We start from the raw sequence: 115,343 nt of genomic DNA, 5'->3' as shown, positions 1-115,343 counted from the left end.
AAATGGAATCATCGAAGATCTGTTTGATCACAAAGAAATGTTCACGGCTACTGTGATGGACTGTTTTGTGGCACGTCCATCTGTCATCAATCAAATGTTTGCCGACCATTATAAACAAGATCCCAAACAGGCAACTGATTACTTTTACCAGCTCAGTCAGGACAGCAATTACATCCAGACGAAACGGATCAGTCAAAACATCAGCTACAAGGTGGATACTGAATACGGGGAACTCGATATTACGATCAATCTATCCAAGCCGGAAAAAGATCCAAAGCAAATTGCCCTGGAAAAGACCATGCCGAAAAAGGGTCAGATCTATCCACAGTGTTTACTATGTATTGAGAATGAAGGATATGAGGGGAGAATCGGTCATCCTGCCCGTGCCAATCACCGGATGATCCGCCTGAATCTCGCCGATGAAGGCTGGTTGCTACAGTATTCACCTTATGTCTATTACAACGAACACTGCATTGTATTATCGGAAACCCATCGCCCGATGGAAATCAATCGTGCCGGATTCGAGCGACTGCTTCATTTCGTTGATCAGTTCCCTCATTATTTTGCCGGATCGAATGCAGACCTTCCGATTGTCGGTGGATCTATCCTTTCCCACGATCACTATCAGGGTGGACATTATGACTTTGCCATGGCGAAAGCGGAAAAAGAATACACCTTTTCTATGAGCCGTCATCCTGAAGTGGAAGCGGCGATTGTGAAGTGGCCGATGTCGGTGATCCGCTTGAACAGTGAAAACATGGAATCTCTGTTGGATGCAGCAGAGGATATTCTGTCAGAGTGGAGAGGATACAGCGACCCTGAAGTTGAGGTACTGGCCTTTACCGGGGACACACCTCATAACACGATTACACCCACCGCCCGCATGAGAAACGGGAAGTATGAGATGGATCTGGTTCTTAGGAACAATCGAACGAATGAGGAACATCCAATGGGGATATTCCATCCTCATGAAGATGTCCATCATATCAAGAAGGAAAACATCGGCTTGATCGAAGTGATGGGACTTGCCGTTCTGCCGGCCCGCTTGAAAGATGAACTGCTGGAAGTGGAAAAGTCCATGCTGGGGGAAACTCACGAAGTGGCAGACTACCATAAGCCTTGGGTGGAACAGTTGAAGGACCGTTACCAAGGCGAAGTGACCATTGACAATGTCGGTGGCATCGTCAGAGAAGAATTAGGGAAGAAATTCTCTCGTGTACTTGAAGATGCTGGTGTATTTAAGAGGGATGATGAAGGACAGAAGGCGTTTATAAGGTTTGTGGCTGGATTTTGATAGAACCTTTGTAGTAGTTTAGCGATGTTTAGAACGCATATGGCTATTTTGTGAAGGAAATGACTTTTCTTGGGCTAAACAGAGTCGTTTTTAAGTGGAAAAGGAAAAAAAGTATACATTCTGTGATTTATGAGTTCGATTTGGAGACTTATGATCCGGTTTTCTCACTTTTTAGGGCCGGAAATCAAATCTAGGATCTGGAATTTCAGATATATCAGCGTATATTAGATTTTATCGGCGAAATTTCAAATATAACGGCGAAATATTGATTTTAACGGCGATATTTTAGATATAACGGCGCAATCAAGAATACGCTCCACTTTTGCTACTTTTTTGAGCCGTTTGACGAAAATTGCAAGATGCTCTTGGATAAGTATCATCAGATGATATGGATAATTACCATCTAAACGAAATAAATCCCCAACTGAAATAAGAAACCAATGAAGCCCAGGTTTCTTATTTTCTCTATACTAAACTAAAACAGGTGATAGATATGTATTTAGGCGTAGATTACTACCCGGAACATTGGGATATTGATTTAATAGACGAAGACCTTTCACGGATGAAAGACATGGGTGTCAATATGGTCAGGATCGGCGAGTTCGCCTGGCACTTAATGGAGAAGGAAGAAGGCAGCTTTGACTTTTCCTTTTTTGATCATGTCATCGAGCGTGTGAAGGCGTACGATATGAAAGTGATGTTCGGGACACCGACCGCGACATTTCCTGCATGGCTTGCTGACAAACATCCCGATATTTTCATTGAAGATATCAACGGGGTGAAAAAGTCGTTCGGGGGAAGAAGGCAGTATTGCTATAACTCTGAAACGTACCAAGCATACGCCCTGCGAATTGCTGAAAAGCTGATCAATCATTATCGTGATGAAGAAGCCATCGTGTCATGGCAAATCGACAATGAATTCGGACATGAAGATAGTGATATGTGTTACTGCTCGAGCTGCCAACACGGTTTTCAGGCTTTCCTCCAAGAGAAATATGAGTCGGTACATGAATTGAACGAGCGCTGGGGAACGATTTTCTGGGGACAGACGTATAACGGGTTCTCTGAAATTCCCGTACCCAAACAAACGATCACGGTTCATAACCCGACCATGATGCTCGATTGGTCCCGTTTTCGTTCCGCTTCTTTGAGCGGCTTTGCCCTTAAGCATGTGGAGCTTGCCAGACGATTGAAAGGCGCTCATCAAACCGTGACAACGAACCTTCCAGGCGGTTTCTTCGGGAAATGGTTTGATCATAATGAATTTTCGAGAGATCTCGATTTTGTTTCCTACGACAATTATCCCGTGTGGGGAGGGTTGAAGGAACCGATTTCCCCCGCCCACCTTTCCATGACACTCGATTTTGTACGGGGATTAAAGAAACAGAATTTCTGGATTGTTGAAGAATTAATGGGAGCTCAAGGACATGATGTGATTGGGTACTTACCGAGACCGAACCAGGCGAAGGTATGGGCGTGGCATGCTTTTGCTCATGGATGTTCCAATATGCTGTTCTTCCGCTGGCGTGGAATGAATCGCGGAGCTGAGCAGTATTGTCTTGGAATCCTTGATGCCAATAACCGGACGACACGGAAATTCAATGAAGTGAAGCAATTTTTCAATGAAGTCAAAGGATATCAGAATCTCTTTGATTCACCGGTGAAAGCAGATGTCGCACTTCTATACGACTTCGATAATGTGTGGTCATGGAGAATTCAACAGCAGAATCCGAGCATTGATTTTACTGAAGAAGTTCTCAGGTTGTATGAACCTTTCCATAAACAAAACACGATGATCGATGTGTTGAAATACGATCAGGATTTTTCACAATACAAGGTGGTGCTTGTACCGGTACCGCAGCTGATGGATGCCGAATTGACGGAGAGACTTGAAGAATTTACCAAGAACGGAGGGACGGTCCTCGTGTCGTACCGTGCCGGAGTGAAGGATAAAGATAACAATCTGTTATTTGGAAAAATGATTCCGGGAGGGTTGTCTCCATTGTTAGGTATTGAAGTGGAGGAATCCGAATCTCTTCATGAAGGACAAGCTGTTCCTGTCGTGTCAACGGATTCAGGTCGTACCACTATAGCTGAATACTGGCGTGATCTGGTGAACCCGATTACGGCCGATACCCTTTATCGCTACGACGACTCATTTTATAATGAATACGCCTGTGTAACGGAAAATACATTCGGCTCGGGGAAAGCGTATTACATCGGTGCGGGGATCGAAAAAGAAATCATGAACGTGATTGCAAGAAAAATCACAACTGACTCAAGAATTGAAACGGTGGAAACAAATCCTGGGGTTGAGGTGGTTACGAGAACAGTCGAAGCTAAAACGTATCAGATGATCATTAACCACAATGGCTATGAAGAAACGTTTGGTGAAGTGGTTTTACAGCCTTATGACTGCGTAATATCCGAGTTGAAAAAGGATTGTGAATGAACATGGATGTGATCAAAAAGCCATTTGGCGAAATGGACGGAAAAGCGGTTGAGTCGTACACGTTAAAAAATGATTCCGGAATGGAAATGACGTTTATTACGTATGGAGGGGCCATTACGAAAATCCTCACCCCGGACAAGGATGGGGTCCTTGAGAATGTCGTCCTTGGTTTTGACACGTTAGAGCAATACGTCCAGCACGTCCACTATTATGGTGCCCTGATAGGAAGGGTTGCCGGCAGAATCGGTCAGGCAGACTACCCCTCCCAGGGAAAAAAAGTTGAGCTGACCCCTAATGATAGCGGCAACCACTTGCATGGTGGTAAAATAGGATTTAATAGAGTGATATGGTCGGTCGAGGAAGTGTCGGTTAAAAAGGAAGAAGTAAGTGTCCGCCTATCCTATTTTAGTCGTGCCGGAGAAGAGGGTTATCCTGGGAACGTCAAGGTGGATGTGACCTATACCCTGACGAATAGCAATGAACTTCTCATTGAGTATGGAGCAGAACCGGATTGCGACACTCCCATTAACATGACGAGCCACAGCTACTTCAACTTGAGTGGTGCTTACAAAGAAGATATATTGTCTCACAGATTGCAATTGAAGGCAGATTGGATCCTTGAACTTTCCGGGGAGAAAGTGCCGACAGGAAAGTTGATTCCTTCAGAGGGGACAGCCTTTGATTTTCATGACGGACAAACCATTTATGAAGGAATGCAGTCAGGTCAGAAAGAAGGATATGACCATGCCTTTATCTTAAATAAAGGGGAGCAGGGAATTGCCCTCTCACACGCAGAAAGTGGCAGAGCGTTGACGGTGGAAACGGATCAGGAAGCGGTCGTCCTCTATACGGGGAATCATCTGACCGACGATCTCTTGTCGGGCGGTGTCAGAGGTCGTGAGCATCTCGGTCTTTGCCTTGAAACACAAGGATACCCGGATGCCGTAAATCACCCGCATTTCCCATCGGTCATGGTCAAAGAAGGGGAAGTGTACAAAGCTTCCGCCACTTATAGTTTTCATGTATTAAACGAACAGGGGTAGATTCAAAATGGCAACGATTAAAGATATTGCGTTAAAGGCGGGTGTTTCAATCTCGACGGTTTCAAGGGTACTGAATTACGACAAGAGTTTATCTGTACCGGATAAAACGAAACAAAAGATCTTTGAAATTGCCGAGGAATTGGAATATAAGAAAAAGAAAGCACCGCGAAAATCAATGGAATCCAGCATCGCGATTTTTAATTGGTACACGGAAAAAGAGGAATTGGACGATCTGTATTATATGTCGATCCGCCTTGGTGCCGAGCAGCGCTGTCAGCAATACGGGCTGAATCTGGTGAAGTACTTTCAAAATGATTTCGAGGAAATGAAGAAAGAAGAATTCGATGGTGTGGTGGCGATCGGAAAGTTTAGTCCCCATCAGGTACAGGAGCTCCACAGCATAACGGAGAACATCGTATTCGTCGACTTCAGTCCGGAAGGTGAGGATTTTGATTCTGTCCTCACTGATTTCTCCATTGCCACTAAGAAGGTGTTGAACCACTTTGTTGAAAAAGGACACACTGAAATTGGTTATATAGGTGGCCGTGAAACGTTTAAAGAAAACGGTGGAAGGCGCATACCTGATTCGAGGGAAGCTACCTTCAAGGATTACCTGGGCGAAAAAGGGATGCTGTCAGAATCAGCCATGTATATAGGCTCCTTTACGGTGGACGATGGCTTCGACTTAATGAAAAAAGCGATCGCAGAGCATGGTGACAAACTGCCAACGGCATTCTTCTGCGGCAATGATTCCCTTGCCATCGGTGCTTTGCGCGCTCTTCATGAAGAGGGAATCAGCGTGCCTGACCGGGTGAATATTATCGGCGTCAATGACATTAGTGTTGCGAAGTATGTGTATCCACCACTTAGCTCTGTCAAAGTACAAACTGAAATCATGGGGGAAACGGCTGTTGACTTCATGATGAAGCGTCTTGAACAAAAACAGAAAGTCACTCATAAAGTGTTGGTTTCATCCGAACTTGTCATTAGAAAAAGCAGTCATTGAATAGTGATTTTTAGAACCACACCTTTTGGGATAAGGTGTGGTTTTTTTCTGCTCGGCGGGTGGTGTCGGTATGAGAGTTTAAGAATAGTCGTTTTTAACCAGTGGTGACAGGGTAACACTATAATAAATACCATTATTTTCTTCAAACCAATAGGAGGGACCCGATTTGATCAGCCAAACGAGAGATATTGTTCAGAAGTCATTGGATGCTTTATTAGAGGACGAATCATTTTTACCCGAAGTGAAAGGTGAGACGAGAAAGAAAGCGTTTACGTCGCTGACGTCCATTCTGTCGACACCGAACCACGTACATAAATCGTATTTGAGGATTCCTTTGGAGGATGAGAAGGTGGTCAGGATCCCTGCATTCCGGGTTCAGCATAATAATGCCCTGGGTCCTTATAAGGGAGGGATCCGTTTTCATGAGACGGTGAATGAGGAAGAGGTCGTGAATCTGGCTTCCTTGATGACGTTGAAGAATGCCCTTCATGATGTTCCATTCGGCGGAGGAAAAGGCGGGATCATTCTGAATCCCCGTGAGTATTCGGAGAAGGAGCTTCATCTGATTGCGAGGAAGTATGTCCAATATTTCAGCGATGTCCTTGGACCTGATAAAGATATCCCGGCTCCTGATATGGGATCAGGGGAACGTGAAATGGACTGGATGATGGCGGAGTACAAGAGCATCCGGCCTGGGATGCCTTATAGAGGAAGCTTTACGGGGAAGAGTGTTGTGAACGGCGGCTCGTTGGGCAGGAGAGAGGCAACGGGAAAAGGTGTCTTCTTTACATTCCGCTATCTCGTTCATGATTTTGTGAGGGAGCAGAAGAGTCTATTAACGAAGACGGATAATGTCTTTGCGAAAACGGCTCTCGATTTCGAGGACCGTCCCTTGACGATTTCAGTGCAGGGGTTCGGGAATGTAGGGTCGGTTGCGGCACTTGAAGCCTATCAATCCACTCATTTACAGAATAAAGTGGTGGCGGTGAGTGACCGGAATGTGACGTTGTTTAACTCGGATGGTCTTGATATTCCAGCTTTGGTCGAGTTTACGATGAAGAATAAGGGAGATCTTCCCACGAAGGATGAACAGTTGAAGGAAATCGGCGTGAAGGCTGAGGTTCGTGGTCGTGAAGAGGTTCTGTATTTGGATGTGGACGTTCTGATGTTAGCGGCATTAGAGGATCAGGTGCACAAGGATAATGTAGAAAAGGTGAAAGCAAGAATCATCGTGGAAGGGGCCAATGCGCCAATCACAACAGAAGCGGATAAATATTTAAGTGATAAAGGCGTCATTATCATCCCCGATATCCTGGCCAATGCCGGCGGGGTCATCGTCTCCTATTTCGAATGGCTGCAAGGACGGGAAACACAGTTCTACACAGAGGAAGAAGTATTCAACCTCCTCTACGACAAAATGAAATCAACCATGGACACCGTCCTGCCACTATTCTTCGGCGACCCATTCCCACTTCGCCAAAACTGCTACATCCACTCCGTCATGAAACTATCCACGGTTCTATACAGGCAAGGAAAACTATATTAAGAACGAGGGACGGACCTCCATTCCTAGGAGCTGATACTAGGAGTCGAGGTCCGTCCCTCTTTTTTCAAACGGGGGTGTCCTTCACTCTCCCTATCCCCTATATAAGGGGTGAAAGGAGGTGAGGCACATGGCAACAGCGGATTTGAAATCTACGAGGATAAGATTGGCTTACAATGATGGCCTGGATGAGAAGGGGAATCCTAAGATCGTGTATAAGTCGTACAGTTACATCAATGCACTGGCAACGGCAGATGAGATGAACAGCGCGGCTTTATCCGTGGCGAGTCTTTCATCAAAGGGATTAAACAACATCGAGAAGGTCGAAACCTTCGACATTAACGAGTAAGTGATGACCGATAGTTTAATAGAAAGGAGGCAGATGCAACATGGCAAAAGTATTGGAACTGGAATTTACAACCGAAACGGGGAAGTCAGCTAAGCTATCCATCAATGACCCGATCGAGCCGATTGATACGGTGGCGGTGAAAGCAGCGATGGATAACCTGATTGCGACCAATGTGTTTGGAAGTTCGAACGGAATGTTTGTGAGTGTGGAAGGAGCACGGGTGGTCGAGCGTAATGTAACGGATTATGATGTGATGTAGGCGGATGAAAGTGTTCTCCTCAACGGGGGGACACTTTCATCATGTTATTCAACAAAAAAAGAGTGACCCATTTCAGGTCACTCTCCATTATGAAAATATCATTTCCCCAACAAATTCACAGCCTGTTCCAATACTTTCTCACCATTCATCATCCCATAAGACATCCCATCGATCACATCCACCTTAATTTGATGGGGCTCAGCTTTTTCAATGATTTTAGATGATAGATAGCGGACTTGGGGACCGATGAGAATCACATCCAGTTTTTCTAAGTGATTGCTTAAGTCAGCTTCAGATGTAGCATTAATGGTGGCTTCAAGGCCTTTTTCTTCAGCGGCTTTACGCATTTTTTGGACTAACATACTCGTTGACATGCCTGCCGAGCAGACCAGCATGATATTCATAGGGAGCACTCCTTACTTGGTTTGATGGATTTCGATGATTTCCTGGGCCAGTTCTTTGACGGTGATGGCGTTCATGAGATGATCCTGGGCGTGGATCAATAGAATCGTAGGATTCTGTGTGTCACCACTTGCTTCTTTTTGAAGTAACTGAGTTTGATAGTGATGAGCTTGATGTACTTCATTCGCTGCCTCAGCCATTTTTTCCTCTGCTATTTCGAATTGTTTTTTCTTGGCGGCTTGCAGGGCTTCCATGGCGGAGGACCGGGCGTTTCCGGCATGTAATATGATATGAAAAGATATTTCTTCTAAGGTCAAATGTTGTTCAGCATTCATGCGATTTTATCACTCGTTTCGGTCGTTTTCTTTAATTGGGCACGTTCAGATGCGAGCAGGAATGGGATGTACATAAGTGTAGCGATTGTCAGGTTCACAAGTTGCAGCACGATTCCACTCCAGGATCCACCCGTTACCAAGTAGCCACTGATGATTGGTGGTGTCGTCCAAGGAACAATCGCGACGGTTTTAGGTACGATTCCTAAGCTCAGTGCCAGGTAAGATGTAACCGTCAATACGACAGGTACCAGTAAAAACGGGATAAACATAAGCGGATTTAACACGATCGGAAGACCAAAGATGACCGGTTCGTTAATATTGAAAACTCCAGGTGCAGCAGACAGTTTTCCGACTGTGCGGTAATGCTTCGTTTTCACTACAAGGAAGATGGCGATGATCAAGGCGATCGTCGTACCGGATCCACCCATGTACACGTAAGCATCGAAGAAAGGTTTCGTCACAATGTAAGGAACGTCGAAGGCACTCATGCCGTCTGCGAACAGCTGCTGATTTTTTTCAATTAAAGGAAGATAGATCGGTTCGATGATCGGACCTAATATGTTCGTGCCATGTAAGCCAAAGAACCAAAGGAAATGATTTAAGAATGCTACAACTATGGCTGATGGCAATGAGTTGGAGACGGCTTGCAATGGTTCCTGAACCACCGTGAACACGATTTCAAAGATGCTTTTTTCTGCAAAAGAAGTTAAGAGAGCTTGAATAAGACCAACAAGAATCAAGATAATCGTTGCAGGAATCAGGGCTTTGAATGATTTTACAACACCTTCGGGTACACCGTCCGGCATACTGATCGTAAATTTCGAACGAATCAACACTTTGAATAATTCTGTGACAAGGAGGGACGTGATCACGGCGACGAATATCCCTTGTGCTCCGGTCCAGGCGTAGGAAATCCCCCAGTCTTCGGTTACCGGCGTGAGGATGATGAGTGAAGCGATCGATATCAATGCTGCAGATAACCCATCGATATGATAGGACTTGGCTAAATGATAACTGATGGATGCAGCGACGAGCAGTCCGAGGATGGCGAATGATCCATTCCACATATTCCCGCCAACGGATTTCCAGCTTTCACCGAATAATGCGACCATAAAATTTTGAAAGGCTTCAATCGGCAGGTTATTTAATAAAACAGCCAAAGATCCCACGATGATCAGCGGCATGATCGAAACGAATCCATCACGGATGGCGACGAGATGTCGTTGTGACCCGATTCTTCCTGCAATAGGCATAAACTTACTTTCCATAAACCCCATTACTTTACTCATTTCTCTTTCCCCCATTTACTAGATTAATTGAATTGCGGTAAAAACTCTTTGTGAGCTTCCAATAATTCATCGACTAGCTGTCTTGCTACCCCTTCGTTCTGTACTAGCGGATTCATCACCATGGCCTGGTAAACATGATTGTACTCACCGGACATTGCTGCCTGAATGACGAGCTCTTCGAACGCTTTCATCTGTTGGATGATCCCTTTGACTGAGGGAGGAAGCGGTCCGATGGAGATTGGCCGAGGTCCGTCCCCCGTAATGACGGCGTTTACTTCGATGACAGCGTCGTGTGGCAGGTCAGGGATGGATCCTCTGTTCAGTGTGTTGACGGTTTGGATGTCACCTGAGTTGTTGTAAATGCTCGTCATTAGGCTGCAGGCAGCATCACTGTAGTAAGCACCTCCTCGATTTTCCAGTTCTTTTGGTTTTTCGTTTAATTCTTCTTTCATATATTGTATGAAAAGTTCTTTTTCAACTTTTCGAACAACCTCTGCCCGTGTTCCGTTTTCTCTATAAGCTTGAAGGTCCTTTTCCAACACAGAGTCCCGTTGGAAATAGTATTGATGATAAGGATTGGGAAGCATCCCGAGGGCTTGTAAAAATTCCTTCGACCATCCGAGGGAGACGATGTTGGCCGGTGAGTAATCCATTTCTTGATAGATCAGTTTTTGCAGAACCTGATCGGTGACATCCTGACCATTGACCCAAACCCTTTTTCCAAACACAAAATGATTCATTCCTACAAATTCGATTTGTACTTCATCTGCAGAGCAATTCATCATCTCGGCCACACTGTTCTTCATGTTGAAAGGGATATTGCACACCCCGATGACTTTTTTATGTGTGCTGTATTTCAGCAGTGCTTCTGTAACAATTCCTGCGGGGTTGGTAAAATTAATAAGCCATGCATGTGGACAAATCTGTTGGATGTCATGACAAATTTCCATTAAGACCGGAATGGTACGCAATGCCTTGAATATACCGCCTGCTCCATTGGTTTCTTGACCGATGACGCCAAGACTCAACGGGATACGTTCATCTTTTTCCCTGGCTGAGAGGCCGCCGACCCTGATTTGTGTTGTCACAAAGTCAGCGCCAATCAAGGCATCCCGCCGGTCAAGAGACCATTCCAATTCAATAGGTACACCTGCTTTTTGGATCATTCGACGAGCAAACTGCCCGATGATTTCAAGCTTCCCTTTCCCTGATTCGATATCTACAAGCGTTATATTCGTGACAGGAAAAGATTTGTATCGGTGGATGAACCCCTCGATAATTTCTGGTGTATAGCTTGATCCGCCTCCGATTATGACCACCTTTAATGACATTCTGCCGATCTCCCTTCATTTTGAAAGCGATTTCTATTTTTTATAATGTATCATACAAATTTTCACTCGTCTATATATTGTAGTAACAAATATAAAATATATGACTGAAATTTATTTAGTTGTAATAACAAATTATTTTTATGATAAAATGAATAGGAATAGAGAATTGAACGTGGATGTGTTATAACAAATATAGGAAGAAAGTGGAAGGGAGAAACAGAATGAAAGAGACACAAGAAGCAAAGGCCCTGCATTCGCATGTAAAAGAAGAAATCATCCACATGATTAAAAATAAAGAATATGCGCCGAATACAAAACTGCCGACAGAGGCGGAGTTTTGCGAAAAGTTCAATGTCAGTCGTACGACGATCCGGACTGCGCTCCAGCAGCTGACACTTGAAGGTTACGTGTATCGCGAGCAAGGAAGAGGAACCTTCGTCGCAGAACAGAAAGTCAGTCAAATCCTGTCTTCGACGATCGACAACTATACAGAGCAACTGAGATTACAAGGTAAGAAACCTAAGATCAAGGTACTAAGCATGAATGTCATCCCGGCAGAATCAACAGTGGAAAAAGCGTTGGAATTGAAGAATGGAGATCCCGTCAATCGTTTAGAGAGAATCCGGTATTCAGACGGGCTGCCCCTGCAATATGAGGTGGCCTATCTGCCCTGGTACAAGACGCCCGGGCTTGATAAAGAAGAATGTGAAAGATCTCTTTACAAACTCCTGGAAACACAGTTTGAGATAAAAATTAAAAAAACCGTCGAAACGATCGAGTTATTTTTAGCAGATGAACGAGTGGCAGAGAAGCTTGAGGTACCAGAGGGGACACCTTGCTTTATAATAGAAACAACTGCTTTTGAAGAGGATGGATCGGTGATCGAATTTTCCAAAGCGATCTTCAGAGGAGATAAAGCGAGCTTTCTTGTAGAAAGAACCTATTAGCGAAAAGGGGATGGGGGATTATGAGGAATGTGATCGTCAATGCAGATGACTTTGGTTTATGCCGGGGAGTGAACTACGGCATTATTGATAGTCATCGATTTGGAATTGTCAACTCAACAACGATGCTGGTCAATATGCCGGGAACTCTGCATGCGGTGGAATTGGCGAAGATTTATCCGGAATTACAGGTTGGGATTCATTTAACGCTGACATGCGGGAGACCAGTTTCTGGCGGAGTACAGTCTCTTGTTAATGAGAGAGGGCTTTTCCGTTACACCAGCGGGATTTTTGAAGAAAAAGAAATCAATGTGGATGAGGTTGAAATGGAATGGGAGGCTCAGATGGATAAATTCCTATCATTCGGTCTGCCCCTTTCTCATATAGATAGTCATCACCATGTTCATAGCTTTCGGCCTTTGATCCGGGTTGTGAAGAGATTGTCGGAGCGTTTTGGGGTTCCGGTCCGGAATGTGCCCTGTGATGGGTTTGACGCAATGAATGTGTTAACCGATCGTTTCTCGATGGACTTTTATGGGGACGGAGTGACGGTTGAAGGATTGAAGAGGATATTGGACAGCAGAGATGAAGGGGAGACGCTTGAGATTATGTGTCATCCGGCTTATGTTGATACATACTTGAAAGGGAATTCATCTTATTGTGAGCAGAGGTTGAGGGAGTTGGATGTGTTGACGGGGATTAAGGAGTGGACTTTCTAGTTTTCGTTTGGCTGTTTGAGAGATTAGAATATTTGGTTGTGAGTTGTTATGACAAATGATCGGGGTGCTGCTTTGGAAGGTAGTGCCTTTTTGTATTGGTTTTGGAGATTCGAGGTGAAAAGAATTGGTTTTTATTACTATTAGTGTGGTTTTTAAGTCTTTGAGATGGTGTTAAGGAATGAATTTATCTGAAATCGGTGTGAAATACATGGATTGATAGGATAAGAGAAGTTTTATTATCGACTTTTGTCCTTTTATTATCAACTTTAGAGATATATTATCGACTTTAAGAATATATTATCAACTGTAAAAAAATGGATAACCAACACCCGGAATCAAACCCAAGTCCACCAAACAAAAAAACCTTCCCTAGTACACCAACGAAGATAACGCTTACATAAAAATAACTGAAAAATTTCCTATTGACTTCCATTCACATACCCAGTATTATCCTCTATAAGATAAAAATTTAGAAAATTACATACTTTCAATTATCCAGAGTGACCGAGGGATCAGGCCCTATGACGTCCGGCAACCTCCAGTATTGGAACGGTGCTAATTCCTGCAGAATGATTTCATTCTGAGAGATAAGTCGAGATAAACAGGCGATGCTTCTTTCAGTTGAAAGAGGCATTTTTTATTGGACAAAAAAGGGGTGTGCGCATTGATCGAGATTCGAAATCTAGTTAAAACCTACAGTACAAAAAAGCAAACGGTGGTCGGTGTCGATAACGTATCCGTAAAGATCGAAAAGGGTGAGATCTTTGGAATCGTCGGATACAGTGGAGCGGGGAAGAGTTCACTTATTCGCTGCTTGAATCTATTGGAAACCCCTACATCAGGAGAAATCATCATTGACGGACAGGATTTTACAAAGCTCACGTCCAAACAACTAAGACTCGCCCGTCAAAAAACGAGCATGATCTTTCAACATTTTCACCTGATCAAATCCAAAACGGTGTTTGACAACCTGGCTTTTGCTTTGAAAGCGGCGAGTGTGCCGAAAGCGAAAATCAAACCCAGGGTCGTCGAGCTCCTGGAGATGGTCGGTCTTTCAGATAAAGCTGAAGCGTATCCGGCCCAGCTCAGCGGAGGACAAAAGCAAAGAGTCGGTATTGCAAGGGCCCTTGCGAATAACCCATCGGTTTTACTTTGCGACGAAGCCACATCGGCACTCGATCCGAATACGACGAAATCCATTTTGAAGCTTTTGAAGAAAATCAACAAAGAATTGGGTTTGACGATCGTTCTTATCACCCACGAGATGGAAGTGGTGAAGGAAATCTGTGACAGGATGGCCGTGATGCAGGACGGGAAAATCGTGGAGGAAGGTCCGGTATACGACTTGTTTGCCGAACCGAAGCAGCCTTTAACGAAGCAATTCATTGAAACGATCCTTCAATTTGAACTCCCGCAGCACCTTGTGGAATCAAGAAAAGGAAAACTGATCAAAATCCAATTCAAAGGATCGATTGCAGAAGAAAGCGTCGTATCGGAAGTGTTCCAGAAATACAAAGTAAGAGGCAATATCCTGCATGGCAAGATTGAATATATTCAGGAAGTGCCACTGGGGATTTTCATCATGGAACTGATCGGTTCCCATGAAGAAATTGAAGCGGCGATCCGGTTCATCACGCTGAAGACGCAGAGCTTGGAGGTGCTTGAGGATGCTGCCTGATTCATTGACTGCGATTTTACCAGAATTGAATAAAGCCTTTTTTGAAACGGTATATATGGTGGGGATTTCACTGGGAGTCGCGATTTTAGTGGGATTACCGCTGGGGATCCTTCTTTTCGTAACAGACAAAGGCTTGTTTTTACAAAATAGTTTGATCAAAAAGGTCGTTGGATTTGTCGTCAATATGGTGCGGTCGGTTCCGTTCATCATTCTATTAGTCGCACTCTTACCATTAACCAAACTATTGACCGGTACCACGATTGGACCGACGGCAGCATCCGTATCACTCTCTGTTGCGGGAATTCCGTTTTTTGCGAGAATGGTAGAAACGTCATTGCGCGAAATTGATAAAGGTGTCATTGAAGCATCGGTTTCGGTAGGAGCAAGCCCTTGGATGATCATCAAGGACGTGCTGTTACCGGAAGCTCGTCCGGCGGTGATTCAAGCGATCACGATTACAACGATCAGTTTAGTCGCCTATTCAGCCATGGCCGGCATCGTCGGTGGAGGCGGAGTCGGGGACCTGGCAATTCGCTTCGGTTACTACCGATATGACAATACCGTGATGATCACGACCGTTGTCATTTTAATTTGTTTAGTTCAGCTCATCCAATATACGGGTGATGTGTTTGCACGGTTAGTCGATAAACGATAACTACTTTAGGGGGGACAATAAGTGAAAAAATTGATTTTATTCGTAGCATTAGCGGTAACAATGAGCATTCTTGCAGCTTGCGGAGGGGACGAAGCAAGCTCGGAAGACAAAAAAGAAGTGACCATTGGAGCGACATCCGGACCTTACAGTGATATGGTGACAAAAGCGATCAAGCCCGGTCTTGAAGAAAAAGGATACACGGTTGAAGTGAAGGAGTTCAGTGATTACATCCAGCCGAACAACGCACTGGCCCAGGGAGATCTGGATGCAAACCTTTTCCAGCATAAAATCTACATGGAAACCTTCGCGAAACAGCATAACATGGACTTATCCGAAGTCATTGTCGTACCAACGGCTCCAATGGGAATCTACTCGGAGAAGTTTGATTCGATTGAAAACATCAAAGAAGGCAGCGCCATTGCCATTCCAAACGATCCAACGAACGCAGCACGGGCATTTCAGATTTTAGAAGACGCGAAACTGATCACGTTAAAGCCGGATACAGATCCATTGACTGTGTCAGAAAAAGACATTGCTGAAAACGTGAAAAACCTGCAGTTCAAACCGATCGAAGCGGCTCAGCTTCCAAGAGCCGTTGACAGTGTGGATCTATCTGCGGTTCCAGGGAACTACGCACTAGCTGCCGACATGGACTTACTTGATGCACTTCAGCTGGAGGACATGCCTGATCAGTATCGAAACCGAGTGGTTGTAAATACGAAGGACGTCGACTCACAGCTGGCCAAAGACATCAAAGCAGTCGTCGAAGCAGACGAATTCGAGAAAATCATCGATGAAGAATTTAAAGGCTTCGGTAAGCCTGAGTGGATGGAGTAGAGGGACGGACCTCTAATCGGAATTTTTAATATAAGAAAGCGATAGGGACGGGCTTCCGCAAAATGCGGAGGTCCGTCCCTTACTTTATAGGCAACACTTCTTATATTTTTTTCCGCTGCCGCATGGGCAAGGGTCATTGCGTCCTATTTTTTCTTCGTTTATGATGGGTTGTGGAATTAGCGCGGCTGGCTCATTCAACATTTCAAGCTCCATTACCTCAAGCAAGTGTCTCCATTCTGGAAGTTTGGGGTGTTGGATGCCATTCATGACGCAATTGACATATAGTGATTCTTCTAAACAAAGCAGCCCATCTTCATACCCTGTTTCAATTAAACCTTCTATCTTGGGGAAGGCATCTGTTGATAAATGTCGACATAGATTATCTGCAATGATCGTTTTGGCAGTTAGGTCATCCGCTTGATCAAACAGTCTGAGTAATGCCTTTTCAGCTTCTTTGGTTTTGATCCTTCCCAGTACGTCCAGAGAATAGAAGTAGGTGTTCCCGTAGAGTGCTATTTTTTCAACTTCTTGTACGACAAGGTCCGTCCCTATTTTGACCAGGGAATTTGCAGTTTCCTCAAATAAAAAGTCGCCTTCCTCTTCATTTTTGAAGAGACTCACTAATTGTGGGACTACACTTTCTTCCTGTAATTCACCGGCCATGTAGACGTGATAAATCCCTTCAAATCCGAAAAACGCATCTTCATCCATATTGTTCTGAAGTCCATTCTGTACTTCCCAGCTTTCAATGCCGCCTTTTTTAACCAGCTCTTTAATGATTCTTTTCCCATGATCATAAAGGGCTTGATCAAACTCATTCTCATCCAAGTAGGCCATCACGTCAGCTAACGCCATGTAGAGCCCTTCTATAGTTAAAGAAGGAAGCTTCTCTACTTCTTTTAACTGTTCCTCACTAACATATTGCTTTACTCTATTTCTGTATGTAATTAATAATTCCGTGCTGGCGTTTTTAACTAATTGAATGTAGAACAGTCGGTTGTTATCCTTTTTACCCATGACATCTAATCGATTTACTACTTCTTTCAGGCCTTCTTCATTAAGGGGTAAGTATATTAAATTAGGAAGAATGGGGGAAGAATATTCTGATACCGGTCCCCGATCAACGGCTTTCAAACCAGTCAAAAATGTATTCCCATCCGCTAAATAAGTACCCTCCAGCATTTCTATCGCATATCTCTGCACAAACGGATCTTCACTCAAAAAACACGGTTCGACTCTTTCAACAAAACGATTCATCCAACCATCCTTTATCATTATAATTTCTTTAAGTGTAAAGGGTGGGGGTGGAAAAGGAAAGAGGGACGGACCTCAAACTCAAAGCTAGAACAGAAAAAGGTGATAGGGACGGACTTTCCGCAAAATGCGGAGGTCCGTCCCTATTCTTTATAAAAAACTTCCCCATCTACATAGGATTTTCCAACTTTGTATCGAATATATTTATTAACGGTATTATTAAGGAACTTTTCCTTAAATAATCATTCGACCGAAAAAGGAGATTTTTCATGAAGTTAAAGCAGCTTGTCCAATCAGTAGAGAATGAGGTCATTGAATTACGGAGACATCTTCACCAATACCCTGAAGTCAGTGGAGAGGAGTTTGAAACATCAAAAACGATTCAGGAAAAATTATCGGAAGCAGGTATCCCTTTTAAAACGGGCTATGCCAAAACAGGAGTGCTTGGCATCATACAAGGAGAAAAGCCAGGAGGCACGGTCGCACTAAGGGCTGATATCGATGCTCTGCCGATCCAGGAGGAAAATGATCTTTCCTATAAATCCATTATCCACAACAAAATGCATGCCTGTGGTCACGATGCCCATACGGCCATGCTCGTTGGTACAGGAAAAGTATTGAATCAACTGAAATCGGACATAGCAGGTACGATTCTACTTGTCTTCCAACCGGCGGAGGAGAATGCCCCTGTAGGAGGTTCTCAGCAAATGATGGACGACGGGGTATTCGACGAATATACGCCTGACGTCATTTTCGGTCAGCATGTTTGGCCGGACCTGCCTGTCGGGGAAATCGGGGTTCTCCATCATGAAATCATGGGGGCTTCGGACCGCTTTAAGATTACCGTTAAAGGATCTGGTGGACATGCGAGCATGCCTCATCAGTCCAATGACGCCATCATTATTGCCAACAACCTCATCACACAGCTTCAAACGATCGTGAGCCGAAACACAGATCCCATTGATTCTGCCGTCCTCACCATCGGAAAAATCGAAGGAGGCTACCGCTACAATGTTATTGCCGATGAAGTCACCCTTGATGGGACCATTCGAACCTTCAAGCCGGAAGTAAAAGAAATGGTGAAGGACCGTTTCCACTCCATCATTGAAGGAGTCGGAAAAAGCTTCGGTGCCCAAATGTCCATCGACTATTTAGATGGATATCCCGCGACGGTCAACACGCCTCAATGGGCGGATGAAGTGCGTAACGCTGCACAAAAAGTACTTGGGGAAGCAGCTTCGCCAGTGGTCTCACCGTCTCTTGGAGGAGAGGATTTCTCACGCTTTCTGAAGAGATATCCAGGTGCCTTCTACTGGCTGGGAACATCTGTGAAGGATACAGAACCACAATATCCACTCCATGATCCGAGATTTAAATTAAATGAAAGTGCATTGCCTAAAGGGGTTGAAGTGATGGCCCAGCTTGCTCTGGATACCTTGAAAAAGCTTGAGAAGAAGGAGTCTTGAAAGATGAGAACTGTTGAAAAATTTATTAATGAACTATCACCGTCACTCACTGCCTTCAGACGCATCTTTCATCAGAAACCCGAATTGGGGTTCACTGAATATGTCACCACCTACCTGATCGGAAAAGAATTAATCAACCTCGGCTTCACGGTTCATCTTGGAAAAGATGCACTGGAGTCCACGGAACGAATGGGGGTTCCATCACAAAACTATTTAGCCAAGCAAGAAGAACGTGCCATGAAAGAAGGCGTGGAAAAGAGCTGGCTCGATAAAATGAAAGGCGGTCATACAGGATTGGCTGCCACAATTGATACAGGAAAGCCCGGTCCTCACATGGCCTTCCGTTTTGATATCGATGCCCTGCCCATAAATGAAGCAAATGATCCTGATCACCACCTGCCAATGAGAGAAGGCTTTCGTTCACGATACGAAAACGTCATGCATGCCTGCGGTCATGATGGACACGCTGCTATCGGTCTCGGTGTGGCAAGCTTCCTGTCAGCATACAAAGATCAGCTCTCTGGAAGGTTCACTTTACTCTTCCAGCCTGCTGAAGAAGGTGGACGGGGAGCAAAAGCCATGGTGAAAAAAGGCTGGCTGGAGAATGTCGATTACTTTGCAAGCGGTCATATCGGCATACGGGATACAAAGCTTGGGCGAGTGTATGCCACGACGAATTCTTTTCTCGCTTCCTCCAAAATCAACGTCACTTATAAAGGCAAAGCGGCCCACGCAGGTCTCGAGCCTGAAAAAGGGAAGAATGCTTTATTGGCAGCTGCTGCAGCAAGTCTTCACCTTTACAATATCCCGCGCCATTCTGACGGGGCGACCAGGATCAATGTCGGGAAGCTTCAAGGGGGGGCAGGCAGAAACATCATTGCCGACGAAGCCCATCTTGAAATGGAAACAAGAGGGGAAACGACTGTCATTAATCAGTACATGCAAACAGAAGCCCTGCGAATCCTCCAAGCATCGGGAGACCTTTATGGTGTGGACACCGGAATCGATGTGGTGGGAGAGACGGTTGAAGCAGCATGTAACCCTGAATGGATTCAGTGGTTAAAGGAAGTGGGCGAGGAAAGTCCATTTATATCCGAGATTTATGATGGTTTACCTTTAAAGGCATCAGAGGATGTTACTTATATGATGAATGAGGTTCAGAATCAGGGTGGCAAAGCAACCTTCATGGTATTCGGAACCGGATTGAAAAACGGTCATCATCATCACCGGTTCGATTTTGAAGAAGGGGTCTTATCCGTGGCGGTGGATTCCTTCGCACGTCTTATTCTAAAATTATCCCACCTAAAAGAGGAGGTTACGAGTTGAAAGAATGGTTAAGTACTACTCTAGAAGCATTAAATCTGGTTGACACCATGGAACAGCCCGATGGATTTACGAGATTAGGATATTCAAAGGAAGAGACTGCTTCCATGAATGTGTTTTGTAGCGTTGCAGAAACATTGGGATTATCCGTACAGAGGGACCGGGCAGGGAACCTATTTGCCAGGTGGGAAGGAGAGACCAATCAAGTTGTCATGACCGGATCTCATCTCGATACTGTTGAAAACGGGGGAGGCTATGACGGGGCAGCTGGTGTTCTATGTGGGCTGGGAGCTGTGAAAGCATTAAAAGAGCGTGGATTCAAACCCCATCACTCCATTGAAGTGGCCTGTTTTGCCTCAGAAGAATCAGCACGTTTCGGCGTTTCTACCCTGGGAAGTAAAAGTGTGGCAGGAATTCTTGATAAATCAGTGGAAAACGTAAGGGACCGCCATGGGGTCAACATTAAAGAAGCAGTGGAATCAACGGGCTTAGACTGGTCATCCATTGAAAAAGCTGAACGATCAAAAGAGGAAATCCACTCATTTATCGAACTGCATATTGAACAAGGGACCCAAATCGAAGATCATGGCGCTCAATTCGGAATTGTTCGGGGTGTAGCCTGTCCGATCCGCTTGAAGGTAAAGGTGGAAGGAATGGCGGGTCATACGGGAACGACACCAATGGGGAAACGGACGGACGCCCTTGTGGCTCTCGCTCCCCTTATCACATTTGTTTCCCAAGAGGCGGAAAAGCTATCAAGCCGGTCATCGAAACCACTTGTAGCCACCGTCAGCACGATGAACGTAAAACCGAACGTCATGAATGTCATCCCCGGTTATGCTGAAGCGGGAATCGATATTCGATCCGTCGACGATGACCTAAAGAGATCCATGGCCGATAAAATAATTAAAAAGTGTCGAAGCTTAGAGAATGAATTTAATGTTACAATCAACGTAGATACTCTTGTAGATAATCCTTCTATTCTATTAGATGAAGAGCTGACAGCGAGAGTCAAACAAGCCGGGGAAACCCTGGGGTACAAAACGTTTGAAATGGATAGCGGGGCAGGGCATGATGTCATGAATATGGCTGCGAAATGGCCTTCCGCTTTAGTATTCATTCCCTGTGAAAAAGGGATCAGCCATCATCCGAAGGAACATAGCTCGTTAGAAGACTTGTATGCAGGAGTAAAGATTCTAGCTGAAGTATTGCAGCAAGAAGCAGGTGAATGACAGTTGATGATAAAAATTGGTGTCATCGGCCCGGATGATTCGATTCAGCGGATCAATCATGTGGCCACTCATTTTGACAATATAGAACTTATGAATTTTCCCTATTACGGGGTGAATGAGATAGAGGAAATTCTTGAGAAGAACCGCGGTCTAGTAGATCAATGGTTTTTTTCAGGACAATCCCCTTTTTACTATGCTCTTGAAAAGGGATGGATCACAGAAAAAGAAGGGAGCTTTCCGCCCTTACATGGATCCAGTTTCTTTGGAGCATTATTAGAAGCGCAAATGAAAGAACAGACTCTATTAAATAAGATTAGTATTGATACAATTTCAAAGGAGGAAATCGAAACCGCGGTTCAATTTCACTCCTTTGATCAATTAGAAATCTCAACCTATCCATATGAAGGATACCGGAGTGCTGATGAGCTCGTAGACTATCACCGTTCACTCTACGAAAAAGGGGAAATTGAAACGGCGATCACGTGTATTCAAAGTGTTCAGAAGCAACTCACTGAAGCAGGCATTCCTTGTTACCGTGTCGTACCGACGAATTTATCCATCAGGATGATACTGCAGTATTTATTAGAGAGGGCACAATCGAGGAAATATCGCAAATCCCAAATTGCCATTGTTGGAATCGAAGTCATCTATTCCACCCAGACATTGGACGAGTCCCATTTTTCTTATAAAATGAAGCATCAGGAGCTGGATCTGAAACGTAACCTCCTGGATATCGCCCAGAAGATCAATGGATCCATGGTTCAACTGGGGGACGGATTGTTCTTCGTTTATACAACGAGAGGGGAACTCGATCTTCATGAGAAGGAGTCGGTTTTCACTACGTTGACTCAGGAAGTGAAGGCCCATACAGAGCTGGATATCCGTGTGGGATTAGGGTTTGGTGTGACCGTATTGGAAGCGGAACATCATGTCCGTCTTGCTTTTCAACATGCGAGAAAGCATGAATCTTCCATCGTCATAAGCGTCAATGAAGACAAGACGGTAACGGAAATTCTTCCATCGTCGGAGTCCATTATATACGCTCTCAACAACTGGGGCAATGAATGGAAGGAAGTCTTTAAAGAGGCTTCGGTCAGTTCAGCCATCGTCTCAAAAATCCATTCTCTTTCCCGTCATTACGACAAAGAGGAAATTACGTCCCAGGATCTTTCCCGCTGGCTGAAAAGCACCGAACGGAACGGGCGCAGAATCCTTACGGAAATGGAACGGATCGGGATTGTGGAAATCAGCGGCGAAGAACAAAGCGGCGGCAGAGGAAGACCAAGGAAATTATATCGCTTCCAACTTAAATAAGTGGATCTTTAAAATCCCTTACTCTATCTATGAGTAGGGGATTTTTTATATGCATCTATTCAGTAATCCGTAAATTTAAAATTTTCTCATAAATATTAAAAAATAAAGAGGATTTATGCAATCAATATCGAAATACTTATTAACGGAAGTAAAAAGGAATTATTCCTTAAAATATTATTTGAAGGAGTGACCTCATGACAAATCCCAATTTAGAGCCAAATCCACCTCAAAAGGAGAAGGGATATCTTCGAATTTTAGGTGGAATTGAAAAGGTAGGGAATAAACTCCCTGACCCATTCATGTTGTTTGTGTACTTATCTGTCTTTATTGTTTTATTTTCCTGGTTTATTTCAAGTCTGGGTGTGACCGTTATCCACCCGAAAAATGGAGAAGAGTTAGCGATCAAGAGCCTGGTTTCCGGAGAGGGACTTCAATACATCCTGACCTCCATGCTCGATAACTTTACCGGCTTCGCACCACTCGGCCTCGTATTAGCGATGATGCTCGGGATCGGATTGGCGGAAAAGGTAGGATTACTGGAAACAGCGATCAAGAAAACGGTTTTAAACGCTCCACAAGGATTGATTACATACGCGGTTATCATGGTAGGGATCATGGGGAACCTGGCGTCAGATGCAGCCTTTGTTATCATTCCTCCACTTGCCGCAATGATTTTCTATACGGTGGGAAGGCATCCACTGGCAGGGCTTGCAGCAGGCTTCTCAGGAGTAGGAGCAGGTTTTACGGCAAACTTTATCATTACCGGAACCGATGCGTTACTCGCAGGGATATCAACCGAAGCTGCCAAAGCATTTGAAGTAACGGTCACACCGGTGGATAACTGGTACTTCATGATTGCATCTGTAGCTCTTCTTACGGTTGTAGGCGCTCTCGTTACTGAAAAAATTGTCGAGCCGCGATTAGGAACATACAAAGGGAAAGTAGATAAAACATTAGAAGAAGAGAGTCCTTTAGAAGGAAAAGGGCTTCGAAATGCAACCCTGGCAGGATTAGCATTCATCGTCCTGTTAGTCGTCGCGATTGCCTGGCCGGACTCTCCGATGCGAAATGAAGATGGGGGACTCATCCCTTCTACCTTCTTATCTGGAATCATTCCCATCACACTCTTCTTCTTTATTGTGATTGGGGTAGCTTACGGGGTGACTGTAAAAAAAATCCAGTCTTCAAGGGACGTTCCCAAGTATATGACAGAAGCCATGAAAGACATGGGCGGTTATATCGTATTAATCTTTGCAGCCGCACAGTTTATCGCTTACTTTGACTGGACGAATCTAGGGACATGGGTAGCGGTCAGCGGAGCGAATTTCCTCGAATCCATCAATATGACCGGACTTGCCGCCATCATCGGATTTGTCCTGTTGACAGCATTATTGAATCTATTGATCTTTAGTGGATCCGCCCAATGGGCATTGGAAGCACCGATCTTCATCCCGATGTTTGCGACACTTGGATATAACCCGGCGTTTGTACAAGCGGCCTATCGGATTGCGGATTCATCAACGAACATCATCACGCCGATGAACCCGTATATCATCGTGATACTCGCATTCATGCGAGAATACGATAAGAAAGCGGGACTGGGAACCTTGATCTCACTCATGCTTCCTTATACGATTGCGTTCTTATCGGTATGGATTGTGTTACTTCTGACGTTTGCTTTATTGGGTATTCCGTTTGGTCCTGGGGTAGGGGTTTATCTGTAAAAACCGGAATTACCACCATGTAACTAAAAAATAATCATAAGCCCGGTTCAAGAGCTGTTAATCCGCTCGAGAACCGGGCTTTGTCAAGTTTTATAGTTCAAATTTACTCAATATCAATGTAAGCGCTAACAAAATTTCAGTTAATTTACCCTATTTTTACACTATTATGACAAATCCTGTTGTATACTGGTAGATGGTGGCGAATCTACCACTTTATTAAACTACGAACAGGGGGAAGAAAATGAACGGGAAAACAATGAAGCGTCAATTGTTAAGTGTGACAGTTGCCTCCAGTATGGTTTTAAGCTTGTTAGCACCTCCCTTATCTCAGCATGTATCCGCTGCAGACGAGGCATTTCAGGACTTAATCATTTCTGAATATATCGAAGGATCCAGTTACAATAAAGCAATTGAACTATATAACGGTACTGGTGAAGCAATTGATTTATCGAATTACTCCTTAGAATTACATAGTAATGGCGCGGTGACTACGGATAATTCTTTTTCTTTATCTGGAACTCTAAACGCAGGTGATACTTTAGTACTTGCCCACGAGAAGGCTGTTCAGGCCATTCTTGATAAAGCAGATATCCAAGACAGCAATATCATCAATTTCAACGGGAATGACCCCATCACATTAAAGAAAAACGGCACTGTGATTGATTCGATCGGCCAGGTTGGTTCAGAAGCCTCCTTCGCAAGTGACGTCTCCATCGTCCGGAATGATTCCGTGACGACAGGAGATACAGACGTAACAGATGCATTCGATCCATCTGCAGAATGGACGAATTTAGGCAAAGATGTATTCAGTGATCTCGGAACCCATCTATCCGATGAACCGGCTCCTGAACCGACACCTATTGAACTATCCACCATCGCTGAAGCACGCACTGCGCCTAAAGGTACGGTTGTTAAAGTTCAGGGTATCGCGACAGCTGCCTTTGAAGCGGGCGGACAAACAAATCTGTTCATCCAGGATGGTACTGCAGGTGTCATCATCCGTGGGAGCGGTCTTACTGCCGAGCCGGGTGACGAAGTAGTCGCAGAAGGTAAACTTACCGACTATTATGGAATGCAGCAAATTGAAGCAACGGCTTCAAACGTTGAAATTACAGAAGAAGACAAGGGAGTTCCTTCACCAGCCTCCCTTATCTCTACAGAACTGTCAGCTGAAAATGGTGAAGATCACGAAGGAATGTTTGTTGAATTTACGGATGTGACAGTTGAATCCAAAGACAGCAACGGTAATTTCACCGCAACCGACAGTTCTGGTGAGTTCGTCATCAAACCAAATGATAGTACGATGCTTGAAGTTGGCAAAACGTACGAAATTCTTCGAGGCGTGGTGGATTATAACTTTGACGAATACAAACTGGTCCCGCGTAATACGTCAGATGTCATTGAAACAGCCTTCTCTGTAACCGCTGATCCAGCTTCAGGCTCAGTTGTAGAAGGAACGAAGGTTACACTTCAAACGGCAACTGAAGATGGAGCCATTCATTACACAATGGATGGAACGGACCCGACAGCTTCCAGTCCAGAATACACAACACCGATCGAACTTACTGCGGATGTAACGATTAAAGCAGTTGTTGTAAAAGATGGCGACACAAGCGATGTTTCCACCTTCACTTACAAAATCCTTAAATCTGCAGATGGTTTAAGCATTCATGATATTCAAGGAGACTCACATGCCTCTCCTTACGAAAATATGACCGTCTCAAACGTTCAAGGAATTGTGACCGCAAAGGCAGGTTCCAATGCATTTTATATGCAGGAAGAAACACCAGACGATAATCTGGCGACTTCTGAAGGAATCTATGTATATGCAAAGGGCAATTCTGTAAAAGTCGGAGACAAAGTAAATGTGGCGGGTCAAGTAAAAGAGTGGAGAGAAGACGGCTACGCTGATGCTAAAGATCTGCTTACAACTCAAATCACGGCATCTGCCGTTACTGTAGAATCTTCAGGTAATACAGTACCTGCAGCCATCATGATGGGGGTAGACCGCGTACCGCCGTCTGAGGTCATAGAAGATGATGAAATGACCTCTTTCGATCCCGAAACTGATGGACTGGACTTTTATGAAAGCCTTGAAGGAATGCTGATTGAAATCCCAGATGCAACCATTACAGGTCCGGTAAAATATGATGAACTACCTGTTGTAGTGAATACAAGTGAAGATCAACATCGCACAAGAGCAGGGGGAGTACTGATTTCTCCTGAAGATTATAACCCTGAGCGCATGCTGATCGACGTGGATGGCATGAATATCAATGCGAAAACAGGTGATATGCTGGATGGTTCCGTTACTGGAAACGTAAGCTATGATTATAGCAACTTTAAGATCCGTCCAACAGGAACTTTCCCTACAGTTGTTGATGGGAAAACAGCGCAGGAAGTGACGTCGATCACTCCGGTGAAAGAAGATCTAACGATTGCTTCTTATAATATTGAAAACTTCTATGCTGGAATTGAAGAAAGTAAAGTAGAGAAGATTGCTGACTCAATTGTTTCGAATATGAAAACACCGGATATCATTGGCCTGGTTGAGGTTCAGGATAATAATGGACCAACAGATGATGGTACGACAGATGCAAGTGCATCATACGAAACAATCATCAAGGCCATTGAAGAAGCGGGCGGACCGACTTATGAATTCACAGATATCGCTCCTCTGGATAAAACGGATGGCGGGCAGCCTGGTGGAAACATCCGTGTAGGTTTCATCTACAATCCTGAACGTGTCCAATTGACAGAAAAAGATGCCGGGGATGCCGTAACTTCCGTGGGTGTTGATGAAAATGGACTTACTCATAACCCAGGACGCATCGATCCAACAAACGAAGCATTTGACGATTCCCGTAAAGCCCTTGCAGCTGAATTCATGTTTAACGGTGAAAAAGTCATAGTCGTAGCAAACCACTTTAACTCCAAAGGTGGAGACGGAGCTTTATTCGGTGCAGACCACCCGGTTGTGCTTGGTAGTGAGGTACAGCGACTGAAACAAGCCGAGGTACTAAATGATTTTGTAAATGATGTGAACAAAAAGGTCGAAGATGCAAACGTTGTGGTTCTTGGTGACCTGAACGACTTCGAATTTTCTGCTCCAATTAATACTCTCGAAGGGGACGTTTTGACCAATATGATGGAAAAGCTCCCTGCAGAGGAACGCTACACGTATATTTATCAAGGAAACTCTCAAGTGCTTGATCATATTCTAGTGACGAATAATCTGGCAAAGACCACGATGGTCGATAGTATCAACATCAACTCTGATTTTAGTGAAGAAGATGGACGTGCGAGTGACCACGATCCTGTCCTGGCCAAGATTCAGTTTGAAAATAAGGTAGAACGTATTTCTGGTGACGACCGTTACCACACAGCTATTGAAATATCGAAAAAAGGCTGGGAGTCCGCAGACACAGTGGTCATTGCCAGAGGCGATAAATTCCCTGATGCTCTTGCAGGAGCTCCACTTGCATACAAACATGATGCGCCGATCTTATTGACGCAGCAGGGCAGTTTGAACGCTGAAGTACAAGAAGAAATCAAACGTTTAGGTGCGAAGAAAGCGATCATCCTTGGTGGTGAAGGTGCTGTATCCAAGTATGTTCAATATCAGCTTAAAGGATTAGGTTTGAAAACAGACCGTATTTCTGGTGACGATCGATTTGAAACAGCGGCCAATATCGCTGCTAAATTGGATGGTGATCCTGAAAAGGCGATCGTGGCAAATGCATACCAATTCGCTGATGCTCTTTCCGTTGCTTCTTATGCAGCACAGAATGGATATCCGATTGTACTATCTGCTCAAGACAAATTGTCAAAAGCATCAAACAAAGTATTAAAAGACATTGGCGAAAAAATCGTCGTTGGTGGCGAAAATGCGATCAGCACTGAGATTTTCGACAGTTTTGAAGAAGCGACTCGCTATAGTGGCTTGAACCGTTACGAAACATCAGCTGAAATTGCGAAACACTTAACTCCTCAAACTAATAAGGCAATTGTGGCAACAGGGATTAATTTTGCCGATGCACTGGCAGGTTCTGTGCTTGCAGCAAAAGAGGGTGCTGAAATCCTTCTTGTGAAGAAAGAGGAAGTGCCAGAGGATATTATGGAAGCAATTGATATGGATGATATTACTAACTTTCGTGTTATTGGTGGGGAAAATGCAGTTAGTGAAGAAGTTGTAAACCAATTAAAGAAATAGATTGTAGAAAAAGCAGGGGGGAATAACTCCCCTGCCCTGATGTGTAAAAAGAACCAGATTTGTTTTAATATTTAGTAAAATCATCACATTTTTTCATAAAACTACTATATAATGGGTTTTGTGGATGAAGTTCCGACAAAAACCTACATAAGAAAGGGAAGGGATTAACCAAATGAATATTAAAAAACCTTTATACGGTGTATTATCAACTGCAGCTTTGGCCGCTGCGATTTTTGCAGTATCCCCTGCAACTTCAGCTTCAGCAGAAGGGGAAGATTTTGATTTAACGATCATGCATACCAACGATACGCATGCTCATGTTGAAGGCTATCCCCGTTTAGTAACAGCAGTAAACGAGCTACGCACTGAAAAAGCGAATTCTTTACTGGTAGACGCTGGTGACGTATTCTCGGGAACCCTTTATTTCCGTCAATATCTTGGACAAGCTGACCTGCACTTTATGAACGAGCTTGACTTCGATGCAATGACTCTTGGTAACCATGAATTTGATAAAGACTCTAAAACCCTTGCAGACTTTATTAAAAATATGGATTTCCCAATGGTTTCATCCAATGTGACTGTTACAGGTGACAAGGATTTAGAGCCACTTTTCAAAAATGAAATCGGCCAACCTGGTGACGGCGGGAATGTCTACCCTGCAATGATCAAAGAAGTAGATGGAGAGAAAGTGGGGATCTACGGTTTAACGACTCCAGATACAGAATTCATCTCTAATCCTGGTGAAAATGTCGTCTTTGAAGATGCAGTTGAAAAATCAAAGGCTACAATCGCGATGCTTAAAGATAAAGGAGTCAACAAAATCATCGTTCTTTCTCACCTTGGGTATTCAAATGACTTAGAATTGGCTGAGGAAGTGGATGGACTTGATATCATCGTTGGTGGTCATTCCCATACAGTGCTTGAAGAGCCTGTAGTCATTGACAATGAAGAACCGACACTGATTGTTCAAGCTGGAGAATACTTGAACCTGCTTGGATTATTGGATGTAACATTTGATGATGAAGGTGTAGTAACGAGTCATGAAGGAGAAGTGCTGGACCTTGAAAGCTATGAAGAAGATGCTGATGCACTCGCGAAGGTTGAAGAGTTCAAAGCGCCTCTTGAGGATATGAAAAAAGAAGTTGTTGGGAACACGAAGGTAGCTCTTGATGGAGAACGTGCCGATGTACGTCGAAAAGAAACAAACCTAGGAAACTTAATCGCGGACGGTATGGTTGCAAAAGCGAATGAATTCGTTGAAACGCATATCGGTCTTCAAAATGGTGGAGGGATCCGTGCTTCAATCGATGCTGGTGAAATCACACTAGGGGAAGTATTAACGACCATGCCATTTGGAAACAACCTGGTTACTCTTGATTTAACGGGACAAGAAATTATGGATGCCCTTGAGCACAGTGTATCCAGAGTTGAAGGGGAAGACGCACCGGGTGAATTCCTTCAAGTTTCAGGGATTAACTTCAAGTATGATGTTAGCAAACCTGCCGGGGAGCGAGTATGGTCCGTAGAAGTGAAGACAGATAACGGATTTGAAGAGATTGACCCTGAAATGATGTACTCTGTGGCAACAAACGCCTTTACTGCAGATGGTGGAGACGGTTATACAATGTTCAAGGAAGCGAAAGAAGATGGACGCCTGACAGAATTATTCGTTGTCGATTTTGAGGTATTCACATCTTACCTTGAGAAGAACAACCCTATTTCACCTGCTGTTGAAGATCGAATCGTTCAAGAAGAAGCACCGGAAGTATCACGCCTGACTGGAGATACTCGTTACGAGACAGCCGTTGAAATTTCGAAAGAAGGTTGGGAAACTTCGGATACAGTTATCCTTGCCCGTGGAGATTCATTCCCTGACGCACTTGCAGGAGCACCTCTTGCATACAAGCATGATGCGCCGATTTTGTTAACTGAAAATGGTACGTTAAATGCAGCTGCAAAAGCAGAAATCAAGCGTCTTGGTGCAAAGAATGTCATCATTCTAGGTGGAAAAGGTGCGGTGAGTAACTATGTGAAATATCAGCTTGAAGGAATGGGACTGGATGTTGATCGTATCGGCGGAGATGATCGCTGGGAAACGGCTGTCAATATCGCTGCCAGTCTTGGGGGAGCACCGGAGAAAGCAGTAGTAGCAAACGGCAAGAACTTCCCTGACGCTCTTGCTATCGCTTCATATGCAGCGAGCAAAGGATATCCAATTCTATTGACGGATTCTGATAAGCTTCCAGCTGAAACAAAGAAAGCTTTAAAAGGAATCGACAGCACGATTGTAGTCGGTGGAGAAGCTGTAGTAAGCAAGGACGTCATGAAATCACTTCCTGAAGCGACTCGTTACTTCGGTCAAGACCGTTACGGTACGGCAGCGAAAATCGCGACAGACCTTAATCCATCTACACAAGTATACGTGGCCACTGGAAAGAATTTCGCAGATGCATTAGCCGGATCTGTACTTGCAGCAAAAGAAAATGCTTCTATGTTATTAGTACATCCTAATGACCTGCCTTCTGTCACTTCAGATGCTATTGATGAATTAAAAGCGAAGGATTTCCATATTCTTGGCGGTGAAAATGCTGTAAGTGAGACAGTAGCAGAAAAATTAATGAAATAATTTAATTCAAGAGAAGAGCCATCGATTTTTTTCGATGGCTTTTTCTTTTTCATAAATGATGTTAAAACAGCCTTAGATGGTCAACGCTAAACACATAGGGAGTGATTAGCGTTGCGTCTACTATTGGCTTTTATCTATTCTATTTTTGTAATTATCATGACTTGTACTCAGAATATCACCAAACTTGCCGTTGAGGGACCATCCTTTCAGTGGAATCCTGAACCGGATTTCTTGAGATTCTTTGATTTTCATTCATATCCATTTCATAGTCAAACTTATTTATTCCAAAAGTCAGGGCATGTCATCGCCTTTTACTTTCTTGCATTCATGATTCACTTTACTATCAGGAAGGGCTCTATTGGGTTTATTCTTTCAGTCGCTTTTGCGTTGTTTACTGAAATCGCACAACTTTATTTCTCAAGGACAGGTTGTTTGCTTGATGTAGGATATGATGTACTTGGAATTTCACTATATTTCATTTTATATACGGTTAATCAAAAAATCATGGTACTTTCCTCAAAAGCACAAAGTGGATGAAATGAAATCTAAAAAAGAACTGGCTGATTTCAGCCAGTTCTTATCCGGTATTCATTAGATTTTCGCCGTTTCCTTCTCCTGCTCAATCACTGCCAAACGCTCTGCCACTTCTTCCTCTGTCAAACCATGCTCTTTAATGTAGCGGTTTTCAGGGCTCTTGCGACATTCATCAGAGCAGCTTCTCATATACTTATGCTCGTTTTCTTCAGAGCAAAGAATTTTTCGGTTACAAGGCGGGTGCGCACAGTTTACGTAGCGTTCACAAGGTTCACCTGTGTAGTAGTCTTTTCCGACAACGACATGCTCTGTCTGATTGACAGGAACACCGATACGTTCGTCGAATACATAAAGCTGACCGTCCCATAGCTGACCTTTCACTTCAGGGTCTTGCCCGTAAGTGACGATTCCACCATGAAGCTGTGCTACATCCTCAAAGCCTTCTTTCACTAACCAGCCTGAGAATTTTTCACAGCGGATACCACCTGTACAATACGTGATGATTTTCTTGCCTTCCAGTTTATCTTTATTATCGCGGACCCAGTTCGGAAGATCACGGAAGTTTTTAATATCCGGCTTCACGGCTCCTCTGAAGTGTCCCAATTCATATTCATAGTCATTACGTGCATCAAGAAGAATCGTATCTTCCTGTTGGATTTGTTCAAAGAAATCCTTTGGCTCAAGGTATTTACCTGTGAGTTCATTCGGATTCACATCATCTTCAAGACGAAGTGTCACTAACTCTGGACGATGCTTCACTTTCAATTTCTTGAAGGCATGACCTTCAGCTTCGTCAATTTTGAACACAGTGTCCGAGAAGTGAGGATCCTTTCTCATCGCTTCCATATATGCATCTGTCTGTTCAATCGTACCGGAACATGTTCCGTTGATTCCTTCAGATGAAATCAGGATACGTCCCATAAGGCCAAGCTCCTCGCACATTTCTTTATGTTGGGCCGTAACCTCCTCGGGATTCTCAATGGCTACATAGTTGTAATACAGTAGTACTCGATAATTTTTCATGTTTATTTCCACCTATCGATATATATTTGCAAGATATAATCTTAGGATTCTGTTCCTTATTACTCTTACGATGTACTATTATAACAAATTTTTAAAGAAATGCATTATGTATGGGGGAGAAAAGCTGGGGATTGTGAGGAAAAGGTGGTGGATTTTGGTATCGGGTGGGGAGTGGTGCGCATACCGACTTTGGGGGAGGGGTATGTGCCTTGTTTGAGATTTATCTTCCGTGATTCGGATTTACGTGCCATTTTGAAAATATACCTGCCATATTTTCGTTTTATCTGCCAAAAATCCGATATATCTGCCACTATCCAAAATACGACAAATTTCGCCGAACTTTCAGGTCACCATCATAACCAAGAAATACAAGCATATAGATACATTAAATTTGAAAATATTTGTTATATTTGAAAGAATTAGAAGTGAGATGAAAAGTCTAATATAGGGGTTGTCGGTACATATGTATAGAAAAGTCATTCTGGTTTGTCTCTTTGTCACTTTCAGTCTGTTGGTCGCCGGATGTCAAGAGAAGCCAAAGCCTGATGATCGTTTGCATGAATACGTCGATCTTTGGAATAAAGAAAAGTTTGAAAGCATGTTCAACGAGTATCTAAACTCTTCTACTAAAGATTCGTTTAAGCAAGAAGATTTCGTCACAAGATACAAGGACATCTATGAAGATTTAGAAGTGAAGGATGTAAAGGTGACTTTTAAAAAGCCGGAAAAAGATGTGGACTGGGACAAGGAAACAAAAGCCGGATTCCCTTTGACTATTTCATTCAATACTTTGGCTGGTGAGGTTTCCTATGATAAAGAAATCACTTTAACAAAAGAAAAACAAGGTGATGACGAAGATTGGTATGTAGACTGGGAGCCTTCTTTTATCCTGCCGGAAATGGAAAAGGAAGATAAAGTAGGTGTGGAGAGTATATCTGCTAAGCGCGGGGATATACTTGACAGGAACCAACAGCCCCTTGCGATGAATGGAGAGGCATTTGAACTGGGGATCGTACCAAAAGAGTTTAACGAGAGCGACTTAAAGAAGCTTTCATCCCTGTTTGATATGTCAGTGGAATCGATTCAGGGTAAGCTTGATCAGAGCTGGGTGAAACCGGAATTTTTTGTACCGATTAAAAAGATTGCCCTTACTGAACGACCTTTAGCTCTGGAAGTTATTGAATTAGGAGGTCTTTACTCTAAACGGGTACCTGCAAGAGAATACCCATATGGGGAAGCGACCGCCCACCTGACCGGTTATATAGGAAAACTTACAGCAGAAAAGCTGGAGAAACTAAAAGGTAAAGGCTATACAGCTCAATCATTGATGGGCCTCAGCGGTGCTGAAGAAGTATACGAAGATCAGTTGCGAGGAAAAGACGGACAGCGCATTTATTTGAAGAAAGAAGAGTCTGAAGAAGTAGTGACCGTTGCAGAACAACCGGTTGAAGATGGCCAAAACATCACCTTGACCATCGACGCCGAAATGCAAAAGAAGCTTTATGAACAGATGAAGAGTGAAGCGGGAACAGCTGCAGCCCTCAATCCACAAACGGGTGAAGCATTGGCCTTGGTCAGTACACCAGCCTATGATCCGAATGATTTTGTATTAGGGATGTCCTCTGAAAAATACAAAAAGTTGGCGGACGATCCGAAAAAGCCATTGCGAAATCGTTTTCCGATTACGTATTCACCTGGATCAACCATGAAGGGCATCACAGCATCCGTTGGATTGAAATCCGGAAAGCTAGATCCAAATAAGATCTATGATATTACGGGGAAGAAATGGCAAAAGGATGATTCGTGGGGGAATTACAAGGTTGTCCGTGTCTTTGATAATGAGAGTAAGGTGGACTTGGAAAGTGCGTTGAAATTCTCGGATAACATCTATTTTGCCCGAGTGGGATTAGAGATGGGGGCAGATACCTTTATTGCAGGATTAAAGGACTTTGGATTTGGAGAAGAAATTCCATCTTCTTATCCAATTTATAAATCGCAAATCTCCAACGACGGAACCATCTCCAAAGAAGTCCAACTGGCTGATTCAGCCTTTGGTCAAGGGGAAGTTCTCATGAGCATCGTCCACCTGGCCAGTGCCTATGGAGGAATCATCAACGAGGGGAATATGATGAAGCCGAGGCTTCTAAAGGATGAAGAACATGAGGTTTGGAAAGAAAACTTGCTGTCGAAAGAACAAGCTGACATGCTGAAAACAGATTTTCGTAAAGTTGTCACTGAAGGAATTGCCGGTAAAGCGAGTGTAGAAGGAAAAGCAATCGCCGGAAAAACCGGAACGGCAGAGATCAAAGCAGAACAGGGAACAACCGGGACTGAAAATGGATTATTTGTATCCTATGACCAGAATGACCCCACGATGGTGCTCGCCGTGCTTCTTGAAGACGTAGAAAAAGCGGGAGGCAGTACGCATACAGTAGAAGTGACAAAAAGATTTTATGATAGCTGGTAATCCAAAAACGGTGAGCAGGCATATGCTCACCGTTTTTATATTAGAGAGGGACGGACCTCTTGATTAGGAATATAAGGTCCGTCCCTCTGTTTAATTTTGACATCATGTTCCAACTCGCTCTTTAACCACGATTCCGCTTTCAATATGTGCTATGATAGACAAAATGGCCCTAGAGGTTGAAATCCACAGGAGTGATCAATTTGAATTTGTTTTTAACGGGATCGACAGGTTTTCTTGGTGGAAGGCTCATCAAGAACCTTTTACAACATAAACGTAACGAAGTCTATATTCTAGTAAGAAATGTAGAGAAGGCTGAGAGATTGAGAGATTCCTTTCAAGAGGATGAGCAAAAGAGAATTCATATTTTCCGAGGGGATATCACGATTCCCAATGCCGGCTTGAGTAAGGATGATCTTGAATGGTTAACAGGGAAGATCGATGCGGTTTATCACCTCGCAGCCCTGGTGAAGTTTGATTTGGAGTTGCGTGATGAACTATTTGCTGCTAATTACGATGGGACCAAGCATATCCTTGAACTAGCTTCCATTCTGCAAGCAAAGAAGTTTTATTATGTAAGTACGGCTTACACGGTCGGAAAGCTGGCAGAAGGGATAGAGGAGCTTTATCCGGCAGACGGAGAATTCCACAACCCATACGAGGAAAGCAAAGTGAAATCGGAGCATCTTGTTTTTTCTTATCGAGACAAAATGGATGTGTCCATTTTCCGCCCGGCTATTATTGTAGGAGATTCTAAAACGGGGGAAGCGGACTCCCAATTCACACTGTACGGATTCATGCGTGCTCTCGGGGTGTTTAAACGTAAGACTGCAAGGCGCCGGGGGGAAGAACGGACCTACAGACTGGTTGCGGCGAAAAACGGAACTTCCAATCTTGTACCCGTGGATTATGTGGCGGACATTCTAAGCCTGGCTCCAGAAAAAGCCCAAGCGAACAAAATCTATCATATTACGAATCCGAATCCTCCTGAGAACATCGAGCTGCTGAAAATGTTAAAAGAAGCACTTGAATTTGAGAACTTATCGGTCGTTGAAAACACGGGTGAGTATGAGTTGGATGAAGAGGAAGTAAAGCTTAATAGCTTGATTGATGTGTTCAAGGTGTATCTGGCGGGGGCGTTGACATTTGATGATCGCAATACTCAAGACCTGATGGAAGGTACCGTGGTGTCCCATTTGGATATGTCGAATGAGACGATTGAGATGATCATTCGGACGGGTTGCGAGCCTAACGGTGGAAAAGTTACGGTATAAACAGAAAAAGCAAAGCCCCAATGGTACGAGCCATTGGGGCTTTGCCTTTTTATAGTGCGGTAACCAACCCGCCATCAACGACGAGGGATTGACCGGTTAAATAGGTGTTGGCGTCTGAAACTAAGAAGGTAATGGCCCGGGCAAATTCTTCAGGCTCGCCGTACCTTCCCATCGGAATAGCTTTTTCACTTTGCTTCTTAAATTCCTCAAGAGAAACATTATGTTTATCTGCGTTTAATTGATCCAACTGAGCCACTCGTTCTGTTGCGATTCTTCCAGGACCTACCGTGTTGATGAGAATGTGATCCTGGGCCAGTTCCCTTGATAAGCTCTTCGATAACCCGACAATTCCTGTTCTGAAGGTGTTGGATAGTATCAGACCATCAATTGCCTGCTTCGTGGAGGAAGAAGCGATATTGACGATCCGTCCGCCCTTATTCTTTTTCATATGGGGAATAACCTCTCTGATGGTACGGATATAGCTGAGCAGGTTAAGCTCAAAGGCATATTGCCAGTCTTCATCATCAAATTGCTGGAATCCCCCTGCAGGTGGGCCTCCAGTGTTGTTGACGAGAATGTCGACACCTCCAATTTTATTTACCGCTGTTTCCACGAGTGCTTGAATGTCTTTTGGTTTTGTCATGTCACATGTTGCAAAATAAACATTCTGATTCCCGGATAGTTCAATGATTTCTTTTGCAGTAGATTGAAGCTCTTCTTCATTTCGACTGGAAATAAGCACGTGAGCCCCTTCTTTTGCAAGCTCGAGTGCCGTTGCTTTTCCTAATCCTTTACTGGAAGCAGTGACAATCACTGCTTTATTCTTCAAACCAAAATCCATTAAAATCCACCTCGTTTAATTGGGAATATTGATCTCTTTATTCATCGGTTTACCCTTTCCTTGGTAATTCCAAAACAGTACAAAGACGAAGACGGTTAAGCCGATAATGTCTGTTATCCAACCAGGATAGATCAGGAGAAAAGCGGATACAGCACTTATCAATCTCATACTGACAGGGATTTTCTTTTTGAAATAGCCCTCGATGGAAACCGACAACAGGAACACTCCGATAACAGAAGTAACCGTCAGAACAAGAATACTCGTAACGGATGCGTCCACCATCAGCATTTCATGGGAAAACACAAACATAAATGGCACGATAAATCCTGCAATGGCAAGCCTCATTGCCTGGAATCCGGTCTTAGTCGGATCACCGCCACTGATGCCTGCACCGGCAAACGCTGCCAGGGCGACAGGCGGCGTGATATTCGCAAAGATCCCAAAGTAGAACACAAACATATGAGCAACAAACACGGCCGTTTCCGTCGACCCGGCCAATTCACGGAACAGTGGCAGCTGTAAAAGGATCGGTGCGGCCATGGTACTCGTGATGATATAGGTTGGGATACTTGGTAGACCCATTCCCAGCACGATGGAAGTAACCATTGTCAGCAGTAACGTTATGACGAGCTGAAGGAGCGGGCTGTCAATCATTTCACCAATTCCGACAATGCTGTTGGCGAGCTCCAGTGCAACTCCGGTTAGTGAGGCAACTCCGACGACGATTCCAACAGCACCGCAGGCGACTGCCACCGGAATTGTCGTTTTAGCTCCTTCTTCCAGTGCTTGTACGCAATCCTTTAAGCCAATTTCTTCAGCTTCCAAATCCATTGTTTTTCTAACGAGATTGATGACCAATGGTATCACCACGATCAACAGGAGTTCCCACCATCCGCTTTTAAGAGGAGGGATGCTTTCTCCTGAAAGGACGCCATTCACCTGTGGTTGGTAAATGAAAAATACTCCTAGAAGGGTTGATAACGTCAGAACCTGCTTCGAACCGGAAATGATAATCGTTGCCAATATCGACCAGAACGCAGCATAGAACGGTGTTTTTCCTGAGAATAATAAGTACAGGAGAATCACCATCGGAATGATTAAGTGCCCTCTTTCGGCCAGCACTGCTTTCACCGACGGCAACTCTGATTTTGGTACTCCGTGCAATCCGCGTTTGGATGCTCTAAAGTGCACCTGAAGCAGGATACCGATGTAGAATAGCAGTGCAGGAATGATACCTGCCATGATCACTTTGGTATAAGGAATATTCAGGTTCTCTGCCATAATGAAGGCGGCTGCACCCATGATGGGAGGAAGGATCTGCCCACCGACACTTGCCGCTGATTCGACCGCTCCTGCAAATTCCTTTTTATAGCCGATCTTTTTCATCAATGGAATAGTGAAGGCACCGGTTGTCACTACGTTGGCAACAGCCGATCCATTAATGGAACCTAGAAATCCACTGGCTATAACGGCAACTTTAGCAGGACCGCCTTTTGTATGTCCTGCAACTGCCAGTGCCAGGTCATTAAATAATTTCCCCATGCCAGAGCGGCTAAGGAATGCTCCAAATAAGATAAAGAGAATGATATAGCTTGCCGACACGCCGATCGCTGTACCGAGGATCCCCTCCGTGATGTAAACAAGCTGGGATATCATTTTCTTTGTCACGGTCAATGTGATTTGAGAATTCAATGCCGGATAGATGGCCAGCTTCACATAGAGACCATAGATTAAAAATCCAAGGGCAAGGAGGGTCAGTCCCCAGCCGGTGACACGCCTTGTCAGTTCGAGAAGAAGGACGATGACGAGTATTCCGACGATGAAATCGGTATCGTTGATCTGTCCTCCCATTTTAATGATTCGCTCCGCACTGAATAACATATAAATACCTACGAATAATGACAAACCGCTTAAGATATAGTCATAAAATGGAACAGGATGGCCTTTCTTTTTGCTAATAAAAGGGTACAGGATAAATCCAATGGCCATCAATCCATATAAGTGGATGCTTCGCTGCTTTACATCGACTAACGCCCCTGCATAAGAAGTGTATAAATGGAAGAGAGCAATCCCTGCTGCCAATACTAAAATAAATAGACCGATCACTTTGGGAAACCCGCTTCTCGTATTTCCCTCCCGATCCAACTCTTCCACTGATGTGTTCTTTTGTTTTTTCATTATGAGTCACCTCGCTTAATCATTTACAATCATATAAATCAGTTCATACATAGGGACGGACCTCACGGATAATTGGTAGGACCGCTGAGAATCGAGTACTAGAGTCCGTTCGTTTAATGAAATACGATGATTCGTATTCTTACCTGTCTGGAAGCGTAATGTGTCTCCAATCGGTTGATGGATATTCGTCATATACACCCAGCCATCTTTGATAAAGGTGTCTTTGCCTGCGTTATCCGGGACACCGGCACCAAATGTTTTGAAACGGGTGGAGGTCAAGTTAATGGTGTTATCGTTTATGTGGAAAAATTCTTCCCAATCTTCTTTTTCAACAGAGTGTGTCCAGCGGATGGAAAATTCCTTTTGGTTGAAAACAGGCTGCACTACTATATTTTTATTCTCATAGGATAAGACGATCGTGTTCATCGGGACAATGGCGAGAAGGGTAAGAAGGAGCAGGGCAGAGGCACCCAGTATTCTTTTTCTCATATATAGAATGAAAAGGGCACCAGGATTGATGCCCTTTCTCTATTATTCCAGTAATCCTTTTTCTTCATAAAACTTCTTCGCCCCCGGGTGCAGGGGAGCAATGAGGCCCTTCGCCATTTCGTCCCGGTTCACTTCTTTAAGCGGTGCAACCGCAACGGCGTCTGTTCCTAAGTAGTCGTAATAACGTTTTGTTAAGTCGTACACTGTGTCTTCACTTACGTCCTTCGATACAATCAGCATATTCTGGATCCCGACGGTTTCAACTTTTGAATCCAGGTTATATTTTGCCTCGTCTCCTGACTCAATCGTAAATGTTTTATAGAACGGATATTTCTCCATTAGCTTATCAGCAAGATCTCCTTTGATTTCAATAAACGATACATCATTTTGCTGCATAAGGTCAGTAATATTACTGTTCGGTACACCTGAAGTGAAGAATGCAGCATCAAGTGTGCCATTTTTCATTTCCTGAACAGAATCCGCGTATCCTGTGTGAGTGACTTTTTCAAGGTCATCATACGTCAAGCCGGCCGCTTCCAATACTTTCTTCGCGCTTTGTTCCACGCCGGAGCCTACCTGACCTACTCCCACTTTCTTACCCTTTAAATCTTCAATACTCTTAATTCCGCTATCAGACATAGCAACTACCTGTACTACGTTTTGGTACATGCCTGCAAGGGCCTGGACCTCTACTTTATTGCCTTCGAACTGACCTTTTCCTTCTGCCGCATCATAGGCAACATCGCTCATGACGATCGCCATTTGATTTAATCCGTCCGTAATGTTCTGTATATTGGCAACAGAAGCTCCTGTCGATTCTACTGTTACATTCCCGATTGAATCACTTTCCTCGAAAATTGGTTTTAATGATCCGCCAATCGCATAATAAGCACCGGACGTTCCACCTGTCCCGAATACGATTGATTGGCTGGAAGAATCATCGCCACTGCTTGAATCACCGCCGCTTGCGCCATCACTGCCACATGCCGCTAGTAGTAATGAAATGATGGCCACCATCGAGATCCATTTTAATTTTTTCATCGTTTCGTCCTCCTTTAAGTTACCTATTAAATATGGTAACGCTTACATATTGAAATGAGAATATTTAGAACTTAAAGGACGTTTTGGTCTTTTTGGTCCGGGAGTGCGTGCGGTTGAGGAGAATAAAAAAAGAATGAGGTGTGTCCTCATTCATTCTTACTGCCATTGATATCGATTGATCGGGCGTCCAATACCGCCATACTCGATCATGATTTGAACCTGTCCTGATTTCTGTAAGTAGTCTAAATATCTACGGGCTGTTACACGGGCAATTCCGATTCCTTCAGCAGTTTCTTCTGCTGATAAGGGGCTTTTCTGGTCTTTTATAAATTGTATGATCTGCTGTAACGTTTGCTGGTTCAACCCCTTTGGTAATTCTTCCTTCACCGAGGGGGATTTAATGGTAGAGGGAACACCCTGAAGCTGATCTAAATCCTGCTGTCCCACCGATCCCTCTCCAGTCATTTGATGTTTAAACAATCGGTATTTCTCAAGAGCTTGTTTCAATCGTTCAAACTTAAAAGGCTTAATGATGTAATCGAATACTCCCAGTCTCATCATCGTCTTGATGGTTTCTTTATCCTGTGCCGCTGATATGACAATCACATCCACGTCTGTATCGTGATTTCGGAAGCCTTGTAAGGTTTCAAGGCCATTTTGTTTAGGCATAAAGTTATCCAGGAGGACAAGGTCGGGTTGATAGGAAGCAACCTTTTCCGCTCCTTCCTGTCCATTTCCTGCAACGGCACACACTTTAAAGCCGGGTACACGTTCTATGAACATTCGATTGACTTCCTGAACCATGGGATCGTCTTCAATAAGTAGTACGTTAATCGGTTCCGACATGATCGTTCCCTCCATTCATTGGAAAAGTAAGTTGGAATAACGTCCCTTCACCCGGGGTTGACTCCACTTTAATATGACCGTCTGCTTTCTCTATAATGCTATGAATCAAGTAGAGGCCGATCCCTGACCCATCATTCCCTTTGGTGGTGTATCCTTTTTGAAATAAGTAGGGAAGCTGTTCTTTCGTCATCCCTGTTCCATTATCTTCTATTTCAATGTAAAAAGTGTCAGGGTCTTCTTTTAAATAGACAGTAATGACTTTGGAATCTTCTCCAGAATCTTTTAGGGCATAAAAGCTATTTTCAATCAAGTTACCTAAGATAATGACAAAATCATGTTCATCCAGAAGCGGGGGAAGGGTTGATAGGTAGCTATCGGGATCGATCTTTACTTCTATCCCCATTTCATTTCCCCTCCTGATCTTGCCCAATAGTAATCCTGTCAAACTATCAAGCTTGATTTGCTCCGTCAGGGAGGCGGTGAGATGTTCCTCTTCTTGAGAGGATTGAAAGATATAATCGAGAGCCTTCTCTCCTTCTTCTAATTGAATCAGACCGGCAACGGTATGTAATTTATTCTGGTGTTCGTGGTTTTGGACCCTCAATGCCTCAACGAATTCTTTCACTCCAGTCAGCTCTTCTGCCAGTTGAGTCATCTCTGTTCGATCCTGAAACACGGCAACGGCCCCGACAATGTCCCCGTTTACCATGATAGGGACCCTGGAGCTTAGTACAATTTTGTTCTCTAATCTCATTTCTTCATGATAAATCGGTTCCTTCTTGTGTAACACATCCGGTAATTTTGAAGAAGGAAGTACCTCTTGAATGGATTTTCCGGTGGGGTCTCCATTTAACACCAATATGTCTTTGGCTTTCTCATTAAAGACGGTGATCCTTTTTTGATTATCAATGGCAATGATGCCTTCATTCATGGCTTGAAAAGTAGCGGTCCTTTCCACCAGGAGTTTTCCAATTTGGTGTGGTTCCAGCTGAAAGGTATCTTTCTTTATTTGTCTTGCTAATAACCATGAACCTATGATGCCGAACAGGAGAGTGATAGCACCTATAATGATAAGTTCATTTTGAAGATTCCTCATTATATCGAGTGTAGAGGGGAGCAGGATACCTACAATGACCACACCGATTTGTTGGTGCTGTTCGTTCATGATCGGAACAAACCCCCTGACCGCCGTACCGATTTCACCCTTAGCAGTCGTCACATAACTATGCTCGGCAAAAGCAGGGCCTTCATCCTTTCCTGCAGAGATGGTCCCAAGCTGCTCATCGGACGGGTGTGAGTAACGGATCCGGTTCATATTAAGGACGACGATGTAGTCAGAGCTATTTACCGTCCTGATGTTTTCTACAATGGGCTGGATTTCACCCCATCCACCGGAATCCTCGAGATGGCTTTGCACGTTTTGAAGATTAGCTACCGTCCTGGCTGTTATAAGTGCCTGGTTTCCCAACTCTTCTTTCTTCATTTCAATCGCTTTTCCTACAAATATAATAAATCCAATGATGAGCGCAAACAGGACTACACCAAAGGATAATATCGTCATTTTCCAACGAATGGGCATTTGTTTTCGATTCATTCTGAATATTCCTTCCTCTTCATTCAAAGTTATTGTACCATTTTTAGTAGAACGGAGAGAGGGGAGGTCCAATTATTGAGAACATTTTTCTTTATAGGGTTGTTCATTTTAACAGGGATTGCTACAGCCTATTTTGTTGGATTTCATTCTCAGGCCGGCTTTACCTCGGAATATGATGACGATCAAGAAAAGCTGAAAGATGCTATTGTCATTAAAGTCAGTCATGTTGTTTCCGAAAACACACCGAAAGGAAAAGCAATCAGGCGTTTTAAAGCACTGGTAGAAAAGAATACCAAGGGAAAAGTGAAGGTTGAGATCTACCCGAACGGCTCGCTCTATTCGGATATCAGTGAATGGGATGCTCTTAAAAATAATAATGTTCAAATGATTATCCCCGCCACGTCTAAAGTCTCTGCTTATGTTCCAGAGTATAGTGTGTTCGATTTACCCTTTGCGTTTGATAGCTATGACGATGTTCAACGGGCATTTGAGGGGAATATAGGAGATATATTACTTAAAAAGGTAGAAAAACAAGAAAACGTGAAAGGACTTACCTTTTGGTATAACGGATTTAAACAAATCACCAATAGTCAGCGACCCTTGATCAGGCCGGGTGATTTCAATCGGCTCCACTTCCGTACGATGCCGGGTGAAGTGATAAAAGATCAATATCAAAGGATGGGGGCTGCAGTAAGTCACCTGCCTTTTAATAAAATCTACGAGAACTTAGAAGTAGGATTTATAGATGGACAGGAAAACACCATTTCGAATATTTACTCGAAGAAGCTTTATGACCATCAATCGTATCTTACAGTCAGCAATCATACATACTTAGGTTATGTTGTCTTAATGAACGAAGAATTTTGGGAGGACTTGCCTGAAGAGTACCAGGTGGAAATTGAAGAAGCGATGAAGCAAACGACGGGGTGGATTCGCAGGCATTCGATTGAAATCAATGATGATCATATGCGCGAACTAAAAAGGAATACTGATTTGGATATTCACATTCTGCTGAACTCAGAAAAAGAAGAATGGATGAAGAAGCTGGATCCTTTGTATGAAGAATATGAAGATGAAATTGGGAAGGAATTAATGAGGGAGATTAGTGAAAGAAACGGCAGACCTCAGTAAAGGTCTGCCGTTTTGTATTCAAAATCGAACTCTTTTAACATTTCATTGGTTTCTTCCAAATCGAATTCTTCGGGATCGTGATCACCAAACTGTTCTCTGAAGAACTGGGCGTCCTCGTCCATTTTTTCAGTATTTAATAGAACCTTTAAAGCATGTTGATAGCGATCAATGCCTCCGCTGTCTTCTAAGGGGCAATTTCGCTTTCCTTTTATACAAACGGGGAAGGTCAGTCCTTGGTCCCTTGTGATTTTCTCTAGGAGAATCTGATGTTGCCAATAGTCCCCGAAATCATAGGTATAAGAGATCGTATCTTTCTCACTGACTAAAAAGTTTCCAATGATGGCTATTTTGGAATCACGTGCTAAATCTGAACGAAATTCATATTCTTCGTCAGGGTATTCAAAAACTCCCTGTATTCCCTCGAATGAGTATAAATGTGAATTTGTCCAGCCCATCGATGTTTGGATTACTTCATGAAGCTGATGAAAGGATAATGTATTAGGTATGAGCACCCGTCTCCAGATGGGTGGTTTTGCACCCTTTATCGAAATTTTTAATTGAAAGGTTTTTTTCTCTAAAATCGTGAATTTTTCATCTTCATCAATTTCCTGATACGTTTCCTCATGAAGAATTTGGTTTACATCCGGGGCGAGGAATTGCTCATTTAAGGCAGATTCAAGTCTGTTCTGGTCTTGAGCGGAAAGGTGATTGAATTCATCAGTGGTCTTTACTTTATTGATGAGACGATGCAGGAGATCGTTGCGGTTTAGCATGGGTATCCTCCTTTGGTTTAGGGAAAATAAATGGATGTATAAGATTTTACGATTGGGATGCAACTTGAGGTAGTGTTCACAGAAGAGGAAAGAGTGGGAGTGAAAGGTTCTGAGGTTATTGCTCCATCCCCACCCGTCGTTTTCCTTTATGGAGATCTTTTTTGTGATCGCAATTTTCCTTTACCAGAATCGTGATGTTATCCTGGGTATCTTGCTGATTTTCTTCGAGGACGGTCATTCTGGATTCGAGCTTGTCCATGCGGGATTCAATCCTGTCAATACAGCTTTCGATATTATCCATCCGAGTTTCTAATTTCGTCATACGTGCATTCATATTTTCTTCAAAACGTGTCATTTGCCCTTGCAACTCTCTTGTGGCTTGTAATACCTGATCCATACTATTTATCACCTCCTTGTCCCCACAGTATAACACAGAATTTGGGAATACTGCCTTCATAATCATTGGAAAAAATCTTGCCCAACGGATACGGTTTTGCTTTTAAATATGGTAATATAAGAAAATGTAAAGAGAGAAATCAATGATAACCATTACATAGAGTTAGGAGAATGATGATGAGTAAAACACTTATTTTCGGACACAAAAATCCAGATACAGATACGATTACATCAGCACTTGTATATGCTGATTTGAAGACAAAAATCGGTATGGACGTCGAGCCTGTACGTTTAGGTGACGTGAACGGTGAAACACAATATGCCCTTAATTACTTTAACGTTGACGCCCCTCGTTTGGTTGAAAAGGTTGCCGGTGAAACAGATACGGTTATCCTTGTTGACCATAATGAGCGCCAGCAAAGCGCGGTAGACATCGAGGAAGTACGCGTTCTTGAAGTGATCGACCACCACCGTATCGCCAACTTCGAAACGGCAGATCCTTTATACTACCGTGCAGAGCCGGTTGGATGTACGGCAACGATCTTAAATAAGATCTACAAGGAAAAAGGAGTAGAGGTAACGAAGGAAATGGCTGGATTGATGCTTTCAGCAATTATTTCGGATTCCCTTTTATTCAAATCTCCAACTTGCACAGATGAAGACGTAGCTGCAGCAAATGAACTGGCTGAAATCGCAGGCGTTGATGCTGAAGTTTACGGCTTGGAAATGTTAAAAGCCGGTGCCAACATGAGCACGAAATCAGTTGCGGAGCTTGTAACCCTTGATGCGAAAGAATTCTCCATGGGTAACGCGAAAGTTGAAGTAGCGCAAATTAACGTTGTGGACACGAATGACGTATTCGGACGCCAGGCAGAAGTGGAAGCTGCGATGGAAACAATGATCAAAGAAAAAGGACTTGATCTTTTCCTACTAGTTGTGACTGACATTCTGGAAAATGACTCAACGGCATTGGCTCTTGGAAGCAAAGCTGCTGAAGTGGAAAAAGCATTTAATGTAACACTTCAAAACAATACAGCCCTATTAAAAGGCGTTGTATCACGTAAGAAACAAATCGTACCTGTGTTGACGGATGCGATGAAATAATAGGTAACGGAGAGGAAGCAGTTTATGTGACTGCTTCTTTTTTGTTTTAATAAAATACAGGAGGTACCTGTCACCATATGAACTTTAGAAAAATACACCACATTGCTATCATCTGCTCTGATTATAATAGATCAAAGAACTTCTATGTCAACAAACTGGGCTTTGAGGTCATACAAGAGGTTTACAGAGAAGAGAGGAATTCTTACAAGCTGGACCTCGCGTTAAATGGGGAATATGTTATCGAGCTATTCTCCTTTTCCACTGCTCCAGCACGTCCAAGTTATCCAGAAGCACGAGGGTTACGTCATTTAGCATTGGAAGTAGAGGATATTGAAGAGACTGTAAGACTTCTTAAAAAAGAAGGTATTGAAACGGAGGAAATAAGAATAGACCCTTATACTCACAAACGATTCACTTTTTTCGAAGATCCAGATGGTCTCCCATTAGAACTCTATGAAAGCAAGTAGAGGTCCGTCCCTAAAAAAAGAGCACTTCCCATAAAGAGAAGTGCTGTCCAAAGGTATTGTAATTTGTCGTTAAGATAATTAAAACATAAATAGAATAACTATGAATTATGGATGTAGAACGATTTTCCTTGAAATATGAAGGAGTTCCTTACGAATATCTTCTTTTTCTATATTAATATAAAGATATTAATATTTTTGCTTGTCGCTAAGTGTAAAAAAAAAGAGCACTTCCCACAAGGAGAAGTGCCATCAAAAGGTATTGTAATTTGTCGTTAGATATATTAAAACATATATTTAAAATGGATGTATTGGCGGTTTAGCATCTTAAGAGAGAATATATGATGATTTCCCTAAAAAATTTGCATGTTTCCTGTTAAAATATAAAAATATTAATATTTTAGGGAGGTGGGTTTGTGGACAATTCTGTCATCGGTAAAAAAATCAAAGAGTTGAGAAAAGTCGTGGGTTTGACTCAGGGTGAACTAGCAGACGGAATTTGTACTCAAGCCCTGATCAGCCGAATTGAAAAAGGGGATATTTATCCAAGTGCTACGTCTCTTTATCAAATTTCCAAGAAGCTTGGGGTTGATGTGAATTACTTTTTCGAGATTGGTACGACTCCTCGCCTGGATTACGTAAAAGAAGTTGAACGTCAACTAAAAAAATTAAGAGTGAAATTGAAATATGATGAAATCATTGAGATCGTTCGAACAGAAGAGAAGAATCCTTTATTTTTAAAAGATGAAACAAACCTTCAGCTTCTCTACTGGCATAAAGGAATATATGTGAATGAGGTAGAGCAAAACAAAGAGGAAGCATTGATCATTTTAGAGAAGGCACTCTCCCTGACCTATAATCAGAAAAAGGCCATGTCTGAGCGTGAAATGAATATATTCATCAGTATGGGGATACTGGAATTCAGTCGTCATAATTATGATCGGGCAATAGAAATTTATCAAGGTGTAAATGATGCTCTAACATATAACGACCAACTTCAAGACAAGTCCATTAAAACGAGGCTCTTATATAATATCGCCAGGGTATTCACGAGGCTAGGAAACTATCATGAGTCTATCCAGTATTGTGAAGAAGGTATCCGGTGGATTATTCAAGAAGAAACTTTATATGGATTCGCTCAATTAAATTATCATATTGGGTATAACCTGGAGTTGCAAGAGAGGTATAAGGAAGCGCTGCCTTATCTTGATAAAGCAGCGATGCTTTTTGATATACAATACAACCTGAAGTTATCCAATTTCATCAAAGGGAATATAGAAAAAATAAAAGAAAAGATCGAAAATGAATTTCAGGCTTAATCACTTTCTTACTAAATAGTACTTCTAGGGAGGCAGGGCTCGTGGATTACTCCATCATTGGTAAAAAGATAAAGGAGCTGCGTCAGGTTGTTGGTATAACTCAAGGAGAATTAGGAGAAGGGATATGCACACAGGCACTTATCAGTCGGATTGAAAAGGGAGATATCTATCCCAATGCCACGTCACTTTATCAAATTTCCAAAAAGCTTGGCGTGGATGTGAATTATTTCTTTGAGATAGGAACAACTCCCCGTCTGGACTACATAAAGGAAGTTGAGCGCCAATTGCGTCACTTAAGAAAAAAACACAGATATAAAGAAATGATCGAATTGGTGAGAGCAGAAGAAAACAATCCACTTTTTAAGGAAAGGGAAAACCTTCAACTCCTTTATTGGCACAAGGGAATCTATATATTTGAGATAGAAAATGATCAGGATGAAGCCTTTCAACTGTTAAACGAAGCCTTTTCCCTTACAGGAGACAGTAAAAAAGCGCTTTCGGAAAGGGAAATGGAGATCCTCCTAACCATCGGAGGTTTTTATGTAGGGATAGAAGATTATGACAAAGCTCTTCAATATTATGATCAAGTTAGGGATGCTATCCATGCTACTGGACAACTAAGCGATAAATCAATTAAAACCCGATTGCTTTATAATAAAGCAAGGGCGTTAACAAGATTAGGAAATTACAGTGAGTCGATTGATCATTGCAGGGAAGCAATCAAATGGTGTATAGAAGAGGAACACTTATATGGTTTAGCCCAACTACATTATCATTTAAGCTACAATTTCGAGCTGAAAGAGAACTACAAACAAGCATTTTCTTATATAGAAAAATCAATAATGATGTTTGAGATGCTTGGAAATGATGAGCATAAGACCTTTCTAACTGATAAGAAAGAGCAATTATTCGTCAAAACGCTGTCATAATATTTCGGTTTCATACATTCAACATGTCCTTCATAAGCATGATTATAGATGAGGAGTGTTGGATGTATGAGAAGAAAAAGCCCGGTTCCTCTATTTATCGGAGCGGTTGTTGCCATTCTGCTTGTTGTGGCTCTGTTTATGTTTATTGGAAAAACCCAGGAACCAGATTCACCAGAAGAAGTGATCGAGGAATTCTATAATTTTGAAAAAGACGGTGACTTCGGTAACGCATGGGAGTTATTCCATTCGGAAATGCAAAATAAGTTTCCCAAATCCTCCTATATCCAAACGAAAAACCATGTCTTCATGGGACATATGGGGGTTGATGAGTTTGAGGTGGAGGTCGGCAATATTGAAAAGGAGAATGAGTTTACCTTTAACGAAGAAGGGCTTCAATTTAAAAATGTCCGAAAAGCGGAAGTGAACTTGTATTATGATAGTCAGTTTGGTGAATTAATGATCACACAAACCTGTTTTGTAGCCATCGAAGAGGGAGAATGGAGGGTACTATGGAACTATAACTTCTAAAGTGATGATTAAAATGAAATTTTTCACTGAATTTGGTTTTATCTAGAATTTTTCGGGTAAAAAGAAACTAATATTTTTACAAAGGAGGGCATTAGCTGTGTCGCTACTCTATTTTAAGGCTCGTGAAGCCTATGAACTGGATGCGAAGATTTCTCAATCCCAAATCACAAGATTGAGGGAGTTTCGCAGAACCAAGCCCGCCCCTGTTGCCAAAAAGAGATAGCTAATGATTCCTTGAAAATGGAAATTAATCCCCTGCTCAGTCTAAATTTATTTAGACTGTTTTTTTTGTTTTAAATTAACCTATAAAAAAGTCAGGAATCAAATGATCCCTGACTTTATTCCAAATCTTCTCCGATGATGCGAACTTCCCGTTCCAGCTCCACATCAAATTTTTCTTTCACAGTTTTTTGAACGTGTTCAATGAGTGAAATATAATCCGAGGCTGTCGCATTGTCCTTATTCACGATGAAACCGGCGTGCTTCGTGGAGACTTCAGCGCCTCCAAAGTTCGTTCCTTGAAGCTCACTGTCCTGAATAAGCTTACCGGCGAAATATCCAGGAGGGCGTTTGAAGACACTTCCGCAAGATGGGTATTCCAGTGGCTGCTTCGATTCCCGTTTATCTGTCAGATCATCCATAACCGCCTTGATCTCTTCGTAGTCGCCAGGCTTTAAACTGAACGTTGCTTCCAGTACAATATCGCCTTTTTCAGCAATATTGCTGTGACGGTAATCAAGCTCTAATTCTGCGGCTGTACGCTTAACCAGATTCCCTTCACGGTCGACGACATGGCAATAATCCAGAACATCTTTGATTTCCCCGCCATAGGCCCCAGCGTTCATGAATAGAGCACCGCCAACGGTACCAGGAATCCCACAGGCAAATTCGAGTCCTGATAACTTTTCAGCTAACGCGCGTCTCGATACATCAATGATTGCTGCACCACTTTGAGCGACAATCAGTTGATCCGTCGTTTTGATGTCTTTAAAGTTTTTCAGATGAAGAACAATTCCACGAATTCCACCATCTTTTACAATCAAATTCGATCCGTTACCTAACAAGGTAAATGGGACATCCACTTCATTTGACAGCTTCACGATGTTTTGAACTTCTTCATAAGTGGTTGGTGTTAAGAAGAAATCTGCTCTTCCACCTAACTTCGTATACAAATGCTCTCGTAACAATTCATCACGTTTGATATTGTCAGAATGCATCACCTTTGATAATTCTTCAAACACTTTTTCCTTATTGTACATTCTATATCAGTCCTATAAAGTAATTTTCGTCTTCTCTAAGTTAAATCCTACCCCACCATTATATGACGAAAACCCATGAAAGTTAAATGGTTTCAGTTGGCAGATGTGAATCCCCTTCGAATGAACCTCATTAATTGGAAAAGAATGCTTTATTATAGGTCGAAAATATGAAAAAAAGAATGTTCCCATCTTAAGCAAAGTAAGTTAGGATAGAACTAACAAAATATGTTATAACGTCTATTTAACTATTAAATTATACAATCTAGGGAGGAGGAAGCGAATTGACCAGATTATATGTAGCCTTAATTGGTTTAAGTCTCATTTGGGGGATGTCGTTCGTTTTTATCAAATGGCTGGTGGATCCCGTTGGAGTGTGGGGTACAGTCTTCTTACGCTGTTTAGCCGGTGCGCTTGTGCTTCTTCCGATCTTTTTCATACAGAGGAAAAAAGGGGAGAGGAAATCGCTCCCTATGTGGAAGCTGATCGTCGTTGGGATTGGTAATGCGGCGTTACCCTGGACCCTGATCGCGTTAAGTGAAACACAGATTAATAGTAATACGGCCTCCATATTAAACGCGACCACACCGATTTGGACAGGGCTTGTAGGATTTTTATTTTTCTCTGTCATTCTGACCGGGTTTCAATGGATTGGAATTGTCGTTGGATTTATGGGGATTCTTGTCCTGATGAATTTCGAGGTGAGCGGGATTTTCACTTCTGATTTTGTAGGTGTCGGGACGATGGTGCTGGCCACCATGAGCTACGCGTTTGCCTCTCAATTCACCAAAAAATATCTGGCCGGAACGAGTGTGGTTGTCATTTCTACGTTCCAGTTGTTGATAGGTGCTGCGGTAGGCTTTGTGGGTATGATAATGACTAATCCGATATCAGTTGGAGACTTATTATCAGGAGAGGTCATCCTCGGTATCTTAGGGCTAGGCTGCTTAGGATCCGGTGTAGCAACTCTTCTTTATTTCTATATCATGACGAATGGAAGTCCGGAATTCGCTTCGACAGTGACATACTTGATACCGGGTACTGCGATGATTTGGGGATTCGTCCTTCTGGGGGAACCTGTCACTCATAACCTGATATTAGGATTACTCATTATTTTTGCAGGAGTATTCCTATCGTCAAGAAAATCGAAAAAGCTGATTACCTCGCTGCCTGTTGGCACGAGGTAAGACCTTTAAACAAACGTTTGATTAGGACATGGGATCCCTTGTACCATATGGGCTCAGCGTCTTAAACAAACGTTTGTTTCGTTTTGTGGAAACGAAACTCCCGAGAAACTAATGCAAACCAACTTGTTTTCATATAAAATGAAAAGGATACATAAGGTAGACTAGACAAGCTCGTAGCAAGGGCTATAAAAATAAACAATAAGGATGGTAATTCTATGAAAACGGCAATTGTAACGGATAGTACCGCCTACATCCCGAAAGAATTGCGTGATCAACTGAACATACATATGATTCCTCTCAGCGTCATTTTCGGAGGAGAAACCTATCAAGAAGAAGTTGATATTACGGCAAGTGAATTTTATGAAGAGGTAAGCACCCAGGAAAAGCTTCCAACCACTTCACAGCCTCCAGTCGGGAAGTTCGTCGAGTTATACGAAAAGCTTTCGCTGGACTACGATGCCGTCATTTCCATCCATTTATCCAGTGGAATCAGCGGAACGTACCAAGGCGCAGTTCAAGCGGGGGAAATGGTCGAGGGCATCAAAGTGTACCCATATGACTCTGAAATCAGCTGCATGATTCAGGGCTTCTATGCCATTGAAGGGGCCAAGCTTGGCCGTGAAGGGAAAAGTGCTGAAGAAATCGTTGCGTTATTGGATGAAATGAAGCAATCGGTACAGGCCTACTTCATGGTTGATGACCTGGCACACCTGCAACGCGGAGGCAGGCTATCACAAGCTCAGGCGATCATCGGAAGCCTGTTACAAGTGAAACCTTTGCTACACTTTGTTGATAAAGTGATTGTTCCGTTTGAAAAAATCCGTACGAAGAAGAAAGCGTTGAAGCGGGTGGAGTCTTTGCTTGAAGAAGCAGTGGCTACTGGAGAAGAGTTTCAAGCTTCGATTATCCATGCAAATCGTGAGGAAGAGGCGATTGAGTGGAAGAAAGAGCTTCAGGAGAAGTATCCGAATGTGGAGTTCAATGTTAGTATTTTCGGTCCTGTGATCGGTACTCATTTAGGTGAGGGATCAATGGGGATGGGATGGGCTCGGAAGATGAGTCGGTAGTTTTTATTGTACCTGGTACAAATTGCGTTTTTTGTACCTGGTACATTTCCCACGATTTGTACCAAGTACAATTTGGTCATCATGTACCAGGTACAATCCCTAACTCCCCGGTGCCCGGCACAAAACAACGTTTTTGTGCCGGGCACCATTTTTATTAGGCAGGATTTTCACGTCCTTATGTAGAATACATCACTATCCAAGATAAGGAGTGATGTTTTTGCGCTTTGCTTTTGCTGATAATGGGTTAATACCAGAACCCCTTATGGAACATGAAACCCCCGTTCTACAAAGGATATCAGAATTCCCTTTCCTTCCACCTCAACCTCTCAACCTGTCATTTCGTTTTTCTCCAGAGCTTCAATCCTTTCTTAGCGGACGTTCATTGCTACTGGACGAGCTCCCGTTTTCAATCGACACCCTTCAAGATCACTACGTGAATGGCTTTGTATCCTATCAAAAAGGTGTGGAAAAAAGCTGTTGCCACCGTTGTGGAAATACCAGCCCCCATCTATTCGCTTCATTTTCCTGCTCCAGATGCCACACCCCGTGCACCTACTGCCGTAACTGCATCATGATGGGCAGGGTATCGGAGTGCACACCACTCATAACCTGGAAAGGACCGGCGCCAACATCAGAAACGACTCCCACTTTTAAATGGTCCGGCACTTTATCAGAAGCGCAAAAGACAGCTTCTGAACAAATGGTTTTGGCCGTTAAAGAAAGTAAGGACCTGCTCGTTTGGGCGGTGTGCGGGGCTGGAAAGACCGAGGTTCTCTTTGAAGGAATCCATGAAGCTCTTAGGGAGAATAAACGGGTATGCATTGCCGCACCTCGAACGGATGTCATCCTGGAACTATCTCCACGTATTAAAAAGGTTTTCCCTGATACAGGGGTGACCACCCTTTATGGAGGATCGGATGAACGGAACACTTATGGCCAGCTTGTTCTTTCCACCACACACCAATTGTATCGATTTCAGGACGCCTTTGATGTCATGATCATTGATGAAGTCGACGCCTTTCCATACTCCTATGATCCTTCCCTGCAATGGGCAGTGGAAAAAGCACGTAAACCCCAGTCCTCGATGATCTACCTTACCGCTACCCCGGATAAAAAAACACAGAAGCAGTGTGCCAGGGGGATTAGAAGCTTTATCCAGATCCCGGCCCGTTTCCACCGCCATCCCATACCTCTACCAAAGTTTGTATGGTGCGGTCTTTGGAAAAAATCATTGAAGAAAAATCGAATCCCTCATCCTTTGAAAAAATGGACATTATCAAAACTCCAGCAATCCAAACAAGCCCTCATTTTCTTCCCTACTGTCGCACTTATGGAAAAAGCCCTGCCGTTATTTCAAGAAATGAGTCCTCTTATCGAGTTTGTCCATGCCGAAGACCCAGAACGAAAAGAGAAGGTAATGAGAATGCGAAACCAAGAGATTCCGATTCTATTGACCACCACTATTTTAGAGCGGGGTGTGACGATTCCGAACATCGATGTTGCCGTCCTTGGGGCAGAAGAAAAGATTTTTACGGAAAGTGCCCTCGTGCAAATCGCTGGAAGGGTGGGGCGTAGTGCTGACTATCCAAAAGGTGAAATCATCTATTTTCATTACGGCCGCACGGGTGAGATGATTAAGGCTCTTCTTCATATTGACCAGATGAATAAAGAAGCTGGGAAAAGAGGGTTGCTTCATGATTAATAACTGTTTGAATTGTTTGAATGAACTGGTTGAGATGATGTCCTGGAGAGGGTTGTTTTTCAAGGAGCCTCAATTTCTGTGTGAAGAGTGTAATAAACAGCTGGTGAAGATAGAAGGGAAGCGTTGTTTGGGGTGCTCCCGGTCATTAGATGATCTAGCTCCGCAATTAATTATGAGCGAGGTGTGCCTGGACTGTCATCGATGGGAAGAGGCTCCTGAGTGGAGAGGGGCTCTACATCAGAACTTTTCATTATACCGGTATAACGATTTTCTTAAGGGCTATCTGGCAAAGTATAAGTATCGCGGGGACTACGTGTTGGCAAAAGCCTTCTCCCATACTATTAAAACCTATCTCACTAAAATGGAATATGACCTCGTCATTCCCATTCCCCTAAGTGATGAAAGGCTCTATGAGAGAGGGTTCAACCAATCTATCGCTCTACTGGAAGAAGCAGAGGTCCGTCCCTCCAATATCCTGACCCGTTCACATTCTGAAAAACAGTCGAAGAAGACACGCAGCGAGCGTCTTCAGCAGAAGCAAGTTTTTCAGTTGGTTAAATCCGATCTGAACGATACATCCATTTTGTTGTTTGATGATATTTACACGACTGGAACGACCTTGAGACAGGCGGCAAAACTCTTGAGGGAAGCAGGGGCTGCCGAGGTATCTTCCTTAACTCTGGCAAGGGGTTAAAGCAATCTCAATTACTGCCGATATAATGAATAAGAGAAGCTTTACCGGGAGGAAACAAATATGTCTGAAGTTATCAACTGTCCACGTTGCAACGCGATTTTTATGAAAAATAAATTTCGTGATGTGTGCGACAAATGTTATAGAGAAGAAGAAAATATGTACGAGACTGTTTACCAATTTTTAAAGAAACGGGAGAACCGTGCCGCATCGATGTCACGTGTGATTGAAGTGACAGGGGTAGACGAAGAACTTTTATATAAATGGGTGAAAAAGGGCCGTATCCAGACGCGACAGTTTCCGAATATGGGTTATCCTTGTGATAAATGCGGGAAGATTATAGGGACGGGTAGGATTTGTAGTGATTGTTCCTCTGAACTTGCCAGTGATTTGAAAAAGTTCGAAACCGAGCAGGAATGGAAGAATAAATCAAAGGAATCCGGTCAGAGAACGTATTACACTATGAGAGATAAGAACTAGAAGGTTAGCACATAAATCAGGAAAAACTAACCAGACTTTAAAACTAAACAAACCGAGGTTTTATCCGATATACTAGGTAGAAACAATGGACGTGATGAAAGCGAGGAGAAAATGATGAAGATTAACAATATCGGAAATCAGAACATCAATCCTTATAAACGCAATCTTAACAAGATGGACCAGGTCGGCAAAACGGAAAAGAACGCATCGGACAAAATTGAAATTTCTTCTGCTGCAAAAGAAATGCAGGAGGTTTCCAAACTCGGCAAAGAGCGCCAGTCTAGAGTGGAAGCGTTAAAAGATCAAGTTCAGAGCGGGAACTACACCATCGATCCCAGAGCCATTGCTAAAGGATTGAAGAATTTCTATAACGGACAATAAAAAGGGAGCGAACAAACATGTCAGCAACCAATCTAACGACAACTCTTGAAAAACTATATAAGCTGCATAAAAGTTTGTTCGATCTTTCAATGGATAAAACGGACGTCATCAAAAAAGGTGATATGAGTGAACTCGATCGTGTCTTGAAGGACGAACAAAAGCACTTGGCCGCCATCAATACGGTGGAAGTTGACCGGCAGCGGGAATCCGGTTACTATCTTCAATCACGGGGAGTGCCTTTTAACGGGGCACCCACGATATCTCACTGTATCGAGCACAGTTCACCCCAAGACCAAAAAACGCTCGCCCATTGGCAGCAAAAACTGGTCGGAATCATAGAAGAGTTGAAAGTCCGAAATGAGCTGAATCAAAAGCTTGTCTATCAATCTCTTCAATTCGTGAATATGAATCTATCCATGACTCAACCGCAGCCGGATCAATCAACCTATTCACGTCCAAACGGTGAAAAGAAATCACCAACCGGACGATCCATGTTTGATTCGAAAGCATAGCACTTACTAATTGAAACGGAGGCAACACCATGCGATCCACTTTTATGGGCCTGGAAACGGCGAAACGAGGCATGTACACCCAGCAGGGCGCCCTTTATACAACCGGTCACAATATCTCCAACGCAAATACCCCTGGATATACCCGTCAACGAGTCAATTTTGAACAAACGACACCCTATCCTGCCCCCTCTATGAACCGTCCGCAAATCCCAGGTCAAATCGGAACCGGAGTCGACGCCGGTTCGATTCAACGCGTGCGTGATTCTTTCCTCGACATGCAGTATAGAGGTGAAAACCAAAAGCTTGGCTACTGGGAAACAAAAATGGAAGCGATGAAGAAGATGGAAGAGGTCATGAATGAACCATCGGATTCAGGCTTATCTAAAACGATGGATATGTTCTGGCAGTCCCTTCAGGATCTAGCCGTTAATCCGTCCAACTCAGGTGCACGGTCAGTCGTTGTTGAAAGAGGAAAAGCCGTTGCTGAAACATTCAATTACTTATCGTCATCCTTAACGAGTGTCAGGGGCGACCTGAAAAATGAGCTGTCTGTCAGTGAAAAGCAAATCAATTCCCTGTCCAGACAAATCGATAACATCAATAAACAAATAGCTGATGTTGAACCACATGGCTATCTTCCAAATGATCTATATGATGAACGGGACCGATTGATCGATGAACTTTCACAGCATGTCTCCATTCAAACGAGCTACCAATCCAATGGGGGAGCGTCTTCACCTATCGCAGAAGGTGCGGTCACTGTCACATTGGTCGGTAAGGATGGAAACCTGGCCGTCAACCTGGTCGGGCAAGGTGGAGTCAATGAACTTAAGCTTACCTATGAAGGCCCTCAAAATACGGTGGATTCCGTAACCATCGGTAATCAGACGCTCGACATTAAAGACTTCTTATCACAAGGCGAAGGGAAATTGAGAGCCCTTGTCGATACATACGGCTTCAAAAATAAAGAAGGTGAAGCAGAAGGCTCCTACATCAGCATGCTCGATGAACTGGACAGCATGGCGTACGAGTTCGCCAAAGCATTCAATGACCAGCATCAAAAAGGTTTCACACCTGAACAAATGAACGATCCAAACTTTGATCCTGACAACGATACTCCGGATACTCCGAAGTTCTTCCAGGATGCAATGAATGCCGCAGCAGATTTGGACGGTGTGCCTAAAGCAGGATTCGCTCAAAGATTACAGGTTGCCGATGAAATGAGTAACCTCGATAACATCGCCACAGCGGGTGCAGATAATCCCACACTTGGTGACGCATCAAATGTTCTGGCGCTTGCCGACATCATCACTACGACTAAACTGCCTTATGGTGAAAAAGAAGCCTCATTCCAAGGGCACTTTGAATCCGTGATCGGAAAAATGGCAGTAGAATCACAAGAATCCGTGCGACTCGCAAGCAACTCCAACGTTTTAAGAGGAGCAGTGAACGAACGCCGAATGTCCGTCAGCGGTGTGTCCCTTGACGAAGAAATGACCGACATGATCAAATTCCAGCATGCCTACAACGCCTCTGCTAGAATGATCACACTACAGGACGAAATGCTCGACAAAATCATCAACGGCATGGGTACCGTTGGAAGATAAGTAGGTGAAATACTATGCGCGTAACACAAAGTATGTTGACTGCAAACTCGATGAGAAACCTTAGTTCTTCATATGGACGAATGGGTCAACTGCAAGATCAATTGGCCACAGGGAAGAAGATTACAAAGCCATCGGATGATCCTGTGGTTGCGATGAAAGGGATGTTTTATCGTTCGAATCTGACTGGGATTGAGCAGTATAAGCGGAATCTATCTGAGCTTTATTTGTGGATGGAGAACTCCGAGTCTGGAATCGATCAGGCCAATCAAGGTTTGCAGCGTGTTCGGGAATTGACGCTTCAGGGGAAAAATGGAACGTTAAGCCCGGAAGACCGAAAAGCGGTAGCTGTTGAAATTGAACAGATTAAAAACGACCTTGTCAGTGTTGCTGAAACGAAAGTAGCGGGAAGATATATTTTTCATGGAACGGATGTTGGGAATTCTCCGATTAAGGATGGAAATCCTGCAGATGGAAGTGCTCCACAGGTCGCTGACAATTTAGGCAGCAGTGCTATAGATGCTTATCCTGTAGAGGTTTCACAAGGTGTTTCATTAAAAGCCAATGTTAATCCTAATAAGGTCTTTAATCAGGAACTGTTTAATACAGTGCACAACATTCAAAAGGCATTGGAATCTGGAGATGATTCGGCTCTTGATACCGAGCTTGAGAACCTGGACAGCGTAATGAACACATTATCAGCAGAACGATCTGAATTAGGTGCTCGATACAATCGTCTTGAAATGGTAGATGACCGACTGGGTCAGCAGGAAGTAACAGCAAACCGGATTCTTTCTGATAACGAAGATGCCGACATCGAACGCGTCATCACGGATTTGAAAACCCAGGAAAGTGTCCACAGAGCGGCACTCAGCGTCGGAGCCAGAATCATTCAGCCGACATTAATGGATTTTCTACGATAAAAGCAAGGGGACTGACCCTTTAAGGTGTTTCGTCACCTTAGGTCAGTCCCTTTTTATATGGAGGTGAGTATGTATGAACGTTCCACAAATAAGATTGCAGTCCACGTCAGCAGCCCTGAGCATCCGGACGACTCCAGGACGCATGGACATTGAACAGCCACCGGCAGAATTGGATATCCAGCAGCCACAGGCAAAGATGGAAATTGAACGGACCCCTTCCAGACTGAGCATCGACCAAACCGAAGCCCGGGCCGATATGGATTTAAAATCTGTCCGTCGCAGGATTGAAGAATATTCTCAGCAAGGGTACGAAGACTGGCTGGCGGGACTTGCCCGTGTCGCTCAGGACGGGGATGAGCTGATGATGATCGAAAATGGTGGAGGTGCGATTGCCGTCCAGGCGAAACGGAACAGTGAAGACCCGATGTATGAATTTAACATAGGATGGATTCCATCTGCGGGGAGCGTCAAGATCAGCTATGCCCCCGGAAGTGTCAAAGTTAACGTTGAGCCGCAAAAAGTCGTGAATCACTCTCGTTCTCAAAAGCCTAATATCCAGTATACTCCAGCTCAGGTAGATGTCAGTTTGAAACGGTATGCAGACTTACAAATTGATTTTGCGAACTTGAAGCATGTGGGGATCAACTACGAACAAGAAATATAGAATGAAGGAATGAATTGCATGAGAATTGATACGAAATATCATGGAGAAATAGAAGTAAAGTCAGAAGAAGTTCTGAAATTTGAACATGGGATTCCTGGATTTGGAGAAGAGAAGCAGTTTGTACTGTTGCCACTTCCTGAAAATGAGTGGTTTCATATATTGCAATCGGTGACGACTCCTCAGCTTGGATTTGTGGTGACAGATCCGTTTGTGTTTTTTAAGGAGTATGATTTTGAGCTGGATCAGGCTAGTGTGGAATCTCTAGGGAATCCTACTGAAAAAGAAGTGCAGGTGCTTTCTATTCTTACTGTTCGAGACACGCTTAATGAATCTACAGCTAATTTACAGGCCCCTATCATTCTTAACCTGGCAAATCACAAAGGAAAACAAGTCATCTTAACAGACTCAAACTTCCAAACCAAGCACCTGATCTTTGCTCAGCCTGCAGGAAAGAAGGGGTGAGGGAATGTTAGTACTGACAAGAAAGACCGGAGAAAGCATTCAGATTGGGGATGACATTGAGCTAACGGTCATTTCGGTAAAAGGTGATCAAGTGAAATTGGGTATCAACGCTCCAAAGAACGTGGATATCCATCGGAAAGAAGTCTATCTCTCTATCCAGGAAGAAAACACCGAAGCTTCGAAAGGAATCGACAATCTGTTTAACCTTTTGCCAAAAAATGATTAATTATTTTTCTCAAACTATTAAACACTAGTCTAAACGACCGATAATAGTATTGTAAGCAATGAGGGGAAGGGCGGCCGACCTTTGTGACTTGTTGCAAACTAAAAATTAGATAGTTCACATGGATGTGGGCTTACTTTCAAGGAGGAAATTATTGTTATGAGAATTAATCATAATATTGCAGCGCTAAATACTTATCGTCAGTTGAATAGTGCTTCGACTGGTCAAGCCAAGTCAATGGAGAAATTATCTTCAGGACTTCGTATTAATAAGGCCGGGGATGACGCAGCGGGTCTAGCAATTTCTGAAAAAATGCGTGGTCAAATTCGAGGATTAGATATGGCTTCAAAAAATGCTCAAGATGCCAATTCGTTAATGGCAACAGCTGAGGGAGCATTGAACGAAACTCATGATATTCTTCAACGTATGCGTGAACTTGCTGTTCAATCTTCAAATGATACAAACACATCAGCTGACCGTTCTGAAATTCAAAAAGAAATTAGCCAGTTAATTGAAGAAACAGATAGAATTGCAAGCACAACTGAATTTAATACAAAGAAATTATTAAATGGAGCTTCAGGATTAAAAGTATCTGATGGTACTCAAATAGCTAACGCTAGTTCGGGTCCAAGCACTAAACAAGGGACATATTCAGTTGACGTTACTAGTGCAACTTTAGCAGATTTCGCAAAAACTGGTACTGCAACTGGTGCAACTGCAAGTGCTACTGTGGAAGGTGCAGGTACTTTAACGGTAAACGGAGTAGATATATCTGTTGCTTCAACTGATTCTTACCAAGATTTAGCAGATAAAATTAATTCAAGTGTATCTGGAGTAGTTGCTGATTTTGAAGGTGCAGGAAGCACATTCCGTATTCGAACTGCAGACGTAGGTGCATCACAATCATTATCTGTTACAGAAGGAGCAGATATTATTGCTGCTTTAGATTATACTAGTGGTGGTACTCCTTTAGCTGCCACAGGATCTAATGCATCTGGTTTAACAGCTGGGAATTTTGGTGCAGGTGCCACTTTAACATATGATGGAAATGATGTTAAAGTTAATGGTGGAAATGCGGATGGTCTTACTTTCTCTTTGAAAGACACTACAACTGATACAAATATTACCGTGAATGGTTCTTTATCTTTCCATATAGGAGCAAATGAAGACCAAACAATGAATGTATCTATTAACGCGATGGACTCAACAAGTCTTGGAATTAAAGGTGTTGACGTTACAACAACAACTGGGGCTGAATCAGCAATTTCAACTATTAATGATGCAATTGAATCTGTCTCAGCTGAACGTTCTAAACTAGGTGCAAACCAAAACCGTTTAGAACATACAATAAACAACCTAGGTACATCTTCAGAAAACCTAACTGCTGCGGAATCACGTATCCGTGACGTAGATTATGCTTTAGCTGCTTAAGCAGTGACAAGCACAGTCGTCCTAGCTGGTAACGGCTAGAGATCATAATTGGGTGAATTGCTGGAAACCCCTTAGAGCTTTTCTTGCCACAACGTAGTTGGAAACGACAAGCGTGATGGCTTTAACAAAAGAAGAGATTGGGCAATCAGCAGCCAAGCTCCTGTCTCGAAAGAGTGGAGAAGGTTCAACGACTAGGATAGACCATCTAAGGCGAAAGCTATGGTGATGAAATCCGTAGGTTAAACAATGGTCATCAGTATTGTGAATCCGAAGTGCCCAACCCCTACTAGAATGCTAGAGGGTGAAGATATAGTCTGGTCATTTATGAAAGTAAATGTTCGCACGATGGCGAAAGAAATGATGAACCAAACGAAGAATTCTATTCTTTCTCAAGCAGCGCAAGCGATGTTGGCTCAATCCAATCAAATGCCTCAAGGGGTTTTACAACTTCTGAGATAATTGATTCGAGGGCGTCCAGTTTGGTAACGAGCTGGAGAATAACTGGGTGAATTGCTGGAACTTCCTAAAGCTTTATCAACCACAACGTAACTGGAAACGGTAGGCGGAAAGGTTTGAAAATGATAGAGATGGAATAATGGATAATCAGCAGCCAAGCTCCTGTGGGGAAACTCTGGAGAAGGTTCAACGACTAGAGAATACTGTCTAAGGTGAAAGCTATGACTATGAATCTCGTAGGGCAGGGAAATCCTGTTCGAAGTGCCCAGCCCCTTATACAAAAGGGTGAAGATATAGTCTATTCTATGATCGAAAGACATAGTCGCAAAGCAAGCGAACCAACAACCACAAGGAGTTTTACAACTTCTTCGTTAATATTAAACTGTTTACGAGAGACTCTAGGCTTCCTAGAGTCTCTTTTTATCATTGTCAACAATGGCTACAATACCCCACCATTCCGTAATTCGCGCAATTTATACACTACAGACCAATAGCTTCTAGATAAAGTATTCGCAATCTCTTGATCTTTACAACCCTTCTTCTTGAGGGAGATCATCTCATTTATCTCTTTATCAGAGTAATTCTTGTTTCTACTCGAAGAAGAAGCGATAATTTGATAATTAGGATATTGTACTAAAAATTTTTGCTCTTCCTGTTTGAGCCTCCATTCCCAATTAGACTTATAGTACATACTTTCGCATGTCAAAGTAATGGGAGAAAGTAAGTTTAAGAAATTATATGTTAAGTCTGTTGAGGTTCCTCTCAAAATATAACCATTGCCATCTCTTCTCTTATTCAGTTTGAAGTCAATTTGAAATGATTCTAATATGTGTTGCTGTAACACTTCCAATTCCTCTTTGGTGTAATTTTGAAGGTATAAGAATATATGAGGTGTTAAGTAAATCTTCTTGTTTCGATGATTAATACTTTTAGAGATTGATAGAGAACCGTCGTCAAGATAAAGTGCTGTCAAGAAATAAGGAGAAGTACAATATTTCAAAAGCTTAATTGGGATTTGTTTAGAGTGATTAGTGTAGAAGTATGGAAATAACTCGGTGAAAAGAGGGTCAGATTTTGAACGCATAGTTTGGCTTTTCTTTGTAAGGTAGAATAACTCCGGAAAGAAGGAAGCTTTCCAGATTCGGTAGTTTTCTTGTACCACACCATAATGTTCACGATAACTATGGTTTTTACGGCGTGAATTAGGGTGTATTTTTGTGATTTCACCATCTCCCATAATGCTACCTACAAGTAAATTCCTTTGTATAGAAGAAAGATTTAGGAACTTCTCCATCTAATACAACTCCCTTTTAACAAGAATTTGTGTTCTGTATTTATTTTACTACTTACCCATATGGTAACAAAATAAAGCTTATTCTCCCTAAACTTTCCTCGCCTAACTCCGATATAACCCATATAACCCTCAGGAGGATCCAAAGATGATTGATAAAGTGACAGGCGGAGTACTAGGAATACAATCATTTACTAGATTAGAGAACCAAACAAGCGAAGAAGTGAAACAAATTCAAGCGCAGGAACGACACCATGAAGAGACCACAACCAAAGAACCTGTCACCAAAGAAAAATTGGAAGATGTCGTTCATGGGATGAATGAGTTTATGTCCACTTCGAATACTCACCTCAAATTTGTATTTCATGATAAATTGAAAGAATACTATGTGACGATTGTAGATGATCGGACACAGGAAATAGTGAAAGAAATACCAGCAAAGAAAATGCTTGATATGCATGCCGCAATGACGGAATTTGTTGGTTTATTGGTCGATAAGAAGGTTTAGTGGAAGGAGATACATATGGCTGATATGCGAATTGGTGGACTTGCCAGTGGCATGGACACGGATCAAATCATAAAGGATTTAATGAAGGCTGAACGAATCCCATTAGATAAATTGGAACAAAAGAAGCAGTACCTTGAGTGGCAGCGTGATGATTACCGGGATATGAATAAGATGATGTTTGATTTTAGTAATCTTATTTTTGATGGGGTGATGAAGCAGGGGACGTATACGCAGAAGTCAGTTACAGTCTCTGATCCGAATGAAGTTTCGGTTAAAAACATCAATTCAACTACCGATTTTACCGGGACATTAAAAGTTGAGAAGCTGGCTACTGCTGCTACTATGTACAGTTCAGCTATTACTCAGTCTGACAGTGGAACATTTGATTCTAAGAAAAAATTGAGTGAATCGTTTGGAATGATTGGTGAGCAAAGTATTAAAGTAAAGGCAATCAAAGCAGACGGAACGATGGCGTCTGATTTTACTGAAATTAAATTTAATGCTGAAGATGAAACATTGGACAGTTTAATATCCAAAATCAATGCGCAAACAGGTGTGACGATGTTTTATGACCAGCATACAAAGCAAATGTCAGTGATGAGTAAAAATACAGGAAGTAATGCCAGTGGGGCTGAGATCGAGTTACAGGGTGATCTATTTACCACACACCTGAAATTGGATGCGGATAATGATGTTGCACTGGCTAATAATCGGGGTTCCATTGGTGAAAATGCCAAATTTACATACAACGGAATGGCTACTGAACGGTCATCCAACACGTTTACTATCAACGGCTTTGAACTGACCCTGAAGAACGCATCCAATACAAGTGTAACTTTCGCTTCACAACCCGACACCGACAAAATCCTGGAAAAGATCGTCAAATTCGTCGACGAATACAACAAACTCATCGAAAAAGTGAACGGCGAAGTAAACGAAAAGAAATACCGTGATTTTCAACCGTTGACTGCGGAACAAAAAGAGTCCATGGAAGAAAAGGAAATCGAATTATGGGAAGAAAAGTCCCGCAATGGTACTCTAAGAAACGATTCCGTTCTAACTTCTAGTCTCAATAAAATGCGAACCGACATGTACACACCAATCTCTGGTGGATCATCAGGCGTTGACCAATTAGCCCAGATTGGAATCAAAACATCAAGTAACTACCTTGATCGTGGAAAGCTGATTATTGACGAAAACAAGCTGAAAGAAGCAATCTCGAAAGACCCGAACGCGATTTATGAAATTTTTGCTAAAGATGGTGCGACGTCTAATGAACAAGGAATCGCCCGTCGTTTACGTGATACGTTGAAAGATACAATGGACAGCATTGAGCAAAAAGCAGGGAAAGCTTCGAGCACCAATAATACATTTACTTTGGGCCGCTTACTAAATAACATGGACGGCCAAATGGATCGATTCGAGGATCGGCTGATTCAAGTCGAAGACCGCTACTGGCGTCAATTCACCGCCATGGAAAAAGCCATTCAGCGTTCCAACCAACAGTCCATGTTCCTCATGAACCAATTCGGCGGCTAATCATAAATAAAGGAGTGTCACTATGGCCATCAACAACCCGTATGCAACATACCAGAATAACTCGGTCAACACCGCATCACCAGGTGAACTCACCCTTATGCTCTATAACGGAAGCCTGAAATTTATTCATATCGCGAAAAAAGCGATTGAAGAAAAAAATATTGAGCTAAAAAATACCAACATCCAAAAGACCCAAGCCATCGTAAATGAACTGATGGTGACATTAAACACGGATCTTGAAGTCTCACAGAACCTCATGTCCCTTTACGACTACATCAACCGTCGCTTAACAGAAGCGAATATCAAGAATGATTTGGTTATTTTAGAAGAAGTAGAGGGGCTCATCACTGATTTCCGTGACACATGGAAACAAGTCATTCAACTGAACCGCCAGAAACAGCATGCCGGACAAGGTGGACAGGCGTAATGAGCTCGGTCCTTCTTTGCTACACGATCACGAAGCAATTGAAAGAAGCATTGGAACAGGTGACCGATGAAAACAGGGAATCTACGATTGAGGAAGTGGAGTCTCTTTTAGAAAAAAGACAGAGTGTACTTGGGACAATTAAGCCTCCGTATACGTACGATGAGCAGGAGCTCGGCAAGCAGATGATCGGCTGGAATCAGCAAATTGATCGGCAGCTGGCTCAATTGCGTTTGGAAATCAAACGAGACATGAATGGATTAACCAAGAAAAAAACGTCTGTCCAAAAATACTCAAACCCATACGGATCTTTGCAATACGATGGAATGTTCTATGATAAAAAGAAATAGGTGATTCTTTGACAACGAAACTAGACGAAAAACAGTACGAATTGGTCAGCCAATACGTCGGGATGCTCGACACAATCGAAGAAGCACTGTACTATGTGGGAGCAAGCTTCACTGATTTAAGCAAAACAGAAGGGGATCGGGTCCTTTCAGATATCTTCATGGCCATTGGTCAGATTTCAGAAAGCAATGGCTTGTTAAAAGAAATGTTCGATGGACGGGAAGACATTCAGCAAGCTTTAACCGGATTTGATACTGTGACGGATCAGGCATGGAAACTGGACGGACAGTTAGACAACAATGAGGTCAAGCAAAGTATTGTACAAGAAAGTCTGTCCCCAGCCTTTTTAAATTGGAAGTCTACGATTGAAAATGAACTAAATCCCTACCTAACACACTAAGTCTCGAATTTTCGAGGCTTTTTTCTTTTTCCAAATACTCTCATGCTATAATAATAGAAAAAATGTTGGAGGAAGACTTGATGAAAAATAGTCTGGTAGATGAAATCAGAACCCTGTGCGCAACCTATCCTGAAGTCCATGAACATATAGACGGCTTCGGGCACACTTCTTTCCGGGTGAAGGACAAGCCATTTGTGATCATTGGAGAGGAGAATAATCTCTCCCTATCTATTAAAACCCTCCCCACCACTCAAGAAATCTTACTCGAGCAGCCAGGTTACACAAAAGCCCCCTATATTGGAAGGCATGGATGGGTCTTAGTAGAGAAAGAGGAAGTAGGCTGGCAAGCAATTGAAGCCTTGATTAACGAAGGCTATTTGAGAGTGGCTCCAAAGAAACTGGCAAATCAAGTACGAAACGGATGAAGACAGATGATCAACCTAGTCACCAATGAACTCTTAAAGCAACTATCCCGTCCCCGCATGTGGATGTCCCTTGGAGTCATCGTATTCATCAACTCCGTCGCATCCCTATTCGTCTACATGCTGTTCGAAGGAATCCAATTCTCCTTCTGGGAGTATATGCGAATCAGTTCAAACCTTATCATCGTCCTACAAGTCTTCTGCCTCATCATAGCGGGTGACATCGTATCCAATGAGTTTTCGTCAGGTACCATCAAGCTATTGCTCATTCGTCCTGTCAACCGTGTGAAAATACTGCTCTCCAAATACTTAGCCGTTATCGTCATAGCAACCATTCTTACTTCTGCCCACTTCTTATTTTCTGCCGTACTGGGTATTCTGTGGTTCTACGACAGTTTCTTTGAGTTCAACGTAAATTTTTTCCTGGTAGCAGGTGCTTATGTCCTGAGATTTTTTGAACTTATTGTCATCTGTTCTGTGGCTTTCACTCTGTCTGTGCTGACGAGAAGCGGTTCCTTTGCCATTGGAACGACTCTCTTTCTGACGTTTTCTGCAGGAACGTTATTGATTGTCATGAATGAGCGGGGTATGGAATGGGGGAGGTACTTATTGTTTGCTAACACCGATTTGCAGCAGTATTTTTTCGGCACTCCGCCTTTTGAAGGGATGACGTTTTTGTTTTCTGTTGGGGTGATTGTAGTGTATTTGATTGGGTTTGGTGGATTGGCTGGGTGGTTTTTTGGTCGGCGGGATGTGGATGTTTAGTGAATTGATTGTATCAGGTACAAAAAAATCTAACACATCAAAGCATCAACTTAAACTTTCACAAATCCGCCCCAAACCATTCACAAATCCTCCAAATTCCCACCGTTTAATCTCCTCAAAAAGTGAGAAAATAATAATATAAAGAGTGAAAGGTGAACCCTACATACTCGCAACCCTCACCTCACTCTTTCATTCTCCAATCCCTGATCCATCAACACTCTCGACACCATATTACAAACTTTACGAAAAATTGACAAAAAATTTAGAAAGTTTAAGAAGGAATATATGAGGGAATGGAGAATATATAAACATAGCTTTATTTTTAAAAGGAGGAGTTTACATGTTGAACTACAACATTCGAGGCGAGAACATTGAGGTAACTCCAGCGATTCGCGAACACGTGGAGAAGAAGATTGGCAAGTTAGACCGTTACTTTAATGAAACTCCTGATGCAAATGTACATGTTAATTTAAAAGTGTATCCTGATAAAAATACGAAAACTGAAGTGACTATTCCAATGCCGCAATTAGTGTTACGTGCAGAGGAACGCAACACGGATATGTATGCGGCCATTGATCTGATTGTAGATAAATTGGAGCGTCAAATTCGCAAACATAAAACAAGAGTGAACCGTAAGATGCGTGAGAAGGGCAGCCCGAAGGAGTTTTTCGCGGCTCAGGAAGATCTGAATCACGTTTCTCCAAATGGTGCAGCTGCGGTTGAACTGGAGGAAGAGGACGATACGGAAGTAGTAAGAACGAAGCAGTTCAATCTTAAACCGATGGACAGTGAAGAAGCGATCCTTCAAATGAACATGCTGGGTCACACATTCTTCATCTTCACGGACGCAGAGACCAATGCAACGAATATTGTGTACAAGCGTCGTGACGGGAAGTATGGCCTGATCGAAACAAACTAATTACTTTAAATCCTGCGGTCACTGCGACCGCAGGATTTTTTAATTTCTAAGGAGGTTTCTTCCATTTTTTGTCGAAGTTTGAAGGTAGACAAAAATTAGGGGGATACCAAGTGAGAGATCCAAGATTAGAGAAGTTGGCAGAGGTGCTGCTGACCCATTCTTTGAAATTAGTAGAAGGGGAGAAGCTCTTTATAATGGGAGAGCATTCGACAAAACCACTGTTAAAGGAGGTTCTACAGAAAGCGTATGAGATGGGAGTGATTCCATATTATGAGCTCGGCGATCAGGAGTTATTGCGTATCATGGCCACTCATGCGAAACCGGAACAAATGATTCTGCAAAACAAATGGAATATGGAAAAATATCAGGATATCGACGCATTTCTCAATATTTCAAGTGAAGAAAATGATGCAGAGATGAGTGAAGTGCCGGCCGAACAGTGGCAGCTCCTCATGCCGCATATGAAAGAATCCAATGATTATCTCATTCAAAATAAAAAATGGGCTCTATTAAACTATCCAAATCCGTCACTCGCCCAAAAAGCGAAGATGAGCTATGACACGTTCTTCGATTATCTTCTGGAAGTTTGTACTGTGGACTACAAGCAGATGGAAGAAGCCCAGAAACCTCTTAAAGAGCTGATGGATAAAACCGATAAAGTACGGATTACCGGCGAAGGGACGGACCTTACGTTTTCCATCAAGGATATCCCGTCTGTCATGTGCTTTGGAGAACGGAATATTCCGGACGGGGAAGTGTATACAGCTCCTGTGAAGGATAGTGTCAATGGGACGATTACATACAATACACCGACACTGTATCGCGGATTCTCTTTTGACAATGTTTCTTTAACGTTTGAAAACGGGAAGATTGTGAAAGCAACGGCAGATAAAACGAAGGAACTGAACGATATTCTGGATACAGATGAGGGTGCCCGTTTCATTGGGGAGTTTGCACTTGGTGTGAATCCGAAGATCAATGAGCCGATGCTGGATATCTTATTTGACGAAAAAATAAACGGAAGCTTCCATTTCACACCGGGACAGGCCTATGAAGGGGCGGATAATGGAAACCGTTCGAATGTGCATTGGGATATGGTCTGCATCCAGCGTTCGGAATATGGCGGAGGAGAAATTTACTTCGATGATGTTTTAATTCGGAAAGATGGGTTATTTGTAGTAGAAGAGCTAAAAGGATTAAATCCTGACGCTCTAATTTAAAGGAGGGTTCCAACATGACGTATTCCATTGTAGGCTATGACCCGGAAGAGAAAGAGTGGGGGATTGCGGTACAATCCAAATTCCTCGGTGTTGGTTCTGTTGTACCTTTTGCGAAAGCTGGAGTGGGAGCCGTGGCGACTCAGTCTTACGCTAATACTTCCTACGGGCCACATGCACTTCAATTAATGGAAGAAGGGAAGACGGCAGAGGAAGCGCTGGATATCATCACAAAGGATGATCCCGAGCGTCCATTGCGACAGGTGGGATTGATTGATACTGGTGGAAATGCCGCCACTTTTACAGGAGAGGGATGCTATGACTGGGCCGGTGGACAAACTGGGAAGCATTTCGCAGCTCAAGGAAATATTTTAGTAGATGAGAATACTGTAAAGACGATGGCAGAGACATTTGAGTCGACATCCGGATCTCTTGCAGAACGATTACTCCATGCACTCGATGCCTGGCAGGACGCTGGTGGTGATTCACGGGGCATGCAGTCTGCTGCGCTTCTAGTCGTGAAGGAAAGCGGTGGATATGGTGGCTTCAATGATCGGTACATCGATCTCAGGGTGGATGATCACCCGTCTCCCATTAAGGAATTGAAACGAATCTACTTGATGCATCAGCTCTATTTTAAAGAGTCAGAGCCTGGTAGAGTCGTATTGCTGGAAGGTGAAATCCTTGATGAAGTGGAGCGGGAACTTACACGTCTTGGTTATACAAAAGAAAGACAGTCTCTTCATCAGAGCTTGAAAAACTATCTCCATACAGAAAACTTCGAAATGCGGGAACAGGATGAGAATTATATTGATCTTGACGTGTTGGATTATATGAAAAAACAAGGAAAATAGATAGTATGAGAACCAGTCCAAAAGCGATTGGTTCTTTTTTCTTGTTCTAAAACAGTTTAATGAATGCCGGAAATGTTATATAATGAACATTTGTGTACGGGACTCAAGAAGTTGGAGGTAAATACAAACATGAGTACAGTCGGTAGAAATGAACCATGCCCATGCGGCAGTGGGAAAAAATATAAGAAATGCTGTGAAAAAGAAAATGTTGTGAATATAGATACGTTGGTGAGTCAGGAGCTTGATGTACTTCAGGCGCAGCTCTATGATTATATCGCTACGGCACAATCAACAGAGATGGAAGAATCCTATCATCATTACTTAGCAAAAATGGATCTGATGCAAGCGGATCCTGATATTTATGAAATGGCATTTGTCAGCTGGTACGGAGCGACTCAAAAGGATGCTGACGGTGTTCGTTTGATCGAACGTTTTGTTGATAAGCAGTTGAGCACGGTGACCCGTCCTCAGACCGCTGAAGTACTGGAGTCTTGGAAAAACGTGCGTGTGACGGCAGGTACCGTAGAGAAGCTGGATGACAATACGTTACGTGTGGAAGAAGCGATCACCGGTGATGTGCTGATTGTAACGGAAAAGTTCGGTAAGTTAGAAGAGAATAGTTTCTTCTTGGGGTTACTATTGCCGAATGGGGAGAAGTATCTTCCATTTGCTCAGTACTTCATTTATCCTGCGATTGAGAAAGCAGCGATGGAACTGGTGAAGATCCGATTTGAACAAGGTGAGTTTGGAAATCTGCATGACTACCTTTCAGGGCAGTACTTGGAAATAGCCGATGTCGGATTCGTCCTTTATAGTGCTGAGAAGAAAAAGGCCGGAAAAGCAACTGCATCTACTAAAGCTTCGGATGAAACAGAAACAGATACTTCAAAGGATTCGGATGAGAAATCCGAAGAAGCGATCGAAGGAGTAGAAATCTGGAAAACACCGGAATACGTTGAAGCGATCACATCCCTTCAAAACTTCCTGACTGAAAAAGGGGAAGACAAAAAAGAAAGTGAGCTGCTGGTAGCCGTATTGGAAAAATACTTCTACACAGAGCGCCCAACGATCCGCAATCCGAAAATCTACTCGGGAGCACTGGTGGACATGGCCAAAAACATCGACGAAATCAGTATCCGCCACGTTCAAAAAGAACTGGCAGAATACTTCGATGTCTCCGCCAACAGCATCTCAAGACGAAGCAAACAAATCTGGGAAAGCTACCAGGACACCGTCAATGAACTACTGAGAGCAACCAAAGCCTGACCAATACACAACACCTAAAAGTCGTCTACATAGGCGGCTTTTTTGTTTTTGAGTGTTTTTGAGGGACGGACCTCGGATTTCACCTAATATATGGCGGAATGCTGAAAAGTCGCCGAACCTAGACTGATTAATATAATTGGTAAGGTCCGTCCCTCAACCTAAATCAACGCTATATCAAGAGGGAAGGACCTCACATTTCATGATCAATTCAGGAATACCGCGTGATAGTAAAGCATTCAACCTTTGAAAGGTCTGTGATCCAGAGGTCCGTCCCTCCCTGAGTTGTAACCCATATAGGATAGTGGTAAGATTGGTAGGGAATATATCGTGTTTTTGTGGGAGGATATTTGGATTTTGTAGCGAATTTTAAGTAGAGTGATTGGAAACGGATATAGGTGACTTTTTACATGGATTTTTCATGATTCTCATCTGAATTTCATTTTCTTTCGTTATTCTAGTGACGTTCGGCTCTCATTTAAACACAGATAAAGGAGCGTTTATACATGCTTGGTCTATTAAACAAAGTGTTCGATGCGAATAAAAGAGAATTAAAGAGGCTTGAAAAACTGGCTGATCAAATAGAAGAATTAGGCCCCGATATGGAGCGATTGACGGATGATGAAATCCGTGAAAGAACAGAACGATTCAAGGAGCGCTATCAAAAGGGTGAAGACCTTGAAGATATGATGATTGAAGCTTTTGCTGTCGTGCGGGAAGCGGCTCGCCGCGTTCTTGGTTTATATCCATACCGCGTCCAGCTTATGGGTGGTGCCTCCCTTCATGGCGGTAATATTTCCGAGATGAAAACCGGTGAAGGTAAAACGCTGACAGCGACTATGCCTGTGTACTTGAACGCGATCACTGGAAAAGGCGTTCACGTTATCACAGTCAACGAATACCTGGCCAGCCGTGATGCTGAGGAAATGGGCAAGCTATACAATTTCCTGGGACTCACTGTAGGACTGAACCTGAACTCGATGTCCAAAGACGAAAAACGTGAAGCATACAAAGCGGATATCACGTATGGTACGAATAACGAATTCGGATTCGACTACCTTCGTGACAATATGGTCCTGTACAAAGATCAAATGGTGCAGCGTCCGCTTCACTTTGCCGTAATCGATGAGGTTGACTCGATCTTGATCGATGAAGCACGTACACCGTTGATCATTTCCGGTAACGCACAACGTACGCCTCAGCTTTATATCCAGGCAAACGCTGTTGTACGTACGCTGAAAAAAGATGAAGATTACACCTATGATGAAAAAACAAAAGGTGTTCAATTAACGGAAGACGGAATCAGCAAAGTGGAAAGAGCTTTCCACATTGAAAACCTGTTCGATATTTCACACGTAACCCTAAACCACCATATCAATCAAGCGTTAAAAGCTCACGTCAGCATGCACCGTGATGTGGATTATGTGGTTCAGGAAGGCGAAATCGTCATCGTTGATTCTTTCACAGGACGTCTGATGAAAGGTCGCCGTTACAGTGACGGACTTCACCAATCAATCGAGGCAAAAGAAGGTCTTGAAATCCAGAACGAAAGCATGACCATGGCAACGATTACGTTCCAGAACTACTTCCGTATGTACGAAAAGCTTTCCGGTATGACCGGTACGGCGAAAACGGAAGAAGAAGAGTTCCGTAATATCTACAATATGAATGTTATTGTTATCCCAACGAACAAGCCAATCGTTCGTGATGATCGTGCCGATCTGATCTATGCTTCTATAGAAGGGAAATTCCTTGCTGTAGTCGAGGATATCAAAGAGCGCCATGAAAAAGGACAGCCTGTACTGGTTGGTACGGTTGCCGTTGAAACGTCAGAGCTTATCTCTAAATTATTGTCGAAAAAAGGCGTACGCCACAATGTATTGAATGCGAAAAACCATGGCCGTGAAGCGGAAATCATTTTGGAAGCCGGGCAGCCTGGTGCCGTTACCATCGCGACAAATATGGCCGGCCGTGGTACGGATATCAAGCTTGGTGAAGGCGTCATCGAACGTGGCGGTCTAGCCGTTATTGGTACCGAGCGTCACGAATCACGCCGTATCGATAATCAGCTTCGTGGACGATCCGGACGTCAGGGAGACCCCGGTGTGACTCAGTTCTATCTTTCAATGGAAGATGAATTGATGCGCCGATTCGGCTCTGACAATATGAAGAGCATGATGGAACGCCTTGGGATGGATGATACACAGCCAATCCAAAGTAAAATGGTCAGCCGTGCTGTAGAGTCGGCTCAGAAACGAGTGGAAGGAAACAACTTCGATGCTCGTAAACAGCTTCTGCAATACGATGATGTTTTACGTCAACAGCGTGAAATCATTTATAAACAGCGTTATGAAGTAATCGACTCTGAAAACCTTCGTGAAATCGTTGAGGGAATGATCAAATCAGCGATCGAACGTCAGGTAGCAGCCCATACAGCAGAAGAAGACATGGAAAACTGGAACCTTCAAGGCATCGTTGATTATGTGAACGCGAATCTTCTTCCTGAAAACGACGTAACAGTGGATGATCTTCGTGGAAAAGAGCCGGAAGAAATGATGGATCTGATCTATGAAGATGTGAAGCACCGTTACGATGAAAAAGAAGAAGAGCTTACTCCGGAGCAAATGCGCGAGTTTGAAAAAGTCATCCTGCTTCGCGCGGTTGATACGAAATGGATCGACCATATCGATGCGATGGATCAATTGCGTCAAGGTATCCACCTTCGTGCCTACGGTCAAACCGACCCACTGCGCGAATACCAGCATGAAGGATTTGCCATGTTCGAAAGCATGGTACTCGCAATTGAAGAAGACGTGGCAAAATACGTCATGAAAGCTGAAATCCGCAACAATCTTGAACGTCAGGAAGTAGCCAAAGGTCAAGCGGTGAACCCGAAAGAAGAAGGCGGTAAGGCGAAGAAACAACCAGTTCGCAAGCAAGAAGACGTAGGACGCAACGAACCATGTCCATGCGGAAGCGGCAAAAAATACAAACACTGCCACGGCATAACTGGATAAATAAAGAGATGCTACCTGGTGCTTATTTTGATAAAATAAGTGCCAGGTACTTTTCCGTTTTTTATGGGTGCCTGGGATAGCGGCTTTTTATAATTGGATAATTTTTGTAAGATTGTTGTATTTATAAAATGTTATGTTAATAGCATACCTTTTAAGTTGAGTGTAGCGGAAGGTGCTCGACTCCTGCGGGAGAAGCGGGACAGGTGAGACCCCGCATGCGAAGCCGAGGAGGCTCACCGCCCGCCCCGCGGAAAGCGAGCACCTGCAGCGGAAATCAACCACTACTGTCTTATAAAAACACGGCCACTCTATTCCAGGTATCATCCATAAGACCAAAAAATTCAACAACCCAAATAAATATAGAGGTGACCACACATGGAACTATCAGAAATCAGAGCAGAGTTAGAAAAATCAGCTAAGACATTAGCGGACTTCAGGGGGTCTCTTTGACTTAGAAAACAAAGAGGCAAGAATCCAGGAGCTTGACGAAATCATGGTTCAACCCGACTTCTGGGATGACCAGCAAAAAGCTCAAGGATTAATCAATGAAGGAAACGGTTTGAAGGATCTTGTAAATGAGTACAAATCATTGCTTGAATCCCATGAAAACCTTGAGCTTACCCTTGAACTTATCAAAGAAGAACCCGACGAAGAACTTCAAAAAGATCTTGAAGAGGAGCTGGGTGATTTAGTCAAACGATTAAATGACTACGAACTTCAGCTTCTTCTAAGTGAAGAACATGATAAAAACAATGCGATACTTGAACTTCATCCCGGGGCAGGTGGAACCGAGTCCCAGGATTGGGGTTCCATGCTTCTACGTATGTACACCCGCTGGGGAGAAAAACGAGGTTTCAAAGTAGAAACCCTCGATTATCTTCCTGGCGATGAAGCGGGAATCAAGAGTGTGACCCTTGCCATTAAAGGGCACAATGCGTACGGTTACTTAAAAGCTGAAAAAGGCGTACACCGTCTTGTTCGTATTTCACCATTCGATTCCTCAGGACGTCGTCACACTTCCTTCGTGTCCTGTGAAGTCATGCCTGAGTTTAATGAAGAAATCGAAATTGAGATCCGTACTGAAGACCTGAAAATTGATACGTACCGTGCAAGTGGAGCCGGTGGACAGCACATCAATACGACGGACTCGGCTGTCCGGATCACTCACTTACCGACGAATGTCGTGGTAACGTGCCAATCTGAACGTTCTCAGATCAAGAACCGTGAGTCAGCGATGAAAATGCTGAAAGCGAAGCTCTACCAAAAGCGAATCGAAGAGCAGGAACAGGAGCTTGCCGAAATCCGTGGAGAACAAAAGGAAATCGGATGGGGAAGCCAAATCCGTTCCTACGTTTTCCATCCATACTCCATGGTCAAAGACCACAGAACAAACACAGAATCAGGAAACGTACAAGGCGTCATGGACGGCGACATCGACCCATTCATCAACGCTTACCTGCGTTCCAAAATTCAATAATCATACTCAAGCTGAACCCTCCATTCAATTGGAGGGTTCAGCTTTTTTTGAGGGACGGACCTCAAAATGAGGTGAGTTTCTTCCATTATATGTATAAAAATGAACGTGGAATCTACTTTAAATACACGAATAATCATACGCCGACTACTAGTGTTATCACTTATTGCCTAAACGGAATCTGAATTTACTATCCCAGAAATTTGAAATGCAGTTGTAAAGCCACTCACTATTCAAGGTCCGTCCCTCACCACCACAACACCCCAACTTATTAATGCTTTACCACGTTATTGAAGTGTTATTTACACCTCTAAGTACCCATGCTATACTCTCAAAGGTTGACACAGAGCGTGTTTGAAGGGTGGAGAAGTAAATTTGAAACTGATTCAAACATATGCTTTACAACTATATCAAGTGAAATTTAGGTACAATTTCCATCTTCAGGGGTTCAAGACGTGACCAATTTGAGGTCCGTCCCTCTGCATATTCTGCATAAAGGAAGAGGTTGTACTCATACTATAAATACATAGGTTAAAGGAGTCGTACTGGATGGGTTTGAAAGAGAGACGTCGTGGGCAGGCATTTAATCCGCGGAAAGAGAAGTTGTTAGAGTATTTGTTTGTTGTGTTTGGGTCAACGATTGTGGCCCTTGCTTTTAATGTGTTCTTACTGCCGAATGAGGTGGCTTCAGGAGGGGTGAGTGGGATATCGACCATCCTGAAAGGTCTGTTCGATTGGAAGCCGGCCTTTGTTCAATGGGCATTTAATATTCCGCTGTTCATTGCAGGGTTAATCTTTCTTGGTCTTCAATTTGGTGTGAAAACAGCCATCGGTACAGTTTTCCTGCCGCTGGTAGTATTTTTAACAGAAGACTGGAAGCCATGGACCGAAGATCCCCTGCTGGGCGCATTATTCGGCGGGATTGGTGTAGGATTGGGGTTGGGAATCGTCTTTCGAGGTAAAGCATCTACAGGAGGGACGGACCTTGCAGCTCAGATTGTAAACAAATTCACCGGGTTGTCATTGGGTACCTGTGTAGCGCTTATCGATGGAATGATTGTACTATCTGCTGCGATCGTATTTGACATCGAACGTGGTTTATATGCTCTTATCGGCCTCTATGTGACAAGTAAAACGATTGATTTAGTCCAGGTCGGGATAAGCCGTTCAAAAATGGCACTGATCATTACAAACAGACAGGAAGAAGTTCGTGAAGGAATCCTGAATAAAATTGATCGAGGTGTGACAAAACTATCTGCATACGGTGGTTATACGGACGATGAGCGCCCAATCCTTATGTGTGTGGTCGATCAAACAGAATTCACAAAACTGAAACAACTGGTCAAAACCATTGACCCCTCTGCTTTCGTCGTCACAATGGACGCTTCAGAGGTGTTAGGTGAAGGTTTCAAACGGGTTTAACCTTGGTATAATTAAGTAATAGAGGGACGGACCTCGACACATGCCGTTACTCTTAAAATGTTTTCCTAGGGGGATAAAAAATGAAGAAAAAGCTACTTGGTATTGTTTTTGGCGCTTCATTGGTACTTGCAGCCTGCGGTGGTGGTGGCGAAGAAAGTACAGAAACAAGCTCTGGCGGAGTAGACCCTGAAAAAATCGTAAACAATAAATGCACCAGCTGCCATGGTGGAAACCTTGAAGGCGGTATGGGGCCAGCCCTTAATAAAATCGGTGCTGATTTAAACAAAGATCAAATCCTGGAAGTCATTCAAAATGGTAAAGGCCAAATGCCTGCAGGACTCATCGAAGGTGAAGAAGCAGAAGCCGTGGCAGAGTGGTTGGCAAATAAGAAGTAAGTGAGGAAGGAGAGTCCCGAACGGAGGATTCTTCTTTTTTGTTTTATCCACAAACTTTCTCGTTTCCCTTCTTTAAATATATGTTACAGAAGCTCCTCTCATAAAGATTCTAAGAAATAAGCAGTGGAATCGCAAATAATTATAACCTAGTAACTTACTGAGATTAGCATCACCCTAAGGTTTAATCCCCTCCTATCATCAAACTTTTTTACTTGATTATAGTACCAGGTTATAGATAAAAATACCCACTTTTGTAACGAGAAATAGGTATAATCGACAATAAAAAAGGTAAAATATACACATTATTTCAATCTTTGAAACGTAAATGTAATAATTTTTTTCCTTAACAACGTACAAAGTGATGTTATAATAATTTTCGGGAGAGCAATTCGAGGTTTTTCGCCATTTCGTGTCTAATTATGGTAAAAACGTCGTTGAGTTCAAACCTGTACATATGTCGATAACAGCCAAGAGGGTAACTACATAATACAAATTAGGTGATTTTAAAATGATAGAAATGAAAGACGTGTATAAGCAGTACAGCAACGGTGTCATGGCTGCCAATGGCTTAAACGTCCACATTAAGCAAGGTGAGTTTGTGTATGTTGTCGGTCCAAGTGGCGCCGGGAAATCTACTTTCATTAAAATGATGTACCGTGAAGAAAAGCCTTCTAAAGGTGATATCATCGTAAACGGTATTAATCTTGCAAAATTAAAAAATAGTAGAGTTCCATACTTACGAAGAAACGTTGGAGTCGTGTTTCAAGATTTTAAGCTGTTACCAACTCTTACAATCTATGAGAACATTGCCTTCGCACTTGAAGTAATAGAAGAACATCCAAAGCAAATAAAGAAGAGAGTCATGGAAGTACTGGATTTGGTAGGGTTAAAGCATAAAGCAAGAATGCTTCCCAATGAATTGTCAGGCGGAGAGCAACAGCGTGTATCGATTGCACGATCCATCGTGAATACGCCGAAGCTGGTGATCGCAGACGAGCCTACGGGTAACCTGGATCCGGAAACATCCTGGGATATCATGAACATCTTAGAAGATATCAGCAATCGTGGAACAACGGTGATCATGGCTACTCATAATCGTGAAATCGTAAATACCATCAAGCATCGGGTAATTGCCATCGAAAATGGCCGAATTGTTCGTGACGAACAGCGAGGTGATTACGGTTATGAAAGCTAGGACGTATGGTCGACATCTAAGAGAAAGCTTCAAAAGCATCGGACGTAATGGATGGATGACATTCGCATCCGTGAGTGCCGTTACTGTAACCCTGTTACTTGTTGGTGTATTTATGGTACTTATGCTAAACATGAACAAGGTTGCAACCGATATTGAGAAAGACGTTGAAGTACGCGTACTACTAGAGATCGGTACTGAAAAATCTCAAGTAGAAGAAATAGATAAGAAGATCAACCAAATAAGTGGAGTGGAATCCGTAGAATATTCTTCTAAAGAAGAAGAACTTCAGAATCTGGTTAAGGATTTAGGAGACGATTTCAGGTTATTTGAACAGGATAATCCACTATACGATGTATTTATCGTAAAAGCCGAAGATCCCCGTGATACCGGGAAAATCGCTGCTGAAGTCAGCAAGTATGAAGGTGTGAACGAAGCACTTTATGGTGAAGCGAAGATTGAAAGATTATTTAATGTACTGGAAATGAGTCGTAACGTTGGATTAGTGTTAATCATCGGTCTATTGTTTACCGCCATGTTCCTCATCTCAAATACAATTAAAATCACCATTGTCGCCAGAAGAAGGGAAATCGAGATAATGAAACTCGTGGGTGCAACCAACTGGTTTGTACGCTGGCCATTCATTCTAGAAGGATTATGGCTTGGAATTTTAGGTTCTATTATCCCGATCGCTCTTGTCACAACAGGTTACTACTATGCTTATGAATTTATTAAACCAAAACTACAAAACCATTTTATTCAGATATTAGATTTTACCCCCTTTATCTATCAAGTAAACGGATTGATTCTATTAATGGGTTGCTTGATCGGGGCTTGGGGAAGCTTTATGTCTGTTCGTAAATTCTTAAAAGTGTAAAATTTGATAGGTTGATAGAAGCTGAAAGGAGCATGCCGCTTGAACAAGAAGTATTTCGTATCATTATCAATTGCAGCAGCATTAACAATCGGAAGTCTACCAACGTTAGGGACAACTGCTAACGCTCATTCCCATTCTGTGGAGGAATTACAAAAGCAACAAGAAGACATTTCTTCCAAAAAAGAGGAAATCAATGGGAAGATTGATGAGAAAAAATCAGAAATCAATCAAAATATCAATAAACAACAAGAAATCCAATCACAAATTGCTGAAATCAGTACAAAATTAAAAGACACTGAAACAAAAATTACCGAAAAAGCAAAAGAGATTGATGAAACAACAGCAGAAATCAATAAACTTAAAGAAGAAATTGAAGTTCTAAAGCAAAAGATAGAAGAACGTAACGAACTATTAAAAGAACGTGCACGTGCGATTCAGGAAAAAGGCGGCTCTGCAAATTATCTTGATGTACTACTTGGCGCGGACAGCTTCGGTGACTTCATCAACCGTGTAACAGCAGTAAATACAATCGTTAGTGCTGATAAAAAGATCATGGACGAACAAAAACGTGATCAGGCTGAATTAGAAAAGAAACAAGAAGAAGTAGAAGGCAAGCTTGCAGATTTAGAGTCTACTAAAGCGAGCCTTGAGTCTCTGAAAAAAGATCTTGATAGTCAAAAAGCTAAAAAAGCGGATTTGTTCAAGCAACTGGAAGCACAGCAGGCTTCCCTTGAAGTAGAGAAAAAAGATCTTCAACAAGAATCAGATGAGCTTGCTAAAATGGAACACCAGCTTGAAGGTGAAATCCAGGCTGAACAAGCACGTTTAGCAGAGCTTGCTCGCCAGCGTGAAATCGAACGCAAGCGTCAAGCGGAAGCTGAAGCGGCAAAGCGTGCAGCAGAACAACAACAAGCAACAACAAGCAGCAATAGCGGAGGTGGTTCTTCTGCAGCACCTGCGCCATCAGCTCCAAGTGCACCAGTAAGTGCCGGTGCCTGGACAGCCCCAGCTTCTGGAACGATTACAACGAACTTCGGCTGGGATGTATTAAACGGTAAGAAACGTTTCCACTATGGTACAGATATCGCGGCAAGAGGCAGTGTTCCGATCTCAGCAGCAGCTGATGGATATGTCATCAAGAGCCACTATAGCTCAAGCTATGGAAATGTCGTTTACATCACTCACTCAATCAATGGCCAAACGTTCACAACGGTTTATGCTCACATGTCTTCTTCATCAGTAAGCACTGGACAAGCTGTGAACAAAGGTGACAGAATCGGTTACATGGGTAACACAGGATATTCTTTCGGACAGCATTTACACTTTGAGCTTCATGCAGGTTCTTGGAATGCATCTAAATCAAACGCTGTAAATCCACGTCAATATATTAACTTTTAATAAGAAAAACCCCGCCATGTGCGGGGTTTTTTTAATTGAAGGTCTGCATTACGATAATATGTAAGGAAATGGAATGGAACAATATTCTTATGACTGTTTTCATATCCTCTTCCATCTAGTATAATGACAACTGTATTACCTAAATATTAAAACAATGATTTGTAAAGTCCTTCGAAAAGGCAAACTAATTGAAAGATTAGGACGCAAAACCACGGGTCTGCCATTTTTTGAAAAATAATGATCGCCGGGTTACCGAAAAAATGGATGAAAATGAATACTAATTGGACGTTTTTTAATAGCATTAACCTGCCTTTTTGGTAGGATTTTTTTATCTTTATCTCCAATATAGTAGGATTTGAATCTGTAGTAAGGATGATGATGTTGGAATCGACTGAATTAAAAAGGCAATTAAGAAGTTTTTGTAGAAGGAACCGTACTGCATTGAAGTATTCCTATGTCGGGAAACATTCAGCAGAAGAAATAAGTGAAATGCTTATCCATAGTCTGGGTGCTGAAGAAGTTAAGCGGATTCTAGCTGATATTGATATAATCAATCGACGCAGTGGAGATACAGTTAAATACTTTATGCTAATTTTAGAAGGACTGAAAGCAGCATAAGAGTACATAAAAGCCGAATGCCGGTCTTAAATGGCATTCGGTTTTATTTATCTTTTAACAGGATTGGGTTCTCTCCCATAGGTTATAGGCAAATATCATTGCAAAAAGAAAAAAAGTATGGTTTAATAACCATATGCTTTTTAAAACGTAATCATTACGATTAACATAAGGAGTGAATCATATTGGCTAAGAAATCAAAGGTAGTAAAAGAGAAGAAGCGTCAGGAGCTTGTTCAGAAATATGCAGATCTGCGCAGGGAGTTAAAAGAGAAAGGTGATTACGAAGCGTTAAGAAAGCTGCCGAGGGATTCCTCACCGACACGATTAAACAGTCGTTGTGAAGTGACAGGGAGACCGAGGGGGTATCTCCGTAAATTTAAGATGTCCCGTATCGCTTTTAGGGAGTTTGCTCATAAAGGGCAAATACCAGGTGTCAAAAAATCAAGCTGGTAATCCACGAAACTATAAGGAGGAATAAGAATGAAAAAAGACATTCATCCAGAGTATCAACAGGTGGTATTTATGGACACGAACAGTGGTTTTTCCTTTTTAACAGGATCTACAAAAACATCGAATGAAACGATTGAGTGGGAAGACGGGAAGACTTATCCTTTATTAAAAGTAGAAGTAAGTTCAGACACGCATCCTTTTTATACAGGACGACAAAAGTTCTCAGATCGTGGAGGCCGTGCAGAACGCTTCTTGAAAAAATACAACATGAATTAGTGCATGTGTGGCCGTCAGGAAGAATATGTTATGGTATAGACCCATGCCGAGGTGACTATGATGAACGAACACTTAATGGAAATTGTCGCAAGGGATATTGTTGAAGGCTTGCCAAAGGAAAAAAGGGACATCTACCAATATGTGGTCAGTCTTGAAGATGATTTAGCGAGCCGGTCGGAGACTTCAGAGGAATTCATGGCATTACTTGTGAAGCATGCTCCTCATCAGCAGGCAGCCTCTCATTTTAACATGAGCTTTGGAGAGTTGATGAAACAGATGAAGAACATTGAGCAAGAGATTAATACGAAATTAGATCAGAAGCTGAAGCATGCTACATGGATTGATTATACAGACACCATACGGTCGATGAAAGTATCAGAAGCAATAAATACGAGCTACTTCTTCTTTTCCATGGATCATGCTTATACTAAGTAAAAAGAATGAAGTATAGGGTTTAAATCGTAATCATTTCGTTATACGTAAAATTACTTAGTAAAAATACCGGATATCAATGAATAAGTGATTTTTAGATATTTTCGTTAAAGAAAATCAACACAGAAAAAATCCGGTACAAAGGGCTCTCCCATCCAGGAGAGTCCTTTTATTGTTCATATTTTAGACACATATTCCTCCACGCTATCTGTAATAATTTTCATATAGGATACACTATGAGTAAATAACTTGCTTGTATATATAAAATTTAAGATACTAATACATAATAGGGTATTGTTTCAGAACGGAGGAACCCCGATGACCGGAGATTTATATGAACATCACAAAGCTTCAAAGCTCCTCGATCCAAAACGACAAGAGCTCGTACCGGTGGAGAAAGTACTGGAACTTCTCAAACTCAATAAAGACGATATCGTCGCCGATTTAGGCTGTGGCAATGGCTACCTGACCCTTCCTATTGCCAAAACGGTTGAAACAAAGGTCCAGGCGGTAGATCTGCAACAGGAAATGCTGGAGTATCTGAAACACCGTGCCACTGAAGAGAATGTAGATAATATTATTTATGAGAAATCATCCCTTGAATACCTCAGCTTCAACAAAGGTACTTTGGACAAAATCGTATCCGCTTTCGTCTTACACGAGGTTCCCGATCTGATTAAAGTATTTCAAGATTTACACGATATGCTGAAGGAAGATGGAATTTGGCTGATCCTGGATTGGGAGAAGGTGGAATCTGAAATGGGACCGCCTTTAGATCATCGGATTTCTTCCGAGGAACTCGATCGACAGCTCAATTCATCCGGATTCCAGACAACAGTAGGTCACTTGCATCCATCGGTTTACTATATTGTTGTCAGAAAGAATAATAGATAAATCAGAAAGTATCTAAAGGGAGGGGAATGCCTATGACTGAACAATGGTACACTATTGGCTCCTTCACATTTCCGGCTTCATGGGCAGCCATTATTGCTTCCTTAATACTCACTTTCTTGGTCCTCTACTTCTGGAATAGAAAGGCGAGCGACTGGTATTCGAATAGTATTTTTACTTTTTTACTCGTCTGGAAGCTGAGTGTGATTGTGGTTGATTTTCCAACGGTTATGGAGCATCCCATTACAATCCTCTATTTTCACGGTGGAGTCATTGGGTACTGGTTAGGACTGATAGCAGCCCTTGCCTACATATTTGTTAAAAAAGTAGATCAACCGGCTACTGTCATCATTGCATGGATGGTTACGGTTCTTGTATTTGAAGCTGTCCTTCATACGCTTCATCACCACTATCTTCTAGCTGGTATCCAGGTGCTGCTCAATCTCTTGATCACTGTCATTTATATTAAAAAAGCCATTGATCCCGGCGGCGATATCTGGACAGGACAGTTATTGGTTATGTTTACTTTAGTCCAGCTACTTCTAAGTGCTTTCATCGGTGGCTTTGAATTTACCGTCACCACCTGGACGTATCTGATCATGATGACCAATCTCATCTTTCTTTTAAGCGTAAGGAGGAAACACAATGAATAAACGAAATTTTGCTTTGGCAATCGTTGCGCTTCTGATCGGCATTTTCTTAGCGAACTTTTTTCAGGGTCAGCAGGAAAAGAAGGCCAGGGAAGAGGCCGCTCAATTAGCCAATGAATCCATGGATCTGTCTAATGCAGCGCAGGGGCTAGCAAAAGGAGACAGGGCTCCGGAGTTTGAATTAACCACTTTAAGTGGTGAAGCAATAAAGCTTTCAGATTATCAAGGGAAGAAAGTGATCCTGAACTTCTGGGCTACCTGGTGTCCGCCATGTAAAGCTGAAATGCCCCATATGCAGAGTTACTACGAAGAGAATGCAGAGAAGGAAAACGTTGAAATCCTTGCCGTCAACCTGACGTCCATGGACGATGGGGAAAAGGCTGTCCAGGAATTCATCGACGGCTACGAACTCACCTTTCCCATCCCAATGGATGAAAAGGGAGAAATCGGAGACGAATACCGGGCCTTCACCATCCCGACCACCTACATGATCGACACCAAAGGCATCATCCAACATAAAATCGTCGGCCCCATGAACGAAGACATGATGGGGAAAATGGTCGAAGGAATGGATTAATGGCGAGGGACGGACCTCTAGATATCGATGTTTGATCTGATACTCTATGAGGTATTAACAGAATGTGAAAGAAAAAGGAGGAGATGTGAACATGTTTCATTACACTAAAGAAGTCTCGATGAGTGTGAAAGAAGCAGTGGAAGCGGTAGAATCCAGTCTAAAAGACGAAAGCTTCGGTGTACTATGGAATCTCGATCTTGCTCAGAAGCTGCAGGATAAAGGCCTTGATTTCAAAGAAGAAGTAGTCGTATTAGAAGTGTGTAATCCACATGAAGCTAAGAAGGTACTGGAAGAAAGCATGCTCGTAAGCTACTTCCTGCCTTGTAAAGTAACAGTATATACAGAAGGCGGAACCACCAAAATAGGTATGGCAAAACCAAGCAAGCTGATCGAAATGGTGGATAACGATGAACTGAAAAACCTGGCATTGGATATTGAAAATCGCCTGATCGGATGTTTAGATAACGTTCAATAAACGAGGAGCACCTGTTGCAATGGGACAGGTGTTTTTTTATGCCTCCGGATACATCCTACTCCTCACAATCTTCTGAATATGATACACTTTTAAAAATAAATAGATTCAGGAAGGATGACAGAGATGAAGTTCACAACGAAGGTCGTACATAGTCAATTAAAAGGGACTGAGGAAATCCGCAGTAAGACGACGCCGATTTACCAAACATCTGCCTTTTCTTTTACATCTTTAGAGGAGCTGGAGGGTTTCTACGAAGGAAAGTCTCCGTATCTCTACACAAGAACGGGAAACCCGAATACAGACGAGCTTGGTAAAATGGTGGCAGACTTGGAAGGAGCTCCAGCAGGTGTCGCTACCTCTTCTGGATTATCGGCCATTCTTGTAGGAATCCTCGCTGTTGTGCAATCAGGGGACCATATCATTGCTGCCGAGGATTTATACGGCGGTACGTTTCATATGTTAAAAGAAGAGCTTAAGACATTTGGCATATCTACTTCTTTTGTGAATTTTACGAGTGTTGAAGAGATCGAGGAGGCTCTAACACCACAAACGAAACTCCTATACAGTGAGACGGTGACGAACCCGTTTATGCGGGTAGAAGATATTTCAAGAATAGTTGAACTTGCTGAGAAACATAATCTGAAAACCATGATCGACAACACATTTGCCACACCGTTTCTGCGCCGGCCTTTCCTGGAAGGGGTCGACCTGGTCGCTCACAGTGCCACGAAATATATCGGTGGACACAGTGATATCACAGCAGGAGTCGTCGTGGGAAAAGAAGAGCTTGTTCAAAAAGCGAGAGAGAAAGTTGTCAACATCGGGTCGAACTTGAGTCCATTTGAAGCGTGGCTGACTTGCAGAGGGGCAAAAACACTCGCTCTTCGAATGGGAACCCAAGCAAGTAATGCAGAAGTTCTGGCGGCGGACCTTCGTTCAAATGAATTTGTGAAGGGAGTCTATTACCCAACCGATTTATCGGATAAGGGAAATGGCGCTATCGTTACGATCGAACTATCCAGCACATGCGATATCAGCACATTCTTCAAATCACTTGGATGGATTAAAATCATTCCTTCCCTCGCCGGTGTAGAGACGACGGTTTCCTACCCATTGGGAACATCTCACCGTGCTCTACCGAAGGATGCTCAGGAAAAACTCGGAATAAACACACATGTCGTGCGCATATCGTTAGGTATTGAAGACGGGGAAGACATCGTCGTGCAATTTAACCAAGCGATTGCAGCTTCGGTTAAAAATTAAATAATGTAAAAATTCTAAAAATACTCTTGACGTCGAGGTTGGTTACCCCTTATAATTCATCTCAACGCAAGAATTTTCACATTGACAACTACATGCTCTTATCCAGAGAGGTGGAGGGACTAGGCCCGATGAAACCCGGCAACCTTCATGTGCGCAATAATGCGTCACATGAAAAGGTGCTAATTCCTGCAGGCGATCTGCCTGAAAGATAAGAGGAGGACCCTATTAAATTAGACCCTCTTCTTAGGAAGAGGTTTTTTTGTTTTTTCCTCTTCTATCTTCTTAGTAAAACACATTTCAGACATTGGGGGTGTTCAGCAAGAATGTTTGGAGATATCAGCTGCTGATTTTTTGAGAAATTTCAGCAGCTGAAAAAAACATCTTTTCTAACAGCTGAATATGTCAACTAACATTTAAACAAACCCAATCCCAATCCCAAAAAACCATTTTAGGAGGAATTCCCAATGACAAAATCATTCGATTTCGACACACTACTGCTTCACGGTGGCCAGGAGCCAGATCCATCCACAGGTTCAAGAGCGGTGCCCATTTACCAAACAACATCCTACGTTTTCGATAACAGTGATCATGCGGCTAAATTATTTGCCCTTGAAGAGCCAGGCAACATCTATACCCGTATCATGAACCCGACGGTCGATGTACTGGAGAAGCGCCTCTCTCTTTTAGAAGGAGGAATCGGAGCACTAGGGGTTTCATCCGGGATGGCTGCTATTTCTCTATCAATCTTGAATATCGCCGGAGCAGGTGATGAAATTGTAGCAGCTACCAATCTTTACGGTGGAACCTATAATTTATTCTCTACCACTCTTCCGAAATACGGAATAAAGGTTCATTTTGTAGATCCGACTGACCCGGAAAATATCCGCAAAGCGATCACTCCTAAAACGAAAGCCGTATTCGCTGAGACAATCGGAAATCCAAGTCTACATGTGCTTGATATTGAAGAGGTAGCAAAAGTGGCTCACGACCATCACATCCCGCTGATCATCGATAATACCTTTGCCACTCCATATGTATGTAAGCCGATCGAGTATGGAGCTGATATCGTCATCCACTCTGCAACAAAATGGATTGGTGGTCATGGAACGGCAATCGGGGGAGTCGTCATAGACGGTGGGAAATTCGATTGGAATCATGAAAAATTCCCGGGATTCACGGAAGAGGACCGGAGCTATAATGGACTTCGCTACGCACAGGATGTGGGGCCGGCTGCCTTCATTACAAAATTAAGAGTGCAGCTGCTTCGGGATTTGGGAGCGTGCTTAAGTCCACAGAACGCATTCCTTCTGTTACAGGGATTAGAAACGCTGCACCTTCGCATCGAACGTCATACAGAGAATGCCTTGAAGATCGCAGAGCATTTAGATCAGCATAATGGCGTTGCGTGGGTATCCTATCCGGGATTGCCGCAGCATCCGTCCCATAAACTTGCTCAAAAATACTTGAAAAATGGAGCGGGGTCCATCGTCGTCTTTGGAATTAAAGGTGGAAGGGATTCCGGACGGAAAGTAGTCGATAACATTTCCCTTTGGTCCCATGTTGCCAATGTAGGGGATGCGAAATCACTGATCATCCATCCGGCTTCCACGACCCATCAGCAATTAAATGACCAGGAAATCCGTGCGACAGGGGTAACCGAGGATCTTGTGAGACTTTCTGTTGGATTAGAGTCAGCGAAGGACCTGATTGAGGACTTGGATCATGCCATTGAAGTCGCATTGGAAACATCACGGGTATAATAGGATATTTTTAACCAGCGGGGGTATACCGATTGGAATCCTGATCCCCCCGCCACAACACCAAAAAAGGAGGTGGAGGAATGGAGAAGCCATGCACATATGAAGTTAGCTCCATTACCATCCCATCCCTAACATTAGAGTCAGGCACCACGTTGAAAAATGTAGATCTTACGTATGAACGAACAGGAAACAAAGACGGACCGACCATCCTGGTTTGCCATGCCCTCACCGGGACCCATATCGTAAAGGGGGCGAGTGAGGACCGCGGCTGGTGGGATGGACTGATTGGTCAGGGGTCGTATATTGATACCGAACATTTTAATGTGATTGCCTTTAATGTCTTAGGAGGATGTGAAGGAAGCACGGGACCGACGTCCACCAATCAACATACGGGAGAGCGTTACGGTCCGGACTTCCCGAGTATTACGATAAGGGACATGGTCCATGGCCAATATAAAGCACTCCAAAAACTGTCAATCGACCACATCGAAGCGGTCATCGGAGGATCACTGGGAGGAATGCAGGCCTTAGAATGGGGAGCCCTCTATCCTGCCTATATAAATAAAGTATTCGCCCTTGCCGTTACTCCTGCCTTAAATGACTACGGTCTCGCCTTTAATCACATCGGAATCACAGCCATTGAAGAGGACCCCGACTTTCAAAAAGGCCATTATCCACCAGACTCCATTTTAAAAGGGTTGGAGATTGCCAGAATGGTTGGAATGGTTACGTACCGGACACAGGAGCTGTTCGATCATCGTTTCCAACGTGAAAAGCAAAACGAACAATTCAATGTCGAAAGCTATCTCGATTACCAAGGAAAGAAATTAGGAAAGCGGTTTGACCCAAACAGCTACCTTACCTTGCTGAAAGCGATGAACTCACATGATATCGGAAGAGGAAGAGGAGGAACTGAAGAGGTAGCAAAGAATTATCAGTGCGAACTGATTTCGATCAGCTATGAAGGAGATTTAATTTATTCACCTCAATACTTAAAAGAGTTTACTCAGCTTGTACCAAAGAGTGAACATTACTTTATCTCCACCTCCTTTGGTCATGACGGGTTCCTGGTGGAATTTGAAAAGTGGGGAGGAATCATTGCTTCTCATCTTCAAAACCATCACGTCCATAGAGTTTTTACAGGAATAAAATAAGGATCGCCTTATCATAACTCGTCCCTCTCCGGCATATAGTTAGATAAGCAAAGACATCGCACCGCCTTAGCGCGTTTTTGTGTGGTGTCTTTTTCGTTGGATAAGAAAGGCTGGCGTCCATATTCGCGCCACTCTTATCTATACAATAGACCAACAACAAGCTGGAGGGGAATATATGGAGTGGACGGGCAGAAAGCTCATCATCACAATCATCATTAGCATGCTGATCGGTGCTGGAGGAATGTATGGCGGCTTGGAATGGACGGGCAAGGATGGGGACGAGCTTGCTCAGTTTGATGGAAAAGGCGAGCTCAATGACAAGCTGCACAAAGTAGAAGTAGCGTATGACTTGATCAGTGACAAATTCTTTCAGGATGTGGACAAAGGACAGCTTGTTGAAGGAGCGATTCAGGGAATGCTGAAGACTTTGGATGATCCATATTCCGTTTATATGAATGCGGAAACGGCATCGCAATTTAATGACGCCCTGGATTCTTCTTTTGAAGGAATCGGAGCAGAAGTCACAATCATGGACGGAAAGCTGATCATTGTCGCTCCTTTTAAAAATTCTCCTGCGGAAGAAGCGGGGCTGAAACCGAATGACAGGATCATTAAAGTAGACGGAAATAGCATCGAAGGACTTGATCTGTACGAAGCTACTTTGAAAATCAGAGGGAAAAAGGGTACTGAGGTTCAATTGGAGATTACGCGGGAAGGACTGACGGATCCCATCAAAGTATCTGTGAAGCGTGATGAAATTCCTGTAGAGACGGTCATCTCTGATGTAAAGGAAGTCAATGGAAAGAAAACAGGTTACATCCAGATTACTACTTTCTCAGAAAATACAGCCGTTGATTTTAAAAAGCAATTAGAGGATCTTGAGAAGAAAAAGGTAGAAGGATTGGTCCTTGATGTGAGAGGGAATCCAGGAGGTCTCCTTTCAAGTGTAGAAGAAATCCTCAAAGAGTTCGTAACAGAGAAAAAGCCGTATGTGCAAATTCAGGAACGCAGTGGGGAAGTGATGAAATCCTTCTCAAATAGCAAAGCAAGAAAAGCGTACCCTGTGGTGGTGTTGATAGATGAAGGAAGTGCCTCAGCTTCCGAAATTCTCGCTGGCGCACTAAAAGAGGCTGAAGGATATCCACTCATCGGAACGAAGAGTTTTGGAAAGGGCACGGTACAACAAGCCGTTCCAATGGGAGATGGAAGCAATATCAAGCTGACGATGTTCAAGTGGTTGACGCCAAATGGAAACTGGATTCATAAAAAAGGGATCAAACCGGATATCCCAGTCAGACAGCCGTCCTACTTCTATGCCCACCCGCTTCAAGTTGAAAAGCCCCTTAAAGAAGGGATGAACAATGAACAGATTCAAAACGCCCAGGAAATGCTTCAAGGACTTGGATTCACCATTGACCGCGTGGATGGATATTTCAGTAAAGAAACTGAGAAGGCTGTAAAGGATTTTCAAAGCCAGGAGAGTATTGATGTGACAGGGATCATTGATAATGTAACAGCAGAAAGATTACAGGAAGAAATCTTTGAAGCGGTAAAGAATGAGAAGAATGACATGCAATTGCAGGCGGCTTTAGAATATATTGAACGAACAGCACAGCGTTAATAAATTTGGAGCCGATCATTATTGTGGTCGGCTCTATTTTCATTTTGAAAATCACACATAATTACTTGTTTTTCCTGTCTATCCGACATCATTTCCCGGGAAAATATGCAGAATACTGTCGGAAATGAAATCGAATCGTAAAACTATCAAATAAAATTGCAATAGGTTTTAGGGGAGTGTTTTGATAAAATAGTAGATAATGCAAATTTTCTTAAAAAAGGTGGTGACGGATCATTGGTTGAGCTTTGGTTGCTGGAGGTAGTGAAGGGATTTGGAAAGTTGTTTCTTCATCCTGTTTTATATTTGTCTGTGTTTTTCGCTATCATGACGGGCTATTATCGTGTCAAAAGAGAACGAAGAGACTTTAATACGAGGTTGCTGGACGGATATCATGATACTCGGGTTTTATTTTCATATGGAATTGTACTAGGATTGCTGTTTTCTGTCGTAACGGTTGGAGCAGGAGTTGTGATTCCTTTCGCCGGAATCATGCTGATAGGGTTGGTGTCCATCCTGTTTGCATTAACGAGTCGTTTTCACCTCATGTCTGCGGCCATGACGGTTGGGTTTTCATATTTCGTCCTGGTTGCGTTGGATTATTTTCAGTGGGAAATCCCTTATGTGAATACATATGTAGATAACTTGAATGCAGGGCTGCTGAGCTCTATCGTTGTGATTCTTGGTGTATTGATGATGATTGAAGGAAGCCTGATTCGATTGAACGGGTGGAAGCATACTTCCCCGCGTCTACTTAAAAGCGCACGTGGACTGAAAGTAGGTGCCCATCAAGGGAAGAAGCTGTGGCTTGTGCCGATGTTTGTGCCTGTTCCTACCGGGACATTGACGCTTCCATTTGAATGGTGGCCGGTGTTTACACTGGGAACAGAAACGTATTCTCTCCTTTGTGTGCCGTTCCTTCTTGGTTTTCAGCAGCTTGTTAAAAGTACCTTGCCTGAAGTTGCGATCAAGCATACGGGTTACAGGGTTTTCTGGCTTGGTGCATTCGTATTGACACTCGCTGTAACAGGATTCTGGGCTCCTATGTTTTCAATCGGGGCAGCGGTTGTGGCAATGGGAGGACGCGCATGGATTTCTTATCGCTACCGAAGTGCTGAGGATTCTAAGCCATACTTCTTTAAAAGACAGTCTCAGGGAGTCATGATTCTTGGAATTCTACCTGGTTCTCCTGCAAAGAAACTGACACTGGAAGTAGGGGAAATCGTACTGAAAGTAAATGGAGTCGAAGTAAATACAGAAAGAGCGTTTTATGAAGCCCTTCAAAAGAACGGGGCGTACTGTAAGCTTGAGGTACTTGGGACAAACGGGGAAAACCGTTTTACACAAGGCGCCCTGTACGAAGGTGATCATCACGAGTTGGGAATTATTTTTGCCGATGAAGCTTCAGGGTGGGAGCATCATCAGGTTTCGTGAAAATTTCAAGAAGACTTTCGTCTTAGATAATATATGATAATTAGAAGGACGTCCTTAAGTAGTGGGTCCTTCTGTTTATTCAGAGGAAATCAATCTGTTGTTTTTTCTGGATTAAGGACTAAAGGAACAGGATTAAAGACCTCCGTGATTTTTCGGAGAATTCTGATACTCCCTTTTCTTAAAACTGGTTTATCGTTATAATAAATTTACTTTGTTAAAAATACTGTAAGGTGAATTTGTGAGGTGATGTGATGAAGATTGATGACATTGATCGAAAAATATTACAGTTGTTAACTGAAAATGGACGACTTTCTTACGCTGATATTGGGAAAGAGTTGAATCTTTCACGTGTATCTGTCCGGGAAAGGGTACATCAGTTAATGGAAAATGGAGTCATAGAGCGATTTAGTGTGGTAATTAATTCTGAAAAGGTTGGAAAGCAGGTATCGGCTTTCTTTGAGGTGGATTGTGAGCCCGCTTATTTAGTGGAGGTCGCTCAAACCTTAGCCGATAATCCAAGTGTAGCAAGTTGCTATCAAATGACAGGGCCAAGCACATTACATATGCACGTACTTGTCGAGGATTTTACAGCGTTAGAGAAATTTGTTAATAATGAATTGTATTCTCTGGAGGGGATTTCCAGAGTAGAAAGTCACATTCTGCTAAGAAGGTTTAAAAGTAGAAGTGGACTTAAATTATAGGAAAAAGGGCTTAACCATCATTTTGGTAAGCTCTTTTTTTTGGTTTCTTTTGAAAACGCCATCAAAAGTTAAATATTCAAAATAAATAAATTTTTTAGAAAAATGTGTAGATTTTCCTTTCGGTATCCGATATAATCGTCAATAACATAAAATTAACTACGTTTGTTAGGTTAATATCAATTTTCTCCTAACAAACGTAAATTTCTTTCAGGTTAGAGGAAAAGGAGGTTGAACATTTTGGCAGCACTCATTACACGTAGATTTTTAGAGCTAATACTTTTACTCATCGGTATTTCGTTCCTGGTTTTCGGCAGTATGCATATCGCACCAGGAGATCCAGCATCCATTATCGGAGGACCCACTGCTTCAGAATCTGATATTGCAGCCATCCGAGATAATCTCGGCCTGAATGATCCATTCTTGGTACAATATTGGGATTATCTGAAAGGGGTATTTCAAGGTGATTTTGGTTATTCCTATCAAACAAAACAATCCGTATCCGAAGCGATTGCAGTCAGGTTCCCTAATACGTTGAATCTCGCTGTTGCAAGCATGATTGTAGCAGTAGTGATCGGACTCATCGCTGGAATTATTTCAGCATTAAAACAAAATTCTTGGTTGGATGTTTCGAGTACGGTGGTGGCTTTAGCGGGTATTTCTATACCGAACTTCTGGCTTGGAACAATTCTTATTCTGGTATTTGCAGTAAATTTGCAGGTCTTACCAGTCGGAGGGCTGGATTCTCCTTTTTGGACGATAGAAGGGATGAAACAGCTGATTCTTCCAGCTATCACATTGGGCACAGGGTCGGCCGCAATGATTGCAAGGATGAGCCGTTCCTCAATGCTTGAAGTCATTCGGGCAGACTACATACGAACAGCCAGGGCAAAAGGATTAAAAGAGAAAACAATCATTTGGATACATGCCCTTAAAAATTCAATGATTCCTGTCATTACTGTCATTGGATTGAACTTTGGTTTCCTCCTTGGTGGAACGATTATAACGGAGCAGGTCTTCGCTATTAATGGTGTGGGAAGGTTAATGATTGATGCGATAGCAGCCAGGGACTTCCCTATGGTTCAAGGTTCCGTTCTATTAGTGGCAACACTCTTTGTTCTTGTGAATTTGTTGGTTGATATTATTTATGTCTTTATAGATCCACGAATTAGCTACGATTAATAGAAGGGAGGAAAGACAAAATGGCAGCAGAAGTTGTGACAACTAACTCTGTAAGAAGCTCCGCTCAATTGAAGAAAAAGGAAAAGTATCTGGTAACGACCGTAAAACGTTTATTGAAAAATAAATTAGCCGTAATTGGATTGATTATTATAACCCTGCAAATTTTTCTGGCAATAGCAGCACCATTGATTACTAGCAACGGGCCGCTTAAACAAGATTTAGCGGCAAGTGAATTACCTCTATTCTCGGAAGGACACTGGCTTGGAACGGATAACTATGGCCGCGATATGTGGAGCAGGATTGTCTTTGGAGCAAGAATCTCCCTTGTAGTTGGAATTACTGCTGTAAGTCTGGGGCTGATTGGGGGCGTGACACTTGGTCTCCTGTCAGGTTATTATCGTAAGCTGGATGGATTCATCATGAGGATTGTGGATTTACTCTTTGCTTTCCCAGGTATCCTCCTAGCTATGCTGATCATTGCCGTTCTTGGAACGAGTTTAGTGAACGTGGCGATTGCAATTAGTATTTGGTCCATCCCAACTTGCGCACGTATCGTAAGAGGATCTGTATTATCCGTAAAGAAGCAAGAGTACATTCAAGCGATGAAATCACTTGGAGCCAGTGATCTGCGGATCATGGTAAAACATATTCTGCCTAACTGTATAGCCCCCATCATTGTATTCGCCACCATGAGAATGGCAACGGCCATCCTATCAACGGCTGCCCTTAGCTATCTTGGTTTAGGGGCACAGCCACCGACACCCGAATGGGGGGCAATGATTGCCCAAGGACAAAATTTCATGTGGACGTCACCACATATGACGATCGTACCGGGAATTGCCATCATGCTTATCGTATTTGCTTTTAACGTAGTCGGAGATGGTTTAAGGGATGCACTTGATCCAAACATGAATTTGAATCAATAAAAATAGAGGGGGATGTAAGATGAAGAAGTGGCTAATCGTATTGGTAGGATTATTAGTAGTTTTCATGACGGCATGTTCAAGCAGTTCAAGTGGAGGTGGGGACAAAAGTAACGGGGAAGTCTCCCAAGAGTTAACGTATGCGTCAACTTCCGATGTAGTGGGGCTTTCACCTATATTAACAAACGATTCGGTTTCCTCTAACGTCATTGAACAAGTCTATGAAACTCTATTCACGAGAAATCCAGAGACGATGGAAATGGAGCCTTTACTGGCTGAATCATATGAAACACCAGACGATAAAACGTGGGTTATTAAACTAAAAGAAAATATTAAATTTCATGATGGAACGGACTTTAATGCAGAAGCAGTTAAATATACATTCGATAAATTTATGGACCCCGAGACAGCTGCACCCCGTGCGTCGCTATTGGAGCCCATCGAGTCAGTGAATGTTGTGGATGACTATACGGTTGAAATTAAGACGAAATATCCATATGGACCATTATTGGCAGCATTGTCACATACAAATTCATCAATTGTCAGTCCTGCAGCGGATGAATCTCAAGATTTAATGAAAGAACCTGTAGGAACCGGCCCCTTTACATTCGTAAGTTGGACACCGGGAGATCAGGTTGTAATCGAGAAAAATGAAGAATATTGGCAGGATGCACCTAAACTTAAGAAAGTCGTTTTTAAAGTAGTACCAGAAGTGACGACAGCGATTTCTATGCTTCAAACAGGGAAGGTTCAATTTATTGATGCTATTCCTACTGAACAGTTACAACGTGTAGAGACTCTAAAGAATGTAGAGGTATCAAAGCAGGAAGGGACCCCTGTTTACTATATGGGATTCAATATGGAAAAAGAGCCGATGAACAACCCCGAGTTTCGACAAGCGGTGGCATATGCACTCAATCGTGAAGCCTACGTGAAAAAGTTGAATGGACTTGGCATTGCAGGAAACAGTGTAATCGGTCCGAAGGTATTCGGTTATGATGAGTCAGCAAACGAAGAAGGGTATCAACACGATCTGGAAAAAGCGAAAGAACTGGTGAAAAAGAATAACTTTGAAGAAAAAGAGCTTACGATATTAGTTGCGAATCGTGATAGTTATATGCTGATGGCAGAGATTGCTCAATCCCAGTTGCAGGAAGCTGGTTTAAAAGTATCCATTGAAACAATGGAATGGGGAACGTTCTTAGATACAGCCCGTGATGGGAAATATGATATGACGTTCCTTGGCTGGTCTAATACAACGTCAGATGGAAGTGAGCTATTGTATCCAAACTTTCATTCAGATAACGTAGGTTCCTCCAATAGAGTCCGATATAGTAATCCTGAATTCGATAAGCTCGTTAATGAATCGAGAGAAAATGTTGATCAAAATGTACGTGCCGAGAAACTGGATGAAGCGAATAAATTACTCGTTAAGGATGCACCGGTCATCGTCATGAATCATGGAGTAGTAACGGCAGCGACGGATCAATCTGTAAAAGGTCTTAAATTAGATCCGACTGGTCAATGGTCGTTATACAACGTTTACAGAGAGTAGGGGTAAAGATGACAACAGATCTATTATCTGTAAAGAACTTAGTCACAGCTTTTCGGACGGCAGACGGTGATGTGTCGGCTGTCCGGGGAGTATCGTTCTCTATAAAAAAAGGAGAGACCCTATGTGTCGTAGGGGAGTCAGGGTGCGGAAAAAGCATTACCTCATTATCCGTGATGGGGCTGCTTCCAAGCAATGGATTCATCAAGGAAGGCAGTATCGATTTCAAGGATCGGAATATAACCCAAATATCTTCAGAGGAACTTAGAAAGATTCGCGGTAAAGATATATCAATGATTTTCCAGGAGCCAATGACGGCGTTGAACCCGGTTTTGACAATCGGGTATCAATTGAGAGAACCGCTCATTTTACATCATAAGCTAAATAAATCAAATGCTCATAAACAAGGGATTGAACTATTGAAGCAAGTAGGCATCCCATATCCTGAAAAAAGAATGAAACAGTACCCTCATGAGTTAAGTGGAGGAATGAGGCAGAGAGTCATGATTGCCATTTCACTCGCCTGTCACCCCCAATTACTCATTGCCGATGAACCGACTACTGCCTTGGATGTGACCATTCAAGCTCAAATTCTTGATTTAATCCAAGATTTGAAAGATAAGCTTGGCATGGGGGTTATGATGATTACACATGATATGGGGGTTGTAGCAGAAGTGGCGGATCGAGTAATGGTCATGTATGCAGGGGAAAAAGTGGAGGAAGGATCAGTAGAATCCATTTTTGAAAATCCCCAGCACCCCTATACCAAGGGGTTGTTGAATTCCGTACCCAATTTGGATGAACCCGATTTTGAACTTGAGGCAATACCTGGTTCACTTCCAAATATTAATGAAGAAATCAACGGCTGTCGTTTTCATCCCCGGTGTCCTTATGCAATGGAAAAGTGTGTCGTTCAAGTTCCAGATGAGTTTGAATTGCATGGAGACCACAGAGTGAAATGCTGGCTACAGGAGGTAGACGAAGGTGCCGACAACCGTCAAAAAATCGTCCATACTTAAGTTAGAAAGAGTGAAAAAATACTACCCCATCAAGGGCGGATTACTTAAAAGAGTTCAAGGTCATGTGAAAGCAGTGGAGGATGTCAGTTTAGAAATGTTTGAGGGTGAGAGTTTAGGTGTAGTCGGGGAGTCCGGGTGTGGTAAATCTACATTAGGTAGAGCCGTGCTAGGATTAGAATCTGTGACTGAAGGAAAAGTGATCTTTCGGGGACAGGAGCTTCAGCATTTATCCGATCGTAACCGACTTCCCTTCAAGAAACAAATGCAAATGATTTTTCAGGATCCATATGCTTCACTGAATCCAAGACAGCGAATCGGAGATGCTCTTGAAGAAGTTTTTATCATGCATACCAAGCTGTCCAGCAAAGATAGAAGAGAGAAAGTAATCGACCTGCTTAAAGAGGTGGGCCTCAAGGAAGAACATTATGACCGATATCCACATGAGTTCAGCGGGGGTCAGCGCCAAAGAATAGGAATCGCTCGTGCCATAGCATTGAATCCTTCAGTCATTATTTGTGATGAAGCAGTTTCTGCACTCGATGTATCCGTGCAGGCACAAGTTCTGAAACTGTTAAAGACTCTTCAGTCAAAATACGGTTTAACCTACCTATTCATCTCTCATGATCTGGGAGTGGTACGTTATTTTTGTAATCGGGTAATGGTGATGTACTTAGGAAACACGGCTGAATTGGCATCTGCCAAACAGCTTTACGAAAACCCATTGCACCCTTATACGAAGGCTCTCTTGTCATCTATTCCCCGTCCTTCGATCGAGAGGAATCGGAAGAGAATCCGGTTGGAAGGGGAAATCCCAAATCCTGCAAATCCTCCTTCGGGATGCACATTCCATACACGCTGTCCGATTGCTACAGAGAAATGCAAGCAAAAGAAGCCGGTATGGCGTGATATGGGAGATCAACATTATGTAGCTTGTCATCATGTCGAAAAAGGAAGTGAACTATTATGAAGATGGATCATTTATATCAACCGTATTCTTCAATACGTAATACCGTTTTTGCGAAGAAAGGAATGGTGGCTACTTCTCAGCCTCTTGCATCTCAGGCTGGATTGGAAATTTTACAAAAGGGCGGAAATGCAATAGATGCTGCGATTGCGACTGCTGCTGCGCTGACAGTAGTTGAACCTACATCCAATGGAATTGGTGGCGATGCATTTGCCTTGGTTTGGGTAAAGGGGAAGCTTCATGGTTTGAATGCAAGCGGACCTTCTCCAAAAAGTATTTCCATTGAAGATGTTAAAAGGAAAGGGCATGAAGGGATGCCTGTGCATGGAGCTGTCCCTATAACCGTTCCAGGTGCCCCTTCAGCATGGGCAGAGCTATCAAGCAAATTTGGTAAACTTTCATTAAATGAGGTACTGGCACCAGCGATTCGATATGCTGAAGAAGGGTATCCAATCAGTCCTGTACTTGGGAAGTATTGGGGGCTGGCCTATAAGAAATTCCGGGAGTTATTTAAAGATGATAAAAAATTTCAGCCCTGGTTCGATACATTTGCCCCCGATCAGAGAGCCCCTCTTATAGGGGAGATATGGTCATCACCAGGTCACGCCGCCACTCTCAGGTTGATTGCAGAATCAAATGGAGAAAGTTTCTATCGGGGAGAGCTCGCAGAAAAGATTTCTTCCTATGTTGAAAGGTGTGGCGGTTACTTATCCAAGGAAGATCTTTCAGAGTATAAAGCGGAATGGGTGACCCCGATCTCAACAAACTACAAAGGCTACGATGTTTGGGAAATTCCTCCTAACGGTCAAGGGCTGGTTACCTTGATGGGACTAAATATCGTGCAGGGCTTCAATTTATCAGAAAAAGACGCAGTTGATACATATCACAAACAAATCGAATCCATGAAGCTTGCCTTTACCGATGGAAAAGCTTTTATCACAGAGGAAAAAGAAATGCCGGTTTCGGTGGAACACTTGTTATCTGAAGGGTACGCACGCTCGAGACGGGAAATGATTGAAGAAGACGCGATCACTCCAAAAGAATATCAGCCTCAAAAAGGCGGAACAGTCTACCTGGCTGCTGCTGACGATGAGGGGAATATGGTTTCCTTCATACAAAGTAACTATATGGGATTTGGTTCTGGTATTGTGATTCCGGGTACCGGTATTTCCATGCAGAACAGGGGGCATGATTTCTCTTTAGATCCTGAGCATCCCAATGCACTCAAATCCGGAAAGAAAACATACCATACGATCATTCCTGGATTTCTGACAAGAGGAGATGAGGCAATAGGTCCGTTCGGTGTGATGGGGGGGTATATGCAACCTCAGGGACATTTCCAAGTAGTGATGAATACGATTGATTTTCATTTAAACCCACAAGCAGCTTTGGATGCACCAAGATGGCAATGGATAAAGGATAAAGAAGTTCTGGTTGAGCCCGATTTCCCCAATCACATTGCCCAGGCATTGGCTAGGCGGGGACATCATATTCAAGTAGCGACAGATCACGGATCTTTCGGAAGAGGCCAGATCATTTGGAGGAATCCAGCATCAGGAGTTCTAATGGGAGGTACAGAGTCACGTACTGATGGGGCTATTTCGGCTTGGTGATGAATGATGATTGATCGAATGGAAGAGGGGGTGACATCATGAAACAATGGCATTTATTTCTCGCTTTTTTTCGAGTAGGTATGTTGGGATTTGGAGGAGGGCCTTCCTCCATTCCTCTTGTTCACAAAGAAGTAGTGGAAAAATATAAATGGATGAACGATGATGATTTCTCCGATGTTTTGGCTCTTGGGAATGCTTTGCCTGGTCCGATTGCAACTAAGATGGCGGGGTATATAGGATTTCGGGTCGGTGGCTACGTAGGGATGATTAATGCCGTGTTGGCCACCATCATTCCGACTATTGTTTTGATGGTTTTATTGCTGACCGTTCTAAATACTTATAAAGATAAGAATTGGGTACAGGGGATGGCGAGTGCAGTAGTTCCAGTAGTCGGCGTTATGCTGGGTGTATTAACGTGGGGGTTTGTCAAAAAGTCTCAAAATAGTATGGGCTGGAAAATAACCATCATTCTGTTGGCAGTGAGTGTTCTATTACTTTCCGTCTTAGGAGTTCATCCGGCTATCGTGATTGGTGCTTTACTAGGATTTGCCCTTATGTCACGAAATCCAGGTCAGGAAAAGCAGGTGAAAGCATCATGATTTATATTCAAATTTTCTTGGCTTTCTTCATTCCCGGTGTATTGGGATATGGAGGGGGACCGGCATCAATACCATTGGTGGAAAATGAAGTAGTTGATCATTATGAGTGGCTGACAGTAAGTGAGTTCAGTGAAGTTTTAGCCTTAGGAAATGCATTGCCAGGACCTATAGCTACCAAGATGGCCGGTTACATAGGCTACCAGCAAGGCGGGGTGCCAGGGGCAATAGTCGGTGTGTTTGCAACAGTTGCCCCTTCATTGATCTTGATGATTATGCTACTCGGTTTATTAATGAAATATAAGGATTCCCCTAGAGTGAAAAAGATGACAAATTTGGTTCGTCCGACAATTGCAGTATTATTAGGGGTCATGACGATTGGTTTCTTTACCAATGCTTATGAGGGAATTGGAATTTTTCAAACTGGATTGATCGCAGTGTGCAGTTATTTTCTACTTGAAAAATGGAAAGTGAGTCCAGCATACGTAATAGGTGCTGCATTGCTATATGGGGCATTTTTCCTTGGCGCATAATGTGATGATGAAAGAGCTAACTTCGGAATGAAAGAGTTAGCTCTTTTTTGTCGTGTTTTTCATTGGAGAATGTATTAAGGCAAGATTGTGAGATTGGTATTAGAAGGAAAATCACAAAATTGATATAATAATATAGTTAGTTTAAAGGAGAGGTAGCCTATGAAGAGAGAAATCATCAACCACCACTTACTAACCTGCTCCAAGAATCAAATCATCCTCCAGTCAACACGCCCACTCAAAACCATATCCTCAGGCGTCACCAATGCCGGAACAGGCTGGTATAAAACATTTGTGAATCGCCATGTATCGAAAAACTACAATAGTGATAACCATCATGAAGAGATGCAAGGTTATCTCCAGCAAATAGGTGTAAAAAGAGAAGATACGGTCGGGATGATGACGGCTGTTCAATTGGAAGATGTGTGCTGGGGGTTTTATGAAGAGGAATCATTTTCTGTATTCATTGTTGTTACAGCTGGAGTCGGCAATGCTGTTGATGCGAGTATGAGTGACCGTCATTCGTTTGATCATTCACCGGGCACGATTAACATCTGGGTGTTTATCAATGGGAGAGTATCGGAGGCGGCAAGCATCCAAGGGATGATGACTGCAACAGAAGCCAAGGTGAAAGCACTTGCAGCTCATAATGTAAAAGACCCCATTACAGGGAGTGGGGCAACGGGCACCTCTACTGACAGTATATTGATCGCGAGCACTGAAGAGGGAGTTCTTCTGGAATATGCAGGAACGATTACCCCCTTGGGAAAAAGGATTAGTAAAGGGGTTTATGAGTGCACCTTCCACGCAATTTCCAAGTATAAGAAAAGGGTGGGGACCTGATGATTCATCACTTGTTTGCTATAACAATCGCCTATTTGCTGGACCTATGGATTGGAGATCCGCCCCACTGGCCCCATCCAGTAAAGTGGATGGGTAAAGCGATTTCTTTTTTAGATCGTAGGTTGAATGAAGGAGGATTTCTAAAAAGGAAAGGTATAGCGATGGTATCGATATTGGTAGTGGCGGTATTTATTCTTACCTCTTTCCTCATTTGGGCAAGTTACTCTATGAACACAATTTTAGGGATCTTGGTAGAAGCCATCGTCATCATGACGACCATTTCCCAAAAGAGCCTTAAATTGGCTGCTTTAGAAGTATTTCAACCACTTGAAGAAAACGATTTGAAAACAGCAAGGGAAAAGCTTTCATATATCGTGGGGAGAGATACAGAAAACTTAAATGAAAGTGAAATTGTAAGAGGGACTGTTGAAACCGTTGCGGAAAATACAAGTGATGGGATAACGGCTCCTTTGTTTTGGGCATTGATTGGGGGGGCCCCTCTTGCCATTGTGTACAGATGTGTGAATACGTGTGATTCCATGGTGGGATACAAGAATAAGAGATACATAGACTTTGGGTGGGCATCAGCCAAGCTGGATGATGTCCTGAATTGGATTCCAAGTAGAATCACAGGATTCATCTTATTTTTCTGTATACGTCCTGAATATTTCACCTTTAAAGAAGGATTTCGAATTCTACTGAAGGATGCCAAGAAACACCCTAGTCCAAACAGCGGCTGGGGAGAAACGGCAGTGGCGGCGAGTCTAGGGGTTCAACTGGGCGGCCTCAACACGTATAAAGGGATGGTTTCCCATAGAGAAAAAATGGGAAGAAAGGTTTTTGAATTAGAACGGAATCATATCCCTGCAACCATTAGCCGTATGCAGAAAGCGTGTTTCATTTTTATCATGATGCTTTGGATAGGGGGAGTACTTGTTGAAATTACCAGAACATGGATCTAATCCGCAATATACATATAGAGCAATGGATATTTCGATGCCTGATCAAATCGTCGACTTAAGTGCAAATATTAACTCCAGCGGTCCCCCAGATCGTTTAAAAAAGATCTGGCAGGATCTATTAGAGGAAATTGTGACGTATCCGGATCCTCACTCTGTATCCTTGCGAAGAAAAATTGCCCGTAAAGAAGGGGTGTTGGCAGAAGAAATTCTCATAGGGAATGGTGGTGCTGAACTGATCCATCTTATTGGGAGATGGTTGGCCCACTCGAATGTTCTCATCATTCATCCCACCTTTTCAGAATACGAGAAGGCTTGTCAAATCAATGGCTGCACCATTCATCATCTACTTCTGGAAGAGAACGACTGGGATCTTGGTTCAAAAAAGATGGCAGCGTATCTTTCAAAGGTGGATGCTGTCTTTATATGTAATCCGACCAATCCGACTGGTGTGTTATATTCAGCTTCGAAGATAAAGGAGATAGTAAAGGAAGCTCACAAAGAACATTGTTATGTGATTGTGGATGAAGCATTTTATGACTTTCCTTTGAAAGAGGTGACGGTAGGTCATCTGGTAAAGGAATACTCAAATCTAATTGTGTTAAGAAGCATGACGAAAATGTTTAGCATTCCGGGGGTCCGCTTAGGTTTTCTAATGACTGATGAGACAATCGTGAAGGAACTGGGAAACTATCAGGTTCATTGGAGTGTAAACGGAATCGCTCAAAAAGTAGGGGAAACACTCTTGGAGGAAACAAATTTCGTTCATCATACTAAATATATGGTGAAAAGGGAGAGGGAGAAGCTGTTTTCATTTTTCGACCAATCCCAATTTGACTATTCACCAAGTCAGACAAACTTTTATCTCTTAAGGGATCCTAAGCTTAACGATCAAACCGAGTTATTCCGTTTTCTGTTGGAAAAGGGTATTGTGAGCCGCCATACCCATAATTTCAAAGGGCTGGATGGAAGGTGGTTAAGGTTTGCCATTAAGGGAGAAAAAGAGCATGGAAAGTTAATGGTAGTCTTAACGGAATGGAAATCCCGTCCTTAAAAAAACAAGCTTGAGGCCAGCTCAAGCTTGTTTATTCGATATTTATATGGAAGCTTCTTCTTGATTGTCTTTGTTCTCCGTCTTATCAATAATCGACGTACCAACCAAATCCCCCGTCACATTAAGAGCCGTACAACCCATTCCAACAAGAGCATCGATCGCCGTCAGCAGGGCAACGGTCTCCATCGGTAACCCGAGCTGGGCGAATACAGTGGCAATCATAATAATGCCTGCACCCGGAACACCGGCTGTTCCGATTGAAGCCAGAGTTCCTACGAGGACAACGACCATCATATCAGTCAAGCTTAATGGATTGCCGATTACGTTGGCAGCGAAAACAGCCGATACGGCGATCCGGATCGCAGCGCCATCCATATTGATCGTGGCACCAAGTGGTAAGCTGAATCCATATAAGCTTTTAGGCAGACCAAGATTTTTCGCGGCATTTAATGTTAGAGGCAGGGTACCCGAGCTGCTCTGGGTCACAAATGCTGTGATCATCGGTGTCCGTGCCTGGGCAAAGAACCTGCCGGTACTGATCTTGAACATGAGCAAGGCCACAATATAGATGGCTATTTGGACAAACAATGCAATGTAAAGCACCAGAATCATATTTCCTAATGATAACAATGTGTCTAATCCCTGTTTTCCGACAGTAACAGCCATGATCGCAAAAATCCCAATAGGGACATATTGAAGAATCACCTTCATGATGGCTAAGGTTGCTTCGTTTAACCCGTTCACGACTTTATAGACTTGTTCACCCAGTTCATGATGTTCCTTTGAGGATCGTAAATAGGATATGGCAATACCAAAGACAATGGCGGTAAAGATGATTCCCAGGAGGTTCATATCCGTGAACGCCGTGACGATATTCTCCGGAATGATGTTCAGAAGTACACTGGTCACCCCCGGATTTTCCGGTACTTCAAATTTCTCCGCGGTATCGAGGGTCATGCCCGTTCCAGGGTTGAAAATACTTGCAACGGCAATTCCTACCACAATCGCTAAAGCTGATGAGAATAAATAATATAAGAACGTTTTTCCACCCATTCGTCCGAGTTTGCTCACATTGGTCTGGTTCACTCCAACTATCAATGTAAACAGGATAAGGGGGATGATAAGGAATTTCAGCAGGCGGATCAATATATCGCCAAGGGGAGAAAGGACGGATGTATCCTTTCCGAATACCAATCCCACCGCAACCCCCAGTACAAGAGCAACGGTTATTTTCACAATAAGGGATGTATTTAGATAACCTCTCCAAAGAGATTTCATTGTAGCCCTCCTTCTATTTTGTAGTAGATTTCCCCAAATATCTCAAACATACATATTTATAATCCCGATATGTTTAGTAAGGATTCATTGTCATAAGATACAACAGAATAGAAAGAGTGTCAAAATTCATGCCTGATCCAGACAAAAAGAGCCTGGATTCAAAATCCAAGCTCTTTAAAAACGTAAAGGAAGGGTGAAACCGGCAGTAGTACCTGAGCCCTTTTTACTTTTTACAAACAAATTCCCATGGTGCAGTTCAATGATGTTTTTACAGATGGCTAATCCTAACCCTACCCCATCTGAATTCGCCTTCTCCTTATAGAATAAGGTGGCAATATGCTGCAGGTGTTCCGGGTCGATTCCATGCCCCTCGTCTTCTATCTCAAAGGTAAGATGGGAATTCGTCTGATTATAACGAATGAAAACCGTTGAATCCGGATCTGAGTACTTAATTGCGTTATCTAAAAGATTGATCAACACTTGTCGGATACGATTTTCATCGGCGAATAGATCCACTGTCTCATCGCTTTCCAATTTAATGGATATACCTTTTTCTTTCCGTCTTTGATCCAGCTGCATAATGACTTCTTTGACTGTAAGATTGAAAGAAAAGGTAGTGGGGTGAATCGTAAATGATCCATTTGAAAAACGCGAAAAGTCCAATAGTTCCTCTACCAGTCCAATCAATCGATTCGTTTCGTTTGTAATGATGGTCAATCCCTTTTTGTTTTCCTGCACATTTTGTAAATCACCCGTCAGCAATGTTTCGCTCCATCCTTTAATACTCGTAAGGGGAGTGCGAAGTTCATGGGAAACGGAAGAGATGAACTCATTCTTCATTTTCTCCGTTTTAAGCAGCTCACTCGCCATATCATTAAAGGACGTACTCAAGGTTTGGAATTCGTCCTTATACTGTCCGACAATTCTCGTTTCCAATTCTCCTTTGGCAAGCTTCTGTGATGCTTCGGTCAGTTCAATGACAGGTTTCGTTAAATTACGTGCGAAAAATGTACTCACCATAAAAACGATAAGCAAAATAACGAGTCCAATAAAAAATAATGAAAGCAAGATCGTTCGGAAATTATTATCCAGTGATTCCAGGGATGTAATGAACCGGATCAATCCAATGGTGTTATTCTCACCATTTAATGGTACCGACACAGCCAAAATATGCTCCCCTGTAATAGGATGATTGCCGATCCAGGTTCCGCTGCCATTTCGAAATGCCTCCTCAATATCCTTGAAGTCAGGATTTTGATCCGGAATAAAGCCAGTCGAAGAGGATAATAAGTCTCCACTCGCGTTCAATATTTGTGTTTCGGCTTGAGGGATGGAGAAATTATTCTGGAGATTAGTCAATTCATTCCTTAAAGTGAAGGAATGCAGGTTCATATATTTATTGGCGAACTGAGATGAATTGACAGCATGATTCTTCAGCATATCTATTGTACCGTTGTAGTAATAAGAATAGATTCCTGAAACGAGAATGCCCAAAAATAACAGAATGGTTAAGGTGATAATGGAGACGTTCTGAATGAGTAATCTTCTTTTAATTCCCATTTTCGTCATTCCAGCGATACCCATATCCCCAAACCGTCAGGATATAGTGAGGATGGGAAGGGTCTTTTTCAATTTTTTGACGGATTCGTCGAATGTTCACATCCACAATCTTCGGATCGCCTGCGTACTGAAGTCCCCATACTTCATCCAAGAGATCATTGCGGGAGATCGCTTCTCCATTTGCCTTGAAAATGATGCTGAGTAATTCATACTCTATCGGGGAAAGGTCAATCTTCTTTCCTTGAACGAATAGAAGTCTCTTCTGTTCGTGTAGCGTGATGGGGGATTGGCTATCCTCCTTGACCCGATGAACATACATTCTTCTCAATAACGCTTCAATTCGAGCGATGAGCTCATTCGGACTGAATGGTTTCGGAATATAATCATCAGCCCCGTTCATCAACCCGTGTACCTTATCCATTTCCTGAACTTTGGCCGTTAACATGATGATTCCAATGGATGGATTCCAATTTCTGATCTCTTTACATGCTTCAAATCCGTTCATACCGGGAAGCATGACATCAAGTAAGACAATATCGATCGGGGGGTGTGCTTTCTTGACCAGGTCGATCCCTTCCTCTGCGCTACCAGCTTGCAAGACAGCGTATCCGTATCGCATTAAGTTAATCTCGATAAAACCACGGATGGATTCTTCATCTTCAATAATCAAAATGTGCTTCATCCAACTACACCTCCATTTTCTCATCAGATAGGCTGGAAGAGTTGCTTACCTATTGCCGGTGAGTATTTTGTTACATATGTGAATTGATTGGTTTCATATAATAGATTCCAGCCTTTAGGAAGTGGTTGACCTTTGTCAATCGCGTATACATCAAATAGCACGCTGCCATCTTTCATGGAAAGGAATTTTACATAACGTCCGTCTTCTGATTCTTCCACTTCTAAAGATGGCCAGTCCTGTGGGATCTCGAACCTGTATAAATAAGCTGCATTGTCGTAATATCGATGAATGAGCTCGGCTTGCTTTTGATCGCTGAGCTGATAATACTCATTGATGAAAGGCATCTCAGAATAGGCAAGATTATCATCGCTTGCCTCTTTTTGAAGAGTGAATTCAAGGATTCCATCTCCGTTCGAATCTTCACTATTCACGGCATATGCCCTGAAAAGCTCTTCCTCCTCCATGTTTTCCGGTAAAACATTCACCAACTTCTCGTCCTCTACACCAATAATGAATGACGTAGATGAATGAGCACCTACACCTGCATCCAGTATCGCTCCTTTTAAAGAAGGGGAGATGGACCCGGCTAAGGAATGGTAGTAAGGGTATACATATGGATCTAATTTCAACTCATCTAACACATTCATTTTATGATTGCTGAATTGATAAAGACGAACAGAATGAGACTGGTTTGGTACCAGTGACGCCAGGAGGATTTCCCCTTGATCATCCCTCGTGAAGTTCCCTGAAAAAAACGCACTATATTGGGATTCAAACAGCTTCTGCGGCTTACCTTTAGTCAGGTCGTACACGATCAGTGCTTTGTCTGAGGCGTCTTCTGAGAAAGAAAACCCAACCAGTATTTCTTTGTATCCATCCTGGTTTAAGTCCAGGAATTCCACTTTATGAAGCTCCCTTCCAAGGTCCTTCAATTTCATTGTTTCTTTCCATTCCCCTTTTTCTTCCTTTAGGACAATGGCTTCCATTTGAGAAGTTTGATCAGGTAGTCTATAAAATACGATTAATTCATTTGTTTGATCGTGATCCAAATCTGCTTCAATCATTTTGTTTGCTTGTCTGTCTTCAATCGGTGAAACCCATTCCGCCTGTGCCGGAACATATTTTCCAATCGCTTGTTTCACTTCCTGCTGTTTAACCGGAAGTTCAGGCGGCTTCAGTAATGAAGTGTTGGACTGGAATAAAGAGCAACCCGTACACATCAAAAGACAACCCATAAGGAACAAAATCTTCTTCAATTGATCATCACATCCTGCCTATAGCTTTCACTAGTATAGTGTAAACTCAATCGACAAAAGTAACAAAAAAGTTACAAAAGTCGCCCTTGCTTTGTAACCGGGAAGTAACCCTTTTCATCGCCAATGACCCTATCATTAAACGTAACAAGAAAACAGAAAGGTGATCGGCATGGGGAGACAACGGAAAAAAAGAAAATGGATCAAGCCCATTGAGTTGGGAGGAGTGGCGGGAGTGATCGTACTGTTACTCATTCTTTCAACTTCATGGCTTTTGGACATTGGGGAAGCGAAGATTTCAAAGGAAACAACCACTCAACAGAAAGTAGTCCAGGAAGACCCTTCTGAGAAACAGGAAGGTAAATCGGGAGAACCTGTAGTAGGGGATAAGGAACATGATAGCAATACTCAAGAAGAGGAGCAAAAAGCTAATTCCAATGAAGCGGAGAGTGTGAAAGATGAAAATTACTACGAGGAAGAGGAAATAGAAGACCATTCGACAAATGTAAATGAACAAGGGAACTCCGAGGATGAAAAGACGATTTACATCACATTCGATGATGGTCCGAATGAATATACGGAAGAGATTCTGCAAGTGCTTAATCAATATGGGGCAAAAGCGACCTTCTTTATGCTGGAACCGAATATGAAAAAACATAGTGAGGCCGTTCGACAGATGGTGGAAGAAGGGCATAGTGTCGGGCTGCATGGCGTCACCCATGATGTATCCGAAATCTATCAATCTAGTGAATCGGTTGTAGGCGAGATGCTGACGGCTCAATCTACGTTAGAGTCCATTACGGGTATTCGCAGCGATCTGATTCGCGTTCCTTATGGGTCTGTACCCAATATGAAACCGGAATATTTGACAGCAATAAAGCGGGAGGGATTTAGATTATGGGATTGGAATGTGGATAGTGAAGATTGGAAATTTCATAGGGGGGAGTATGTTCATAGTGTCGTGGATCAGTTAGCTTCTTTTCCCTATGAAAATCAATCAAAAATTATTCTTATGCATGAAAAGCATACGACACTCGCTTATTTAGATTCTTTACTTAAAAAGTTGACGGATCAAGGATATAATATGAAGACTTTGACAGAAGAAATGGATCCGGTTACATTTTAACAGTGGTGCCAGAAGAAAAAAGGAGCTGCCCTTTGGCTGCTCCTTTTCATTCTTAATAAATGCTCATATGACGGTTTTTGCCTGTTAATATTTGAAATACCCCATAAAGGACCAACCCTGCCGCTACAATTCCCAGCAGCCATTGTCCATAAGGTTGTTGAGCTATCTTGGAAAGTGCTCCATCCAATCCTTGTGTTTTATCAGGATCGGCTGTGATCGCCGTTTGAATAAAGAAATAACCGATCAGTAAAAAGACCATGCCCCGGGAATATAACCCGAGTTTTCCGGTTTTCCTTCCCAATTCCCATTCTTTCTCGGACATTTCATGCCGTTTAAATTTATTCGTGTATTTTTCAGTATAAGCATTATGAATTTCATAGAGTGCATATCCTATAATGATAAGTCCGACAATTCCTACAACCCATTGACCAAAGGGCTGAGACAATAACTTAGCAGATAAAGTTTGTTTAGATCCCGAACCGGAGCTTTTGGCATGCATCGCAATGGCGAAAGCATTATAAGTCAAAGAACCGTAAGCAATCCCGGTGATCAGATTAGCGAGTCTTCTAAACATCGATTTACCGTCATTTTTCACGTGTTCAGGATCTTTTACTACTTGAATGAGGTGCCATAGAACAATGCCGATCAGGCCAAGACCTAATATCCAGAGGAGGACTTCCCCAAAGGGTTTGCTCGCCACTGCTGCAAAGGCACCGCTAGAGTCTGAAGTGCTTCCTCCTATTCCGAGTGCGGCCATAACGGCCAATGTGCCAATCAATATATAAACAATCCCTCTTGAAATAAATCCAATTCGTGCAAACCCTCTAATCCAAGGTTTTATATCATTAGATGAAACAGATGAACTGTTTGATGTTGTAATGGATGAAACTCCGGCCATATACACTTCTTCCCTTCTGGTTCTATTTTCGTAATACTTATGTATGCTATTCCCCGGATATAGAAAAGAGAAACCTTTTTAACGAACAGTAAATGCTGGATGGATTGAGATAATTTTGCCTGTTTTTCATTTAAAAAATTTTTACATAAAACCTATTTACAACGAATTAGGAGAGGAGTAATATATCTATCATCAAATGAATATTCTTTATCGCTTAATTCATTTTTGAAGCGGGGGACCCGAGTATTTAAAGGGGTGAATCCTTTCTTTTGAAAGGTAGGGCTACTTCCATAACCCGAATCCGTCAGCTAACCTCGTAAGCGTAATGGGAGAGGATGATACTTGTGATCGATTATGGATGACCACAGGCTTAGTTCCTGCTGGTCTTTTTGTGTTGTTTAGAAGTTTGGCTCCGGAGGCCAGAGGTCTTGAGTCAAGCCTGCCATAAAGGCAAAGAGAGTCTTATATTTGTCACCTCTGTTCGAGCCGCATGGGCTTTTGTTGTAATGAAGAAGTATTAGATGGTTAAGCTATTAAAAAGGTTTTGGAGGATTTCATCATGAAAAAGCAGTTTGCAGTTATTGGATTAGGGAGATTTGGAGGGAATCTGGTTCAGGAATTGGCTGATCTGGATGTTGAAGTGTTAGCCATTGATATTCATCATGATGTCGTCCAGCATTATGTAGACATTGCCACGCATGCCGTACAAGCGAATGCGATGGATGAATCTGTATTGAAATCACTTGGGCTCAGAAACTTTGATCACGTGATCGTGTCCTTTGGGGATAATATAGAAGCAAGTATTCTTACCACCTTACTTTTAAAAGAATTAGGGGTTAAAGAAGTATGGGTCAAAGCTTCGAACTCTTATCATCAGAAGGTATTGGACCGGATCGGTGCCGATAAAGTCATTCACCCTGAACGTGACATGGCGCGAAGAATTGCCCATCACATTACGTCAGAAAAGATCATTGATTATATCGAACTATCCAAAGAGCACAGTATAGTAGAAGTGTGTGCGTCTAAAAAGGTCGCAAATAAAACCTTAAATGATCTGGATGTCCGGGCGAAATTCGGTTGTAATATCATTGCCATTCACCGCGGGGAGGAAGTCATTGTATCTCCTTCTGCCGATGAAGTCATAAAAATTGAAGATCTATTGATCGTCATTGGACATAACAGGGATATCAATCGATTTGAAAAAGAAGGTGTATAACCTATGAAACATAAGGTGATCCGGTTAAGCCCCCCTCAACTTCTCGTTGTGACATTTCTATTCTTTATCATAGTAGGAATGGGTTTGCTTAAGTTGCCGTTTGCCACCACAGAATCGATTACATGGCTTGATGCCTTGTTCACGACGACTTCCGCCATGACGGTTACAGGGCTTGCGGTCGTTGATACAGGAGGTGCCTTCACCCTCTTTGGAGAAGTGGTCATTATGAGTCTGATCCAAATCGGGGGACTGGGCATCATGTCTTTTGCCGTCTTGATCTTTATGATGCTTGGTAAGAAAATCGGGTTCAAAGAGCGACTTCTTCTTCAACAGGCATTAAATCAGACGTCTGTAGGAGGAGTCATCAAGCTTGTAAAATATTTATTTATCTTTTCCTTCCTTGTTGAAGGATTTGCCGTTCTATTACTGGCGTCTGAATGGGTTCCTGAATTCGGTTGGAGAAGAGGGCTATACGTCAGTATATTTCATTCGATTTCCGCGTTTAATAATGCAGGGTTCTCTCTGTGGTCCGATAGTTTAATGGGTTACGTGGGAAATCCCATCGTCAACATCACCATTTCGTTTCTGTTTATTTTAGGAGGGATCGGATTCACTGTTTTAGTGGACCTTTGGAAATCGAAAACGATTCGCAAACTGTCCCTCCATACGAAAATCATGATAGTTGGGACGTTTGTCATCAATGTATTCGCTTTTATGATGATTTTCATCCTGGAATATAATAACCCGAACACACTGGCTCAGTTACCACTCCTTGATAAATTATTCGCTTCTTATTTTCAAGCGGTCACTCCCCGCACGG

At 42.8% G+C, this 115,343-nt stretch carries 110 protein-coding genes and 4 riboswitches (2 of these 114 cut by a window edge); of the genes, 89 read left to right on the top strand and 21 right to left on the bottom strand.

Annotated features, from left to right (window positions below; genetic code table 11):
- From galT to ACQKFO_RS14035, 7 genes are all read left to right on the top strand, one after another.
- On the top strand, positions 1–1,294 hold the 3' portion of the coding sequence (gene galT, locus ACQKFO_RS14065; RefSeq protein ID WP_427599430.1) for a UDP-glucose--hexose-1-phosphate uridylyltransferase. The gene continues 200 nt to the left of window position 1, outside the view; only the last 1,294 of its 1,494 coding nucleotides appear in the window; its start codon lies beyond the left edge, outside the window; the stop codon is at positions 1,292–1,294.
- Between the two features lie 493 nt (positions 1,295–1,787).
- A complete protein-coding gene (locus tag ACQKFO_RS14060; protein WP_427599429.1) occupies positions 1,788–3,746 on the top strand; it encodes a beta-galactosidase in 1,959 nt (652 codons plus the stop codon).
- Between the two features lie 2 nt (positions 3,747–3,748).
- Positions 3,749–4,789 carry an aldose epimerase family protein gene (locus tag ACQKFO_RS14055; RefSeq protein WP_427599428.1) on the top strand — a complete coding sequence of 347 codons (1,041 nt, stop codon included), beginning with the start codon at positions 3,749–3,751 and terminating at the stop codon, positions 4,787–4,789.
- 7 nt (positions 4,790–4,796) lie between these two features.
- Complete coding sequence (locus tag ACQKFO_RS14050; RefSeq protein ID WP_427599427.1) at positions 4,797–5,795, top strand: LacI family DNA-binding transcriptional regulator; 999 nt, start codon at positions 4,797–4,799, stop codon at positions 5,793–5,795.
- A gap of 166 nt (positions 5,796–5,961) precedes the next feature.
- Positions 5,962–7,341, top strand: coding sequence for a Glu/Leu/Phe/Val family dehydrogenase (locus tag ACQKFO_RS14045; protein ID WP_427599426.1), 1,380 nt, complete (start codon positions 5,962–5,964; stop codon positions 7,339–7,341).
- Positions 7,342–7,468: 127 nt separating this feature from the next.
- Entirely contained in the window at positions 7,469–7,687 is a 219-nt protein-coding gene (locus ACQKFO_RS14040; RefSeq protein WP_113970394.1) for a DUF1659 domain-containing protein, read from the top strand.
- A gap of 40 nt (positions 7,688–7,727) precedes the next feature.
- Positions 7,728–7,946, top strand: coding sequence for a DUF2922 domain-containing protein (locus ACQKFO_RS14035; RefSeq protein ID WP_282138643.1), 219 nt, complete (start codon positions 7,728–7,730; stop codon positions 7,944–7,946).
- Between the two features lie 98 nt (positions 7,947–8,044).
- Here ACQKFO_RS14035 and ACQKFO_RS14030 read toward each other — a convergent pair whose 3' ends face one another.
- The 4 genes from ACQKFO_RS14030 to ACQKFO_RS14015 are packed head-to-tail and all read right to left on the bottom strand — an operon-like array spanning position 8,045 to position 11,303.
- Complete coding sequence (locus ACQKFO_RS14030) at positions 8,045–8,350, bottom strand: PTS sugar transporter subunit IIB (protein WP_427599425.1); 306 nt, start codon at positions 8,348–8,350, stop codon at positions 8,045–8,047.
- Between the two features lie 12 nt (positions 8,351–8,362).
- A complete protein-coding gene (locus ACQKFO_RS14025; RefSeq protein ID WP_427599424.1) occupies positions 8,363–8,683 on the bottom strand; it encodes a PTS lactose/cellobiose transporter subunit IIA in 321 nt (106 codons plus the stop codon).
- A complete protein-coding gene (gene celB, locus ACQKFO_RS14020) occupies positions 8,680–9,972 on the bottom strand; it encodes a PTS cellobiose transporter subunit IIC (protein WP_427599422.1) in 1,293 nt (430 codons plus the stop codon). The genes ACQKFO_RS14025 and celB overlap by 4 nt, the downstream gene beginning before the upstream one ends.
- A 23-nt stretch (positions 9,973–9,995) precedes the next feature.
- The gene (locus tag ACQKFO_RS14015; protein ID WP_427599420.1) at positions 9,996–11,303 is read right to left on the bottom strand and encodes a 6-phospho-beta-glucosidase; all 1,308 of its coding nucleotides are present in this window, start codon (positions 11,301–11,303) and stop codon (positions 9,996–9,998) included.
- A gap of 221 nt (positions 11,304–11,524) precedes the next feature.
- Here ACQKFO_RS14015 and ACQKFO_RS14010 point away from each other — a divergent pair, with 221 nt between their 5' ends.
- The 5 genes from ACQKFO_RS14010 to ACQKFO_RS13990 all read left to right on the top strand — a co-directional run bounded on the left by ACQKFO_RS14010 (position 11,525) and on the right by ACQKFO_RS13990 (position 16,136).
- Complete coding sequence (locus tag ACQKFO_RS14010; RefSeq protein WP_427599418.1) at positions 11,525–12,250, top strand: GntR family transcriptional regulator; 726 nt, start codon at positions 11,525–11,527, stop codon at positions 12,248–12,250.
- A 20-nt stretch (positions 12,251–12,270) separates the two neighbouring features.
- Positions 12,271–12,966 (top strand): chitin disaccharide deacetylase, encoded by a 696-nt coding sequence (gene chbG, locus ACQKFO_RS14005; protein ID WP_427599416.1) that lies wholly within the window; start codon positions 12,271–12,273, stop codon positions 12,964–12,966.
- Positions 12,967–13,454: 488 nt separating this feature from the next.
- Positions 13,455–13,560, top strand: a riboswitch (SAM riboswitch).
- Between the two features lie 70 nt (positions 13,561–13,630).
- Positions 13,631–14,644, top strand: a complete 1,014-nt coding sequence (locus tag ACQKFO_RS14000) for a methionine ABC transporter ATP-binding protein (RefSeq protein WP_427599415.1) — start codon at positions 13,631–13,633, stop codon at positions 14,642–14,644.
- Positions 14,634–15,299 carry a methionine ABC transporter permease gene (locus ACQKFO_RS13995; protein ID WP_044338425.1) on the top strand — a complete coding sequence of 222 codons (666 nt, stop codon included), beginning with the start codon at positions 14,634–14,636 and terminating at the stop codon, positions 15,297–15,299. The genes ACQKFO_RS14000 and ACQKFO_RS13995 overlap by 11 nt, the downstream gene beginning before the upstream one ends.
- Positions 15,300–15,320: 21 nt before the next feature.
- On the top strand, positions 15,321–16,136 hold the full coding sequence (locus tag ACQKFO_RS13990) for a MetQ/NlpA family ABC transporter substrate-binding protein (protein WP_427599413.1): 816 nt from the start codon (positions 15,321–15,323) through the stop codon (positions 16,134–16,136).
- Between the two features lie 84 nt (positions 16,137–16,220).
- On the opposite strand, the gene ACQKFO_RS13985 is transcribed toward ACQKFO_RS13990, so the two are convergent.
- The gene (locus ACQKFO_RS13985; RefSeq protein WP_427599412.1) at positions 16,221–17,393 is read right to left on the bottom strand and encodes an SEC-C metal-binding domain-containing protein; all 1,173 of its coding nucleotides are present in this window, start codon (positions 17,391–17,393) and stop codon (positions 16,221–16,223) included.
- 266 nt (positions 17,394–17,659) lie between these two features.
- On the opposite strand from ACQKFO_RS13985, the gene ACQKFO_RS13980 reads away from it, so the two are divergent.
- The 8 genes from ACQKFO_RS13980 (at position 17,660) to ACQKFO_RS13945 (ending at position 31,825) form a co-directional block, all read left to right on the top strand.
- The gene (locus ACQKFO_RS13980; protein ID WP_427599410.1) at positions 17,660–18,856 is read left to right on the top strand and encodes a M20 metallopeptidase family protein; all 1,197 of its coding nucleotides are present in this window, start codon (positions 17,660–17,662) and stop codon (positions 18,854–18,856) included.
- A gap of 3 nt (positions 18,857–18,859) precedes the next feature.
- Positions 18,860–20,182 carry an amidohydrolase gene (locus ACQKFO_RS13975; RefSeq protein ID WP_427599409.1) on the top strand — a complete coding sequence of 441 codons (1,323 nt, stop codon included), beginning with the start codon at positions 18,860–18,862 and terminating at the stop codon, positions 20,180–20,182.
- Entirely contained in the window at positions 20,179–21,411 is a 1,233-nt protein-coding gene (locus tag ACQKFO_RS13970) for a M20 family metallo-hydrolase (RefSeq protein ID WP_427599408.1), read from the top strand. Before ACQKFO_RS13975 ends, ACQKFO_RS13970 begins: the two co-directional genes overlap by 4 nt.
- Before the next feature lie 6 nt (positions 21,412–21,417).
- A complete protein-coding gene (locus ACQKFO_RS13965) occupies positions 21,418–22,725 on the top strand; it encodes a hypothetical protein (RefSeq protein WP_427599525.1) in 1,308 nt (435 codons plus the stop codon).
- A 194-nt stretch (positions 22,726–22,919) separates the two neighbouring features.
- A complete protein-coding gene (locus tag ACQKFO_RS13960) occupies positions 22,920–24,449 on the top strand; it encodes an AbgT family transporter (protein ID WP_427599407.1) in 1,530 nt (509 codons plus the stop codon).
- A 241-nt stretch (positions 24,450–24,690) separates the two neighbouring features.
- Positions 24,691–28,662, top strand: a complete 3,972-nt coding sequence (locus ACQKFO_RS13955; RefSeq protein ID WP_427599405.1) for a cell wall-binding repeat-containing protein — start codon at positions 24,691–24,693, stop codon at positions 28,660–28,662.
- A 172-nt stretch (positions 28,663–28,834) separates the two neighbouring features.
- On the top strand, positions 28,835–31,288 hold the full coding sequence (locus ACQKFO_RS13950) for a cell wall-binding repeat-containing protein (RefSeq protein WP_427599403.1): 2,454 nt from the start codon (positions 28,835–28,837) through the stop codon (positions 31,286–31,288).
- Positions 31,289–31,399: 111 nt separating this feature from the next.
- The gene (locus ACQKFO_RS13945) at positions 31,400–31,825 is read left to right on the top strand and encodes a VanZ family protein (RefSeq protein ID WP_427599402.1); all 426 of its coding nucleotides are present in this window, start codon (positions 31,400–31,402) and stop codon (positions 31,823–31,825) included.
- Between the two features lie 54 nt (positions 31,826–31,879).
- Here the strand turns inward: ACQKFO_RS13945 and ACQKFO_RS13940 are convergent, their stop codons facing one another.
- Complete coding sequence (locus ACQKFO_RS13940) at positions 31,880–32,845, bottom strand: rhodanese-related sulfurtransferase (protein WP_427599400.1); 966 nt, start codon at positions 32,843–32,845, stop codon at positions 31,880–31,882.
- Positions 32,846–33,308: 463 nt separating this feature from the next.
- Here ACQKFO_RS13940 and ACQKFO_RS13935 point away from each other — a divergent pair, with 463 nt between their 5' ends.
- Positions 33,309–35,312, top strand: coding sequence for a penicillin-binding transpeptidase domain-containing protein (locus ACQKFO_RS13935; protein ID WP_427599398.1), 2,004 nt, complete (start codon positions 33,309–33,311; stop codon positions 35,310–35,312).
- A gap of 200 nt (positions 35,313–35,512) precedes the next feature.
- A complete protein-coding gene (locus tag ACQKFO_RS13930; protein ID WP_427599397.1) occupies positions 35,513–36,583 on the top strand; it encodes an SDR family oxidoreductase in 1,071 nt (356 codons plus the stop codon).
- Between the two features lie 49 nt (positions 36,584–36,632).
- Here the strand turns inward: ACQKFO_RS13930 and ACQKFO_RS13925 are convergent, their stop codons facing one another.
- The 6 genes from ACQKFO_RS13925 to ACQKFO_RS13900 all read right to left on the bottom strand — a co-directional run bounded on the left by ACQKFO_RS13925 (position 36,633) and on the right by ACQKFO_RS13900 (position 43,572).
- Entirely contained in the window at positions 36,633–37,424 is a 792-nt protein-coding gene (locus tag ACQKFO_RS13925) for an SDR family oxidoreductase (RefSeq protein WP_427599396.1), read from the bottom strand.
- 15 nt (positions 37,425–37,439) lie between these two features.
- Positions 37,440–39,602, bottom strand: a complete 2,163-nt coding sequence (locus ACQKFO_RS13920; protein ID WP_427599394.1) for a TRAP transporter permease — start codon at positions 39,600–39,602, stop codon at positions 37,440–37,442.
- Between the two features lie 15 nt (positions 39,603–39,617).
- On the bottom strand, positions 39,618–40,091 hold the full coding sequence (locus tag ACQKFO_RS13915; protein WP_427599393.1) for a DUF1850 domain-containing protein: 474 nt from the start codon (positions 40,089–40,091) through the stop codon (positions 39,618–39,620).
- Positions 40,092–40,133: 42 nt separating this feature from the next.
- A complete protein-coding gene (locus ACQKFO_RS13910) occupies positions 40,134–41,132 on the bottom strand; it encodes a TAXI family TRAP transporter solute-binding subunit (protein ID WP_427599392.1) in 999 nt (332 codons plus the stop codon).
- A 156-nt stretch (positions 41,133–41,288) separates the two neighbouring features.
- Positions 41,289–41,978 (bottom strand): response regulator, encoded by a 690-nt coding sequence (locus tag ACQKFO_RS13905; protein ID WP_427599391.1) that lies wholly within the window; start codon positions 41,976–41,978, stop codon positions 41,289–41,291.
- On the bottom strand, positions 41,962–43,572 hold the full coding sequence (locus ACQKFO_RS13900) for an ATP-binding protein (protein ID WP_427599389.1): 1,611 nt from the start codon (positions 43,570–43,572) through the stop codon (positions 41,962–41,964). The genes ACQKFO_RS13905 and ACQKFO_RS13900 overlap by 17 nt, the downstream gene beginning before the upstream one ends.
- Before the next feature lie 75 nt (positions 43,573–43,647).
- On the opposite strand from ACQKFO_RS13900, the gene ACQKFO_RS13895 reads away from it, so the two are divergent.
- Positions 43,648–44,703 (top strand): DctP family TRAP transporter solute-binding subunit, encoded by a 1,056-nt coding sequence (locus ACQKFO_RS13895; protein ID WP_427599387.1) that lies wholly within the window; start codon positions 43,648–43,650, stop codon positions 44,701–44,703.
- Here ACQKFO_RS13895 and ACQKFO_RS13890 read toward each other — a convergent pair.
- Positions 44,697–45,476, bottom strand: coding sequence for a plasmid pRiA4b ORF-3 family protein (locus ACQKFO_RS13890; protein ID WP_427599385.1), 780 nt, complete (start codon positions 45,474–45,476; stop codon positions 44,697–44,699). The genes ACQKFO_RS13895 and ACQKFO_RS13890 overlap by 7 nt on opposite strands.
- Positions 45,477–45,591: 115 nt before the next feature.
- Positions 45,592–45,873: a hypothetical protein gene (locus ACQKFO_RS13885; RefSeq protein ID WP_427599384.1), complete on the bottom strand. Its 282-nt coding sequence runs from the start codon at positions 45,871–45,873 to the stop codon at positions 45,592–45,594.
- 176 nt (positions 45,874–46,049) lie between these two features.
- On the opposite strand from ACQKFO_RS13885, the gene ACQKFO_RS13880 reads away from it, so the two are divergent.
- From ACQKFO_RS13880 to ACQKFO_RS13855, 6 genes are all read left to right on the top strand, one after another.
- Entirely contained in the window at positions 46,050–46,976 is a 927-nt protein-coding gene (locus ACQKFO_RS13880) for a manganese-dependent inorganic pyrophosphatase (RefSeq protein WP_427599382.1), read from the top strand.
- Positions 46,977–47,053: 77 nt separating this feature from the next.
- On the top strand, positions 47,054–47,443 hold the full coding sequence (gloA2, locus tag ACQKFO_RS13875; protein ID WP_427599381.1) for an SMU1112c/YaeR family gloxylase I-like metalloprotein: 390 nt from the start codon (positions 47,054–47,056) through the stop codon (positions 47,441–47,443).
- 413 nt (positions 47,444–47,856) lie between these two features.
- The gene (locus ACQKFO_RS13870) at positions 47,857–48,759 is read left to right on the top strand and encodes a helix-turn-helix domain-containing protein (RefSeq protein WP_427599379.1); all 903 of its coding nucleotides are present in this window, start codon (positions 47,857–47,859) and stop codon (positions 48,757–48,759) included.
- Positions 48,760–48,800: 41 nt separating this feature from the next.
- Entirely contained in the window at positions 48,801–49,688 is an 888-nt protein-coding gene (locus ACQKFO_RS13865) for a helix-turn-helix domain-containing protein (RefSeq protein WP_427599377.1), read from the top strand.
- Between the two features lie 66 nt (positions 49,689–49,754).
- Complete coding sequence (locus ACQKFO_RS13860) at positions 49,755–50,216, top strand: hypothetical protein (protein WP_427599375.1); 462 nt, start codon at positions 49,755–49,757, stop codon at positions 50,214–50,216.
- Positions 50,217–50,313: 97 nt separating this feature from the next.
- Positions 50,314–50,439, top strand: coding sequence for a hypothetical protein (locus ACQKFO_RS13855; RefSeq protein ID WP_427599373.1), 126 nt, complete (start codon positions 50,314–50,316; stop codon positions 50,437–50,439).
- A gap of 115 nt (positions 50,440–50,554) precedes the next feature.
- Here the strand turns inward: ACQKFO_RS13855 and murB are convergent, their stop codons facing one another.
- Positions 50,555–51,475 carry a UDP-N-acetylmuramate dehydrogenase gene (gene murB, locus ACQKFO_RS13850; protein ID WP_427599371.1) on the bottom strand — a complete coding sequence of 307 codons (921 nt, stop codon included), beginning with the start codon at positions 51,473–51,475 and terminating at the stop codon, positions 50,555–50,557.
- 281 nt (positions 51,476–51,756) lie between these two features.
- On the opposite strand from murB, the gene ACQKFO_RS13845 reads away from it, so the two are divergent.
- The 14 genes from ACQKFO_RS13845 (at position 51,757) to ACQKFO_RS13780 (ending at position 63,258) form a co-directional block, all read left to right on the top strand.
- Complete coding sequence (locus ACQKFO_RS13845; RefSeq protein WP_427599370.1) at positions 51,757–52,659, top strand: DMT family transporter; 903 nt, start codon at positions 51,757–51,759, stop codon at positions 52,657–52,659.
- Between the two features lie 215 nt (positions 52,660–52,874).
- Positions 52,875–53,726 carry a DegV family protein gene (locus ACQKFO_RS13840; protein WP_427599368.1) on the top strand — a complete coding sequence of 284 codons (852 nt, stop codon included), beginning with the start codon at positions 52,875–52,877 and terminating at the stop codon, positions 53,724–53,726.
- Positions 53,727–53,943: 217 nt separating this feature from the next.
- Positions 53,944–55,428: a DEAD/DEAH box helicase gene (locus ACQKFO_RS13835; RefSeq protein ID WP_427599366.1), complete on the top strand. Its 1,485-nt coding sequence runs from the start codon at positions 53,944–53,946 to the stop codon at positions 55,426–55,428.
- Entirely contained in the window at positions 55,421–56,122 is a 702-nt protein-coding gene (locus tag ACQKFO_RS13830; protein ID WP_427599364.1) for a ComF family protein, read from the top strand. Before ACQKFO_RS13835 ends, ACQKFO_RS13830 begins: the two co-directional genes overlap by 8 nt.
- Positions 56,123–56,182: 60 nt before the next feature.
- Positions 56,183–56,599: a TIGR03826 family flagellar region protein gene (locus ACQKFO_RS13825; protein WP_427599362.1), complete on the top strand. Its 417-nt coding sequence runs from the start codon at positions 56,183–56,185 to the stop codon at positions 56,597–56,599.
- Between the two features lie 114 nt (positions 56,600–56,713).
- Positions 56,714–56,980: a flagellar biosynthesis anti-sigma factor FlgM gene (gene flgM / locus ACQKFO_RS13820; RefSeq protein ID WP_427599360.1), complete on the top strand. Its 267-nt coding sequence runs from the start codon at positions 56,714–56,716 to the stop codon at positions 56,978–56,980.
- 17 nt (positions 56,981–56,997) lie between these two features.
- On the top strand, positions 56,998–57,492 hold the full coding sequence (locus tag ACQKFO_RS13815) for a flagellar protein FlgN (protein ID WP_427599358.1): 495 nt from the start codon (positions 56,998–57,000) through the stop codon (positions 57,490–57,492).
- Positions 57,493–57,521: 29 nt separating this feature from the next.
- Positions 57,522–59,099, top strand: coding sequence for a flagellar hook-associated protein FlgK (gene flgK, locus ACQKFO_RS13810; protein ID WP_427599357.1), 1,578 nt, complete (start codon positions 57,522–57,524; stop codon positions 59,097–59,099).
- Positions 59,100–59,113: 14 nt separating this feature from the next.
- A complete protein-coding gene (flgL, locus tag ACQKFO_RS13805; protein WP_427599355.1) occupies positions 59,114–60,019 on the top strand; it encodes a flagellar hook-associated protein FlgL in 906 nt (301 codons plus the stop codon).
- A gap of 73 nt (positions 60,020–60,092) precedes the next feature.
- Positions 60,093–60,683 (top strand): DUF6470 family protein, encoded by a 591-nt coding sequence (locus tag ACQKFO_RS13800; RefSeq protein WP_427599353.1) that lies wholly within the window; start codon positions 60,093–60,095, stop codon positions 60,681–60,683.
- 18 nt (positions 60,684–60,701) lie between these two features.
- On the top strand, positions 60,702–61,145 hold the full coding sequence (gene fliW, locus ACQKFO_RS13795) for a flagellar assembly protein FliW (protein WP_427599352.1): 444 nt from the start codon (positions 60,702–60,704) through the stop codon (positions 61,143–61,145).
- Between the two features lie 4 nt (positions 61,146–61,149).
- Positions 61,150–61,371: a carbon storage regulator CsrA gene (gene csrA / locus ACQKFO_RS13790; RefSeq protein ID WP_034764426.1), complete on the top strand. Its 222-nt coding sequence runs from the start codon at positions 61,150–61,152 to the stop codon at positions 61,369–61,371.
- A 156-nt stretch (positions 61,372–61,527) separates the two neighbouring features.
- Complete coding sequence (locus tag ACQKFO_RS13785; RefSeq protein WP_427599350.1) at positions 61,528–62,799, top strand: flagellin; 1,272 nt, start codon at positions 61,528–61,530, stop codon at positions 62,797–62,799.
- A gap of 246 nt (positions 62,800–63,045) precedes the next feature.
- A complete protein-coding gene (locus ACQKFO_RS13780; protein WP_427599348.1) occupies positions 63,046–63,258 on the top strand; it encodes a flagellin in 213 nt (70 codons plus the stop codon).
- 436 nt (positions 63,259–63,694) lie between these two features.
- Here ACQKFO_RS13780 and ACQKFO_RS13775 read toward each other — a convergent pair whose 3' ends face one another.
- Positions 63,695–64,549: a DNA endonuclease gene (locus tag ACQKFO_RS13775; RefSeq protein WP_427599347.1), complete on the bottom strand. Its 855-nt coding sequence runs from the start codon at positions 64,547–64,549 to the stop codon at positions 63,695–63,697.
- 145 nt (positions 64,550–64,694) lie between these two features.
- Here ACQKFO_RS13775 and flaG point away from each other — a divergent pair, with 145 nt between their 5' ends.
- The 43 genes from flaG to cobD all read left to right on the top strand — a co-directional run bounded on the left by flaG (position 64,695) and on the right by cobD (position 106,510).
- Positions 64,695–65,054 (top strand): flagellar protein FlaG, encoded by a 360-nt coding sequence (gene flaG, locus ACQKFO_RS13770; RefSeq protein WP_427599345.1) that lies wholly within the window; start codon positions 64,695–64,697, stop codon positions 65,052–65,054.
- A 15-nt stretch (positions 65,055–65,069) separates the two neighbouring features.
- Positions 65,070–66,593, top strand: a complete 1,524-nt coding sequence (locus tag ACQKFO_RS13765; RefSeq protein ID WP_427599343.1) for a flagellar hook-associated protein 2 — start codon at positions 65,070–65,072, stop codon at positions 66,591–66,593.
- Between the two features lie 22 nt (positions 66,594–66,615).
- Entirely contained in the window at positions 66,616–67,020 is a 405-nt protein-coding gene (gene fliS, locus ACQKFO_RS13760; RefSeq protein ID WP_282138606.1) for a flagellar export chaperone FliS, read from the top strand.
- On the top strand, positions 67,020–67,367 hold the full coding sequence (locus ACQKFO_RS13755; protein ID WP_427599342.1) for a flagellar protein FliT: 348 nt from the start codon (positions 67,020–67,022) through the stop codon (positions 67,365–67,367). Before fliS ends, ACQKFO_RS13755 begins: the two co-directional genes overlap by 1 nt.
- 8 nt (positions 67,368–67,375) lie before the next feature.
- Positions 67,376–67,765: a hypothetical protein gene (locus tag ACQKFO_RS13750; protein WP_427599341.1), complete on the top strand. Its 390-nt coding sequence runs from the start codon at positions 67,376–67,378 to the stop codon at positions 67,763–67,765.
- 80 nt (positions 67,766–67,845) lie between these two features.
- On the top strand, positions 67,846–68,190 hold the full coding sequence (locus ACQKFO_RS13745) for an MmcQ/YjbR family DNA-binding protein (RefSeq protein WP_427599340.1): 345 nt from the start codon (positions 67,846–67,848) through the stop codon (positions 68,188–68,190).
- Between the two features lie 6 nt (positions 68,191–68,196).
- Positions 68,197–68,952 (top strand): ABC transporter permease, encoded by a 756-nt coding sequence (locus tag ACQKFO_RS13740; RefSeq protein WP_427599339.1) that lies wholly within the window; start codon positions 68,197–68,199, stop codon positions 68,950–68,952.
- A 340-nt stretch (positions 68,953–69,292) separates the two neighbouring features.
- The gene (gene hpf / locus ACQKFO_RS13735; protein ID WP_113971339.1) at positions 69,293–69,871 is read left to right on the top strand and encodes a ribosome hibernation-promoting factor, HPF/YfiA family; all 579 of its coding nucleotides are present in this window, start codon (positions 69,293–69,295) and stop codon (positions 69,869–69,871) included.
- A gap of 110 nt (positions 69,872–69,981) precedes the next feature.
- Positions 69,982–71,091: an aminopeptidase gene (locus ACQKFO_RS13730; RefSeq protein WP_427599338.1), complete on the top strand. Its 1,110-nt coding sequence runs from the start codon at positions 69,982–69,984 to the stop codon at positions 71,089–71,091.
- A gap of 14 nt (positions 71,092–71,105) precedes the next feature.
- Positions 71,106–71,942: a DUF1028 domain-containing protein gene (locus tag ACQKFO_RS13725; protein ID WP_427599337.1), complete on the top strand. Its 837-nt coding sequence runs from the start codon at positions 71,106–71,108 to the stop codon at positions 71,940–71,942.
- A gap of 129 nt (positions 71,943–72,071) precedes the next feature.
- The gene (locus ACQKFO_RS13720; RefSeq protein ID WP_427599335.1) at positions 72,072–73,208 is read left to right on the top strand and encodes a YecA family protein; all 1,137 of its coding nucleotides are present in this window, start codon (positions 72,072–72,074) and stop codon (positions 73,206–73,208) included.
- 503 nt (positions 73,209–73,711) lie between these two features.
- Positions 73,712–76,222 (top strand): preprotein translocase subunit SecA, encoded by a 2,511-nt coding sequence (gene secA, locus ACQKFO_RS13715; RefSeq protein WP_427599334.1) that lies wholly within the window; start codon positions 73,712–73,714, stop codon positions 76,220–76,222.
- Positions 76,223–76,597: 375 nt separating this feature from the next.
- A protein-coding gene (prfB, locus tag ACQKFO_RS13710) for a peptide chain release factor 2 (RefSeq protein ID WP_156142358.1) occupies positions 76,598–77,699 on the top strand; the annotation gives its coding sequence in 2 pieces (ribosomal slippage) (positions 76,598–76,669 and positions 76,671–77,699; 1,101 coding nt in all).
- A gap of 546 nt (positions 77,700–78,245) precedes the next feature.
- Positions 78,246–79,118 carry a YitT family protein gene (locus ACQKFO_RS13705; RefSeq protein ID WP_427599333.1) on the top strand — a complete coding sequence of 291 codons (873 nt, stop codon included), beginning with the start codon at positions 78,246–78,248 and terminating at the stop codon, positions 79,116–79,118.
- Positions 79,119–79,198: 80 nt separating this feature from the next.
- On the top strand, positions 79,199–79,513 hold the full coding sequence (cccB, locus tag ACQKFO_RS13700) for a cytochrome c551 (protein WP_427599332.1): 315 nt from the start codon (positions 79,199–79,201) through the stop codon (positions 79,511–79,513).
- A 508-nt stretch (positions 79,514–80,021) separates the two neighbouring features.
- Complete coding sequence (gene ftsE, locus ACQKFO_RS13695) at positions 80,022–80,708, top strand: cell division ATP-binding protein FtsE (RefSeq protein WP_427599331.1); 687 nt, start codon at positions 80,022–80,024, stop codon at positions 80,706–80,708.
- Positions 80,698–81,582, top strand: coding sequence for a permease-like cell division protein FtsX (ftsX, locus tag ACQKFO_RS13690; protein ID WP_427599330.1), 885 nt, complete (start codon positions 80,698–80,700; stop codon positions 81,580–81,582). The genes ftsE and ftsX overlap by 11 nt, the downstream gene beginning before the upstream one ends.
- 39 nt (positions 81,583–81,621) lie before the next feature.
- Positions 81,622–82,980 (top strand): murein hydrolase activator EnvC family protein, encoded by a 1,359-nt coding sequence (locus ACQKFO_RS13685; RefSeq protein WP_427599329.1) that lies wholly within the window; start codon positions 81,622–81,624, stop codon positions 82,978–82,980.
- A 168-nt stretch (positions 82,981–83,148) separates the two neighbouring features.
- Positions 83,149–83,237: riboswitch (cyclic di-GMP riboswitch) on the top strand.
- A 184-nt stretch (positions 83,238–83,421) separates the two neighbouring features.
- On the top strand, positions 83,422–83,598 hold the full coding sequence (locus tag ACQKFO_RS13680) for a hypothetical protein (RefSeq protein ID WP_427599328.1): 177 nt from the start codon (positions 83,422–83,424) through the stop codon (positions 83,596–83,598).
- Positions 83,599–83,780: 182 nt separating this feature from the next.
- Positions 83,781–84,050: a 30S ribosomal protein S14 gene (gene rpsN, locus ACQKFO_RS13675; protein ID WP_044338339.1), complete on the top strand. Its 270-nt coding sequence runs from the start codon at positions 83,781–83,783 to the stop codon at positions 84,048–84,050.
- Positions 84,051–84,077: 27 nt separating this feature from the next.
- Positions 84,078–84,323 carry a type B 50S ribosomal protein L31 gene (locus ACQKFO_RS13670; protein WP_427599327.1) on the top strand — a complete coding sequence of 82 codons (246 nt, stop codon included), beginning with the start codon at positions 84,078–84,080 and terminating at the stop codon, positions 84,321–84,323.
- A 60-nt stretch (positions 84,324–84,383) separates the two neighbouring features.
- Positions 84,384–84,758, top strand: coding sequence for a hypothetical protein (locus tag ACQKFO_RS13665; protein ID WP_427599326.1), 375 nt, complete (start codon positions 84,384–84,386; stop codon positions 84,756–84,758).
- 315 nt (positions 84,759–85,073) lie between these two features.
- Positions 85,074–85,649 carry a class I SAM-dependent methyltransferase gene (locus ACQKFO_RS13660; protein ID WP_427599325.1) on the top strand — a complete coding sequence of 192 codons (576 nt, stop codon included), beginning with the start codon at positions 85,074–85,076 and terminating at the stop codon, positions 85,647–85,649.
- A 32-nt stretch (positions 85,650–85,681) separates the two neighbouring features.
- Entirely contained in the window at positions 85,682–86,299 is a 618-nt protein-coding gene (locus ACQKFO_RS13655) for a hypothetical protein (RefSeq protein WP_427599324.1), read from the top strand.
- A complete protein-coding gene (locus ACQKFO_RS13650) occupies positions 86,292–86,873 on the top strand; it encodes a redoxin domain-containing protein (RefSeq protein ID WP_427599323.1) in 582 nt (193 codons plus the stop codon). The genes ACQKFO_RS13655 and ACQKFO_RS13650 overlap by 8 nt, the downstream gene beginning before the upstream one ends.
- Positions 86,874–86,964: 91 nt before the next feature.
- Positions 86,965–87,348 (top strand): DUF302 domain-containing protein, encoded by a 384-nt coding sequence (locus tag ACQKFO_RS13645; protein WP_427599321.1) that lies wholly within the window; start codon positions 86,965–86,967, stop codon positions 87,346–87,348.
- A gap of 123 nt (positions 87,349–87,471) precedes the next feature.
- Positions 87,472–88,611 (top strand): trans-sulfuration enzyme family protein, encoded by a 1,140-nt coding sequence (locus tag ACQKFO_RS13640; protein WP_427599319.1) that lies wholly within the window; start codon positions 87,472–87,474, stop codon positions 88,609–88,611.
- A gap of 95 nt (positions 88,612–88,706) precedes the next feature.
- Positions 88,707–88,826: riboswitch (SAM riboswitch) on the top strand.
- A gap of 249 nt (positions 88,827–89,075) precedes the next feature.
- Complete coding sequence (locus ACQKFO_RS13635) at positions 89,076–90,371, top strand: O-acetylhomoserine aminocarboxypropyltransferase/cysteine synthase family protein (protein ID WP_427599317.1); 1,296 nt, start codon at positions 89,076–89,078, stop codon at positions 90,369–90,371.
- Between the two features lie 80 nt (positions 90,372–90,451).
- On the top strand, positions 90,452–91,525 hold the full coding sequence (metX, locus tag ACQKFO_RS13630; protein ID WP_427599316.1) for a homoserine O-acetyltransferase MetX: 1,074 nt from the start codon (positions 90,452–90,454) through the stop codon (positions 91,523–91,525).
- Positions 91,526–91,700: 175 nt separating this feature from the next.
- Positions 91,701–93,146, top strand: coding sequence for a S41 family peptidase (locus ACQKFO_RS13625; protein WP_427599315.1), 1,446 nt, complete (start codon positions 91,701–91,703; stop codon positions 93,144–93,146).
- A 234-nt stretch (positions 93,147–93,380) separates the two neighbouring features.
- Complete coding sequence (locus tag ACQKFO_RS13620) at positions 93,381–94,577, top strand: PDZ domain-containing protein (protein WP_427599314.1); 1,197 nt, start codon at positions 93,381–93,383, stop codon at positions 94,575–94,577.
- A gap of 251 nt (positions 94,578–94,828) precedes the next feature.
- Positions 94,829–95,278 (top strand): Lrp/AsnC family transcriptional regulator, encoded by a 450-nt coding sequence (locus ACQKFO_RS13615; protein ID WP_148970246.1) that lies wholly within the window; start codon positions 94,829–94,831, stop codon positions 95,276–95,278.
- Between the two features lie 237 nt (positions 95,279–95,515).
- On the top strand, positions 95,516–96,457 hold the full coding sequence (nikB, locus tag ACQKFO_RS13610; RefSeq protein WP_427599313.1) for a nickel ABC transporter permease: 942 nt from the start codon (positions 95,516–95,518) through the stop codon (positions 96,455–96,457).
- Positions 96,458–96,477: 20 nt separating this feature from the next.
- On the top strand, positions 96,478–97,383 hold the full coding sequence (locus ACQKFO_RS13605; protein WP_427599311.1) for an ABC transporter permease: 906 nt from the start codon (positions 96,478–96,480) through the stop codon (positions 97,381–97,383).
- Between the two features lie 19 nt (positions 97,384–97,402).
- Positions 97,403–98,935 carry a glutathione ABC transporter substrate-binding protein gene (locus ACQKFO_RS13600; RefSeq protein ID WP_427599310.1) on the top strand — a complete coding sequence of 511 codons (1,533 nt, stop codon included), beginning with the start codon at positions 97,403–97,405 and terminating at the stop codon, positions 98,933–98,935.
- A gap of 8 nt (positions 98,936–98,943) precedes the next feature.
- Positions 98,944–99,951 carry an ABC transporter ATP-binding protein gene (locus ACQKFO_RS13595; RefSeq protein WP_427599308.1) on the top strand — a complete coding sequence of 336 codons (1,008 nt, stop codon included), beginning with the start codon at positions 98,944–98,946 and terminating at the stop codon, positions 99,949–99,951.
- Positions 99,917–100,918, top strand: a complete 1,002-nt coding sequence (locus tag ACQKFO_RS13590) for an ABC transporter ATP-binding protein (protein ID WP_427599307.1) — start codon at positions 99,917–99,919, stop codon at positions 100,916–100,918. The genes ACQKFO_RS13595 and ACQKFO_RS13590 overlap by 35 nt, the downstream gene beginning before the upstream one ends.
- Positions 100,915–102,528 carry a gamma-glutamyltransferase family protein gene (locus ACQKFO_RS13585; RefSeq protein ID WP_427599306.1) on the top strand — a complete coding sequence of 538 codons (1,614 nt, stop codon included), beginning with the start codon at positions 100,915–100,917 and terminating at the stop codon, positions 102,526–102,528. Before ACQKFO_RS13590 ends, ACQKFO_RS13585 begins: the two co-directional genes overlap by 4 nt.
- A gap of 38 nt (positions 102,529–102,566) precedes the next feature.
- Complete coding sequence (locus tag ACQKFO_RS13580) at positions 102,567–103,127, top strand: chromate transporter (RefSeq protein WP_427599304.1); 561 nt, start codon at positions 102,567–102,569, stop codon at positions 103,125–103,127.
- Positions 103,124–103,657: a chromate transporter gene (locus tag ACQKFO_RS13575; RefSeq protein ID WP_149156535.1), complete on the top strand. Its 534-nt coding sequence runs from the start codon at positions 103,124–103,126 to the stop codon at positions 103,655–103,657. The genes ACQKFO_RS13580 and ACQKFO_RS13575 overlap by 4 nt, the downstream gene beginning before the upstream one ends.
- Before the next feature lie 159 nt (positions 103,658–103,816).
- The gene (locus tag ACQKFO_RS13570; protein WP_427599303.1) at positions 103,817–104,497 is read left to right on the top strand and encodes an adenosylcobinamide amidohydrolase; all 681 of its coding nucleotides are present in this window, start codon (positions 103,817–103,819) and stop codon (positions 104,495–104,497) included.
- The gene (gene cbiB / locus ACQKFO_RS13565) at positions 104,497–105,459 is read left to right on the top strand and encodes an adenosylcobinamide-phosphate synthase CbiB (protein ID WP_427599302.1); all 963 of its coding nucleotides are present in this window, start codon (positions 104,497–104,499) and stop codon (positions 105,457–105,459) included. The genes ACQKFO_RS13570 and cbiB overlap by 1 nt, the downstream gene beginning before the upstream one ends.
- Complete coding sequence (gene cobD / locus ACQKFO_RS13560) at positions 105,434–106,510, top strand: threonine-phosphate decarboxylase CobD (protein WP_427599301.1); 1,077 nt, start codon at positions 105,434–105,436, stop codon at positions 106,508–106,510. Before cbiB ends, cobD begins: the two co-directional genes overlap by 26 nt.
- A 42-nt stretch (positions 106,511–106,552) precedes the next feature.
- On the opposite strand, the gene ACQKFO_RS13555 is transcribed toward cobD, so the two are convergent.
- The 4 genes from ACQKFO_RS13555 to ACQKFO_RS13540 form a co-directional block, all read right to left on the bottom strand.
- On the bottom strand, positions 106,553–107,788 hold the full coding sequence (locus ACQKFO_RS13555; RefSeq protein WP_427599300.1) for a dicarboxylate/amino acid:cation symporter: 1,236 nt from the start codon (positions 107,786–107,788) through the stop codon (positions 106,553–106,555).
- A gap of 174 nt (positions 107,789–107,962) precedes the next feature.
- Positions 107,963–109,357 (bottom strand): sensor histidine kinase, encoded by a 1,395-nt coding sequence (locus tag ACQKFO_RS13550; RefSeq protein WP_427599299.1) that lies wholly within the window; start codon positions 109,355–109,357, stop codon positions 107,963–107,965.
- A complete protein-coding gene (locus tag ACQKFO_RS13545; protein ID WP_427599298.1) occupies positions 109,338–110,030 on the bottom strand; it encodes a response regulator transcription factor in 693 nt (230 codons plus the stop codon). The genes ACQKFO_RS13550 and ACQKFO_RS13545 overlap by 20 nt, the downstream gene beginning before the upstream one ends.
- Before the next feature lie 23 nt (positions 110,031–110,053).
- A complete protein-coding gene (locus ACQKFO_RS13540; protein ID WP_427599296.1) occupies positions 110,054–111,286 on the bottom strand; it encodes a hypothetical protein in 1,233 nt (410 codons plus the stop codon).
- Between the two features lie 169 nt (positions 111,287–111,455).
- Between ACQKFO_RS13540 and ACQKFO_RS13535 the strand changes: the two genes are divergently transcribed.
- The gene (locus tag ACQKFO_RS13535) at positions 111,456–112,409 is read left to right on the top strand and encodes a polysaccharide deacetylase family protein (RefSeq protein WP_427599294.1); all 954 of its coding nucleotides are present in this window, start codon (positions 111,456–111,458) and stop codon (positions 112,407–112,409) included.
- Between the two features lie 52 nt (positions 112,410–112,461).
- Here the strand turns inward: ACQKFO_RS13535 and ACQKFO_RS13530 are convergent, their stop codons facing one another.
- Positions 112,462–113,307 (bottom strand): DUF1206 domain-containing protein, encoded by an 846-nt coding sequence (locus ACQKFO_RS13530; RefSeq protein WP_427599292.1) that lies wholly within the window; start codon positions 113,305–113,307, stop codon positions 112,462–112,464.
- A 201-nt stretch (positions 113,308–113,508) separates the two neighbouring features.
- Positions 113,509–113,646: riboswitch (cyclic di-AMP (ydaO/yuaA leader) on the top strand.
- A 220-nt stretch (positions 113,647–113,866) separates the two neighbouring features.
- On the opposite strand from ACQKFO_RS13530, the gene ACQKFO_RS13525 reads away from it, so the two are divergent.
- Entirely contained in the window at positions 113,867–114,523 is a 657-nt protein-coding gene (locus ACQKFO_RS13525) for a potassium channel family protein (RefSeq protein ID WP_427599290.1), read from the top strand.
- 3 nt (positions 114,524–114,526) lie between these two features.
- Positions 114,527–115,343, top strand: partial view of a TrkH family potassium uptake protein gene (locus ACQKFO_RS13520; protein WP_427599288.1) — the 5' portion only. The gene runs 506 nt beyond the window's last position; 817 of the gene's 1,323 nt are visible here — the first part of the coding sequence; its start codon is at positions 114,527–114,529; the stop codon falls past the right edge of the window.

It is taken from the genome of Rossellomorea sp. NPDC071047 (assembly GCF_050270195.1).
Classification (GTDB): Bacteria; Bacillota; Bacilli; order Bacillales; family Bacillaceae_B; genus Rossellomorea.
The sequence above is the reverse complement of the archived record's forward strand: the minus strand, read 5'-3'. Positions and strand labels throughout refer to the sequence as shown.

Excerpts from the sequence above, each read along its gene's own strand:
- ACQKFO_RS14060 (WP_427599429.1), top strand. The coding sequence starts at position 1,788 with ATGTATTTAGGCGTAGATTACTACCCGGAACATTGGGATATTGATTTA.
- ACQKFO_RS14055 (WP_427599428.1), top strand. The coding sequence starts at position 3,749 with ATGGATGTGATCAAAAAGCCATTTGGCGAAATGGACGGAAAAGCGGTT.
- ACQKFO_RS14050 (WP_427599427.1), top strand. The coding sequence starts at position 4,797 with ATGGCAACGATTAAAGATATTGCGTTAAAGGCGGGTGTTTCAATCTCG.
- ACQKFO_RS14040 (WP_113970394.1), top strand. The coding sequence starts at position 7,469 with ATGGCAACAGCGGATTTGAAATCTACGAGGATAAGATTGGCTTACAAT.
- ACQKFO_RS14035 (WP_282138643.1), top strand. The coding sequence starts at position 7,728 with ATGGCAAAAGTATTGGAACTGGAATTTACAACCGAAACGGGGAAGTCA.
- ACQKFO_RS14030 (WP_427599425.1), bottom strand. The coding sequence starts at position 8,350 with ATGAATATCATGCTGGTCTGCTCGGCAGGCATGTCAACGAGTATGTTA.
- ACQKFO_RS14025 (WP_427599424.1), bottom strand. The coding sequence starts at position 8,683 with ATGAATGCTGAACAACATTTGACCTTAGAAGAAATATCTTTTCATATC.
- celB (WP_427599422.1), bottom strand. The coding sequence starts at position 9,972 with ATGAGTAAAGTAATGGGGTTTATGGAAAGTAAGTTTATGCCTATTGCA.
- ACQKFO_RS14015 (WP_427599420.1), bottom strand. The coding sequence starts at position 11,303 with ATGTCATTAAAGGTGGTCATAATCGGAGGCGGATCAAGCTATACACCA.
- ACQKFO_RS14010 (WP_427599418.1), top strand. The coding sequence starts at position 11,525 with ATGAAAGAGACACAAGAAGCAAAGGCCCTGCATTCGCATGTAAAAGAA.
- chbG (WP_427599416.1), top strand. The coding sequence starts at position 12,271 with ATGAGGAATGTGATCGTCAATGCAGATGACTTTGGTTTATGCCGGGGA.
- ACQKFO_RS13995 (WP_044338425.1), top strand. The coding sequence starts at position 14,634 with ATGCTGCCTGATTCATTGACTGCGATTTTACCAGAATTGAATAAAGCC.
- ACQKFO_RS13985 (WP_427599412.1), bottom strand. The coding sequence starts at position 17,393 with ATGAATCGTTTTGTTGAAAGAGTCGAACCGTGTTTTTTGAGTGAAGAT.
- ACQKFO_RS13980 (WP_427599410.1), top strand. The coding sequence starts at position 17,660 with ATGAAGTTAAAGCAGCTTGTCCAATCAGTAGAGAATGAGGTCATTGAA.
- ACQKFO_RS13975 (WP_427599409.1), top strand. The coding sequence starts at position 18,860 with ATGAGAACTGTTGAAAAATTTATTAATGAACTATCACCGTCACTCACT.
- ACQKFO_RS13965 (WP_427599525.1), top strand. The coding sequence starts at position 21,418 with ATGATAAAAATTGGTGTCATCGGCCCGGATGATTCGATTCAGCGGATC.
- ACQKFO_RS13960 (WP_427599407.1), top strand. The coding sequence starts at position 22,920 with ATGACAAATCCCAATTTAGAGCCAAATCCACCTCAAAAGGAGAAGGGA.
- ACQKFO_RS13955 (WP_427599405.1), top strand. The coding sequence starts at position 24,691 with ATGAACGGGAAAACAATGAAGCGTCAATTGTTAAGTGTGACAGTTGCC.
- ACQKFO_RS13950 (WP_427599403.1), top strand. The coding sequence starts at position 28,835 with ATGAATATTAAAAAACCTTTATACGGTGTATTATCAACTGCAGCTTTG.
- ACQKFO_RS13940 (WP_427599400.1), bottom strand. The coding sequence starts at position 32,845 with ATGAAAAATTATCGAGTACTACTGTATTACAACTATGTAGCCATTGAG.
- ACQKFO_RS13935 (WP_427599398.1), top strand. The coding sequence starts at position 33,309 with ATGTATAGAAAAGTCATTCTGGTTTGTCTCTTTGTCACTTTCAGTCTG.
- ACQKFO_RS13925 (WP_427599396.1), bottom strand. The coding sequence starts at position 37,424 with ATGGATTTTGGTTTGAAGAATAAAGCAGTGATTGTCACTGCTTCCAGT.
- ACQKFO_RS13920 (WP_427599394.1), bottom strand. The coding sequence starts at position 39,602 with ATGAAAAAACAAAAGAACACATCAGTGGAAGAGTTGGATCGGGAGGGA.
- ACQKFO_RS13915 (WP_427599393.1), bottom strand. The coding sequence starts at position 40,091 with ATGAGAAAAAGAATACTGGGTGCCTCTGCCCTGCTCCTTCTTACCCTT.
- ACQKFO_RS13910 (WP_427599392.1), bottom strand. The coding sequence starts at position 41,132 with ATGAAAAAATTAAAATGGATCTCGATGGTGGCCATCATTTCATTACTA.
- ACQKFO_RS13905 (WP_427599391.1), bottom strand. The coding sequence starts at position 41,978 with ATGTCGGAACCGATTAACGTACTACTTATTGAAGACGATCCCATGGTT.
- ACQKFO_RS13900 (WP_427599389.1), bottom strand. The coding sequence starts at position 43,572 with ATGAATCGAAAACAAATGCCCATTCGTTGGAAAATGACGATATTATCC.
- ACQKFO_RS13890 (WP_427599385.1), bottom strand. The coding sequence starts at position 45,476 with ATGCTAAACCGCAACGATCTCCTGCATCGTCTCATCAATAAAGTAAAG.
- ACQKFO_RS13885 (WP_427599384.1), bottom strand. The coding sequence starts at position 45,873 with ATGGATCAGGTATTACAAGCCACAAGAGAGTTGCAAGGGCAAATGACA.
- ACQKFO_RS13880 (WP_427599382.1), top strand. The coding sequence starts at position 46,050 with ATGAGTAAAACACTTATTTTCGGACACAAAAATCCAGATACAGATACG.
- gloA2 (WP_427599381.1), top strand. The coding sequence starts at position 47,054 with ATGAACTTTAGAAAAATACACCACATTGCTATCATCTGCTCTGATTAT.
- ACQKFO_RS13860 (WP_427599375.1), top strand. The coding sequence starts at position 49,755 with ATGAGAAGAAAAAGCCCGGTTCCTCTATTTATCGGAGCGGTTGTTGCC.
- murB (WP_427599371.1), bottom strand. The coding sequence starts at position 51,475 with ATGTACAATAAGGAAAAAGTGTTTGAAGAATTATCAAAGGTGATGCAT.
- ACQKFO_RS13840 (WP_427599368.1), top strand. The coding sequence starts at position 52,875 with ATGAAAACGGCAATTGTAACGGATAGTACCGCCTACATCCCGAAAGAA.
- ACQKFO_RS13830 (WP_427599364.1), top strand. The coding sequence starts at position 55,421 with ATGATTAATAACTGTTTGAATTGTTTGAATGAACTGGTTGAGATGATG.
- ACQKFO_RS13825 (WP_427599362.1), top strand. The coding sequence starts at position 56,183 with ATGTCTGAAGTTATCAACTGTCCACGTTGCAACGCGATTTTTATGAAA.
- flgM (WP_427599360.1), top strand. The coding sequence starts at position 56,714 with ATGAAGATTAACAATATCGGAAATCAGAACATCAATCCTTATAAACGC.
- ACQKFO_RS13815 (WP_427599358.1), top strand. The coding sequence starts at position 56,998 with ATGTCAGCAACCAATCTAACGACAACTCTTGAAAAACTATATAAGCTG.
- flgK (WP_427599357.1), top strand. The coding sequence starts at position 57,522 with ATGCGATCCACTTTTATGGGCCTGGAAACGGCGAAACGAGGCATGTAC.
- flgL (WP_427599355.1), top strand. The coding sequence starts at position 59,114 with ATGCGCGTAACACAAAGTATGTTGACTGCAAACTCGATGAGAAACCTT.
- ACQKFO_RS13800 (WP_427599353.1), top strand. The coding sequence starts at position 60,093 with ATGAACGTTCCACAAATAAGATTGCAGTCCACGTCAGCAGCCCTGAGC.
- fliW (WP_427599352.1), top strand. The coding sequence starts at position 60,702 with ATGAGAATTGATACGAAATATCATGGAGAAATAGAAGTAAAGTCAGAA.
- csrA (WP_034764426.1), top strand. The coding sequence starts at position 61,150 with ATGTTAGTACTGACAAGAAAGACCGGAGAAAGCATTCAGATTGGGGAT.
- ACQKFO_RS13785 (WP_427599350.1), top strand. The coding sequence starts at position 61,528 with ATGAGAATTAATCATAATATTGCAGCGCTAAATACTTATCGTCAGTTG.
- ACQKFO_RS13780 (WP_427599348.1), top strand. The coding sequence starts at position 63,046 with ATGGTCATCAGTATTGTGAATCCGAAGTGCCCAACCCCTACTAGAATG.
- ACQKFO_RS13775 (WP_427599347.1), bottom strand. The coding sequence starts at position 64,549 with ATGGAGAAGTTCCTAAATCTTTCTTCTATACAAAGGAATTTACTTGTA.
- flaG (WP_427599345.1), top strand. The coding sequence starts at position 64,695 with ATGATTGATAAAGTGACAGGCGGAGTACTAGGAATACAATCATTTACT.
- ACQKFO_RS13765 (WP_427599343.1), top strand. The coding sequence starts at position 65,070 with ATGGCTGATATGCGAATTGGTGGACTTGCCAGTGGCATGGACACGGAT.
- fliS (WP_282138606.1), top strand. The coding sequence starts at position 66,616 with ATGGCCATCAACAACCCGTATGCAACATACCAGAATAACTCGGTCAAC.
- ACQKFO_RS13755 (WP_427599342.1), top strand. The coding sequence starts at position 67,020 with ATGAGCTCGGTCCTTCTTTGCTACACGATCACGAAGCAATTGAAAGAA.
- ACQKFO_RS13745 (WP_427599340.1), top strand. The coding sequence starts at position 67,846 with ATGAAAAATAGTCTGGTAGATGAAATCAGAACCCTGTGCGCAACCTAT.
- ACQKFO_RS13740 (WP_427599339.1), top strand. The coding sequence starts at position 68,197 with ATGATCAACCTAGTCACCAATGAACTCTTAAAGCAACTATCCCGTCCC.
- hpf (WP_113971339.1), top strand. The coding sequence starts at position 69,293 with ATGTTGAACTACAACATTCGAGGCGAGAACATTGAGGTAACTCCAGCG.
- ACQKFO_RS13725 (WP_427599337.1), top strand. The coding sequence starts at position 71,106 with ATGACGTATTCCATTGTAGGCTATGACCCGGAAGAGAAAGAGTGGGGG.
- ACQKFO_RS13720 (WP_427599335.1), top strand. The coding sequence starts at position 72,072 with ATGAGTACAGTCGGTAGAAATGAACCATGCCCATGCGGCAGTGGGAAA.
- secA (WP_427599334.1), top strand. The coding sequence starts at position 73,712 with ATGCTTGGTCTATTAAACAAAGTGTTCGATGCGAATAAAAGAGAATTA.
- ACQKFO_RS13705 (WP_427599333.1), top strand. The coding sequence starts at position 78,246 with ATGGGTTTGAAAGAGAGACGTCGTGGGCAGGCATTTAATCCGCGGAAA.
- cccB (WP_427599332.1), top strand. The coding sequence starts at position 79,199 with ATGAAGAAAAAGCTACTTGGTATTGTTTTTGGCGCTTCATTGGTACTT.
- ftsE (WP_427599331.1), top strand. The coding sequence starts at position 80,022 with ATGATAGAAATGAAAGACGTGTATAAGCAGTACAGCAACGGTGTCATG.
- ftsX (WP_427599330.1), top strand. The coding sequence starts at position 80,698 with ATGAAAGCTAGGACGTATGGTCGACATCTAAGAGAAAGCTTCAAAAGC.
- ACQKFO_RS13670 (WP_427599327.1), top strand. The coding sequence starts at position 84,078 with ATGAAAAAAGACATTCATCCAGAGTATCAACAGGTGGTATTTATGGAC.
- ACQKFO_RS13665 (WP_427599326.1), top strand. The coding sequence starts at position 84,384 with ATGAACGAACACTTAATGGAAATTGTCGCAAGGGATATTGTTGAAGGC.
- ACQKFO_RS13660 (WP_427599325.1), top strand. The coding sequence starts at position 85,074 with ATGACCGGAGATTTATATGAACATCACAAAGCTTCAAAGCTCCTCGAT.
- ACQKFO_RS13655 (WP_427599324.1), top strand. The coding sequence starts at position 85,682 with ATGACTGAACAATGGTACACTATTGGCTCCTTCACATTTCCGGCTTCA.
- ACQKFO_RS13650 (WP_427599323.1), top strand. The coding sequence starts at position 86,292 with ATGAATAAACGAAATTTTGCTTTGGCAATCGTTGCGCTTCTGATCGGC.
- ACQKFO_RS13645 (WP_427599321.1), top strand. The coding sequence starts at position 86,965 with ATGTTTCATTACACTAAAGAAGTCTCGATGAGTGTGAAAGAAGCAGTG.
- ACQKFO_RS13640 (WP_427599319.1), top strand. The coding sequence starts at position 87,472 with ATGAAGTTCACAACGAAGGTCGTACATAGTCAATTAAAAGGGACTGAG.
- ACQKFO_RS13635 (WP_427599317.1), top strand. The coding sequence starts at position 89,076 with ATGACAAAATCATTCGATTTCGACACACTACTGCTTCACGGTGGCCAG.
- metX (WP_427599316.1), top strand. The coding sequence starts at position 90,452 with ATGGAGAAGCCATGCACATATGAAGTTAGCTCCATTACCATCCCATCC.
- ACQKFO_RS13625 (WP_427599315.1), top strand. The coding sequence starts at position 91,701 with ATGGAGTGGACGGGCAGAAAGCTCATCATCACAATCATCATTAGCATG.
- ACQKFO_RS13615 (WP_148970246.1), top strand. The coding sequence starts at position 94,829 with ATGAAGATTGATGACATTGATCGAAAAATATTACAGTTGTTAACTGAA.
- ACQKFO_RS13605 (WP_427599311.1), top strand. The coding sequence starts at position 96,478 with ATGGCAGCAGAAGTTGTGACAACTAACTCTGTAAGAAGCTCCGCTCAA.
- ACQKFO_RS13600 (WP_427599310.1), top strand. The coding sequence starts at position 97,403 with ATGAAGAAGTGGCTAATCGTATTGGTAGGATTATTAGTAGTTTTCATG.
- ACQKFO_RS13595 (WP_427599308.1), top strand. The coding sequence starts at position 98,944 with ATGACAACAGATCTATTATCTGTAAAGAACTTAGTCACAGCTTTTCGG.
- ACQKFO_RS13585 (WP_427599306.1), top strand. The coding sequence starts at position 100,915 with ATGAAGATGGATCATTTATATCAACCGTATTCTTCAATACGTAATACC.
- ACQKFO_RS13580 (WP_427599304.1), top strand. The coding sequence starts at position 102,567 with ATGAAACAATGGCATTTATTTCTCGCTTTTTTTCGAGTAGGTATGTTG.
- ACQKFO_RS13575 (WP_149156535.1), top strand. The coding sequence starts at position 103,124 with ATGATTTATATTCAAATTTTCTTGGCTTTCTTCATTCCCGGTGTATTG.
- ACQKFO_RS13570 (WP_427599303.1), top strand. The coding sequence starts at position 103,817 with ATGAAGAGAGAAATCATCAACCACCACTTACTAACCTGCTCCAAGAAT.
- cbiB (WP_427599302.1), top strand. The coding sequence starts at position 104,497 with ATGATTCATCACTTGTTTGCTATAACAATCGCCTATTTGCTGGACCTA.
- ACQKFO_RS13555 (WP_427599300.1), bottom strand. The coding sequence starts at position 107,788 with ATGAAATCTCTTTGGAGAGGTTATCTAAATACATCCCTTATTGTGAAA.
- ACQKFO_RS13550 (WP_427599299.1), bottom strand. The coding sequence starts at position 109,357 with ATGACGAAAATGGGAATTAAAAGAAGATTACTCATTCAGAACGTCTCC.
- ACQKFO_RS13545 (WP_427599298.1), bottom strand. The coding sequence starts at position 110,030 with ATGAAGCACATTTTGATTATTGAAGATGAAGAATCCATCCGTGGTTTT.
- ACQKFO_RS13535 (WP_427599294.1), top strand. The coding sequence starts at position 111,456 with ATGGGGAGACAACGGAAAAAAAGAAAATGGATCAAGCCCATTGAGTTG.
- ACQKFO_RS13530 (WP_427599292.1), bottom strand. The coding sequence starts at position 113,307 with ATGGCCGGAGTTTCATCCATTACAACATCAAACAGTTCATCTGTTTCA.
- ACQKFO_RS13525 (WP_427599290.1), top strand. The coding sequence starts at position 113,867 with ATGAAAAAGCAGTTTGCAGTTATTGGATTAGGGAGATTTGGAGGGAAT.